Below are 115,343 nucleotides of genomic sequence, written 5' to 3'. Positions count from 1 at the left end.
GCGCCCGCGCCGGACGACGCGGGAACGCTTGGCATGCTCCCGTCCAAGGCCGACCGGGCGCAGGCCGAGGCGGCGGTATCGACGATGACGCTCAGCGAGCTGGCCGGGCAAGTACTCATCGCCGAATACGGCGGCACGAGCTCCCGCACGGCCGCGTCGCTGGTGCGCCGGCTGCATCTCGGCGGCGTCATCATCATGGGCGACAACGTGCCGATGCGCGGCGACAAGGTCGACACGCGCGCGTTGCGGAAGTCGCTGCATCGGATCGCCGAGGCGGCCCGCACCGGCCACCGGTCGTGGCCGGCCATGATCGGCGTCGATCAGGAGGGCGGGGAGGTCGAACGCCTCGGGCCGCCGCTGACGCGCTATCCGCATTTCATGGCGGACGGCGCCGCGAACGACCCGACGCTGACGACGGCGGCCAGCCGCGCGCAGGGAGCCGAACTGCGTCGACTGGGGTTCACCATCGATTTCGCGCCGGACGCCGATGTGACAATGGGCGCTCGCGACCCCATCATCAACGTGCGCAGCGCGGGCGGAAAACCCGGCCGGGTCGGCAGGATCGTGTCGGCCGCCGTCACCGGATTCACGCGAGCCGGCATCGTCAGCACCGTCAAACACTTCCCGGGACACGGCACGGTGGACACCGATTCGCACAAATCGTTGCCGGTGCAAAGCGCCTCGAAAGACGAATTGCGTCGCCGCGATTGGAAGCCGTTCCGAGCAGCCGTCGCCGATGGCGCTCCGGTGGTCATGGTGGGCCATATCGCCGCGACGGCACTCGAACCGGGCGTGCCGGCTTCGTTGTCGGCGCCCGCGTACCGCACGATTCGCCACGACCTGCACTTCACCGGCGTGACAATGACGGATGCACTCAACATGGGCGCCATCACCGGCGAGTACACGTCGTCCGAAGCGGCAGTGAAGGCCATCAAAGCGGGCGCGGACGTCGCGCTCATGCCGGCCGACGTCACCGCCGCGCACTCCGGGCTGATGCGGGCAGTGCGGGGCGGCTCGCTGTCGAAGAAGCGGTTGACGGACGCCGCCGCACACGCCGCGGCGCTGATGATCCGGCAACAGCGGGCGGCACGGCAAGCCGCGGCCGACGACGAACGGCCAGATGCGGCGTCCGCCGTGCGTCGACTTGCCCAGGCGGCAATCACGCAGGTGAAGGGCAGCTGCCGGGGCACGGCCGTGCATGGATCGATGCGGATCGTCGGCGGCAGCACCTCCGACAGGGCCCGGCTTGCAGCGGCCGCGCGCACGGCAGGGATCCGCGTCGGATCCGGGCCGGTGGTGCGACTCGTGACGAAAATGTCGACGACGTCGTCCGGCGATGTGGCAGTGGCCTTGGACGGCCCGTGGCAATTGCCGGGATCGACGGCCGGGCGGCAGTATGCGGCGTTCGGCCACACGCCGGCCACCATGACGGCGCTCGTCCGAGTTCTGACCGGCCGCGCGAAACCGCACGGGACGCTGCCGATCGCGGTGAAAGGGATGAAAACCGTCTGCTGACGACTAGGGTGGTGATATGGCCAAGTTCTTCGACATCCACCCGAAAGACCCGCAGCCGCGGCTGGTGCGCCAGGTCGTCGATCTGCTGACGGCCGGCGGACTCATCGCATACCCGACCGACTCGTGCTACGCGCTAGGGTGCCAACTCGGCAACAAGGACGGGCTGGAGAGGATTCGCAAGATCCGGCATCTCGACGACAAGCATCATTTCACGTTGGTGTGCGCCGATTTTGCGCAGCTCGGGCAATTCGTCCATATCGACAACTCGGTGTTCCGCAGCATCAAGGCCGCCACGCCGGGCAGCTACACGTTCATCCTGCCGGCCACCAAGGAAGTGCCGCGGCGGCTGATGCACCCGAAGAAGAAGACGGTCGGCGCGCGCATCCCGCAGCACAACTTCGTTCAAGCGCTGCTCAGCGAGCTGGGTGAACCGCTCTTGTCGTCGACGCTGCTCTTGCCGGACAGCGATGACGAGGAGCCGATGACCGACGGGTGGGCGATCAAGGAACGACTCGACCACCAGGTCGACGCCGTGATCGAATCCGGCGAGTGCGGGTCGGAGCCGACAACCGTCGTCGATTTCTCGGCCGGCTACCCCGAGGTCGTCCGGCGCGGAACCGGCGACCCGTCCCGGTTCGAATAGCCCGCCGTACCCCTCCGCCCGTACCGTCCGCCGTACCCCTCCGCCCGCGCCGAGTGGTGGCCAATGGTGGGCGTTTTGCGATTTTGGCAGCCATTCGCCACCACTCGGCGGGGAGGGATGACCGGGAAGGGGGCAAAACGACGTTGTTGCGGCTACCCGGTCATTCGCCGGTTTCCACCGGGCGCAATTCGGCCAGCCAGCCCGACCAGGACGCCGGGTAGACACTTGCCCGCACCCCGACGGCCTCCAACGCCAGCGCTTGCTGGGCTGCCGTGATCCCGCTGCCGCAGTACACCGCGACGTCGCTTCCGGCCCGGATCCCCAGTTCGGCAAAATGCGCCCGGAGAGCATCGTCGCCGGCGAACTTCCCGTTGTCGAGCGAATCCGTGGCCGGGGCGCTGCGCGCGCCGGGAATGTGCCCGGCAACGGGGTCGGCCGGCTCGATCTCGCCGCGAAACCGTTCCGCGGCGCGAGCGTCGAAAAGCCGTCCGGACGCCGCGAAGGCGGCCGCGCCGTCCGCGTCGATTCTCGGCATGTAGCCGTCGAACAAGAACACGTCGCCGCGCTCGGCGTCCGGCACGTCGGTCGTGACGTCGCCGCCGGCGGCCACCCAGGCCGGGAACCCGCCGTCCAAGACGCGCACATCGGCGACACCGGCGTCCCGCAGCAGCCACCACAGCCTGGACGCGGCAAGGCCGGACGAATCGTCGTACGCGACGACGGCTTGCCCCTCTCGCAATCCCCACCGACGTGCCGACGCCTGCAGGTCGGCGATGCGCGGCAGCGGATGGCGGCCTTCTCGGGCGCGGCTGCCGGGCCCGGTCAATTCGCGTTCCATATCGACATAGCGCGCTCCCGGCAGGTGCCCGGCATCGTATTTCGCCCGCCCGTCGGGATCGGCAAGGGTCCAGCGCACGTCGAGCAGCAATGGAACCGGTGCCGACGTCAGTTCGGCCTTCAACGACTCGGCGTCGACAAGTACTGTCTCGCGCGGCGTTTTCGCGCTCATTCGGCGTCCCCTCCCAGTGATCGGCGTCTACCGTTTGTCGTGTGCGTGCTCGCCGGCGTGCTCCAATGGCCGCACCACCATTGCCAGATGCGATTTACCGACCCGGGTGAGCACGATAGTTGCCTCATTATCGCCGGAAAGACGCAATTGTTGACGCAATTGCTCCGGAACGATATTGCTTCCGCGTTTCTTGATGGTCACGATGCCGACGTTTCGCTCGGCCAGATAGGCCCGAAGTTTCTTCAAACTCATGGGCAAGACGTCGTCGATGACGTACCCGGTCGCCAGCGGTGTGTCGACTGCTCGGTCCGATGTGACGTACGCGATTTTCGGGTCGATCAGCCGGCCGTCGGTGATCGGCAGCAGCCCCGTGACGAGGCCGGCCCGGATGACCGCACCGTCCGGTTCGTACAGATAGTCGCCAACCTCGCCGACGTCTTGGCCGGGTAGATCCACGTCCGTCAGTTCGACGGCCCCGCCGGGACCCAGCACCAAGGCGGCCTTACCGACTCCGGCCCGCGCCAGCGCGCCGAACCACAGGCCGGCTTCGACCACGCCGCCGTCCACCGACACCCATTGCGCTTCGGCGCCGGCCGGAATGCTCGCGTGCGGAATCCCCGGCCCCAGCTTTGCCCCGACGGCCGACACGCGCTCCGCCACCTCCGAGACAAATGACAAGGGCGGCGAAAACGCCTCGGGGTCGAATAAGCGCGACCCGTTGTCGCGGCGGGCCGGATCGAGCCAGACGCCGTCCGCGCCGGTCAGATCGACGTCCTCGGCGCGGGCGTGCGTGACCGAGGCGGACGGGAAGTGACGCAGATTCATCGTTGCGATGGCGGCAGTGACTTCGTCGGAGTCGACGGCGCGCACGTTCAGGTCCATTGCCGCAAATGCCATCGAGTCGGAGCCGATTCCGCAGCCGAGGTCCTCCACGGTCCGTACTCCGGCACCGGCGAACCGTTCGGCGTGCCGGGCGGCCACCGGGAGCCTGGTGGCTTGCTCGAGCCCGTCCGCCGTGAACAGCATGTCGGCGGCAAAATCGGCGAACTTTTCGTGAGCTTTTTTCCGCAGCCGCGATTGCGTCAATGCGGCCGCCACGAGCGCCGGCGCATGCCCGTCGGCACGCAGCCGCTCCGATAGCGCCATTGCCAAGGACTCGTCGTACGGCGGAAGTGAATCGAGCAGTGCATAGCCGTCCGGATCGAGCAGCAGCTTCAGAGTTTCGGGGTCCACATATTCACCCTACGGTTACGCTGGGGGACGTGCATAACCCCGACTTGCCCTCCGGCGGCCACCGAGCCGGCGCCGACGACGCACTACTGGGTGCTGCGGAGGTCCGCGCGCTGGCCGAGTTGGTCGGCGTGCGGCCGACCAAACAGCTCGGCCAGAATTTTGTGATCGACCCGAACACGGTGCGCCGCATTGTCGCCTCGGCGGCAGTGACCGCCGACGAGCACATCGTCGAGATCGGCCCGGGATTGGGATCGCTCACGCTGGGCCTGCTCGAAACCGGCGCGGCCGTCACGGCCGTGGAAGTGGACGCCGTCCTGGCCGGCCGCCTGCCCGCCACGATTGCGGCGCACCAGCCGTCCGCCGTCGGCCGGTTCGAGGTGGTGCGTGCCGACGCATTGACCGTGGCCGAATTGCCGACGCCGCCGGACGCTCTCGTGGCGAACTTGCCGTACAACATTTCGGTGCCCGTGCTGTTGCACTTTCTGGCGGCCTTCCCGAGTCTGAAACGGGCATTGGTGATGGTGCAGTCGGAGGTCGCCGACAGGCTTGCAGCGGCCCCGGGATCGCGCACGTACGGTGTGCCGAGCGTCAAAGCGGCGTGGTTCGCCGAGGTCCGTCGGGTCGGCGCCGTCGGCCGGAACGTGTTCTGGCCGGCCCCGAATGTGGACTCGGGGCTCGTCGAACTCGTCATGCGCCGTCCGCCCAGGGAGCAGGCCGGGCGAACGGCAGTGTTCGCGGCAATCGATGCCGCATTTGCCCAACGCCGCAAAACCCTGCGGGCAGCGCTTGCCGGCTGGGCAGGGTCGGCCACGCGGGCCGGTGAAATCCTCGAGGCGGCAGGCATCGACCCGCGGCTGCGCGGCGAGGCGATCCGCATCGACGATTTCGTCCGACTGGCCGCTGCACACGACCCCCGATGAGTGAGCCGGGCGGCGGTCGCCTAGGTTAGGGCCATGGCAGCGATCTCGGCAGGAAAGTCCTCTGTCACTGCGCGCGCCCCGGGGAAGATCAATCTGCATTTCGGCGTCGGGCCGCTCGGCGACGACGGATATCACGACGTCGCCAGCGTCTACCAGGCAGTGACGTTGTACGAAGACGTGACTGCCGCCGCGTCCAGTGAATTCTCCGTCACCGTCACCGGACCGGCCGCCACGCCCGACATCCCGCTCGATTCATCGAACCTGGCCGTCCGGGCCGCCCGGTTGCTGGCCGAGCACGCCGATGTGGCCGGCGGCGCCGAGCTGACCGTCCATAAGAACGTGCCGGTGGCAGGAGGCATGGGCGGCGGGTCGGCGGACGCCGCTGCCGCGCTGCTGGCCTGCGACAGGCTGTGGCACACGAACCTCGGCAAGGCCGAGCTGGCCGAACTTGCCGCGACGTTGGGCGCCGATGTCCCGTTCGCGCTGCTGGGCGGAACGGCTGTCGGCACGGGGCACGGCGATAAGCTCACGCCGGCGCTCGGCCGCGGACGCTACCACTGGGTGCTCGCGACGTCCGAGACCGGATTGTCAACGCCGCGCGTTTACGGCGAACTCGACAGGCAGCGCTCGGGCAGCGGGCCCGCCGCCGACCCGTCGATCCCCGACGTCATCATGCACGCCTTGCGCTTGGGTGAGTCCGGCCTGCTCGCCGCATCCGTGCACAACGATCTGCAGCAAGCCGCCACCGCTCTCGAACCGCGACTCGAGGAGGTCCTCCACGTCGGTGAGAAGGCCGGCGCCCTGGCGGGCCTCGTGTCCGGATCGGGCCCGACCATCGCGTTCTTGGTGCCGCACGCCGAACAGGCCCTTGACCTGGCGCTCATCCTGGCGGCGTCCGGAGCCGTGGACGGCGTGCATCGCGTGACGTCGCCGGCCGCCGGCGCGCGTATCCTCCGCCCGCACGACGGGCATCCGGCCGGCACCGGCTCGTCGTATGCGTAATTCTCCTGACGCGTACGACGCCCGCCGCGGTCAGTCGAGCCGTTCGGACAACTCGAGCCAACGCGTTTCCAGCTCGGCGACGTCGTCCTCGAGCTTTTGCAGCGCTGCAGTCTTCTCGGCCAGGCCGACGAAATCGGTCTGGTCGTGTTCGGCGATGTCGTGGTGCGCCGCATCGATCCGGTCGGACAGCTTGCCGAGCTTTCGGTCGATGGCGGAGAGTTCCTTGGTCACGGCACGCGATTCCGCGTTCGACAGCGTGGCGGAGGCGCCGGACGCCGTGTTGGCGTCTCCGGCCCCGCCGCTTGCCCCGGACTCGCCGGAGGTGCGCTCGTGCGTGACCGACTTGTCGAGTCGCAAGAACTCCTCGACGCCGCCGGGAAGATGGCGAAGCCGGCCGTGCAGGATCGCGTACTGCTGGTCGGTGACGCGTTCGAGGAAATATCTGTCGTGCGAGACGACCACCAGGGTGCCCGGCCACGAGTCCAGCAGGTCCTCCATGGCTGCGAGCATGTCGGTGTCCAAATCGTTCGTCGGCTCGTCCAGCACCAGTACGTTCGGCTCGTCCAACAGGATCAACAGCAGTTGAAGACGGCGTTGCTGACCTCCGGACAGGTCTTTGACGGGGGTCGACAATTGTGCGCTGGTGAAGCCGAGCCGCTCGAGCAACTGGGTCGGCGTCAGCTCTTTTCCGCCCGCCACGTACGAGCTGCGTTTGGTCGCGATGACATCGCTCAACCGTTCGGCGGCGATGTCGTCAAGTTCGGCCAGGCGCTGCGTCAGGGTGACGACTTTGACGGTTTTGCCGCGTTTGACCCGGCCCGACGTCGGGTCGATCCGGCCGGTGATGAGGTGCAGCAGCGTCGACTTGCCGGCGCCGTTGACGCCGAGAATTCCCGTGCGCTCACCGGGTGCGATCCGCCATTCGACGTTCCGCAGTACTTCCCGGTCGCCGTAGGACACGCTGACATCCAGTAGGTCGACGACGTCCTTGCCGAGCCTGGCCGTCGCCATTTGCGTCAGCTGGACCGTGTCGCGCGCCGGCGGCTCGCCCGCGATCAGCTGATTTGCCGCATCGATGCGGAATTTCGGCTTCGACGTGCGTGCGGGCGGGCCGCGCCGCAGCCAAGCGAGTTCCTTGCGCATCAGATTCTGCCGCTTCGATTCGGCGGCGGCGGCCTGCCTGTCGCGTTCGACGCGCTGGAGGATATATGCCGCGTAACCGCCTTCGAACGGTTCGACGATGCGGTCGTGCACCTCCCATGTCGCATTGCAGACCTCGTCGAGGAACCACCGGTCGTGGGTGACGACCAACAGCGCCCCGGTGGACGGCGTCCAGCGGCGTTTCAAGTGCGCGGCAAGCCATGTGATGCCCTCGACGTCCAAATGGTTCGTCGGCTCGTCGAGAATCAGGATGTCCCAGTCGCCCACCAGCAGGGCGGCCAGCGCGGTACGACGCCGCTGCCCGCCGCTGAGCGACGCGACGGTGCCTTCCCACGGGACGTCGCTGACCAGCCCGGCCAGGACGTCGCGCACCCGGGCGTCGCCGGCCCACTCGTAATGCGGACGATCCCCGACGATCGTCTCCCGGACCGTCAGCGACCCGTCCAGGACGTCGGCTTGATCGAGCATGCCGATGCGGGTTCCGCCCCGTGACGTGACCCGCCCGCCGTCCGGAGTCACGCGGCCGGAAAGCAGATTCAGCAGGCTCGATTTGCCGTCGCCGTTGCGGCCGACGATGCCGATCCTGTCGCCCTCGTTCACGCCGATGGTGACGGAATCGAGTACGACCTTGGTCGGATAGTCCAGGTGGAGGGCCTCGGCCCCGAGCAGATGTGCCACCGTTCAAGGGTAGGGGAGAGGCGGCGGCGCGCGCCCGGCGGTAGGCTGGCGTGGTCTATCGCCTAAGGAGGATCCGTGCCGGAAATCGAACTTCGCCCGTGGCAGAGCGGCGACGATCTCGCGCTGGGGCAATTGTGGAGTGATGCCGATGCGCCCGAACTCGCCGCATCCCGAGCCGGACTGGCGGAGGATGCGGACTCGCCGTTCCGCCGCACCATCGTCGCGCAGCGTGACGGACTGCCGGTCGCGGCTGGATTCGTGGCCGAATCGACGGTGCACCCGGAGCGGCTCTGGGTCTACGTCGAGGTGACGAGGGAAGAGCGGCGCGGCGGCCTCGGCTCCCGCATTCTCGGGGCACTGCGCGCCGCGGCGGACGACGCCGGTTTCAGCGGACGACGATTGCGCGCCAAGGTCTCGGTCGGGACGCCGGGCGAGCAGTTCGCGTCCCGGCACGGGTTTGCGGTGCTCGAGCGCTCGCGCATGATCGAGGTACCGGCCGGGGTGCTGCCCGTTGCCGGCCCCGAGGACTTTGAAAACACCGACCTCGATATTGAAGTAGTGGCGACCGGCAGCGTCGAACTGACCGAAGCCTTGTGGTCGTGGTACCGGCGCATCCACCACTGGGACCCGCCGGCCGATCTCGGGCTGGGGCGCGTCAATGCCGTGTTCTTGTCCGAGGAAGCAGGCGCCCGCGGCGCCGCGGTGTTGCGCCGGAACCGCGAATTGCGCTCGTTCGCCGTCAGCTACGCCGAAGAAGGCAGCGAACTTCCGACGCAGTTGCTGCTTGGCACTGCCGATCACGACGACATCTCGGGTAACGCGGACGACGTGCTCGCCCTCTTGGGGCAGCTGGCCGCCACTCATCCGGTCGTCGTGGAAACCGACGATTCGATGGGCGTCGTGGTGCGGGTACTCGATGATCTTGTGGCCAAGGACACGGCTCGCGTCGTCGGCGACGCCACGCTCGTGGTCGGAGACTGACGACCGGTAAGACTCCAACACCCCAAAGTTGTTGAACAATATCCTTGCGCGGATTGTTCAACAACTGTAGTGTCGATGTGATTGCAGTCACTATCTCTCTGGGGAACGCTCATGGACACTGACGGACCGAGCACTGACGGACCGAGCACCAATCGACCCGGTTCCAATCAACCCAGCTCCGATGGAGCGGGCACCGGCGGAATGGAGCGCGCCGATCGACAAGCCGCGGGCGGCGCGCCGTCCGGCAAAAAAGGCGCGCGGCGCACCGCGTACTTGGGCGCCATGTTTCTCATGGCCACCAGCTGTATCGGCCCCGGGTTCATCACCCAAACCACGGTGTTCACCGTGCAACTCGGCGCGGCGTTCGCGTTTGCCATCTTGATTTCGGTGCTCCTCGACATCTGCATCCAGATGAACGTGTGGCGCATCGTCGGAGCGGCAGGAATCCGCGCCCAGGAAATCGGCAACAAGGTACTGCCCGGCGTCGGCTGGGTGCTTGCCGTGCTGGTGTTCATTGGCGGCCTCGTCTTCAACATCGGCAATATCGCGGGCACCGGGCTCGGCACCAATGCCATGTTCGGGGCCAATACGACAATCGGCGGTATCATCTCGGCCGTCGTAGCCGCCTTGATCTTCCTCAGCAAACGCGCCGGCGTGGCGCTCGACCGGATCATCGTGATCCTCGGCGCCATCATGATCCTGTTGATGCTCTACGTGGCAATCGTGTCGGCGCCGCCGGTCGGCGAGGCATTGAAGAACACGGTCATGCCCGACAAGATCGACTTCCTCATCATCACCACCCTCATTGGCGGCTCGGTCGGCGGGTACATCACGTATGCCGGCGCGCACCGCATGGTCGATTCCGGATATTCCGGCCCGGAGAACATGCGCAGCATCGCTACGACGTCGGTCATCGGCGTGATCATCACCGGCATCATGCGAGTGCTCTTGTTCTTGGCGATCTTCGGCGTCGTGGCCGGCGGCGTCGCGTTGTCGGGCAACAATATGGCAGCCGATGCGTTCAAGGCTGCGGCCGGCGAGATCGGCATGCGCGTGTTCGGCGTGGTCCTGTGGGCCGCGGCCATCAGCTCGGTCATCGGCGCCTCGTACACGTCGGTGTCGTTCGTGACGAGTTCGAAGACCAGCCCGAGGGTGCGCAACTTGCTCACGGTGGTTTTCATCGTCGTGTGCACGATTTTGTTTGCCGTGTTGGGCCAGACCCCGCAAACGCTGCTCATCTTTGCCGGAGCGTTCAACGGATTGATCCTGCCCATCGGGCTTGCGGTCCTGCTGTACGCGGCGTGGCGACGGCGCGATCTGCTGCAGGGATACAAGTATCCGAAATGGCTGCTGATCGCCGGCGTCCTCGCTTGGCTGCTGACAATCTATTTGGGCTGGAACTCGATATCCGGCCTCGAATCGCTGTGGGCGTGAGCGCGGTGGATCTGCCCGACGACCCCGGCGCCCTCACGCCGTCCGAAGCGCGGTCGCTGTTTGCGCGGGGAGTTGCCGTCCCGACGTCCGGCTGGGCGCGCGGATACGCCCAAGCCAACCTCATCATCGTGCCGCGCGATATCGCCTTCGACGTGCTGCTCTTCGCCCAGCGCAATCCGAAGCCGTGCCCGATCCTCGGCGTGCTGGACGCCGGGCAGACCAGCGGGCCGTTGCTGACCGGCGGCGACATCCGCACCGATGCGCCCCGCTACGTCGTGTACTCGGACGGTAAGAAGACGGCAGAGCCCACCGAGATCACCGACTATTGGCGCGACGATCTCGTGACCTTCATCGTCGGCTGCAGCTTTACCTTCGAGACGGCGCTGGTGGACACGGGAATCCGAATGGCCCACATCGATCAGGGCGTCAACGTGCCCATGTACTCGACTGCCCGACGGTGCGCCCCGGCCGGACAAATAGCGGGCCCGTTGGTGGTTTCGATGCGTCCGATCCCGGCTGCGCAAGTCGCCGACGCCGTCCGCATCACGAGCCGGTATCCCGCCGTGCACGGCGCTCCCGTGCATGTCGGCAATCCGCGCGATCTCGGTATTGCCGACTTGTCCCGCCCGGACTTCGGCGATCCCGTGCGCATTCCGGACGGGTCGATCCCGGTGTTTTGGGCGTGCGGTGTGACGCCGCAAGCCGCAGTGATGGAATCGCGCCCTCCGCTGGCCATCTCGCACGCTCCCGGGCACATGCTGATCACCGACGCGCGGGATGCCGACTACCAGGTGCCTTGATCCGCCATTTTCGCAAAACGCGCCGCGCCGTCGGGAACGCCCCGTCATGACGGGGCGGGCTATCCGTCGCGGCGCGTTTTGCGAGGGTGCGGCGCGGGATGAAGGGGTGCAGGCGGCCGTCAGCTGCCCTCGCCGGACATGTGTTCCAACAGCTCGGCCTCCGAAATGTCGAGATACTCCCGCAAGACGTCCGCGGCGCGGGGCCTGTCACCCGATTTGATCAACTCCACGAGTTCGGCGTTGCGCTCGACATAATGGCTGTGGAAATCGGGGATCGATGACATGGCATGGAAGACCAGCCGCATTTGCGCCAACGTTCGCACCATCAGGTTTTGCAGATCGGCGCTGCCGCTGAGCGCGACCACGGCGCGATGGAAATCATTATTGGCGCCCGCCATGTCCGGTACCAGATTCGACTCCCTGGCGATGCGCGCGCGTTCGATTGCCGCTTCCATGGCTTCGACCTCGCGGGCCACGCTTCCCGGGCCCCATAACACCGCGGCGGGTTCGACCATCCGGCGAACCTTGTACATTTCGCGCACATCGTCGGCGTTCGGCGCTGCCACGTACACGCCGCGGTTCGGAATCCGCGTGATGATCGATTCCCCGGCCAGCACCGTGAACGCCTCCCGCAGCGTATTGCGCGATACGTGCAGCGTGGCTGCCAGCGAATACTCCGACAGCTTCATGGCAGGCTTCAGCCGTCCGGCCCCGATCCATCGACGCAGGACGCCGGCCGCCCAGGTCGTCCGATGCGCATGCTCGGCCGGGGCACCGGTTTCCAAATCATCCAGGGGAGCGTCCATACGCCTAACCTATCGAGTTCCGTCGTGAATCGTGCGATGAGTGCCCGATAAACCGGCCGGCGGACGGGCCGCCGGGCGGAGCTTCGTTACGGGGTGATCCGCATTGCCGTGAGGACGTCCGAGGCGAGCCGGTGGTCCCCGGCGATGTCGACGGGCACCTGGTCGGGAGAGCGACGGCCGGCGCACAGCACTAAAAAGCCTTCGGAATCGGTGCCCAGTCTTACGGTCGGATTGTGCGGGAGGGGGTCGGCGCTGCGGGCCCTGCCGTCGGTGCCCATGATCACTCCGGTTTCAAAGGCGACGTCCCCGTCGACGTTCCACACCACAGTCGTCCGCGCCGGGGGCTTCACCTTCTTCCCGACGACGAAGGGCATGGCCGAAGCGAAATACGACAGCGTGAACCGGGCCGCCGTACCGTCCCAGCCGCCGGGCCGGCCGAGCGCGCGCCGCAGGTCTTGTTCATGCACGAAAAGGTCGATCGCGCGGTTGCGCAGTAGCGTTCGCCACGACCATTCGGTGCCCGGCGGACGTGCCGGGGCGACGGCGTCCGGGTCGGCCGGGAGAGACGTCAACACGGTTCGGGCCGCAGTCGTCGCTGCCGCGAACTCATCCCGGACGTGAGCCGGGGGTTGATCGCGGTATGAGTCCACTCCCGACTCGGTGTACCGGGGCCCAACTTCGGCATGAATCGAACCGTCGTAGGTATCGGCCGGGTGCGGCTCGGTCGTGAGCAGCGATTCCAAGTGCGTCAGATGCGCAACGATGTCGCCGACGGACCACCCGGGACAATCCGTGGGCAGCAGCCAATCGTCGTCGGACATCGCGGCGCCGAGGGTAATGATCCGATCGGCCGACTCGTGCCATGCCGTGATCGAGGCTTCAAGAGGACTCATGCGGCAATCGTACGGCGTCCCACGCGGAAGACGGGCGCGTGATCTACCGGGACGAGCGCGCGACGGCTTGCCACACCACGACGTCCGGATGGGCGTCATAACGGTAGCCGCCGCCGCGGATGGTGCGGACTATCGAGGCATAGCCGCCGAGTTTGCTGCGCAACCGGCGTACGTGCACGTCGATGGTTCGGGCCGTCGGCGCGGACTCGCCGTCCGACCACAGCGCATCGATCAGGTCGTCGCGGCTGACCGTGCGGGACTCGGCGTTCACCAAATGGGTCAACAGCTCGAATTCCTTGTACGTCAACTCCACGGCCGCCCCGTCGATATGCACTTCGCGGCGAGGCGCGTCGATGAGCAGGCCCTCGTTCGGGACGTGCCCGCGTGCGGGGGCCGCACTGCGTTGCGGCGGCGCAACCCGTCCCGGAATGCGGGATCGCACCGGACCGTGGGCGGTAGCCTCCCCGCCGGTGGCCGCAGGCGAGCCGCTGACGACGGCGCGTACGGCATCCAAATCCGTGCCGCGGCCTTCCGGCGCCAGGGCGATGACAGTCTGGGTTTGCGCTTCGGCGACGAGTTCGCGGGCATAGCGCTGCAATTCGGCGGCGACCGCCGTCAAATTGGTGCCGCTCGCGCCCGCCGTCTCCTCATCGAGGCCAACGTACAGGACGATGCCGCGGGCAGCGCGCTGAGACTGCGTGACTCCGGCCGGCGCGAGCGTGCGCGCATCAGCCGGGACTGCCCGTAGCGGGGCGGCGCTGCGGCCGGACAAGCGCTTGACGCCGTCCGGCGATGTCCGCCAGCGGCGTGCCGCGGTGGACGTACGAGTCGTGGGGTGGGAAATTGCCGTTGCAATGCTCATGGTGTTCTCCGTGCGATGTCAAGAGGTCTTGAAAAAATCGACGGCTGCGGGAGAGAAGTCCGCCTGCGGCTGGCGCAGCACGTTGTGTCTACTTGATGGAGAGACAGCAACAGCAGCCGCAGGCGCTGAGCATCATAGCGCGCGGCATCATGACCATCATCGTGGTCGGCTGTTGTCCTGACACAGTCTTGATTCTGCTGTACTTTCCGGTCCGGCGCAAGCACTCGGCACGATCGTCTTGCATCGTGAGCACCCGCGCCGTCCGACCCGGGAGTCGAAGTTAGACGACTCCGTAAAGGCGGTCGCCGGCGTCCCCGAGACCGGGCACGATGTACCCCTTCTCGTTCAGCCGCTCGTCCAACGCCGCCGTCACGATCGTGACGTTCGCGCTTTGGCCGAACGTGGTCTCGATCAACCGCACGCCCTCCGGTGCGGTCAGCAAACAGATGGCGACGACGTCCCGTGCGCCCCGATCGAGCAGGAATCGGATAGCCGCCGCCAGGGTGCCGCCGGTGGCCAGCATCGGGTCGAGGACGAAGATCTGCCGGCCGGACAGGTCATCGGGGAGCCGTTCGGCGTACGTGGTGGCGGTGAGCGTCTCTTCGTCGCGAACCATGCCGAGGAACCCCACCTCGGCCGTCGGCACAAGCCGCGTCATGCCTTCGAGCATTCCCAAGCCGGCGCGGAGAATCGGGACGACGAGCGGCCGGGGATCGGCAATCCGCACCCCGGTCATCTCGGTGACGGGGGTGGTGATCTCGCGCGGTTCGACGTGGACCTCGCGGGTGGCCTCGTAGGCCAGCAATGTGACGAGCTCGTCGGCGAGTCTCCGGAATGTGGGCGAGTCGGTCGTCCGATCGCGCAACACAGTAAGTTTGTGGGAAATGAGCGGATGATCGGCGATGTGCAAGCGCATGGATGCCAATGTACCTTGTCACCGGCAACGGCTGTACACCGCTGGTCACGCCGAAATCGACGGTCGCGCCGAAAAGGAGACACGTTGCCCGACGCCCGCACCATCGCCGCCTCGCCCGAGGCCGCGCCCACTGCAGCACCCGCCGCATCGGTTCCGTTTGGGCCGGACCGGAACGGCATAGTCATCGATATCGACGCCGTCGACCTGGAACGCAATGGGTCGACGTTGCTCGACGGGGTGTCGGCAACGGTTCGGGCCGGCGAACATTGGACTTTGCTCGGCCCCAACGGCGCCGGCAAGTCGACGCTGCTCAGTATCGTCGGTGCGCATGTGCACCCGACCCGCGGCACCGCGACGATGCTGAACCATCGGATGGGCCGCGTCGACGTATTCGAATTGCGCAGGCATATCGGGCATGTTGACCCGCGCCATCCGGTGCGCGGACGGATGACGATGCTCGACGTCGTCCTGACCGGCATCACCGGCACTGTCCTGATGAAACCGCGTTGGGAGCCGACCGACGAGGAACTCGAACGGGCGCACGCGCAGTTGTCCGTGTTGCACGTGGACGGCCGTGCCGACGCCGATTGGTCGGTGTTGTCCCAGGGCGAGCGGGGCCGGACGCTGATCGCCCGCGCGCTGATGCCGGATCCGGAACTGCTCTTGCTCGACGAGCCGGCCACCGGCCTGGACGTTGCGGCGCGCGAACAACTCATCGCAAGCATCGATGCCGTGCACAAAGCGCGGCCCGACCTGTCCAGCGTGCTCGTGACGCACCATCTGGAAGAGCTCCCGCCCAGCACCACGCACGCCATGCTGATCGGGCACGGCAGGATCATGGCGACCGGCCCGGTCGACGACGTGCTCACCACCGAGCGGGTTTCCCGCGCGTTCGAGTTCCCGATCGAGATCGGGCGCAACGGAAGCCGTTGGACGGCGACTGCGGCCCGGTAGCGCGGCGTGAACCGGGCCTCGGCGGTCGGCCGTCCACGGAAAAACACCTGCCTGTGCGCGTCGAGTGTTTCCGAATAGCGGTATTTGGGCGATCATGGGCTTATGTCGTACTTCACTGCAGTGCTCGCGGATACCGGCGACGGCTGGCGGGCCAGAGACGTGGATCCGATGGACTCGGCCGATATGGAGGATCTCGTCGACACGATGCGAACTGTCTCGTGCGACGGGCTCGACACCGTAGCCGTGATCGAACACGAAGACGAGTGGTTCGCGCTGGTGCGCGCCAGGTCGGACGACGATGCCAAGGTGTTCGTCTCCGACGTGCATGCCGCCGCCCGGAGCACGTTCGTCGACGTCCTGGCGGACTATATCGGCGTGCCGGCCAGGGATTTCGACGCCGACGAGGAACCCGATGACGACGTCGAGCAGGACCCGGCGGAGCCCGACGACGAGGACGAAGAGGATCAGACGTCGGCTACCGCTGTCTTGAGCGTCAATACCCCCGCCGAATGGGGCGGCGATATCGACGTGTTGGAAGCGCGCGGTATCGATGGTGAAAAACTCTGCGCCCTCGTTGAAGAGCATTCCGAAGATCCGGGGCAAGTGCTCACCGAGATCGGCGAAACCGTCGGATTCAGCGAACTGCTCGACGCTCTGCGGTGAGCGTGAGTGCGGAAATGCCGCCCGCGCGCCGTCACGTGGCCTGGATGGGTGCGGCACTGACCGAGGCCTCGGCCGCGAGCCGCACCGGCGACGTCCCGGTGGGCGCCGTCGTGGTGTCGGAGGCCGGCGAGATCGTCGGCACCGGCCACAACCAACGCGAAGAACTCGGCGACCCGACGGCACACGCCGAAATCATCGCGCTTCGCCGGGCCGCAGCGCACCTCCGCTCATGGCGGCTCACCGGGTGCACTCTCGTCGTCACCCTCGAGCCGTGTCTCATGTGCGCCGGTGCAGCGTTATCGGCGCGAGTCGAGCGCATCGTGCTGGGCGCGTGGGACGAGAAGGCCGGCGCGACCGGAAGTGTGTGGGACGTCGTCCGCGACAAACGCGCCAATCACTGGGTTGAGGTGATCCCCGGCGTGCGGGCGGGCGAGTGTGGGCGGGTGCTCACCGATTTCTTTGCGGCACGCCGATAAGCCCGAATGATGGCCCGATTGGTGGCCTCGCTGCTGGCCCGGCGGGACGGCGGCGGAGTCGGCCCGGAATCCCCCGATTGGGCAGTGCGGGGGTGTTTCATATAGCCTTGTCGGCGGTAGCGTGTCCGAGCGGCCGAAGGTGCAACACTCGAAATGTTGTGTGCGTTAACAGCGCACCGTGGGTTCAAATCCCACCGCTACCGCCACGAGGCCCCGCCTTCTCTTGATGTTCAAGGGACCGGCGGGGCCTTTTTCATCCGACCGGCATCCGACCGGCGAGGCATCGCGATGTGCAGTGAAGGGGGAGCAGCCGGATGAGCAGCGTGCAAGAGGCGAATCCGGCACCCAAATTCCGCCGACGCCTCTTTGGGCTGAGCTGGGCGCACCTGCTCAACGACGGCGCATCGAACTACCTGCCCGGCGTCCTGCCGGCCGTGCTGGCCACGCTCGGGGAGCCGGTGCAAATGGCCGGGGTGCTTGTCACGGCCCTGACAATCGGCCAAGTTCTGCAGCCGCTCACCGGCAGGCTCGCCGACCGCCTCGGCGGCCGCAGCCTCGTGGTCATCGGCCTGTTGATGACGTCGATCGGCGGCGGCTTGATCGGCGTGGTCCAGTCAACCTGGCTGCTGATCGTCCTGCTGGTGTTGATCGGCGTGGGCAACGCGTTTTTCCATCCGCAAGCGCTCGCCGGCGTGCGCAGCATGCTTGCCGGTAAGAAGGGCCTGTTGACCTCGGTGTTTCTCGTCGGCGGCGAAATCGGCCGCGGGCTGTGGCCGACCGCGGCCAGCCTGATCGTCTCGAGCGCCGGCTTGGCCAATCTCTGGGTCATCGCCGTGCCCGGGATCGTCACGGCGCCCTTCGTATTGCGGTTCATGCCGGCGCTTCCGCCAAAGAAGCAGAACGGCCACGCCATCCGGATGAGTGAACATGCCCGGCCGATGACACTGTTGATCGGCTATCAGGGCATTCGCACGCTCTCCATTTACTCGTTCGTCACCTTCGTCCCCATTCTGTGGGACCAGCGCGGCGGATCGCTCGTGGTCGGCGCGTCGATCATTACGACCATGACGACGGTCGGGGTGATCGGCAATCTCTGGGGCGGTCATCTGACCGACCGGTTCGGCACGCGGCTCGTTCTCGTCGTGTCGGCCGTGGCAGGTGCCGTGCTGATCGTGCCGAGCGTCTATTTGATGGGGCCGTGGGCGTGGATATCGGCAGCCCTCCTGGGCATCGCGTTCTTCCTGACCGGATCGACGACCGTGTTGCTCGGGCAGGACATCTTCCCGGAAAACCGCTCGATGGGATCGGGGATCGCGTTGGGATTCGCCAACGGCGTCGGCGCGTTGCTCGTTTTCGTCGTCGGCCTGTGGGTTGGGCACAATATCGAAATGGTCTTCTGGGCGTTGGGCCTCCTCGGGCTGATGTCGGCAGGGCTGGCATTGATGTTCGACAAGGCGCTGATGCACGGAGCGTGACGCGCCCGGCGTCCGGCGTCCGAAAGGGCACTCAGGAAACGTCCAGCCGCTCGGCTGCACAATGGAGGCATGAGCAAGAAGAGTTCGGTAGTGCTGATCGGTGCGGGCGCATGGAACTGGGTCATCTGGCCGCGGTTCTGGACGCGGATCTACAAGGACGCCCGGTCGTTCGACGACGACGGAAGCCCCACGACGTTCCTCAAGGTTCACGCCTGCCTGATCGGCACCTCGTTGGCCCTGGGGACAGTCACCTCGGTCATCGGGCTGCGCGGCCTCACGCGCCGCTGACTCTCGACCGGGGAGAGTGCGGGATTCCGGCGTCGGCTAACCCCCGGACGGCGTCGCCGAAGCCGGCCGATCGACGAACGTCGTGTTCTTGGTCTCCTTGCCGAAGTAGATCATCACGGCGATGATGATGGCGACCGAACCGGCCACGATGGCCATGGCCAGGCCGTAATTGCCGCCGGTGTGGCTGGCGATCGACGCCTGCAGCACCGAGTTCGGCGAAGCGATGACGTTGCCGAGCTGGTAGACGAAGCCCGGCAGAATGGCGCGGGTGCCTTCGGGCATCAGCTCGTTGAGGTACGCCGGAATCACGCCCCACGCGCCTTGCACCATGAACTGCACGAGGAACGCGCCGATGCCGAGCCCCCACGACCCGGTCGCAAATGCCCACAACGGGATGCACGGCAGTGCCAGCAGCGAGAAAATCATGATGATCTTTTTGCGGCCGTACCGCTGCGACAAGGTCCCGGCCAAGACACCGCCAATGATGGCGGCGATATTGTACGAAATGGCGATCACGCTGACGGTGCCCGAACCGAATCCGTGCTGCTCTTGCAGGAATGTCGGGTACATGTCCTGAGTGCCGTGGCTGAAGTAGTTGAACGCGGCCATGAGGACGACAGTGAAGATCAGCACTTTCCAATGCTTGGCGACGGCCGGCCAGAAGGCCGGCTTCTTTGGCTTCTCCGGTGTTCCGCGTGCTGCCAGCCAGACAGGGGACTCCTTGACGAAGAAGAAGATGAACACGGCCAACAGGAGCGGGACGACGCCGACCGCGAACATGCCCCGCCATCCGATCGCGTCGAAGCAGAGACCGAAAACGATTGATGCGATGAGGTAGCCGAGCGGATAGCCGGCTTGGAAGATGCCGGAAACGCGTCCGCGCGCATGTTGGGGGATCGTCTCCATGGTCAGCGCCGAAGCGACACCCCAGATGCCGCCCATGGCGACGCCGTAGATCACGCGTAGCGTCAGGAACGTCTCCAAGTTCGGAGCGAGTGCGGTGAGCAACTCGATGACGGCGAATATGACGATGTTGATCATCAAGACGGGTTTGCGGCCAATTTTCTCGGCGACGGCACCGAAGATGAGCGCCCCGACCGGCCGCATCACAAGGGTCAGCGTGATGGCCAACGAGACGGCGGTGATGCTCGCGTCGAATCCGTGCGCAACCGCGTCCAGGACGAATACCAGGATGAAGTAGTCGAACGCGTCGAGCGTCCAGCTTCCTACGCCGGCGAATAATGTGCTGCGTTGTGCGCCGTTCCACGTCTCTTTTGGCGCGTGCGTGGCTTCCGAAGACATGTCGGAGTGTCCTTACTGACCGAGTTGGGGAATTACATTGCTCTACTATCGACAAACGCATAGTACGCCGCCGGATGTCGGATGCATCACGCGACACCCGACGAAACATCCGACCAATCGGTAGAATCGCGTCCATGGCGCTTACCGATGACGCGATCACGAAGATCAAGGGCATGATTTTGTCCGGCGAGTTGCGTCCGGGCGACCGGCTGCCTCCGGAAAAGGAGCTGAGCGAGCGGCTGGGATTGTCTCGGAATTCGCTGCGCGAAGCCGTCAAGGCTCTTGATCTCGTGCGGGTGCTCGACGTCCGTCGCGGCGACGGCACCTATGTCACGAGTCTCGAGCCGGGCCTGCTGGCCGATGCGGTCGGCTTCGTGGTCGATCTCTATCAGGATCGCTCGATCCTTGAACTGTTCGAAGTCCGCCGCATCCTGGAGCCGGCCGCCGGCGCCATGGCCGCCGTCCGGATCAGCGACGACGAGGTCGAACGGCTGCGGGCCACCATGGACGGCGTGGACGAGTCCACCGGCGTCGAAGAACTGGTCAGCCACGACGTCCGGTTCCATCGTGTGCTCTCGGAGGCTTCCGGCAATTCGTATCTGGCCGGTCAGCTCGAACTCTTGGCCGGACAGACGGTCCGGGCGCGCATATGGCGGGGTCTGACACAACAGCACGCCGTGGCACGGACCTTGGGCGAGCACGCCGCGATCCTGGATGCCGTGGCTGCGCGGGACGCCGAGCTGGTCCGTTCGCTGCTCACCGTGCACGTGGCGGGAGTGGCCGAGTGGCTGCGCAGGGTCGTGAACAAGACGAGCGAGCCGTGAACTGGGCGAGCGACCGAGAACGCGGACGCGGCCGGCGCCGGGAATAACTCACGCGGCCCGGCAGTTCTCCCTTCATAAATCCATGCAAACGCATTAACTTCTGGAGGCGCCCCATGCAGATCGGCATTTTTTCGGTTGGTGACGTGACGACCGATCCGACGACCGGCCACACCCCGAGTGAACACGAGCGCATCAAGGCGATCATGACGATCGCCCAGCACGCCGAAGAGGTCGGCCTCGACGTGTTTGCCACCGGCGAGCACCACAACCCGCCGTTCATCCCGTCCGCGCCGACCACCATGCTGGCCCATATTGCCGCGCGCACGTCGCGGATCATCCTGTCGACGTCGACGACGTTGATCACCACCACCGATCCCGTGCGCATCGCCGAAGACTACGCAATGCTCCAACACCTGTCCGATGGCCGCGTCGACCTGATGATGGGCCGCGGCAACACCGGCCCGGTGTACCCGTGGTTCGGCAAGGACATTCGCCAAGGCATTCCGCTGACCATCGAGAACTACGCGCTGCTGCACAAGCTCTGGCGCAACGAAAAGGTCGACTGGTCCGGCAAATTCCGCACGCCGCTCCAAGGCTTCACCTCGACTCCCAGACCGCTGGACGGTGTGCCGCCGTTCGTGTGGCACGGGTCGATCCGCAGCCCCGAGATCGCCGAACAAGCCGCGTTCTACGGCGACGGTTTTTTCGCCAACAACATCTTTTGGCCCAAGGAGCACTACATCCGGCTGATCAACCTATACCGGGAACGGTTCGCCCACTACGGCCACGGCACGCCCGAACAAGCAATAGTCGGCGTCGGCGGCCAGGCGTTCATGCGGAAGAACTCGCAGGACGCCGTCCGCGAATTCCGTCCGTACTTCGATAATGCGCCGGTCTACGGCCACGGCCCGTCGATGGAGGATTTCACGGCGCAAACGCCGTTGACGGTTGGCAGTCCGCAGCAAGTCATTGAAAAGACGTTGTCGTTCCGCGAATTCTACGGTGACTATCAACGCCAGCTGTTCCTCATGGATCATGCCGGGCTGCCGCTGAAGACCGTGCTGGAGCAGCTCGATCTGCTCGGCGAGGAGGTCGTGCCGGTATTGCGCAAGGAATTCGCCGCTCTGAAGCCCGGCGACGTGCCCGACGGCCCGACGTTCGCTGCCCGCAAGGCCGCTGCCGAGGCAACAGCCGAAGCGTCGTCCGACCACTCGACCGGCGCCGTGGCAACCGCCGAGCACACGGACGCGGTAGGAGCCCGGTCATGACCGCCCGGTCCGGTCCGCGGCTCAGCGGCGACGCCTGGGAATCGCTCTTTCGGGCGCAGGTGACGTTGATGCGCCGCTTTGCCGCGGACGACGTGTGGGGCGAGCTGACGGTGCGCGAATACGACGTGCTGTTCACGCTTGCCGGCCGCGAGAAGAGCGCCATGCGCCTTGGCGAGCTGAACGAATTCGTCCTGCTCAGCCAGCCGTCGCTGAGCCGGATGGTCGAACGACTCGAGCGTGCCGGCTATGTCGAACGGACGCCGAGCGCCGGCGACCGCCGCGGCACGCTCGTGGCGCTCACGCCGTCCGGCGCCGAGAAACAGCGCGAGATCGGCAGACGTCACCTGGCCAGCATTCACCACTACATGAGCAATGCGCTCGACGCCGGCGAACTTGCCACGCTGCGCGAGCTGACCGGAAAATTGCGCCGGGCGCAGGAGTCAATTGAAGAAAGGCACCACGCATGACGAAGATCGTTGCACTCTCGGCGGGCTTGTCGGAGCCGTCGTCCACAAGGCTGCTGATCGACAAGCTTGCGGACGACGCGACCGGCCGGCTGCGCGCCGACGGGCAGGACGTGCAGGTCACGACCATCGAACTGCGCGAGCTGGCTCAATCCATCACCAACAATCTCGTCGTCGGATACGCCGACCCCGAGCTGCAGTCCGTCCTGGACGCCGTGGCCGAGGCGGACGGGCTGATAGTTGCCTCGCCGATCTTCAAGGCCTCGTACAACGGCCTGTTCAAGATGTTCATGGACGTCATGGACAACTCGGCGCTCATTGGTAAACCGGTCCTGCTGGCGGCGACCGGCGGCACGCCGCGGCACTCGCTGGCCATCGAATCGGCAATGCGCCCGCTGTTCGCATACATGCAAGCGTTCGCCGTTCCGACAGGTGTCTACGCGTCCTCCGAGGACTGGGGCGCCTCGGAGGAGACGGGGCTGTCGGCGCGGATCGCCCGAGCCGGCCGCGAGTTCGCCGGTTTGCTGGCGGGCACCGGGCTCGGCCGCGTGCAGCGCACCGACAACGAAATCGCCGACGAGACTGCGCTGACGCTGATGGAGTTGTCCTAACCGGCGTCGCCCCGCCGACGTCGGAACACCGACACCCGCGCGGAAGGAACGGAGCCGTACGCGGAACGCAGTAACGGCGACGGGATCGGTTCGGTGTGCCAGCATGGTCATGTGACTAACGGCATGCCCGCGCGGTTCTCCGCTCCGGTCAATGACTGGTTCACGCGTGCTTTCGGCGAACCGACCGAGGTCCAGCGGCGCGCGTGGGAAACGATTGCGGACGGCGCGAACACGCTCGTCGTCGCGCCAACCGGATCGGGTAAGACGCTTGCCGCCTTCTTGTGGGCGATCGACCGGCTCCTGCACGGCTCCGGCCCCGGGCATTCGCACGGCTCAGCGCCGGGATCCCGGCGCCCGGACGACGCTCCGCGCACCCGGGTGCTCTACATTTCGCCGCTCAAGGCCCTGGCCGTCGACGTCGAACGCAATCTGCAAGCCCCGCTGAGCGGTATTCGCGCCGGCGATCCGGACCTGCCGGCCATCAGCATCGGCATCCGTTCCGGCGACACCCCGCCGGCCGTACGGCGCCGGCTCATTACGCGTCCGCCCGACATCTTGATCACGACGCCCGAATCGCTCTATCTCATGCTCACGTCGTCCGCTCGTGAGACCCTCCGCGGCGTCGAGACCGTCATCGTCGACGAGGTACACGCCGTAGCCGGTGACAAACGCGGCGCCCATTTGGCGTTGAGTCTCGAGCGTCTCGACGAGCTGTTGGCCCGCCCGGCACAGCGCATCGGTCTGTCGGCAACGGTCCGGCCGCACGCCGAAGTGGCACGGTTCTTAGGCGGGGCAGCGCCCGTGACCATCGTGGCGCCGCCGAGCCGGAAGAAGTTCGCCCTGACGGTCACGGTGCCCGTCGACGATATGAACGATCTGCCCGATGTGCCCGGCGACGACCGGAAGAGGTCGATCTGGCCGCATATTGAGGAAAGCATCGTGGACGCGGTCGTCCAGCAACGCTCGACCATCGTGTTCGCCAACTCGCGCCGCCTCGCCGAACGCCTCACTGCCCGCCTGAACGAGATTTATGCCGCCCGCACGTCCGGATTCACTCGCCCGGAGACCGGCCCGCCGGCCCAACTGATGGCCGAAAGCGGTACGTCGTACGGCGCCGACACCGTGCTGGCCCGCGCGCACCACGGTTCGGTCAGCAAGGAACAGCGTGCCGGGATCGAAGACGACCTGAAATCGGGACGGCTCCGTTGCGTCGTCGCCACGAGCAGCCTTGAACTGGGCATCGACATGGGCGAGGTCGACCTCGTCGTCCAAGTCGAGTCGCCGCCGAGCGTCGCCAGCGGGCTGCAACGCGTCGGCCGCTCCGGGCACGGTGTCGGCGACGTCTCCCGCGGCGTCATCTACCCGAACCACCGCACCGACCTGATTCACGCGGCAGTGACGGCCGAACGCATGGCCGAAGGCCGAATCGAAGCACTCACGGTGCCGGCCAACGCGCTCGACGTCCTTGCCCAGCACACCATTGCCGCCGCATCAATGGACACGCTGGGCGTCGACGACTGGTATCGGGTCGTGCGTCGCAGCGCCCCATACGCCGACTTGCCGCGATCCGCCTACGACTCGACGCTTGACCTGTTGGCCGGCAAATATCCCAGTGACGAATTCGCCCAGTTGCGCCCGCGGTTGCTCTGGGACCGGGATGCCGGCACGATCACCGGCAGGCCGGGCGCGTCCCGACTGGCTGTCATGTCCGGCGGCACCATCCCCGATCGTGGACTTTATGGCGTCTTCATGGCCGGCGAAAAATCCGCGCGGGTCGGCGAGCTCGACGAAGAGATGGTGTACGAATCCCGCGTCGGCGACGTTTTCGCGCTCGGAGCGACGAGCTGGCGCATTGAAGAGATCACGCACGACAAGGTGGTCGTCAGCCCTGCTTTCGGCCGGCCCGGGCGGCTGCCGTTTTGGAAGGGCGACAATCTCGGACGGCCGTACGAACTCGGTGAGGCCCTCGGCGAGTTCATGCGGCAACTCGACGCCAGCGACGACGCCACGGTTCGGTCGCGGTGCCTGGCGCAGGGGCTGGACGAACGCGCAGCCGGGAACGTGGTGGCCTACCTGCGCGAACAACGCGCGGCGACCGGGCTCGTCCCCACCGACCGGGAACTGCTCGTCGAACGCTTCCGCGATGAGCTCGGAGACTGGCGCGTCGTCCTGCATTCGCCGTACGGCATGGCCGTGCACGCTCCGTGGGCACTCGCGGTCGGTGCCAGGTTGGCCGAGAAACACGGCACGGCCGGCAGTGCCGTGGCCGGGGACGACGGCATAGTGCTGCGCGTTCCCGATACCGACGACGACCCGCCCGGGGCAAGTCTGTTCGTTTTCGACCCGGTCGAACTCGACCGCATCGTCACCGAGCAGGTCGGCAATTCGGCTTTGTTCGCCGCCAGATTCAGGGAAAGCGCGGCCCGCGCGTTGCTTCTGCCCCGCCGCAATCCCGGACGCCGTTCGCCGTTGTGGCAGCAACGCCAACGCTCGGCCGAATTGCTGGCAGTTGCCACCCGGTACCCGGACTTCCCCATAGTGCTCGAAGCCGTCCGCGAGTGCATGAACGACGTGTACGACGTGCCGAATCTGCTGGCCGTGTCCCGGCGCATCGCCGCGCGAGAACTGCGACTGGCCGAGGTCGAGACGCCGCGAGCGTCGCCGTTCGCCGGCGCCATGCTGTTCGGGTACGTGGCATCGTTCCTGTATGAAAGCGACAACCCGCTGGCCGAACGCCGGGCACAGGCGCTGTCGCTCGATTCGTCGTTGTTGGCGGACCTTCTCGGGCGGGCCGAACTGCGCGAACTGTTGGACTCCGACGTCGTCAGCCAGACCGAGGACGAACTGCAACACCTGGCGCCGGGTCGTAGGATCGCGGACGTCGAAGGGGTCGCCGATCTGCTCAGGACCCTCGGCCCGCTCACCCGGGGCGAGGTCGCCGCGCGCGCCGACGACGCCGACGAAGCTCGCACGGCCCGGTGGCTGACCGAACTCGTCACGGCCGGCCGGGCCATCATCGTTCAAATCGGCGGGAAGGAGCGGTGTGCGGCGGTCGAGGACGCCGCCCGGCTGCGCGATGCGCTCGGCGTCCGGCCGCCCGCCGGTATCCCCGACGCGTTCACGGAACCAGTTGAGGACGCATCGGGGGACATCATCGGCCGATACGCGCGCACGCACGGTCCGTTCACGGCCGACGAGGCCGCGGAAACCCTTGGTGCCGGCATTGAATTCGTGACCGCGACCCTGACTCGCCTCGAGTCGTCCGGCCGTGTCGTGCACGGCGAATTCCGCCCCGGCGAGGTCGGAGTCGAATGGTGCGACAGCGGCGTCCTGGCCACGCTGCGTCGCAGGTCGCTGGCCGCTTTGCGCAGCGAGGTCGAGCCGGCCCCGCAGGGTGCATTTGGCAGGTTCACTATCGACTGGCACGGTATCGGCCACGCCACGACGCGCGTGCGCGAAAACCCGCGCGGCGCCGACGAGCTCGTGGCGGTTGCCGACAGACTGGCCGGTCTGCCGCTGCCGGCGTCCGCCTGGGAATCATTGATCCTGCCCTCGCGCATTGCGGGGTATTCGCCGGCCATGCTTGATGAGGTCATGTCCGCCGGCGATGTGATAGTCAGCGGTGCCGGGCGGTTGAGCGGAAGCGACGGGTGGATCGCCATGCATCCGCTCGATGTGGCGCCGTTGTCCTTGCCGGTCCGGAGCGCGGACGACGTGTCCGATGCCGGCCGGCGCATCCTCGACTTGCTGGGCGGGGGAGGCGGCTACTTCTTCCGGCAAATCGCGGAGGCTGCAGGCGACCTCTCCGACGGCGGCGTCGAGTCGGAGCTCTGGGATCTGTTTTGGGCCGGGCTCATCGGCAATGACACGTTCGCGCCGGTGCGCGCGCTGCTCGGCGGAGGCCGGACGACGCACCGGCAGCGCTCGCGGCCGCCGCGGGCCAGGATGTACAGGGGCCGCACGGGAATGTCCGTGCGGGCGGGACCTCCGACGGCGGCGGGCCGGTGGTCGCTGCTGCCGGAGCCCGAGTCCGACCCGACGGTGCGCGCGCACGCCGTCTGTGAGCAACTGCTCGACCGGCACGGCATCGTGACCCGCGGCGCCGTCACTGCCGAACACGTGCCCGGAGCATTCGCCCTGGCGTACAAGGTCCTCAGCGAATTCGAGCACGCAGGGAAGGCCCGCCGCGGCTATTTCGTGCAAGGGCTCGGCGCAGCCCAATTCGCCGATGCCTCGACGATCGACCGGTTGCGACGGATCGTCGCGGAGTCGGATGGTCGGTCCGGCACCGGAAGCGCCGACGCCGGTGCGGTGACGGTGGCTGCCACGGACCCCGCCAATCCGTACGGCGCGGCGTTGCCGTGGCCCGATGCCGCGCACCGGCCCGGACGCAAAGCCGGTGCTCTCGTCGTCCTGATCGGCGGCGAGCTCGCGGTGTACCTCGAGCGCGGTGGACGCACCTTGCTCACGTTCACGGATGATCCGCGACTGTTGGACGCCGCGTGCCGGTCACTGGCCGACGTCGTGACGAGCGGCCGGGTGCGACGGCTTTCGATCGAACAAGTGGACGGCGGTTCCGCCGAGGTACTCGCCGGCAGTCTGGAGGCCGCCGGGTTCCGGCCGAATCCGAAGGGCTGGCGGCTCGACGGCTAAGTGCCGAGTCCCCGGGTCGCCCCGAATTCGCGCCCACGGCGGGTTCTTGCTTGGATGGTGCGGTGAGTATTTTGCGCGGGGGCGAAACCGAAGCGGTGCGTGCGGAGTTCGGATTCGACGTCCGGAACACCATGGGCGACGGCTTTCTGGGCCGCACCGGAACTATCCGCACCCCGCACGGCCGGATCGAAACGCCGGCGTTCATCGTGGTGGGCACCAAGGCGACGGTGAAGGCGGTGGTGCCCGAGGCGGTTTCGGCGCTCGGCGGGCAGGCGGTGCTGGCGAACGCATATCACCTGTACCTGCAGCCCGGCTCGGACCTCATCGATGAAGCCGGCGGGCTCGGCCGGTTCATGAATTGGCCCGGGCCGACGTTCACCGATTCGGGCGGTTTCCAGGTGATGTCGCTCGGAGCCGGGTTCAAAAAGGTCATTGCCATGGACAAAACCGGAGTGCGCAGTGACGAGGTGATCGCCGAGGGCAAGACCCGGCTGGCACATGTCGACGATGACGGGGTGACGTTCAAATCGCACCTTGACGGATCGATGCACCGGTTCACCCCGGAGGTCTCGATGCAGGTACAGCACCGGCTGGGCGCCGACGTCATGTTCGCGTTCGACGAACTCACGACCCTGATGAACACGCGCAGTTACCAGGAGTCGTCGCTCGAACGCACTCGGCTGTGGGCCGAACGTTGCCTGACCGAGCACGCCAGGTTGACGGCCGAACGGTCGTACCGGCCCTATCAAGCGCTCTTCGGGGTGCTGCAAGGAGCCCAATACGAGGACCTGCGGCGTCAAGCGGCCCGGGATCTTGGCGCCATGGATTTCGACGGCTACGGCATCGGAGGCGCCTTGGAGAAGGAGAATCTCGGCACTATTGTCCGTTGGGTGAGCGAAGAGCTTCCGGAGGACAAACCCCGGCACCTGCTGGGCATTTCCGAACCGGACGACATGTTCACGGCGATCGAGAACGGTACTGACACATTTGACTGCGTGTCACCGTCCCGGGTGGCTCGTAACGGGGCTGTCTATTCGCCGGACGGCCGATTCAACGTCACCGGCGCCAAGCACAAGCGGGAGTTCGGCCCGGTGTACGACGGCTGCGACTGCTATACGTGCGCCAACTACTCCCGGGCCTACCTGCACCATTTGTTCAAGGCCAAAGAGCGGCTCGCGGCGACGCTTGCCACAATCCACAACGAACGCTTCGTGATCCGTTTGGTCGACGATATCCGGGCCAGTATCGACGCCGGCACGTTCTTTGCGTTCAAACAGGAGTTCCTGGGTCGGTACTACGCGTAAATGGCCGCCGCTGCCGCGTGTACGGAACAGTTCTCTGGCCAAGCGTGTAGATAGATGTCGCGCCCGATCCGGACGAGTGCCCGGCGCGTCAGTTCGTTCTGCGTGCGGCTCGGTACTCCGCGTAGGCGTATTACGTGTTGTACACCCACGCGGAACACCGACACCCACGCGGAACGGGACGCGCCTGGGCAACAGGCCGGGCGCCGGGCACCCGCGACGCAAATCACACGATAAGGCCGAAGCGGCGAATCGCCCGATCCCTGGCATCAAGAAAACGACGATTGATCAGTTGCAGGTTCGACAAGTCGGGCCATATCAGCCGGAAGACCTCATGATCGGTATCGATGATCGCCAATTCACGTTGACGTTCGTTCCATGCGACGTTTTGTGGGTCGCCATTGGCATATTTGCCGTATTTGACCTTGCCGTCGAAAGCGCAGACCAATCTGTACTTCTTCCAACGGAAATCGAGCCGGACGCTGCCGCGCCGCGTCTCCAACACGACCTGCAGCTCCGGAGCGGGAAGCCCGAGCAGATTGAACGCATACCGGGCCCGGCTTTCTCCGGCGGATTCCGCTAAGCCGTTGCCGAAGTCGAGCGCCCACCGGATATTTGCGGCGCCGATTCGTCGATGCCGACGGAAAAGTTCTCGGGCCACGTGTTTCCTGGCCCCGGCATGAAGCAGGCTATCGACGACGACGACCGCCTCTTCGCGCGAAAGCATCGCCGCACAATCAATCAAAGTGCGCTCGCGAGTGGTGACGAGAACGCCGCCGAGTGACGTCACTTCGTCGGGGTGAAGCGCGAAACCGTGCACCACGACGCCGTCGGCCGACCGTCGACCGTACCGCGCTTCGCCGGCCAGATGCACGAGTGTCGGCACGTGCAAAAGGTCGGCGCCCCAGAGAACGGCGGCTGACGGCCCGACGGCGATTCCGCTCGCGGTCTTCGTCGCCTCACTTCGCCGCGCCATGCTACGGATCCGCCTGCCTGCTCGCACATACGTGTCGAGATCGGCCCATTCCGGCCCAAGCGTGTAGATGTCGCGCCCGATCCGGACCAGTGCCCGGCGCGTCAGCGACAGCCGGATAAGCGCGCTGCTCAAGCCTGCCGATCGTAACTCGCCGAACGATAAAGTTTCGCGCGCGGCAAAGATCTGAGCAAGCGCCGGATTATCTGTCGTAATCATAGGTTCAGGGTGCGACTGTCGCCGACAACTGGCCAGGAGCGATTGCTGAATTGTGGATAGCGCGGCGGTGCAGGGCAAATGTGCCGTCAAGCCGGATCGTCACTTCGTCGACGACCAGGATTCAGCGCGAACTTTGGCTTGTTCCGCGTGCGCGTAAGTTCGTTCCGCGTGCGGCCCGGTACTCCGCGTAGGTGTATTACGTGCTGGACACCCACGCGGAACACCGACACCCACGCGGAACACCGACACCCACGCGGAACAGGGGAGGAGAGGAAACGGGCGGGCAGCCTCGACCCTAGGCCGCGATGGTGTCGGTCTCGGAGCCGCGCGCCGCGTACGTCGGTTCGCGGCGTTTGACGAATTTGCACACTTGATAAGTGATCGGCATGACGATGATCTCCACGGCGCATTTGTAGACGTAACCGACAACTACGTAGTTGAGGAAGTTCCAGCCGGTCAGGACGCCGTAGAACGCGATAGTGCAGAACACCAGCGTGTCGGCGAGCTCCCCGACCCCCGTGGAGCCGAGCAGGCGCACCCAGAGCTTCTTTTCCAAGGTGCGCTCTTTGAGCCGGACCAAGACGTACGAGTTGAGAAGTTGCCCGACGAAATACCCGCAGATGCCGGCAAGAGCCAGCCGCGGCACAAAGCCGACAACGGCTTCGTACGCCTTTTGGTGATGATAATCGGCGGCCGGCGGCGAGATTTGAACCAGCCAGAACACCACGACCGCCAAGACCAGAACGCCGAAGCCGATCATGACGGCGCGGCGGGCTGCCTTGAATCCGTAGACCTCGCTGAGAATATCGCCGATCACATAGGCCAACGGAAAGAGATAGGCGCCGCCATCGGTGATGATGGGTCCAAAGGCGATCAGCTTGGTGGCCCCAATATTGGAAATGAGCAGGATGGCCACGAAAAGAGCAAGGATGACGTCGTAGTTGCCGCTTCCGCGCAGTGCGTATTGAGCGTTGATCGGACGGCTCATCGCTGGCCGCCCTGCCCAGACTCATCCGGAGCCGACCCGGCATCCGCGGACTTCCCGGCGGCGCTCGGGACGACGGGCTGCTCGGTTCCGTTCGTCAGGCGCACCAACTCGTCATAAGCCAGCGGGAAGACGGTGTCCGGGGTGCCCGCGGCGGCCCAGATCGTGGGGTACTCCGCCAGAGCCGGATCGACGTACGTCGTCACGGGTGCCGGATGACCGGTCGGCGCGACGCCGCCGATCGGCTGTCCCGTCGCGCTTCGAACCTGGTCGGCGCTTGCGCGTCCGACCCGTCCCGCGCCGATTGCGCCGGCAAAATACTCGGTATCGACGCGATGCGCGCCGGATGTCATGACGAGAATTATCCCGTCGTCGGCCGTGAAGACGAGGCTGTTGGCGATGGCGCCGACGTCGCAGCCGAGAAGCGCGGCCGCTGCCGCAGCGGTGGTGGCGCCGCTATCGAGCCGGCGGGGGCGGCCGGCGATATGGGCCGCCTCGAGGGCAGCACTGACTCGTTCGGTATTTGCATGCATGCCTCCAATTGTGCGGCATCCCCGGCACGGCGCGCGAGCCCGCTTAGTGGCCAGACGGCGATCCTGCGGGTTTCGGCGACCGGTCGCTGCGCGGCGTCCCGGTCGGTGAGGCGGACGACGTAGCCGTTGGTGAATTGCTTGTCGCCGAATTGCACGGCAAGGGCCGCGGAGTCTTCAATTCCGCCTTGACGGCCCGGCTCCTGCGCAATTTCGTGAACTTGCCGCCCAAGACGACATCGACGACGTCGTCGTCGCCGGAGACCTTCTTCATATCGACGCTGCGGAATTGCGAGGCGAGCGTCAGCGCTTGCGGCTTGGAATTGCCGGAATACCGGATCCGTACTTGTTTGCCGTGTCGCGGGCCATCGGAGTCGTTGGCGACCTGCACGATGGCGAACCCGCGCTTCTTGAGCTTGCGCGCCGTCCGGCCCGCTAGTCCGGCTCGTTTTGACGCGTTGAACACGCGAATGTCCACCGGCTGCGGCGCCGCTTTGACGGCCGTCGTGTCGCAGGCGTGCCGTTTTGCGGCCCAAGCATCCAGCGGGGACGACCAGCCGAGCGTCAGAGTACCGACGCTGTACCCGGCGGCCGCAAGCAGAAGCAGCGCGATGAGGGAGAGCACAACGATGTGCCTGACCCGGTACCGTCGCCGGCCGCCGGAGCGGCCATCCGGAAGGGACACGGGGGCGCCCCTAATCGTCCAACACGAGAACGCGGGCGTGCAGAATCGCACGCTGGTGCAGTGCGGCGCGGACGGCCCGGTGCAGGCCGTCTTCGAGGTACAAATCGCCGCGCCATTGCACGACGTGGGCGAACAGATCGCCGAAAAACGTTGAGTCCTCGGCCAGCAAAGTGTCGAGACTCAATGTCGATTTCGTCGTGACGAGCTCATCCAAACGGATCTGCCGCGGCGGAACATCGGCCCACTGTTTCGGCGATGCCAGCCCATGGTCGGGGTAGGGTCGCGAGTCGCCGATGCCTTTGAAAATCACCCACCAAGTCTACGGGGCCGCTTGCCCACAACCCCGGCAGGCGACGCCGGGCGTGTACGTATTCGATGACGGATTGTGATCACCCGTTCATCGCTCCATGGGCGCAGCGAAGAAATCCCGTTCCAATGAGGCGGCTGCGGCGAAAGCGTCGGCGGCCGCTGCCCGTTCCTCGCCCGGGGCTCCGGCCAGCGCGGTCTCCGCGTATCCGATTGCCGTCGTCACGGACGCGGCAAACTCCGGATCGGCGTACGTGTCGAGCCATGCCGCGTATGGATGGCCGTCGGTGCGCCGTGCGTGCAGGCGCGCGCCGACGTCCTGGTAAATCCAAAAACACGGCAGCACGGCGGCGACAAGTTGCGGATAGGTCCCGCCGGACTCGCGCAGCAGCCCGGCGTACGCGTCGAGCGCGCGGCCGCGGCCCGGATCCGCGGGGTGACCGGCGAGCCACGTTCGATGCAGTTCGCCCTCTTCGGTGATCGCTCCGCATGCCGCCCGGGCCCAAAATGCTTGCTCGCCGGCAGTCGGGGCGAGCTGGCTGGCCCGGGCCAAGGCGCGGCTGTAATCGCGCAGGTACATCGCGTCTTGCGCCAGATAATAGGTGAAGTGCTCTTCGGCAAGCGTTCCGTCGCCGAGTCCGCGAACGAAATCCAGGGCGTCGATCTGCCGCCGGACCGGCTCGGTGTCCCGCCAGAGCGCGGCGGTCTCGGGGCCGGCCGGCGGCGCCGCGGCAACTGCGGCGGGCTCCGGCTCCGCCAGGCCGCCCGGCTCCGCCCGTTCGCCCAGCCCCGCTCGTTCATACAGCGCATGGAAGTGATGGACCGGGCCGTTGCCGGACCCCACGTGCAACTCGGGGCCGTGCCGAATGCTGTCGGTCAGCCAGGCCTTGGTCTCGGTCAGGGCGTCTTCCCAGCTGCCCCGCGATGCCCGCAGCGTGGCCAGCGCCGACGACATCGAGCAACCGGTGCCGTGCGTCGTCGTCGCCGTGATCCGAGGCCCGTCGACGACGAACGGCGAGCCGGATCCGGAAATCAAGGCATCGGGGCAGGCCGGACCGCCGAGATGTCCGCCCTTCACCAGTACCCGGACGCCGCAGGAATCGGCCAATTGGCGGCCTTGTGCGAGCGCGTCGTGCCATTGCGTTGCTTCCGCCGACCCGGTCAGCACCGCTAGTTCAGCAAGATTGGGCGTCACCAGGTCGACAACCGTCGCAAGGCTCCGGACGGCGTCCTCCGACGACTTGGCGAGCAGCCGGTCGCCGCTCGTGGCCACCATGACGGGGTCGAGGACGACGATGGGCGGCTTGGCCTCGCTAAGCCAGTCGGTAACCGTGCGCACCACATCGGCGCCGCCCAACATGCCGATCTTGACGGCGTCGATCCGGACGTCTGCGCTCACGGCGTCCAGCTGCTGCCGCAGGAACGACGGAGGGGGAGTGTGCACCGAACGCACTCCGCGCGTGTTTTGCGCAACAAGGGCCGTCACGGCAGCCATGCCGAACCCGCCCACTGCCGCAATCGATTTCAGATCCGCCTGGATGCCGGCGCCGCCGGTCGGATCCGTGCCGGCGATGCTGAGGACTCGGGGCAGGGTCATGAAGCCCACCCAGTCACGAGATCGCGGGCGGCTCGTTCCGGGTCGGTCGACGCGCAGATGGCGGACACGACCGCCACGCCTGCGGCGCCGGCTTGTTTCAGCGCGGGAACGTCGGCACGGCCGATTCCGCCGATCGCCACGCACGGAAGCGACGCCGTGGCCGCGAACCGGGCGAATCCGGCGACGCCGAGCGGGGTGGGATGGTCCGGTTTGGTCGATGTGGCGCGGATCGCGCCCACTCCCAGATAATCCACGGTGCCGGGCGGCATCCGGAGGGCTGCGGCCGCGTGCGCATCCGAATTCGCGGTCAGACCGACGACGGCCTGCGGGCCGACAATCTCGCGAACCAGTTCCACCGGGAGATCGTCCTGGCCGACGTGGACTCCGTGGACGGCTGCTCCGGCCGCCCGCGCGGCAAGGTAGACGTCGACGCGGTCGTCGACGAGCACGAACGCCCGGTCGCCGGCTGCGTCGGCAACGGCGGTCACCTCGTCGAAGAGTTCGCGGCCGCCGGCACTTTTATTGCGGACTTGGATCGTGCGTACGCCGCCGTCGATCGCCGCCCCGACCGTGGCAACGACGCCGCGCCGTCCGCACTGCCCGGCGTCGGTGACCAGGTAGATTCCGCTGCCCGCCGCCGTCATGACAGCGCCGCCCGACGCTCGATGTCGGCGGTGTCCACTGCGGCGAGCGCGTCGAGGAAAAGCCCGGCGAACGTGCCCGGCCCTCCGGCGGATTCGGCGGCCATTTCGGCAGCGGCGGTATAGACCACGGTTGCGGCGGCCGTAGCGTTCAAGACGGCACCCGGGCCGTCGGCCGGTTCGCCGCCGCTACGGTCGGCCCCGGCCACGGCCAGGAATGCCGCCGTGACGGCGCCGAGGGCGCACCCGCCGCCGGTGATCTTCGTCAACAGCGACGTGCCGGACGCCGACCGGATCACTCGAGTGCCGTCCGTGACCAGATCGACGCGACCGGACACGGCAGTGACGGCGCCGCACGACGCGGCAAGCGCTGCCCCGGCCGGCAGCGCGTCGTCCGGCGTATCGATGGCGTCGGTGCCGCGACCGCCGCCGCCCAATTCCGCAAGCGCGATGATCTCGGAGGGGTTGCCGCGCACGGCCGTCGGACGGAAGTCGAGCAGCCCGCGGGCAAGGGCCGTGCGCACCGGGAGGCTGCCGACCGCTACCGGATCGAGCACCCACGGCGTTCCGGCCCGGTGCGCGGCCTTTGCCGCCTCGGCCATGGCATTGCGCTGTTCGGCGTGCGGCGTGCCGGTATTGATCAGCACGGCCGAGGCGATCTCGGCGAACGGACCGGACTCGCGCGGCACGTCGGTCATGGCCGGCGAGGCGCCCAAAGCCAGCAGCACATTGGCCGTGAATCCGGTGACGACGGAATTGGTCAGGCACTGGACGAGCGGATTGGTAGCCCGCACCCGTGCCAATACTTCGGAGGTGTATGCGACGTCCATCGCGACATCCCTTCGCTAGTTCGAACTAGATCAGGTTCGACGGGTCTGCTCTCAGCCGCGCGGCGGCACCCCGTGTCACTGTTTGTCTTTTCACCTTACCGGCCCGCGCCCGGTCGGCGCGACGCGGACGTCGTCCGGCCGGCGCGGAGCGGACGCCGGATCAGTCCCGGTTCAGGCCGCGCCTGCGCAACAACGGCGCGATTTGCGGGTCGCGGCCGCGGAAGTTCCGGAAGGCGTCCATCGGATCGACGCTGCCGCCGCGGCTGAGCAGCGTTTCGCGGAAGTAGTCGCCGCCGACGCGGCCGAGACCGCCGTTTTCCTTGAACCATTCGACGGTGTCGGCGTCGAGCACCTCGCTCCAGATGTAGGAGTAGTAGCCGGCCGAATACCCGCCGGCAAAGATGTGGTTGAAATAGCAGCTGCGATAGCGCGGCGGGATCGCCGGAACGTGCAGGCCGGCCGCGTCCAGCGCTTGCGCTTCAAATGTGATCGGATCGTCGATCGACTCGCCGTCCTCCAAGGAGTGCCAGACCAGGTCGAGCATGGCGGCGGCCAGATATTCGGTGGTGGCGTACCCCTGACCGAACCGTCGTGCCTCGACGATCTTGTCGATCCATTCGACCGGCATGGGCTCGTCGGTCTCGTAGTGGCGAGCGTAATTCGTGATCACCTCGGGCCAGACCATCCACATTTCGTTGACCTGCGACGGGTACTCGACGAAGTCGCGCGGCACGTTCGTTCCCGAGAGGCTCGGGAACGTCACGTTCGAGAACAGCCCGTGCAGCGCATGACCGAACTCGTGGAACATGGTGCGCACCTGGTCGAGCGTGAGAAGCGTCGTTTCGCCGTCCGCCGGCTCGGGGATATTGAGATTGTTGACCACCACGGGTTTTTGCCCCAGCAACGTCGACTGGTCCACGAAGCTGGTCATCCAGGCTCCGCCGCGCTTGGTCGGCCGAGTGAAATAGTCGCCCAGGAACAGGCCGAGCTCACTGCCGTCGGCGTCGTGGACTTCGAAAGTCCGGACGCCGTCATGGTAGGTCGGCAGGTCCGTCCGCTCGTCGAACGTGATGCCGTACAGCCGGTTCGCCGCGTAGAACACGCCGTCGAACAGCACTCGGTCGAGCTCGAAATACGGCCGGAACGCGGCGGTGTCGATGCTGAGCCGCTCCCTGCGGAACTCTTCGGACAAGAAGTGGACGTCCCACGGGTCGACAGCCGTGTCGCTGTCGGATTGTTCGGCGAGCTGGGCGAGTTCGCGGCGTCCGTTGGCCACTGCCGGTGGTGCCAGCTCGGACAACATGGCGCCGGCCGCTTCGGGGGTTCCGGCGGTTTGGTCTTCGATCTGCAGATCGGCGTGCGTTTGGTACCCGAGCAGCTTGGCCCGGCGTGATCGCAGCGACGTGATGCGGCTGACCAGCTTGCGGGTGTCGTTCTCATTGGCGCGGGCGCCGCGAACTATCGAGGCGTCGAACAGTGCTCGGCGGGTTTCCGGGTTCGTGAGCACCGCCAGGTCCGGCTGCACGGTCGGCAGTACCAGCGGCAGGGCGTAGGAGCCGGATCGTCCGAGTTCGTCGGCCGCGTGAGCTGCGGCGCTCACGGCGTCGGCGGAGAGGCCGTCGAGTTCGGCCGGGTCGTCGACGACGAGCGCGGAGTCATTGGTGTCGGCAAGCAGCTTCCGGCCGAACTCGCTGGTCAGCGACGCCAGTTCGGTGTTCATGGCGCGCAATTCATCTTGCTGGGCGTCGTCGAGTTCGGCGCCGGAGCGAACGAAGTCTTTGCGCATTTTGTCCAGTAGCCGGCGCGATTCGGCGTCCAGGTTCTCGGCGTCCGCGTCGATGGCCGTGAGGCGCCGGTAGAGGGCGCGGTTCATCCGAATGGCGTCGCGGTGCGCGGCAAAGCGCGGCGTGACCTCTTCATCGATCGCCTCCATCTCCGGGGTGGCATCGGAGGAGTGCAGCGCGAAGAACGTGTTGGCGACTCGGGTGAGCAGCAGTCCGGACTTTTCGAACGCCGCAACCGTATTGGCGAACGTGGCGGGCTCGTCGCTGCCCGTGATCTCGTCGATTTCGGCGAGCTGTTCGGCGAATCCGCGTTCGAAGGCGGGCAGATAATGCGAGTCGTCGATGACGTCGAACGGCGGCAGCTGATAGGGCAGCGCGCTGGTTTCGAAAAACGGATTGTCCGCCGGCATGAACGATTCTCCTCGCGAGTAGACGCAGAGCGCGCACACGGACGACGTGCGCGCGCGATCTCTATCACCGTATCTGGTGTTCCACGGCAAAGCGACGGAACCGGGCGGCTACCGGGGTTGCCCTGCCGGTCTCGGTCCAGGCGATCCCGACGTCCCGATACGCTCCGGGGCCGCCGAGAGGCAGCTCGACGGCGGTCGATGGCTGGAGTCGGTGCGCGCGCGGAACTATTGCGACGCCGAGCCCGGCGGCGGCCAAGCCGCGCAACGTCTCGATATCGGAGCCTTCGAACGCGATGTCCGGTTCGAGGCCGTCGCGAGTGAACAGCGCATCGGTCAAACGGCGCATGCCGTGCCCCGGCGTCATCGCCAGGTACGGGTGGCCCACGACGTCGGCGAGCGTGACGCATCGCCTCAGTCCGACAAGCGGATGGTTCGGCGGAACCGCTACGACGAGCTGCTGCCGGTAGAGCTGTTGCCAGCCCAATGCTGCGTCTTCGGGTTTTGGCCCGGTGAACGCGACGTCGAGCTCGCCATGGAGCAACTTGTCCAATGTGGTCCTGGCCGCACCTTGGAACAGTTCGAAAGTCACGGCCGGGGCTTCCGCGCGGAAATCGCGCAGCAGACCCGGCACGAGCCAGACGCCGAGTGAATGTAGAAATCCAATGCGCAACCGGCCGCGATCGGGGTCGTCCAGGGTGCGCACCGATTCGACGCCGCCGCTCAAGGCAGCAAGCGCGGCTCGGGCATGCGGAAGGAAATCCCTTCCCTTCCGGTTCACGTGCAGACGGCGACCGACCCTGTCGAATAACGCCGTGGCGAGTTCCGATTCCAAGCGGTTGATCATTCGCGACACTGTCGGTTGCGAGAGTTTCAGCACCGCCGCCGCCTCCGTGACGTTCTCGGTCTCGGCGACGTGGACGAATGCCGCGAGTTGGTCGGAATTCACGTTCTTAGTCTATATGCGTATCTTGCATGGAAAATCATCATGATATGCATTTCACAAATAGTCGGCAGGCAAGCACGATGGAACCATGACTTCAGCGTCGTCGCCCGGCCGGACCGAAACCGGGGGGACGGGAACCGGCTATTCGAAAACCGGCCGGTGGCAGGGCTACACCCGCGGCGACAAGTCCTTGCGGGACATCCGCATCGCCCTCTTCTTGGCGGGAATCGCCACATTTGCGCTGCTTTACAGCACGCAGGCGATCTTGCCGGAGTTGTCCTCGGCGTTTTCCATCAGCACGGTTCAATCGACCTATTCCGTATCCGTGTCGACCATCGGGCTCGGCATCGGACTGTTGATCGCCGGTCCGCTGTCGGAGATCCTGGGCCGCACCCGGCTGATCCACATTTCATTGTTCGCTGCGGCGGCGTGCGGGCTCGTGATCGCGTTTGCCCCGTCGTGGAACGTGCTGTTGCTCGGGCGCGGCATCGAGGGGCTCGTCCTTGCCGGGTTGCCGGCAGTTGCGGCGGTCTACTTGAAAGAAGAAGTCCACGCCGGCCTGGCTGCCGGCGCAACGGGGCTCTACATTGCCGGGACGGCGCTCGGCGGCATGCTGGGACGGCTCGTCGGCGCCGGCCTCGTCGAGATGGCCGGGACGGGGTGGCCCGCCGGCGGGGCGTTGGCGGCCTGGCAAGTCTCGTTGCTGGGAAACGGAGTGATGGGACTCGGATGCGCCATCGCCTGTCTGACATTGCTGCCGCGTTCGCGCGGCTTCGTCCCGGCCCCGAAGAGCGTCTCGTATTTGGCGAAGCAGTTCGTGAAGGTCTTCACCGATCCGGCTCTGTTGGCGCTCTATGGCATAGCCGCGGTGATGATGGGATCGTTCGTCGGCGTCTACAACACGCTCGGGTTCCGACTTGAAGCGGCGCCGTTCGCACTCAGCGTGGGCGCCGCCGGCCTGGTGTTCCTCGTCTATCCGGTCGGCAGTGTTTCCTCCGTCCTGGCCGGACGGATCGCCGACAAGGTGGGGCAGCGTGCGGTTGTGCCGATCGCGGCGCTTGTGACGATCGGCGGAATCGCGTTGACTCTCGTCGGGTCGCTCCCGGTGATCATCATCGGCACGGCCATCATGACCGCCGGCTTCTTTGCCACGCACGGTCTTGCGTCCGGATGGGTAGCCGCCCGTGCGTCAGCCGGTGTGGGCGGCGCGGCGCAAGCCGCCTCCATTTACATGGTCAGCTATTACATTGGCTCATCGATCGGCGGCAGCGTGGCCGGTGCAGTGTTCGCCGGGCTGGCTTGGCCCGGGGTTGCCGCAATGGCCGTGACGCTCGTCGCCATTGCGTTCGTCATCAGCCTGGGACTGCGCTCGACCAAGAAACTGGCCTGACCGATCCGCTCCTCCGCGCCCAGTGGCGGCGAATGGCTGCCGAATCGCTGATTCGGCAGCCATTCGCCGCCACTCGATGGAGCGCCGCAGCGGCCGGGGATCAGCCCCAGAGCCGGGCAGTGGCGCGCCTGGCCCCTTCGGCCAGGGTCTCCAGCTTGGCCCAGGCGATTTGCGGGTGCACGCGGCCGCCGAGACCGCAGTCGGTGGAGGCGATGACCCGTTCGCGTCCGACCCGGCGGGCGAACCGCTCGATCCGGTCGGCGACCAGGTCGGGATGTTCGACGACGTTGGTGGCGTGGCTGACGACGCCGGGCACGATGATCTTGTCGTCGGGCAACTCCACGTCGTCCCACACCCGCCATTCGTGCTCGTGGCGCACGTTGCCGGCCTCGAACAAGTACGCTCCGGCGTTGATGCCCAGCATGGTGTGCACCAAATCGGCCATTTCGATATCGGTGGTGTGCGGGCCGTGCCAGCTGCCCCAGCACAAGTGGAACCGGATCCGGTCCTGCGGCAGATCGCGCAGCGCGTAGTTGAGGGCGTCGACGCGTTTTTGCGTGAATGCCAGATAGTCCTCGATCGTCGGTTCGGGATTGATCTGGTCGAAGTTCTCGGCGATCGACGGGTCGTCGATCTGAAGGATGAGCCCGGCGTCGATGATCGCCTTGTACTCTTCGCGCATGGCGTCGGCGCACGCGTACATGAACTCGTCTTCGGTGTCGTAGTACTCATTGGCGATCCGGGAGGCGCTGCCCGGCGACAGGCTCGTCATGAAGCCCTCTTCGATTCCCGCATCGTCCAGCGCCTTCACGAAGTTCGCGGTATCGGCGGCAATCGCGTCCTGGCCGGTGTATTCGATCTTGCCGGTGCATTTCGGAAACACCTGCGCCTTGCGGCCGGTCGTGATCCCGGAGTCGGGATCGTGGTACGCATCGTGGAAGAGTTGCCGGTCCCGCCGGTCGCTGAAACTGGTCAGCACCACGTTTCCCGGCGACGACCTGTGCACTTCGGCGTCCTTCCAAATGTCGACACCGCCGAGCGACAGACCCGATAGCCGCTGGAACGAATACGACCACCACGCGCCGTAATCGACCGGCGAGCTCATTGATTTTCCGTACTCGCCGTCACCCGGCACCGTGACGCCGGCGTCTTTTTCGCGCTGGACCAGGGCCGCGACCTCGCGTCCGAGCAGTTCCGTGTAGTCGTCGGTGAGCGGCACTCCAGTCTTTTCGGCGCGGGCGGCTTGCTCGGCGCGCTGCTCATTGGCCTCGATGAGCTCGGGGGTGCGCGGCAGACTCCCGGCCTGCGACACAAGAATCTCGTCGGTCGATCGGCGCATGACGTTCCTTACGGTTGGCGGGCAGGACGGCGTCCTGAATCTTTCCGCATTCAATCTACCCGGCCGCACCCGCACAGCGGCCAGGAATGTTACGGCATATGTCGCGGGCCCTTCCGCCGCGGCGCCGGGCAACACTAGATTGATCGGCACGGCCGGCAGTTTCGGCCGAACACGCACAGCTTGCGACAGCGACCCGAAAGGGTGTGGGTGCCCCGGGTGCGGGCCTGACGCGGGCGACTTCGTTCCGGCGAAGACCTTGCCCGAACACCGATCCCAGGACGGAAAATGCCCACACCATCCACAAACCGGCTCGCCTTGTCGTACGAGTTGTTCCCGCCGCGCAGCATGGCGGCCGGAAACCTCTGGACGACGATCCGCGAGCTCGAAAGCACCGCCCCCGACTACGTCTCCGTCACCTACGGGGCGAACGGCGGCAATCACGATACTGCGTTGACCTTATTGTCCGAGCTGGTCGGCCGCACGACGCTGCGGCCGCTGGCGCATTTGACGTGCGTGGGAGGCACCCGCAACTCGTTGCGGCGAACCGTCACCGATCTGCTCGACCTCGGCGTTCGCGGCGTCCTGGCATTGCGCGGAGACATTCCCGACGGTTACGTGCCGCCCGACGGAGCCGTTGATCACGCGGTCGACTTGATCGAACTGATCCGCGACGTCGAACGGGGGAACGCGGCTCAACTGGCTGCCGGCCGGATCGCCGTCGGCGCGGCCGCCTATCCGACCAGGCACCCCGAATCGGCGACCTGGCAACAGGACATCGAGGTGCTGGCCGCCAAGCAGGCAGCCGGAGCGGACTTCGCCATCACCCAGGTGTTCTTCGACGCTTCCCGGTACGCCGCGCTGGTGCGACGGGCACGGGACGCCGGCGTCACGATCCCGATCATCCCGGGGATCCTCCCGATGACGAGCCTGCGCCGCGTACGCACCCTCGCACGGCTGGCCGGCATCGACCCTCCCGCGCGACTCTGCCGGCGGTTGGCGCACGCCGGCAGCGAAGCCGACGCACGGCGCATTGGCGTCGATGCGACGGTCGGCTTGCTCCGTGCCGCGCTCGACGTCGGAGCGCCGGGCTTGCACCTCTACACGTTCAATCAGCATTCATCGGCACTTGCCGTGCTCGATGCCCTCAACCTGCCGGCGCGCAATGGCGCACCGACGGAAAGTGAAATCGCATGACTAACACCACGACTTCCACCACGACCGCCACGGATCCCGGTACCAAGCAATTTCCGAGCGGAACGATCCTCGGCTACCCGCGGATCGGCCCGCGGCGCGAACTGAAAAAGGCGCTCGAATCGTACTGGTCGGGCAGAACCGACGCCGAGCAGCTGCGCAGCGCCGCCGCCGATCTGCGCCGCTCCACCGCCGACCGGTTGACGCGCCTCGGTCTGGACCCGGTCTCCGGCGCCATCCCCGGCGGATTCTCGCTGTACGACCAGGTGCTCGACGCCGCCGTCACGCTCGGTGCCGTTCCCGAACGGCTCTCCGGCGTGCGCGGCCCGGACGGCGGCATCGACCTCGACGGGTACTTTTCGCTGGCCCGCGGCAACGCCGATACGGCGCCGCTGGAGATGACCAAATGGTTCGACACCAATTACCACTACCTCGTCCCCGAGCTGTCGCCCGATACCGATATCCGGTTGGGCTCGACGGCGATCGTCGATCAGTTCCGGGAAGCTACGGCGGACGGCGTGACCACGCGCCCGGTCATCGTCGGCCCCGTCACGTTCCTGCTGTTGAGTAAGGCCGCGGACGATGCGCCGTCCGGCTTCCGCCCGCTCGACCGGCTCGGCGACGTCGTTGCCGCGTACCGGCGGCTGCTGGCTCGACTGGCCGAGGCGGGCGCGGAATGGGTGCAGCTCGACGAACCCGGACTCGTCGTCGACGGCCCGAACTCGACGGCGGCCCTCGGCGCAGCCCGGACGGCGTACGCCGAGCTGGGCGCTGCGCCGATAGGAGCCGAGAGGCCCGCCATTTTTGCGTCGCTGCAGTACGCGGACGCCGGCGACGCATTCGCGGTGCTGGCTCGGACGCCGGTCGAGGCGATCGGCATCGATCTGGTGCGCGGGGACGTGCCGGATCTCACGTCCGACGTCGTCTCGGGCCTGGCCGGGAAAACCGTTGTCGCCGGTCTCGTCGACGGCCACAACGTTTGGCGTACCGATTTAGCGCGCGCTGCCGGCGTCCTGGAACGACTGGCCGGCCTGGTGCCCTCCGTGAGCGTATCGACGTCGACGTCGTTGTTCCACGTGCCGCACACGCTGGACGACGAGCCGTCGTTGCCGGCCGCGTTGAAGTCCTGGCTGCGGTTTGCCGACGAAAAAGTCGCCGAGGTCGCCGTGCTGGCTCGGGGGCTGCGCGACGGGTTCGACACGGTCCGCAGCGAGATCGAGGAGGCCACGGAGGCCGGTGCGTCGCGGGAGCGGGCCACCGGCGTGCGGGACGGCGTCGTCCGGGGCCGTCTGGCCGGGCTGGCGGCCGGAGATTTTGAACGGGGCGATTACGCGCGGCGACGATTGCAGCAGGACCGACGGCTCGGCCTTTCGCCGCTGCCTACGACCACTATCGGCTCGTTCCCGCAAACTGCCGAAGTGCGCGCGGCCCGCGGGAAGCTGCGCACGGGGGAGCTGTCGGCGGACGAATACCGAGACGCCATGCGCGCCGAGATCGCGCGCGTCGTCGAACTCCAGCACGACCTCGGGCTCGACGTGATAGTCCACGGCGAGCCCGAGCGGAGCGACATGGTGCAATATTTCGCCGAGAACCTGGACGGGTTCGCCACCACCGCGAACGGCTGGGTGCAATCGTACGGGAGCCGGTGCACGCGGCCGTCGATCTTGTGGGGCGACGTGAGTCGGCCGGCACCCATGACCGTTCCGTGGGCGTCGTATGCCGCATCGCTGACCGAGAAGCCGCTCAAGGGCATGCTCACCGGTCCCGTGACGATCCTGGCCTGGTCGTTCGTGCGCGACGATCAGCCGCTCGGAGACACCGCCCGTCAGGTCGCGCTGGCCCTGCGCGACGAGGTCGCCGACCTGGAATCCGCGGGTATTCCGATCATTCAGGTCGACGAGCCGGCGTTGCGCGAGTTGCTGCCGCTGAAGGCAGCGGATCGGCCGGCCTATCTCGACTGGTCGGTCGGCGCCTTCCGGCTCGCCACCTCCGGTGTCGCCGACGCGACCAGCATCCATACGCACTTGTGCTATTCGGAATTCGGCGAGGTGATTGGCGCCATCGACGACTTGAACGCCGACGTCACGTCGATCGAGGCGGCCCGCTCGCGGATGGAAGTGCTGAGCGATCTGCGCGCCGAAGGATTCTCGCGGGGGATCGGTCCGGGCGTTTACGACATTCATTCGCCGCGCGTGCCGACGACCGAGGAGATCACCGGTCTGATCCGTGCCGCGCTGGAGTCGGCGCCGGCCGACCGGCTGTGGGTGAACCCGGACTGCGGGCTGAAGACCCGCGGCTATGCGGAGACCCGGGCGGCGCTGGAGAATCTGGTCGGGGCCGCGCACGCCGTCCGGCGTACCCGTGCGGCGGTTGGTGCATGAGGTCGGGACCCGAACGCCTCGCGGGCGCTCCGTAGGCTGCCCCGGGACCTCCCGCATCATGCCGAGTGGCGGCGAGTGGCGGCAAAATCGACGATTTTGCCGCCACTCGCCGCCACTCGATACCGGGAAGGAACCGTTCGCCGCCACTTGGTGCGGGCGGGGCGGAGTTGGCGGAGGATAGGGGATTCGAACCCCTGAGGGCGTTAACCCAACACGCTTTCCAAGCGTGCGCCATAGGCCACTAGGCGAATCCTCCGCCCGAAACGTTACCGGATACCCGGGCCAATTACAGAATCGGCCGGTCGGCGTCGTCTCGGATTGGGCCGGCGCCGGGGTCGTTGTTACACTGAAATCCGACCCCTCGTGTGGCGTCATCCTGCGAACTCCCCCAGGGCCGGAAGGCAGCAAGGGTAAGAAGGCTCTGGCGGGTACGCGAGGGGTCTTTTCGCTCAGCGGACAGCCGGAGCGGGCTTCATTCAGTCTTCGAAGAATCGCGGCCCGCGAGCGACGAACGAGGCAACTCCCACGCTTCCCGAAACCCGGATGACCGGGCGACCCGGCTGCGGCGGACCCGGCACCTTGTTCTTCACCGACCCCCACGACTTGTTCAGGTTCTCGGTATCGACAGCCCACCCGTCGGGGAGGATCAGGACGACGTTCCCGGCGCCCGGCTTGATGGTCAGGTCGATCCGATCGGGCACTGTTGCCGCATGCAGAAAGTTCAGCTTGATATTGGCGAACAAGGGTTCGGCGACGATCTTTTCCGGTACCCGCCACGCGCCCGAGCGGTGCTGATTGTCAAGAGTCGCGCGAATTGTCAATGCGGCGTCCGAGCCCTGTGGACGCGCCATCCGCGGCGCTCCCTCGGACGGCATGGACGTGACCGGGAGGTCGGCGACGAGATCGTCAAGCTCGCCATAGGTCGCGGCGGCAAATGCCTGTCCCAAGCGCTCGTCGAGTTCGTCCATGGTCAGGCGGCCGTCTCCTGCGGACTCGCGCAGCACCTCGGCGACGAGATCACGGTCCTGGTCGCTCGCCCGTACGCTGCGCCGCCTGTGATCGGAGTGACCTGCCATGGTCACGAGCATAACCACGCGGACGCTCTGCCGGGCAGACTGCCGGGCCATTGGCACATGTCGACTGTCAGCCGCACGCGTTAGGGTTGAAGCGTGTCCACAGCTTTGTATCGCCGCTACCGTCCGGATACCTTTGCCGAGGTGATCGGGCAAGAGCACGTCACCGAACCGCTGATGGCGGCCTTGGGTCGGCAGCGAGTCAACCACGCCTACTTGTTTTCGGGCCCGCGCGGGTGCGGCAAGACGACGTCCGCGCGCATTTTGGCGCGTTGTTTGAATTGTGAAAACGGCCCCGTCGCAGTGCCGTGCGGCGTGTGCCGGAGCTGTCAAGATCTTGCGACCGGCGGCCCCGGAAGCCTGGACGTCGTGGAGATCGATGCGGCAAGTCACAACGGCGTCGACGATGCGCGGGACATCCGCGACCGCGCAGTCTTCGCCCCGGCCCGCGACAGGTACAAGATCTTCATCCTGGACGAGGCCCATATGGTCACGACCCAGGGCTTCAACGCGCTGCTCAAGTTGGTCGAGGAACCACCCGAGCACGTCAAATTCGTCTTTGCCACCACCGAACCGGACAAGGTGATCGGCACCATTCGGTCTCGGACGCACCATTATCCGTTCCGACTGGTTCCGCCCGAACGTCTCACCGACTATTTGGCCGAGCTGTGCGACCGCGAAGGCGTGGTAGTCGGAAAAGGCGTGTTGCCGTTGGTCGTGCGGGCGGGCGGCGGCTCGGTGCGCGATTCGTTGTCGGTGCTCGACCAGTTGATGGCCGGAGCCGGCGAGGACGGCGTCGACTACGAACGGGCAGTCGCTTTGCTCGGCTACACGCACGCCTCGCTGCTGGACGACGTTGCGGATGCCTTCGCGGTCGGTGACGGTGCAACTGTGTTCCGCGTGGTCGACCGGGTCATTGAATCGGGACACGATCCCCGCCGATTCGTCGAAGACCTGCTCGAGCGTTTCCGCGATCTCATAGTGATAGCTGCCGATCCCGACGGTGCCGGCGGAATCCTGCGCGCCACACCGGCCGATCAGCTCGAGCGCATGCGCATTCAGGCCAGGAATTTCGGCGCGGGCGAACTCTCGCGCTCTGCCGACGTCGTGAACGCCGGGTTGACCGAAATGACGGGCGCCACCTCGCCGAGACTTCAACTCGAACTGATTTGCGCACGTGTGCTCCTGCCCGGCGCCGACGAAGCCGAACGCGGCACTCGCGCCCGAGTCGACAGACTCGAACGCCGGTTCGGCCTGACGCCGGGTGATCAGTCGATGACGCCGCCGACCGGACGTGCGCAGCCGGAGCCGGCTGCCCGGGCTCAGGATCGGGTCACCCGCGAACCTGTCGCCTCCCAAGCCGCCGCACCGGCGGCGCCCGTCGACTCGCCCGCGCAGGCGGCTCAGCCGACAGTCGACTGGCCGGAACCGGCCGAGCCGGATCCCGTCGAGCCGGGCCCTGCCGAACCGGAACCAGCCGATGACGTGCCAATCGATGCGGAATCGGCCGCTTCGGTCCGAAGTAGTCGGGGTCCGGCCAGTTCGGAACCGGCTGCTTCCGAATTGGGCACGCCCGAACCCGCCGGGCCGGCACCGGCCGGCCCCGCATCGGGTGGAATCGGTCCGGATTCGCAACGCGCCGGGGCACCGGCCGAGGTGGAGACTCTCCGGCGAGCGTGGCCGGACGTGCTCGACCGACTGGCCCGCATCCGTCGAGGCTCGTGGGCTCTTGTATCGCAAAATGCGCAAATTCACGACTTGACCGACGGCGTGCTGACGCTGCAATTTCCCACCCAAGGGTTGGCCGACGCGTTTTCTCGCGGCCAGTACGCCAGCCACGTCACCGAAGCGATTTCGCAGGCAATCGGAATCCCGTGCACTATCAGGTCCGAAGCGGCAGGCGGGGCGGCGGGCTCCGGCCCAAAAGGGGGTAACCCGGCCGGCGGCAGGCCGGATGCAAGCGGGATCGACTGGCCGGACATCGGCCCGCCGATCCCGTCCGGTTCCGCGCCCGCCGGGAGACCGGCCGTCGCCGAGCGCTACGATGCTCCACGCCCCGCGGGCGACTCGCCCGTCGACAATGCCATGCCCCCGGCGGACGGCGCCGGTCCGCCGCCCGACTGGGCGGTGGGTCCGGCTCCCGGCTCCGACCCGGGAGTCGACCCGGTGCAGACCGTCGAATCCAACCCGGTCGCCGGGCACACGCCGTCCGACCCGACCCCCGCGACGTACGACGAGTGGGTTCCGCCCGACGACGGGCCCGAACACGACGGCGAACCGACGGCGAGAAGCGGCACCGGCGGCAGCAACGTGGTCTACCCGGAATTCGGCCGCGCCGATGATACCGGCCCCGCTGATCCGCCGGCCGGACCAAACCCCGACCGGCCGGCCGCTTCGGCGCCCGGTCGGGCCGGCGATACAACCGACGAGGCGAGCGACGACGACCCGGATCAAGACGATTCCGGGCTGTTCGGCGCCGCCGTCGTCGAAAAGATCCTCGGCGGTGTCGTCATCGACGAGGTTGAGGAGTAGGCATGTTTTATGAAGGCGTCATCCAAGACCTCATCGAGGAGTTCTCGCGGCTGCCCGGAATCGGGCCCAAGAGCGCCCAGCGGCTCGCATTTCACATTCTCGGCGCGGACCCGGCCGATGTGGAACGACTGGCCACGGCGCTTCGGGACGTGAAAAAGCAAGCCCATTTCTGTTCCACCTGCGGAAACGTTGCCGTTGACGTCGAGGAATGCGCTATTTGCCGCGACCCCCGCCGCGATCAGACGATCCTCTGCGTCGTCGAGGAGCCCAAGGACGTCGTTGCCGTCGAACGAAGCCGTGAATTCCGCGGCCGCTACCACGTGCTCGGCGGCGCGATCGACCCGATGGCAGGAATCGGCCCGGACGAATTGCGCATCCGCGATCTCATGACCCGGCTGGCCGACGGCGTCGTGACCGAGGTGATCATTGCCACGAATCCGAACCTGGAAGGAGAGGCGACAGCCACCTACCTGGCCCGGATGCTCCACACCCTGGAAATCAAGACGACGCGGCTCGCCAGCGGGCTCCCGGTCGGCGGCGATCTGGAGTACGCCGACGAGATCACGCTGGGTCGCGCTTTCGAGGGCCGACGCCTTCTGGACGTGTGATTCCGGAACGGATTTGCCGCCGTCGCCATCCGCATGCTGGTGCGGGAAGGCGCGTCGTGCGCGCTCATGAGCGCGCTTTCTCGATTAGCCATCACATCTGAAGTCCGTAAACTGGGGTGGGTCCAATACCAACGAATTCCCAGGAGCCTATGTGAGCTTGATTGTGCAAAAGTTTGGTGGATCATCCGTTGCCGATGCCGAATCGATCAAGCGCGTGGCCAAGCGGATCGTCGAAACCCGGCAGGCCGGGCACGACGTCGTGGTGGTCGTATCCGCGATGGGGGACAGCACCGACAACCTGATCGATCTGGCGACAAACGTGTCGCCGGTTCCACCGGCACGCGAGCTCGACATGCTTCTGACGGCCGGAGAGCGCATTTCGATGGCCGTGCTGGCCATGGCAATTGCGAATCTTGGCTTGGAAGCGCAGTCGTTCACCGGCAGCCAGGCCGGCGTCATCACCGACGAATCGTTCGGCCGCGCCCGCATCATCGATGTGACGCCCGGCAGGATCCGTTCGGCACTCGACGCCGGAAACGTGGCGATCGTGGCCGGTTTCCAAGGCGTCAGTCAGGACACGAAGAACATCACCACCTTGGGCCGGGGCGGATCCGATACGACGGCCGTTGCGCTGGCCGCGTCGCTGGACGCCGACGTGTGTGAGATCTACACCGACGTGGACGGCGTGTTCACTGCCGATCCGCGGATCGAGCCGACCGCGTCGAAGATCGACAAGATCAGCTATTCCGAAATGCTCGAAATGGCGGCATGCGGAGCCAAAGTACTCATGCTGCGCTGTGTCGAATATGCCAGGCGGTACAACGTGCCCGTTCACGTTCGCTCGTCGTTTTCGCCGCATCAGGGCACCTGGGTCACGGACGGCCCGATCCCCGATGCTTTCCAGTCCCAGGCCGCTACAACAACCACAGAAGGAGCCGACGTGGAACAGGCAATCATCTCCGGCGTCGCGCACGACCGGTCGGAAGCGAAAATCACCATCGTCGGCGTGCCGGACGTGCCGGGCAAGGCCGCGGAGATCTTCTCCACGGTCGCCGACAAAGAGATCGACATCGACATGATCGTGCAGAACATCTCGATCGCCGCCACGGGCCGCACGGATATCTCGTTCACGTTGTCGAAGTCCGAAGGCCGCCGTGCCGTGGAAGCCCTCGAAGCACTCAAGCCGCGGTCCGGATTCTCCTCGCTCGAATACGACGATCAGATCGGCAAACTGTCCGTGATCGGCGCGGGGATGCGCAGCCACCCCGGCGTCACCGCCGCTCTCTTCGAAGCACTGTCCGGCGCCGGCGTCAACATCGAGATGATCTCGACGTCCGAAATCCGGATTTCCGTCATCACCCGCTCCGACTCGCTCGATGACGCAGTGCGCGCCGCGCATCGGGCGTTCGGGCTCGAAGGCACGGACGGCGAAGCTGTCGTCTATGCGGGATCGGGGCGCTGAAATGGGAATCACCATTGGAGTGGTCGGCGCAACCGGCCAGGTCGGATCGGTCATGCGGCAGCTGCTTGCCGAAAGCGCCATGCCCATTGACCGGGTCAGGTTCTTCGCCTCATCGCGCTCGGCCGGGCGGACGCTGACGTGGCGCGACCAAGAAGTAGTCGTCGAAGACGCCGAAACCGCAGATCCCGACGGACTGAACGTTGCGCTGTTCTCGGCAGGGGGAGCGACATCGCGAGCTCAGGCCGAGCGATTCGCCTCGGCCGGCGCAGTTGTCATCGACAACTCGTCCGCCTGGCGAATGGACCCGGACGTTCCGCTCGTCGTCAGCGAAGTCAACCCGAAAGCGCTCAAAGACGCGCCGAAGGGCATCATCGCCAATCCGAACTGCACGACAATGGCGGCGATGCCGGTCCTCAAGCCGCTCCACGACGAGGCCCGGCTGCGGCGCTTGATCGTCAGCACCTACCAAGCAGTGTCCGGCAGCGGGCTGGCAGGGGTCGACGAGCTGAGCTCGCAGATCAGCGCCGGCGCGCCGTCGGCCGCCAAACTGACATTCGATGGTTCGGCTGCCGATCTTCCCGAGCCGACGGTGTACGCCAAACCGATTGCGTTCAACGTGCTGCCGCTCGCCGGATCGGTTGTCGACGACGGCTCGTTCGAGACCGACGAGGAAAAGAAGCTCCGCAACGAGAGCCGGAAGATCCTTGACCTCCCGGACCTGCCCGTATCCGGTACGTGCGTGCGGGTACCGGTGTTCACGGGGCACAGCTTGAGCATCAACGCCGAGTTCGAGGAGCCTTTGTCCGTCGATTCCGCCGCCAAGCTGTTGGCCGATGCGCCGGGAGTGCGGCTGAGCGACGTCCCCACGCCGCTTGAAGCGGCGGGCACGGACCCGAGTTATGTCGGACGGATCCGGCAGGATCCCGGAGTTCCGGGTGGTCGCGGGCTCGCATTGTTCGTGGCGAACGACAACCTGCGCAAGGGGGCTGCGCTCAACGCCGTGCAATTGGCGGCCTTGGTCGCCGCGCAACTCAGCTAGCGTTAAAAAATCGTCTTATCGAGACCGATTTTCAATTAGGTCAGTATTGCCATATACTTCTTACTGATAATCATTCTTATTAGTAGGAAAGCGTGGTCATGCACCTGAAATCCCTCGTCGCCGCGGTCGGCGCCGCTTCGCTGTTACTGTCCGGATGCGGCGCGGGCGGCGGCGACGACGGAGATGACGCCCAGGTGGCGATAGTGGCGTCCACCAATGTGTGGGGCCAAATCGCTCAGCAGATCGGCGGCGACGCGGTGTCCGTGACGTCGATTATTTCGGATTCGTCGAAGGATCCGCACTCCTACGAGATCACGACAGCCGACAAGCTGCACATGTCCAAGGCCGACTTGGTGATTGAAAACGGGGGCGGCTACGACGATTTCATGAAACGGCTGAGCGATAGCCTGGGCGACGAGGACACGCCGACCGTCAACGCCGTCGCGACGTCGGGAATCACGGCGCACGACGGGGAACTGAACGAACACGTCTGGTACAACGCGCACGCCGTTGCGAAGGTCGCCGATGCGATTGCGGCAAACATCGAAAAGCAGGCCCCGGATGCGAAGAAGCAAATTCACCGCAACCTCGCCCGGTTCAAGTCCGGCACCACGCAGATCGAGAGAACCGAAGCGTCGATCAAGAAAAAATTCGGCGGCGACGCTGTGGCAATCACCGAACCGGTGCCGCTCTACCTGCTTCAGGCCTCAGGTCTGACGAACCGCACGCCGGACGCATTCAGCGAAGCCGTGGAAGAAGGCGGTGACGTGTCGCCGGCCGTTTTGAAGGACACGCTGGCACTCTTCAGCGAGCATCGAGTGTCTGCGCTGTTCTACAACACGCAATCGACGGACGAAGCCGCCGAGCAGGTCAAAAAGGCTGCGCGGAAAAACGGCGTCCCGGTGGTCGGTGTCGCCGAAACATTGCCGAAGGGGAAAGATTATCGTGAGTGGATGACCGACAACCTCGATCACGTGAAGCGGGCGCTACGCCGATGAGCGGACTGTCGACTTGGGCACCGGGCCACGGCGACCCGCAGGACGACGCACGAGAGCGGCGCAGCGGCGTCCGCAATGCTTCGCGCGGCGACGATGCGCGCCCCGAGCCGGCCATCAAACTTGACGGCGCCGGTCTGACGTTCGGCCGGCGCACGCTGTGGCACGATGTCAGCTTCGACGTGCAGCCGGGCGAGTTCCTCGCCGTCCTCGGCCCGAACGGTTCGGGCAAGACCAGCCTGATCAAAGTGCTCCTGGGCAAGCAAGGGCTGAGCGCCGGCACCGCCGAAATCGCCGGCAGGCCCGCCCGGAGCGGCAATCCGAACGTCGGATACGTCCCGCAGCAAAAACAACTTGATTTTCACACCCCACTGCGCGGCCGCGATCTGGTGCGGATGGGGCTGGACGGTCACCGGTGGGGGATCGGACGCCGCTCGCGGGCAATCACCGCAAAGATCGACGGCCTGCTGGACGCCGTCGGCGCGACGTCGTTCGCGGATGCGCCGGTCGGCATGCTGTCCGGCGGCGAGCAGCAACGACTTCGCATCGCTCAGGCGCTGGCCGGCGACCCGAGCGTATTGCTGTGCGATGAGCCGCTGCTCTCGCTCGACCTACATCATCAACGCGTCGTGAGCTCACTGATCGACAGGGAACGGATCGCACGCAACACCGCGGTCCTGTTCGTGACGCACGAGGTCAATCCGGTGCTCGGCCTCGTCGATCGGATCTTGTATCTGGTGGGCGGACGGTTCCGGATCGGCACCCCGGCCGAAGTGATGACCACCGAAACCCTCAGCGAGCTGTACGGCAGCAAGGTCGAGGTATTCAACGTGGGCGGACGGCTCGTCATCGTTGGAGCCGAGGACAATCACGCACATCACGTGGGAGCCGGCGAGTGAACCCGCTCTTCACCTTTGACGACTACGGCGAGCTGCTGGGGCTCGTACACACATCGATCATCGCGGCAGCCCTGCTCGGCATCGTCGGCGGCCTGATCAGCGTTTTCGTGACGACGCGGGACATGGCCTTTGCCGTGCACGGCGTCAGCGAGTTGTCGTTTGCCGGCGCCGCATTCGCCTTGTTGATCGGCGGGGACGTCGTGCTGGGATCGATGGCCGGGTCGGTCCTCGCGGCGGTGATCATCGGGCTTCTCGGCTCGAAGGCTCGCGACCGCAATTCGATAATCGGCGTCCTGATGCCGTTCGGACTGGGATTGGCCATCTTGTTCCTCGCCCTGTATCAAGGCAGGGCCGCCAACAAGTTCGGGCTTTTGACCGGGCAGATCGTGTCGATCTCGCCCGATCAGCTGCGCCTGCTGCTGGTCTGCGGCACGGTTGTCCTGATTGCGCTGGCGGTCATGTGGCGCCCGTTGATGTTCGCCAGCATCGATGCCGACGTCGCTGCGGCCCGCGGCGTCCCGGTTCGCCTGCTGTCCTTGGCGTTCATGGTGGTTCTCGGACTGGCCGTTGCGCTGTCGGTGCAAGTGGTCGGCGTCCTGCTCGTGCTGGCGTTGCTGATCACGCCGGCGGCTGCCGCCATGCGGGTGAGCGCCTCGCCCGTGTGGGTGCCGGTGCTGAGCATGTCGTTCGCCCTGATCAGCTCGGTCGGCGGGATACTGCTGGCGCTGGCCAGTCCCGTCGCGCCGATCAGCCCGATGGTCACGACCATCTCGTTCGTCATTTACCTGATCTGCCGGCTGGTCGGACGGCGCCGGATGGGTAAATTGGCCAGCTGGCGGCGCGCCACCGCCGACCAGGCAGGCGCGTCAGTTGCGGCGTAGGACCGGCGGGGCGTCCGGTGCCAGCGCCCACTGGATCCGCTCGCGATGATTCCGGCTCAGCTCGGGGAGCCCGTCAATCGGAAACCAGTCGACCTCAAGTGATTCGTCGTCGGCCACGTGGGCGGTCCCCGCGACGTAGCGGGCGCGGAACGTGACGGACAGGTAGCGAGCCTGATCGCCGTTCGGATACGTGATCGTGTCATCGGCCAGAATCGACACGAGCCTGTCGACGCGCGCTCGGACGCCCGTCTCTTCGAGGATCTCCCGGAGGATCCCCGGTTCGGGATCCTCACCGGGCTCGAGGATGCCGGCGATGTTTGCCCATTTGCCGTTATCGGCGCGCTTTCCCAGCAGAACCCGGCCGTCGTCATCGAACACGACCGCGCACACTCCCGGCATCCACATCAGATCGTGGCCAATCTTGGCGCGGGTCGCGGTGATGAATTCGGGAATGGGCATGGAGCCAGTCTGGCATGCTCGGCCGCGGTGCCGGCGGCGAGAGGGCCCGCAGCCGAGCGGGCCGGCGTCCGGCATCAGAAACGCCGCCCTCGGCCGAGTAGGCCGAAAGCGGCGTCGATACCGGACGCGGTATCCAAATGTCGGGGTGGCGGGATTCGAACCCACGACCTCCTCGTCCCGAACGAGGCGCGCTACCAAGCTGCGCCACACCCCGAAAAGTCTTCCGCCGGGCGGACGACCTAGACAACAATAGCCCACGAGCCGCCTCGAACGCGAAACCGGGTCCGGGCCGGACGACGCGGCGCAGTGCTGGCGCCGACTCGCAACTGCCGAAATGAAAGGATAGGGCCCGTGAAAACAATCGGATCGGCTCTCGGCGTGACGGCGGCCGTCGGGGCCGGTGCCCTCGCGTGGGCAACGCTCATCGAAAGGCGCTGGTACGCGTTGCGTCGCGTTGACGTGCCGATGTTGCAGCGCGGCGACGCCCCGCTGAGCATTCTGCACGTGTCGGACCTGCACCTGCTGCCGTCACAATCGGACAAACTCGCCTTCGTCTCGTCGTTGGCGGAGCTGCGCCCGGATTTCGTGCTTAATACCGGCGACACGATCGCCGACGCGCAGGCGGTCGGCCCGTTGTTGTCGGCGCTCGAGCCGCTGTTGAAACTGCCCGGTGCTTTCGTGGCCGGGTCGAACGACTATTTCGCGCCCACGCCGAAGAATCCGCTCCGATACCTGCTCGGGCCCTCGAAACCTCCGGAGCGTGAAAAGCCGCGCCGGCCGAACCTGCCGATCGCGCAGATGGAGTACGGGCTCGCCCGGTACGGCTGGCTGAACCTTCGCAACCGGGCCGCCCGGCTCGATGTCGCCGGCCGAACGCTGAACCTGGCGGGCGTGGACGACCCGCACTTGAAGCTCGATGTGTATCCGTACGGGGCATTTGCGGCAGGCCGGCCGGACGGGATCAATATCGGTGTCGCCCATGCCCCTTACCGGCGAATCCTTTCCGAAATGACTGCGGACGGCGCGGACCTGATCTTTGCCGGGCACACCCATGGCGGGCAGCTGTGCGTTCCGGGATACGGCGCGCTCGTCACCAATTGCGATATCGACAGGCGCCGGGTGAAAGGGTTGTCGAGGACGGACGCCGTGAGCGGGCGGTCGGCATGGTTGCACGTGTCCGCGGGGCTCGGCACGTCTCCGTTCGCGCCGGCACGATTTGCCTGCCGCCCCGAAGTGACTTTGCTCACGCTTCGTCCCGTGACGTAGGCTCGGAGACGACCGTGTGCCGGCCGCGCGTTGACGCGGAGGAGGCCGTCCGCACGGGCCGGCCGACCCGGCTCTACCTGACAATTACCTGAAAGACGAGCGCGTCCCCGACCTTTAAGGTGATCGAATGCCACAACCAACTTCGAGCTCCTTCCTGGGGCGAAAAGCCGGGGCGCTGGCGTCGTTCATCGCCGTCAGCTGTATTTGCGGCGTCCTGATCGCCGGGGTCGCGATCCCCGGAGCCGGGATTGCCTCACAAGGGACCAAAGCCGGTGTGGAGGTCTTCAACGATCTGCCGGCATCGCTGCACACGCATCCGCTTGCCCAGCAATCCACCATGTTGGCCAGCGACGGGTCGGTGATCGCGAAATTCTATTGGGAGAATCGGATCGAGAAGCCGCTGGGGAAGATCTCCCGGCACGTCCAGGACGCGACGGTCGCCACCGAAGACAACCGGTACTTCAAGCACGGCGGCGTCGACCTGTCCGGGATCGCACGTGCGGCAGTGCACAATATCGTCTCGCCGAGCACGCAAGGCGCCTCGACGCTGACGCAGCAGTACGTGAAGAACGTGCTTGTGGAAAGCGCGCATTCGAAAGGAAACTCGGACGATGTGGCCGAGGCCACGCAAAGCCAGGGCGCATCGGGCATCGCCCGGAAGATGCGCGAGGCCAAGCTGGCAGTCGCGGTCGAGAAGAAGTTCAGCAAGAAAGAAATTCTGAACCGGTATCTCAACATCAACAACTACAGCGGAAGCCCGAACCAGTACGGCGTGGAGGCTGCCGCTCGGCATTATTGGGGAATCAGTGCCAAGGACCTCAATGTGCCGCAGTCGGCATTGCTGGCGGGCATTGTGCAGAACCCGTCCCAGTACAACCCCGAACGGCATCCCAAGGACGCAAAGGTGCGACGGAACGCCGTCCTGAACAAGATGTACCAGTACGGATATATCTCGGAGCAGGAACGCGACAAGGCGAAGAAGACGGGACTCGACCTTGACATCCACAACACTCCGCGCGGCTGCGTGACGGCCGGAACCAGCGCGTACTTCTGCGATTACGTGCAACGGACCATCGAGACCAACCCCGTGTTCGGCAAGAACGTACGCCAGCGCAAGAACTTGCTCGACCGTGGCGGACTGACCATCAAGACCACGCTGGATCCGTCCATGCAGAGCAAGGCCAAGCACGCCGTGGAGTCGCGGATACCGAACAAGGACTCGTCCGGGCTGGGGCACACGCTCGTGACTGTCGAACCGGGCACGGGCCGGATCATGGCAATGGCCCAGAACCGCACGTACAGCCAGTCGGACAAGCCGACGCGCGGAAGCAGCGCGCTCAACTACAACGTCGACCGCAGGCTCGGCGGCGGCGGAGGATTCCAAGTCGGTTCGGCGTGGAAGGCGTTCGTCCTGGCGGACTGGCTCAAAGAGGATCACCAACTCTACGACAAAGTCGACGCGTCGCGCAGCAACTACTACGGTTTCCGCAGCAGCTGCGACAATCACCGGTACGCCGTCAACGGTTACGGTCCGAAGAACGCCGGCGACAGCGAGGGCAAGAACGGCCCCATGACAGTGCTCGAAGGCACCAAGTTGTCGGTGAACACGGCATTTGCGGCAATGGCCTCGAAACTCGACATGTGCGGAATCCGCGATATCGCGTCGTCGCTCGGCGTGCACACGGGCACGGGTAAGGCACTCAAGGACGACAAGTTGCCCGGCGGTGCTCAGCGGGTACTTTACCCGTCATCGATTCTCGGGTCGGAGAACATTTCGCCGCTGACCATGGCGTCGGCGTACGCGGCATTTCCGGCGGACGGCAAATATTGCCGTCCGGTCGGCATCGACTCCGTTACCGATCGGAACGGCAAGAAGATGAAGGTGCCCGGCGCCGGATGCCATCAGGCAATCGATAAGCACATCGCCGAGACGGTGGGCTGGGCGTTGACGAAAACGTTCGACGGCGGCACGACGGAAGGTCTCGAAATCGGTGTCCCGGCCGGCGCCAAGACCGGCACGACGAACTTCGAGGTCGGCTCGACGTGGACCATTGGCTACACGAAAGGCCTCGCGACGGCTGCGTGGGCAGGGAACCCGTTGAAGAACCAGGACATGAGCGATACCACCATCGGCGGCACGTATTACAGTGCCGTTTACGGTGCGACCATCGCCGGCAAGACCTGGCAGGACTATATGTCGCAAGTCGCTCCGAATCATCCGCACGGGGCCTTTGCCGATCCGGACAAATCGCTTGTCGGCACGCCGCCGGCGCCGCCGCCCCCGCCGAAGGACACGACGGACGACTCCGACAAACCCAGTGACGGCGACTCCGGCGACAAATCCGACGGCGGTGACAACGGGGACAAGTCGGACGGCGGTGACAACGGCGACAAGTCCGATGGCGGAAATAAGTCCGACGGCGGCGACAACGGCGACAAGTCCGATGGCGGCGACAAGTCCGACGGCGGCGACAACGGCGACAAGTCGATTGGCGGAGACAAGTCCCACGGGGGCCACGACGGTTGATTTGCCGCGCGCGACATGGGCGCGACTGCGCGGATCCGGGGTGCGGGTGGACCGGCACGCCCGGGTCAGGCAGGGAAGAGCTCGACAGAGTCACCACCAGGTAACAATGCAGTGACAGTACTCGCATTGCGGCCGCCGACGGCGTGGCGCGGACGATGCAAGGGTGCCCGGCCGACATAGTCTAGCGATTGTGTCCCAGCCTCACTTTTCCATGAGTTCGTCCCCCCGCGTCAGGGCATGGCTGTCCTTTGTCGCGATCAGCGCCGTCGCCGGGCTGCTCGTGGCCGGGATTTCGCTGCCGGCCGTCGGCGCGGCGTCCTCGAGTGCAAAATCGTCCGTTGCGTTTTTCAATTCCTTGCCGGCCTCGCTGAAGGAAGCCCCGTTGGCGCAGCAATCGACAATGGTGGCCAAGGACGGATCGGTGATCGCGAAGTTCTATTGGGAGAACCGGATCGAGGTACCGCTGAAGAAGATCGCGCCGTCCCTGCGTCACGCCACAGTCGATATTGAGGACTATCGCTTCTTCAAGCATGGCGGGGTCGACATCAACGGCATCTTGCGGGCAGCCGTGCACAACGTTCTTTCGCCGAGCACGCAAGGAGCCTCGACGCTGACGCAGCAGTACGTGAAGAACGTGCTCGTCGAAGATGCCCACGCCAAGGACGATGCGGCGCAGGTTGAAGCAGCCACCGACGATTCCGGCTTCACCGGCATTGCGCGAAAGATGCGTGAAGCGAAACTCGCCGTTGCCGTCGAAAAGAAATACAGCAAGAAGGAAATACTGAATCGATACCTGAATATCAATAACTACGGCGGCAATCCGCGCCAGTACGGAGTTGAAGCCGCGTCCCGACACTATTGGGGCATCCACGCCTCGGAATTGAACATTGCGCAGTCGGCACTTCTGGCCGGGATCGTGCAGAACCCGAGCGCTTACAATCCGGAACGGCATCCGAAAGCGGCGTTGACAAGACGGAACACGGTGCTGGGGGAGATGCTCAAACGCGATCACATCACCCGGAAACAACATGACAAGGCAGTGAAAAAGGGTCTCGGCCTGGAAATTCACCGAACTTCCAACGGGTGTGTGGGCGCGGGGACCAGCGCTTTCTTTTGCGCCTATGTGGAAAAAATCATCGAATCGAACAAGGCCTTCGGCAAAACTGCTACCGAGCGGCATAATCTTTTGACCCGCGGCGGGCTGACCATCAAGACGACAATCGACCCGAGGTTGCAGAAGATCGCTCAGCGTACGGTGTCCGGCGCCGTGCCGAACAAGGACAAATCCGGCGTCGGCCATTCGCTCGTCACCGTGCGCCCGGGAAACGGCCACATCGTGGCAATGGTGGAAAACCGCACCTACAGTGTCTCGCCGGACGCCGGCCGCAGCGAGACGTCCATCAATTACAACGTGGACCGGACTCGCGGCGGCGCCGGCGGCTTCCAGGTGGGGTCCACGTGGAAGGCGTACGTCCTGGCCCAGTGGCTCAAATCCGGCAATCAGCTGTATGACCGGGTCGATGCCTCACGGAACTCGTATTACGGCTTCAAAACAAGCTGCGCCAAGCGGAACTACGCCACGCACGGCTACACCTTGAAGAACGCGAACGACAGCGAGGGCCTCGACGGCCCCATGAGCGTGCTCGAGGGCACCAAACATTCGGTCAATACCGCGTTTGCGGCAATGGCGTCGACCCTCGACATGTGCAAGATCCGCGATACGGCCATGAGCCTCGGCGTGCACGACGGCAGTGGCAAACCGTTGAACAAGGTGTACGTCAACAATGTGAAATCGCAACGAGTCCTGTTGCCGTCATCGATCCTCGGCACTATGTCGATCTCGCCGTTGACGATGGCCTCCTCGTACGCGACGTTCGCCGACCGAGGCGTGTATTGCCAGCCCAAGGCCATCACGTCGATCACCGACGGCAACGGCACGAAGCTGAAGCTGCCGCACAAGTCCTGCCACAGATCGTTGAAGAAGGGGATTGCCGACGGTGTGGCGTACGCGTTGACGCAAACGTTCGAGGGCGGTACGACCGACGACTTGAAGATCCCCTACCCGGCCGGGGCGAAGACCGGGACGACGAACTTCGAAGTCGGCGTCGGCTGGCTTGTCGGCTTCACCAAGGGATTGTCGACGGCCGTGTGGACGGGCGATCCGACAGGCAATAATTACGAGCTTGGCGCCGGCCACGTGAAGATCGACGGCAAGTACGTCGGGCCGATGTACGGGGCAACGATATCCGGCCCGACGTGGCAAAAATTCATGACCAAGGCCGGGGGCATGTACCGGCACGCCAAATTCGGTCCGGCGCCGCCCAAGGTCCTGGGTCATCGATACGTCCCTCCCGCCCCGCCGCCCGTCGACGACAGCAGCCCGGAGACGTCGGAGTCACCCTCCACCTCGCCCGAACAACCGAGCTCGCCGGACCCGTCGTCGCCTCCGCCCAGCTCGTCCGATCCGACCTCGAACCCGCCGACTTCGGACAAGCCAAGCAGCCCGCCCGCCGAATCGAAGAAGCCCGCGCCGCCGTCGTCGAACGACGGAGGCAAGGACATCGGCGGCAAGGGATCGAATCCGGGGAAAACCAGCGGCGGCAAGGATGACTGAACGGCGCCGATAGTTGCAGTTTGACTCCCGCCGGTGGTTCTCGTCACGCGCTCGGACTAGGGTGAAGATATGACGAAATGGGAATACGCCACGGTGCCGCTCATCGTGCATGCGACCAAACAGATCCTCGACCAGTGGGGCGAAGACGGATTCGAACTCGTCCAGGTTGTCCCCGGGCCGGCCGGGGAGAACTTGGTGGCCTATATGAAGCGTGAGAAGGACTGACATGGCCTCTGTTGAATCCGCGATCGCCGACCTCGGGCTGGCCCTCCCGGAGGTAGTCCCGCCAGTCGCCTCGTACGTTCCGGCGGTTGTCAGCGGCGACTACGTCTACACGGCGGGACAACTGCCGATGATCGACGGAAAGCTCGGCGCCGTCGGCAAGGTCGCGGCAGAAGGCGGCGACGGGGTCGTGGATCAGCAGACCGCTGCGGACATGGCGCGGGTCTGCGCCTTGAACGCACTGGCCGCGGTCAAATCCGCTGTCGGCGATCTGGACAAGATAGTACGCGTGGTCAAGGTTGTCGGATTCGTCGCTTCGGATCCGTCGTTCACGCAGCAGCCGCAGGTGGTCAACGGGGCGTCGGACTTGCTCGGCAAGGTCTTCGGCGACCGGGGCGTGCATGCACGGTCCGCGGTGGGCGTGGCAGTGCTGCCGATGAACGCCCCGGTCGAAGTCGAGTTGATAGTGCAAGTGGAGCCCAGCTAGCAGGCGGTCATGGCTATCGAATACATGCGCTCGCGATCGTTCGACGTCCCTCCCGATCTTCAGGACAAGCTCGATGCCTGGGACGACGAGGACGACGTGCCCGAGCCCGTTCCGGCCAGGGAGGCGGCCACCGTCGCGTTGGTACGCGATTCGCCGCGCGGAGTCGAGGTCTTCATGATTCGGCGGGCTACCTCGATGGCTTTCGCGCCGGACCGGATGGCGTTTCCGGGAGGCCGCGTCGACCCATCGGACCGGGAAGAAGTGCCGTGGAGCGGGTGGACGCCGGCGCGCTGTTGCAAGAAGATGGGCTTCAACGACGCGGAAGCGGCCCGCAGCGCCATCATCGCGGCAGTACGCGAAACCTACGAAGAGTGCGGAGTCCTGCTGGCCGAGACCGCCGACGGCGACCTGGTCAGCGACCTGACCAGCAAATCGTGGGCTTCCAACCGGCCGGCGCTTGAAACCCGGGAAATGGACTTTGCGACGTTCTTGCGCCGTTCCGAACTGGCCCTGCGTGCCGATCTGCTCCAGCCGTGGTCCCGCTGGGTCACTCCCGAGCGCGAGCATCGTCGATTCGACACCATGTTTTTTGCCGCCGTCCTCCCGGCCGGCCAGCAAGCAGTGGCCGATTCGGGCGAGACGTCGTGGGGCGGCTGGATCCTGGCCGAGGAAGCCGCACGACAGGGACGTCAAGGCGGCGGAGCAGTGATGCTTCCGCCGACTCTTGTCACGCTTGAAGAGATTGCTCGAATGCCCAGCGTGGGGGCTGTGATGAGCCGGGTCAGCGACCTGCAGCCGATCACGCCGCGGCTTGAGCGGTCGGATGGACGATGGGCCATCACCGTCGAACTGCCGGGCCGCCCGGCGCCGGTTGAAAAACACATGGGGGTGCCGTATGTCTAAGTTGCCGGAAAACGTCTCGCATATCCTCGCGCCGAACAAGTCAGCGATGACTTTGCAGGGGACGAATACCTGGGTGATTTTCTCCGAGGACGAGAAATCCGCGGTGCTGATCGACCCCGGCCCCGCCATCGACGAGCACATCGACGCGTTCCGCAAGGTCGTGCGCGACCGCGGAGCGACGTTGCATTCGATAATCCTCACCCACATGCATCTCGACCATTCGGAAGCGCTGAAGACCGTCTCCGAGTGGGCGCCCGGAGTACCCGTGTACGCGGTGTCCGAACAGTTCCGCGTCAACACGAACGCCGTCATAGATTGCGACGAGCTGCGATTCGGCGAAGGAGACGGCGACTGGCTGCGGTTCTTGCGAACTCCGGGGCACACCTACGATTCGCTCAGTGTGATCACACCGGACGGGACCCTCTTTACCGGGGACTCCGTCCTCGGGCTCGGCACCACCGTCGTTTCGTATCCGGACGGCTCATTAGGGGATTACCTGGCGAGCCTCAGCCGGCTGAACGCCCTGGCCCACCACCTCGAAGTGAAGGTCATTCTTCCGGGGCACGGCCCCGTCATCCACGAACCGATGGTGGCGCTCAGTAACTACCTGCGGCACCGCAATGCGCGATTGGAACAAGTGCGCGCAGCCTTGGCGGACGGTGCGAAAACGCCGCAGGACGTGTATGACATCGTTTACGGGGACACCGACCGGAACGTGCATGACGCCGCCATCCAATCGATCAAGTCGCAGCTGGAGTATCTCCGCCGCATTCACGAAGCCTGACGCCTCCTGTAGGAGCCCCCTTCCGCCGAGTGGTGGCGAATGGCTGCGAAATCATCGATTTCGCAGCCATTCGCCACCACTCGGTGCGGGCGGGCAGCCATTCGCCATCACTCGGTGCGGGCGGGAAGCGAGACCCGGACTCTACCGGGCGCGGGAGGTCATCCGTTCGACGTCGAGCAGGACGACGGCGCGGGCCTCCAACCGGATCCATCCGCGCGCGGCAAAGTCGGCAAGCGCCTTGTTGACCGTTTCGCGCGAGGCACCGACCAGCTGGGCGAGTTCTTCTTGGGTGAGCTCGTGGGCGACGAGGACGCCGTCCGCTGCGGGCCGCCCGAATCGGTCGGCCAGATCGAGCAGTGCCTTTGCCACGCGGCCCGGCACGTCGGAGAAGACCAAGTCGCCGACCGTGTCATTGGTGCGTCGCAGCCGGGCGGCAAGGGCCTGCAGCAGATTGCGAGCGGCCTCGGGCCGGCCGTCGAGCCAGGTCATGAGGTGGTTGTTGGCCAGGCCGAGCAGCGTGCAGTCGGATACGGCAGTCACTGTCGCAGTGCGGGGGCCCGGATCGAACAGTGAGAGTTCGCCGAACATCTCGCCGGGTCCGAGGATCGACAGCAGATTCTCGCGGCCGTCCGAAGCGGTCCGTCCGAGCTTCAGCTTGCCGGTGACTATCACGTACAGTTCGCTGCCGGGATCGCCTTCGTCGAACAAGACCGAGCCGCGATCAAGCGTGCTCGTCGTCATGAGCTCCAACAGCGCTCCGGTCGCCTCGTCACCAAGCCCGGAAAAAAGCGGCGCTTTCCTTACGACCTCAATATCCACATTGCCTCCTCAAGCCTCGTCGTATCTCATCTTGCCGTACCGACCCCGCATTGGAAAAGCCGCATGGCCGACGTCTTAAGCTATTTATCGTGGCCACTACCGAAAAATCGCAATCCGAGACACCGTTGGCGAAAAAGCGGCGGGCACGACGGATCAACAGGGAACTCGCACAATTTTACCCGTATGCGCGCTGCGAACTCGATTTTGCCGATCCGTTCCAACTCTTGGTGGCCACGGTGCTGTCCGCTCAGACCACCGACGTGCGCGTCAACCAAGTGACTCCTGCCTTGTTCGCCGCATACCCGGGACCGGCCGAACTGGCAGCGGCCGACAAGGCCGCCGTGGAATCGCTGGTGCGTCCCACCGGGTTCTTCCGGTCCAAGGCCGATAAGATCCAGCGACTTGCCGCGGCGATAGTGCACGATTTCGGCGCCGAGGTACCGCAGGGCCTCGACGACCTGGTGACTCTGCCCGGCGTCGGGCGTAAAACGGCGCACGTCGTCCGCGGCAACGCCTTCGGATTCCCCGGGCTGACCGTGGACACGCATTTCGGCAGGCTCGCCCGCAGGCTGGGCTTCACGACGTCCGACGATCCGGTGGTCGTCGAACGCGACGTGGCGGACCTGTTCGACCGGAAGGACTGGACAATGCTCTCGCACCGGCTGATCTTCCACGGACGCCGGATTTGTCATTCCCGCCGTCCGGCGTGCGGCGCCTGCCCGATCGCCTCCCTGTGCCCCTCGTACGGGATCGGCGAAGTCGACCACGAGGCGGCCTTGAAGCTGCGCCGATTCGAGCTGGCACCCGGTCAATGACGGCCTGTCGGCCCGATCCGATCGCGGACGCCGTTGCCGGGCTTCCCGAGGCTCCGCCCGATCCGCGGTGGGAGACCATGCGCCGGGTGCCGGTCGGCACGCGGGCGCGCGACGCGGCGGTGCTGATGCTGTTCGGCAGAGGGACGGCTCCCGTCACGGACGGCGGCCGGCGCGCCGTCCGGACAATGGCGCGGCAATGGGCGGACGCCGATGTCCTGTTGTTGCAGCGGGCCGGCGGGCTGCGCCACCACGCCGGTCAGGTCGCGTTTCCGGGCGGCGGCGTGGACGCCGCGGACGGCGGGCCGGTGGACGCGGCACTGCGGGAGGCCGAGGAGGAAACCGGAGTCGAGCCGGCCGGTGTGGACGTGCTGGGCACCTTGACGCCGCTTTACATTCCGCCGAGCCGATTCCTGGTCACGCCCGTGCTTGCTTGGTGGCGCGAGCCCGGAGCGGTGCACGTGATGGACGCGGGGGAGTCCGAGTCGGTGCACCGGGTGGCGATTCCGGACCTGATCGCCGCCGAAAACCGCGGCGTGTTCACCGGCCGGACCGGCTTCACGTCGCCGGCGTTTACCGTCGGCACGCTGGCGATTTGGGGGTTCACCGCCACGCTCTTGGATTTCGCCTTCGACCGACTCGGATGGGCCGCCGAGTGGGACAGCAACCGCACTATCGATATCGACGTGCCGTAGCCGGTTGTCAGACCTGCGGCCCGCTGGGGTTCTTGGCAGCGGACTTGACGGCGTTCAACGTCGACTTGGCGCCGTTGATGGCCTGGGTGGGTACTGGCTTGCCCTTCTTGAGGAACGGCAGGCCGATGAGCGCCAGGATGGCGCCGAGCACTATGAGTGCGACGCCGATGATCAGGAATGACAGCCACCAGGCGAGGCCGGCGGCGTGCAGCCCGGCTGATGCTGCAAACAGTAGGATGATGACGGCTAACAGGACGAAGAACAAGGCGCCGACCAGCAGGCCTCCGCCAATGCCGAGCTTTGTCGCACCCGACTTGACCTCGGCCGTGGCAAGCGACTTCTCCTCTTGAGCCAGCGTTTTGAAGTCGCCGGTGATCTCGCGGAGGATTTGCTTCAGCGACCGCTGTGCCATGATGAGCTCCGTTCTGCGGGGAGTGTTACCGCTCTTAGCCTAATGTCCGTAGGCCATTCTTGCATGGAGGCAGTTAGCGCTCCGCGCCGTCCCGGTAAAACCGGTTGCGCCGCCGCAGCACTGCTGCCCCGAGCAGCGCTGCGGTCAATGATGCGGTGAGCACCCCGAATTTCACGTATCCGGCTCGCTCGCCCGTGCCGAACGACAGATCGCCGACCAGCAGTGAGACGGTGAATCCGATCCCGCCCAGCAGCGCGACGCCGAGAATGTCGACCCAGGCGACCGACTTGTCCAAGGTGGCGTGCGTGAGCTTCACGGTGAGCCACGTTCCGCCGAAAATGCCGATGAATTTTCCGACCACCAGCCCGACGACTACTGCGTAGAAGACACGATCGGTCAAACCGCCCGCCAACCCTCCGCCGACGAGCGCCACGCCCGCCGAGCAGAAGGCGAAGATCGGCACCACGATGCCTGCCGACAACGGCTCGATGACTTCCAAATACCTGTCGGCCCGTGACGCGCCGGTGTCGGATTCGGCCGACGTGCCGGATTCGGCCGACGTGCCGGAATCGGCCGATGTGCCGGGGTCGGCGGACTTGTCGGACCCGCCGGGGCGGACCGGCACGGTGAATCCAATGAGCACGCCGGCGATTGTGGCGTGCACGCCGGACGCGAACATCGAATACCAGGCCAGAAGAGCCAGGACGATCAAGACGGCGGCCTTGAGAGGACCGGGTATGCGGCGGACCCGCACGAGCAACGCGAACAGGCCGACGGGAACTATCGTGAGTACAAGAAAGCCGATGTGGATCGTCGACGTGTAGAACACGGCGATGATGACTATGGCAATTAGGTCGTCGACGACTGCCAGGGTAAGCAGAAAGGACCGGACGGCACGCGGCAGGTGCGAGCCGATCACTGCCAGCACGGCTAGTGCGAAGGCGATGTCGGTGGCCGCCGGGATCGCCCACCCCTGCATGGCCACCGGGTCGCCGGCGGTGATCAACAGGTACGCGGCTGCCGGCACCGCGACGCCGCATGCCGCCGCGACGACGGGAAGCAGCGCTTGCCGGGGGTTTCGCAGATCGCCGACCAGCAACTCGCGTTTGAGTTCAAGACCCGCGACGAAGAAGAAGATGGCCAGCAGCCCGTCCGACGCCCAGTGCGTGACGGACAGGTGTAAGCTGAGAGTTTCCGGACCGAGACGGAACTCCATCAGCCGCTGATAGGCGTCGCCGGCCGGCGTGTTCGCCCAAATGAGTGCGGCAACGGCCCCGGCCAGCAACAGCAGGCCGCCAATGGTCTCGGTGTGCAGGGATCTGTCGAGTTCACGTGCCTGTTTCAGGCGGGCGAATACGGTGGGACGGGCAGTATTTGGTTCAGGCATGGCACTCCGGTCGACGGTTCACACTCGGCCTTTGCGCCGAGCGGCCGACCAGACTTCCCGGCTCACCAGATTCCAGGCTACAGGAGGCAGGCGGGCTCTCGCGACTTCCGGCCGTCAGAGGTAATAGCGCAGCCAGATGTACGGCACGCAGACCGCGATGGTGATGCCGGTGACTATCAGCCCGCATTTGGTGAAACGCCAGAACGAAATGTCGTGACCGTTGCGTTTGGCGATTCCGACGACTACCACGTTGGCGCTGGCGCCGATCGCCGTCGCGTTCCCGCCGAGATCCGCCCCGAGAGCCAATGCCCACCACAGGGGGTGCGCGGCAGCGCCCCCGGAGTGTACGAGGTTGGCAGTGATCGGGGCCATCGTGGCGACGTAGGGGATGTTGTCGACCACTCCGGAGACGACCGCCGATCCGACAAGCATCCCGATGGAGGCGCCAAAGAAGTTGTCGCCGACCAAGTCGGACAGGGCGCGGCCGATTTCGTCGATGATGCCGAGGTTGACCAGCGATCCGACCATGGTGAACAGCCCGGCGAAGAACAAGAGCGTTTCCCATTCCACGTCGCCGAAGACCTTGCGGTTTTCCAACCGGGTCAAGGCAATCAGCAGGCCCGCCCCCATCATGGCGACTATCGCGGGGCTCAGTCCGAGAACCGGGTCCAGAACGAACCCGGCAAGGACGAGAACCAGCACGGAGAGCGATTTGACCAGCAGCCGCTTATCGCCGATGGCTTCGGCCGGGTTCAGCTCCATCACGCGTGCGGCACGTTCGGGGTCGTACTGGAACGCCTTGCGGAACATGATGCGGCTGACTACCAGGAAGACCAGCACCAGCACAGCGATCAAGGGCGTGAGATTGAGCAGGAAGTCGTTGAAGGACAAGCCGCTGCGACTGCCGATGATGATATTGGGCGGATCGCCGATCAGCGTGGCCGTGCCGCCGATATTGCTGGCCATGACCTCGGCGATCAAGTAGGGGATGGGCGGCACGGCGAGCCGTTCGCACACCAGGAACGTGACGGGGGCGATGAGCAGCACCGTCGTCACATTGTCCAAGAATGCCGAAAGTACGGCAGTGATGACCACCAACATGACCATGATCCGGAAAGGGCGCCCTCGTGCTTTCTTGGTCGCCCAGATGGCGACGAATTCGAAGACCCCCGTATGCCGCATGATTCCGACGATGATCATCATGCCGAGCAATAGGAAGATGACGTTCCAGTCGATGCCGCTGTCTTCGGAGAAGAACAGGGACTTGTCATCGGTTGCGCCGATCATGACCATTGCTGCTGCGCCGCCCAAGGCGACCGCCACGCGCGGGATCTTCTCGGTCGCGATCAGGACGTAAGCGGCAATGAAGACGGCCAGAGCCAGTGCAATCTGAACGCTCACCGGCCGGTTGTCCTATCCGTGTCGTCCGATGGGCGGGAGTCGAGGAAGGCATCGAGCACGGCGCCGAGGGTGACGAAACCGGGGCTTTCGGCCGGGGTGCCGGCAACGTAGGCGACGGGGAGGTGCGCGTCGAGCATCCGCGCAGCGACTTCCATGACTGTCGCGTCGGCGTCCACGGTGAGGATGCTGCGGACCGTGACGCCCTCGTCGTCGACGAGATCGCCGATCGTGCGGCGGTCGATGGCCGCCCACCGTTCGGCGCCGCCGGTATCGTCGATCACCCCGGCCAGCGACTGGTCATCGAGTACGTAGGTCGGCAGCATCAGCCGTAGGATGTCGACGGCCGCCGCGATCGCCAACGGGGCGCCCGTTTGACCGGTGATGACTATTGCCGAAGCACCGTCGGCCGCGATGAGACGGGCCGCTTCGGTGACGGGGGTGGTGCGCCCCACAGTGGGCAGGGCGGTTTGCAGGTCGTGGGCGCGCACGCGTGCCATCCTTTCATGATCCGGCGGGACACTGCCGCCGAGGAATCAGACGAAAAGGGTGCGCAGGCGACGCCGTCACCCGCGCACCCTCGGCCGAAACCGGCTCAGCCTTCCGGCTTGGCCGTCTTCAACCCTTCCTGGATGAGATCCATGACCGAGCTGTCGGCAAGCGTCGAGGCGTCGCCGACCTCGCGGTTCTCGGCCACGTCTTGCAGGAGGCGGCGCATGATCTTGCCCGAACGGGTCTTGGGCAGCTCGCTGACGACCAGAATGCGCCGCGGTTTGGCGATCCCGCCGATCTCGTGCGCCACGTGATCGCGCAGTTCCTTCACGAGGGCGTCACCGGAATCGCTGGCGGTGCCGCGCAGGATCACGAACGCGACGACGGCCTGCCCGCTGGTGGCGTCCGCCGCACCGACGACAGCCGCCTCGGCGACTTTCTCGTGCGATACGAGCGCCGACTCGATCTCCGTGGTGGAGAGCCGGTGGCCCGACACGTTCATCACGTCGTCCACGCGGCCGAGGAGCCAAATGTCGCCGTCCTCGTCCTTTTTCGCGCCGTCGCCGGCGAAATAAATGCCGGGGAAACGCGACCAGTACGTCTCTTTGAACCGCTCCGGATTCTTCCAAATGCCGCGCAGCATCGACGGCCACGGTTCGGTGAGCACGAGGTAACCGCCGCCGCCGTCCGGCACCGGATCCCCCTCGTCGTCCACGACATCGGCTGAGATGCCCGGCAATGGGACCTGCGCCGAGCCCGGCTTGGCGTCCGTGACACCCGGTAGCGGCGAGATCATGATGGCGCCGGTCTCGGTCTGCCACCACGTGTCCACCACGGGCGTGCGATCTCCGCCGATGACGTGCCGGTACCAGATCCACGCTTCGGGGTTGATCGGCTCGCCGACCGAGCCGAGGACGCGCAGCGACGACAGATCGTACTTCGCCGGAATGTCCTCGCCCCATTTCATGCACGTGCGGATGGCCGTCGGCGCCGTGTACAAGATCGACACGCCGTACTTTTCGACAATCTCCCACCAGCGGCCCTTGTGCGGCGTGTCGGGTGTGCCTTCGTACATCACCTGCGTGGCGCCGTTCGCCAACGGGCCGTACACGATGTAGCTGTGTCCGGTGACCCAGCCGACGTCGGCGCTGCACCAGTAGACGTCCGATTCGGGATGCAGGTCGAATACGTTCTTATGCGTATAGGCGCACTGGGTGAGGTATCCGCCGGTGGTGTGCACGATGCCCTTGGGCTTACCGGTGGTGCCGGACGTGTACAAGATGAACAGCGGGTGCTCGGAGTCCATGGCCTCGCACGCGTGCTGGTCGGACGCGCTGTCGACGACGTCGTGCCACCACAGATCGCGGCCCTCGGTCATCGTCATCTCTTCGCCGGTGCGGCGGACGACGACGACGTTCGTCACGCTTGGTGCGCCGCTCGCCAGCGCGTCGTCAACCGCCGGCTTCAGGGAGGACGGAGCACCGCGACGGTAGCCGCCGTCGGCAGTGATCACGAGTTTTGCCTCGGCGTCGAGGATGCGCGAATTCAAGGCGTCGGCCGAATATCCGCCGAAGACCACGCTGTGCGGGGCGCCGAGCCTGGCACACGCCAGCATGGCGAAGACCGTCTCGGGAATCATGGGCATGTAAATGGCGACCCGGTCGCCCGCGCCCACGCCGAGATCGGCGAACGCGTTGGCGGCCTTGTTCACTTCCCGTTGCAGATCGGAGTAGGTGATGGTGCGGGTGTCGCCGGGCTCGCCTTCAAAATGGATGGCGACCCTGTCGCCGTTGCCGGCTTCGACGTGCCGATCAACGCAGTTGTACGCGGCATTGAGCTTGCCGCCGACGAACCAGCTGGCGGTGGGAGCGTCCGACCAGTCGAGAGTTTCGGTGAAATCGGTGTCCCAGGTCAGCAGCTTGCGCGACCAATCGGCCCAAAACCCCAGCCGGTCGGATTTTGCCTGGTCGTAGAGTTCGGCGCCGGCCACCGCATGGCGAGCGAATTCATCGCTCGGCGGGAAATGACGCTCTTCATGGAGCAGGTTCGACAGACCGGTGTTTTCTTCAGCCATAGCTCGCCTTCCTCTTGATGTATGTGATTGACATTACTCCGTGGTCTACGACCATAGTCGGCGCGGTCTGATGGCAAAACACCCGTCCAAATGGTGTCGAGCCGCGCCATGCGCTCAGTCGGCGACAACCACGCCGATGCCGACGGATTCGAACTCCTCGCGGGCGGACGGGCTGATCGACGAGTCCGTGATGACCGTGCCGAACGCGGCATCCACGGCGGCAAATGCGCGTACGCCGATCTTTGACGAATCGGCGATGGCGACGGCGTGCCGAGCCCGCGACGCCATCAGGGAGTTGACTGCCGCCTCCTCTTCGTTGTGCACGCTGGCGCCGAGGTGTGGATCGATGCCGTCGACACCGACGAACGCGTAATCGATGGTGAGCCGGCCCAAGACCAGATCGGAATACGGGCCCACGAGTTCGTACGACCTGGGCTGCACGACCCCGCCCGTCACGACGACCTTGATCTGCGGGCGCACGGCAAGCTGGGCGGCAATATTGATGGCGTTGGTCACGACCGTCAGGTTCGGGGTCGGCGACGGCGCGGCGATATCGGCGCGGGCGGCAAGCGCGCGAGCCACTTCGGTGCTCGTCGTGCCGCCGCACAACCCGACCGAGGAATTCACCGGGACCATTGCCGAGGCCCTTGCCGCAATCGTGCGCTTTGCACCGATCCGGCCGCTGGCGGCATAGCGCAGGGGCAGATCGTAGGCGACGGTATCGGCTCCGACCGCTCCGCCGCGAGTGCGCGTGAGAAGCTGCTGCTCCGCCAACGTATCGAGATCGCGGCGGGCAGTGGCCGCCGACACGTGCAGTTCAGCCATCACCTGCCCGACGTCGACGCTGCCGTGCGTGCCGAGCATGTCCAGCAACGCAGTGAGCCGGTCGGCGCGGTTCACGCGCCGGCTCCGACGTCGAACACGGCAAGTAGCCGGGCCGTCTCGGCGGCGACGGCGTCGCGTCCGGCGCGCACGTATTTGCGAGAATCGACGACATCCGGGTCGTTGTCCAGATAGTCTCGCACCGCCGACGTGAACATCTTGTTCAATTGGGTCGACACGTTGATCTTCGTTATCCCGGCCGCGATCGCCGTGCGGATGTCCGAATCGGCAACGCCCGACGAGCCGTGCAGCACCAACGGCACGTCGACCGCTGCATGTAGCCGCGCGATCAATTCGAAATCGAGGGACGCCGTGCGCGTGACCATGGCGTGCGACGAGCCGACCGCGACGGCCAAGGCGTCGACGCCGGTGGCGGCGGCAAAGCGTCGCGCCTCGCCCGGGTCGGTGCGTACCCCCGGCGCGTGCGCGCCGTCCTTGCCGCCGACCTTGCCGAGTTCGGCTTCGATGATCGTTCCGTGCGCATGGGCGTACCGTGCCGCATCGGCCGTCGCCGCCACATTGTCGTCGTAGGGCAGCGCGGCTCCGTCGAACATCACGGACCCGAATCCGGCATCGACGGCGTGGCGGGCCAGCGCGGCGTCCTCGGCATGATCCAAATGCACCGCCACCCGGGCGCTGGAATTCTCGGCGACCGCCAAAACCGCGCACGCCAATGGCGTCAATCCACCGTGGAACTTGGCGCAGTTCTCGGAAATCTGCAGCACGACGGGGAGGCCGGCCCGTTCGGCCCCGGCGACTATGCCTTCGCAGGTTTCGAGGTGGACGACGTTGAGTGCGCCCAGGCCGGTGCGCCGCGCCGCGGCGTCGGCCAGCAGGTCGCGAGTCGGAATCAATGGCATGAGAGCTCCTTGTCGAAGGCGGCCCGGTCAGTCGGGCCGGCCGTGATGCGTGGTCAGTCGTACCGAATCGATCCAGGCGTCGGGGTCGTCGGGAAGGTCGCCGGCCGCCGGCATGGTGACTGCGGCGGCCGACCAGGCGGTTGCGCGGATCACGAGAGCATCCCGGTCGTCGCCGGACGTCAGGGCAGTTGCGGCCGCAGCGACGGCCGCATCGCCGGCCCCGGTGGCATTGCCGGACAGGACGCGACCCGGCGTGCCGTGCAGTGTTGGTTCCCCGGCCACCAGGTCGAACATGCCGCGTTCGCCGTCCGAGAGCAATACTCGCGCTGCGCCGCGGGCCAGCAGATCCGAAGCGCCCGCGAACGGGTCGGCCGCGCCGGTCGCGGCAACCGCCTCGGCGGCATTGGGTTTCACCAGGTCGGCCCCGGCCTCGGCAGCCCGGAGCAGGGCGCTGCCGGACGCGTCGATGAGGCACGGTAAGTGCCGGTCGTGGGCGATCTGCACGAGATGCGCGTAGAAGTCGTCGGGACAGCCCGGCGGAAGACTTCCCGAACCGACGACCAAATGAGCGTTCGCAGCAGCGTCGGCCGCGCAGGCCAACAGGTTGTCGACTTCGCCCGGTTCCATCGGGGGGCCGGACTCGTTGAAAATTGTCGTCTGCCCGGTTGAATCGTCGACCACCGCAACGGTGCGCCGCGATTCGCCGGCTATTCCGGACGCCGTGAAATTCAGGCCGGAGCGGCTCAAATCGGCGGTGATCAGGTCTCCGGTGGCGCCGCCGACCGGCAGCGTCGCCACGGCGTCAGTGCGCCGGTCGTGCAACACGCGGGCCACATTGATGCCCTTGCCGCCGGCGCGCGCCGTGCCGGGCGGTACCCGATGGCTGCCGCCCGGCGTGACGGATGAGGTGTGCAGCGTGATGTCCCACGCCGGATTCGGGGTGAGGGTGAGGATCACGATTCGACCCCCGGATTCGCACGGTCCCGGGCCAACAGGCCGGCGCCGATCAAGCCGGCGTCCTGACCGAAACCGGCGGGCACCAGCACGGGAGGCCGCTGGAAGGTCAGCGACGCGGCAATCCGGTCGGCCAGCGGGTCGAACAAGTCGTTGCCGGCAGCGCCGAGACCGCCGCCGATCACTATTGCTTCGGGAGCGATGAGCGTCGTCAGGGCGGTGAACGCAGTGGCCAGGGCGTCCAGTGCGGCCCGCCAGATCTCGGCGGCGGTCCGGTCGCCGGCGTGCATGCGGGCAATGACCTCTCGGGCGCCGTCGACGTCGTCCCCGGTCCGCCGGCGGTAGATGCGCGCGATGGCGCCGGCCGAGGCGACGGCTTCCAGGCAGCCGCGGGAACCGCATGCGCACGCCGGGCCGTCGGCCACCCGGAGGTGGCCGATCTCGCCTGCCAGGCCGTCGCCGGAGTACGGCTGTCCGTCGAGAATCAAAGCGGCGGCAATGCCCGTGCCGATCGGGACGACCGCGACCGAGGAATATTCGCGCGCCGCGCCAAGTCGGTATTCGGCAAGTCCTGCCGCGCGGACGTCGTGCCCGAAGCCGACGGGAATTCCCAGCTCGGCCTCCAAACGAGTGCGAAAATCGAAGTTTCGCCATCCGAGGTTTTCCGATTGGACGGCGACGCCGCGCGCGTCGTCCACCCACCCGGGCACGATGAGACCGGCGGCGGCGACTCCGGCAGGCACAAGTCCGGCAACGGTGTCGACGATGGCGCGCCCGGTCGCCTCGCCATCGCCGGGAATCACCGGAGTCGGCGTGCGCCGGACGTCGTGCAGGTCGCCGTTACCGTCGACGAGAGCGGATTTGATGTCGGTGCCGCCGACGTCGACGGCAAAGCTTCCCGGGGCGCTCACTTCAGGATGACCGAACGCGTCAGGCCCCGTGGTGCGTCGGCGTTCAGACCGCGGGCGCGGGCCCTGGCCAGCGCGACCATGTGGATGCGCACCAGCGCGGCCATCGGGTCGACCGGCTCGCGCACGTAGAGCGCACCGGTCCGCTCGATGTCGGCGGCAAGGCCCTGCACGTCCTCGCCGATCATCCAGGTCACGCGGCCGGGCTGCGCAATGCTGATGGGACCGTGGCGGTAGTCCATGGCCGGATACGATTCGGTCCACGATTGGGACGATTCGCGCATCTTCAGCGCCGCCTCGTTGGCCAGTCCGATGGTCCATCCGCGTCCCAGGAAGGTGAATTGCTCGGCGTCGACCAACTCGTCCGGCACATCGCGCTCCAGCACGTTTTCCGCGTCGGCGATCGCGGCCGACAGATCGTCGCCCAGCGAAGCGCGCAGCAGCGCCAGCGCGCCGGTCGCGAAGCGTGTTTGTACGACTGAGTTTTCGTCGGCGAACGGCAGAACGACCGCCGAATCGGAATCGGCCGCCAGCGGCGAGTCCGGATTCCCGACAATCCCGAGCGTCGGGATGCGCCCCCGAACGTCGTCGAACAACTCGATGACCTCGGTGGTGGTGCCGGAGCGGCTGATGCCGACCACGAGATCGTACTCGCGATCCAGCGGGGCCTCGCTGGCGACAAAGGCGTCCGTCACACCGAAACCACGACTTTCGCGAAGGGCCGCATAACTTTGCGCCATGAACCACGACGTGCCGCATCCGACCACGGCGACCTTCGCGCCGCGCTCGGGAAGCCCGTCCGCAGGCAGCATGGCGGCGGCCTGCCGCCAGATGTCGGGCTGGCTGGACAATTCACGAGCCATATCTTCCGGGCCGGCGTACGTCGACATGACACTCCTTGATTTTTGTTGATTGAAATGACGTTTCTTTATTCAGAATACGTCATTCGATCAAGGGGTGCGGATGCCCATCCGCGGTTTTTCTGCAAAGATCGTCAGGTAAGTTGCATTGCACGCTTTTATCCCCCGAAAGAGGCACACCGATGAGCTCACCCCATCAGCCGGGCCCCTACGATCCAGCTGCTGCGGATCAGGGCACTTATTCGAATCCCCAAGGCGGCGCGTACGGAGGGCCCCAATACCAGCAGGGCCAGTACGATGGGGCGCAATACGGCGGGGCTCAGCCGCAATACGGCCAGCCCCAGTTCCAGCAGGATCCGTATCAGCAGAACCAGTACCAGCAGGGCCAGTTTCAGCAATACCAGCAGCCCCGGCCGCAACGTGCGCCGGGTGAGGGCATCATGGGGCCGTTCACGCTGCGCGACATCCTCATCATGGCCGGCGCGTTGATAGTGCTCATTGGCTGCTTGTTCCCGGTCCGACACGTCCACACGGCCTATTCGGCAATTGATTTCAGCTCCTGGGTGTGGCACTGGAGCGGGTTGCCGACCATCTTCTTCCTGGTGTTGGCGCCGATAGTGGCGGGCGTGTTGTGTCTGATTCAAAAGCTCGCGGGCGGATTCCCGAAGCGGATCGGGTCGTTCTCGATCGACCAGGTCATTTCCGCCGTTGCCATTGCCGGCGCCGTGTACAACTTCTTGTTCTTCATTTCGCAGCCGCAGTACTCCTATATCGGGTCGATATTGACGCTGCTGGGCTCGCTGCTCGTATTCGTCGCGGCGTCGCTGACGATGATTCCGGCGTTCCGCGCTGATTTTGCCGGTCGCGCGGACGTTGCGGCGCAGCCGAAGGCTCGCCCAGTCACGCTGACGCCGAAGCCGGGGCACAATCAGGTCGGCCCGGACCAGTACGGCCAACAGCAGTACGGCCAGCAGCAGTACGGCCAGCCGGTCGGGCAGCCGCAGGAACAGCAGTACGGCCAAGGCCAATACGGCCAGGAACAGTACGGCCAGGAACAGTACGGCCAGCAGCAGGCGCAGCAGGGCGGATACAGTGCCTCAAACGCTTCGAATCAATACGCCTCCGAGCCGCAGCAGCCGCAGCAGTTCGGTGCCGGGGCGGAACAACCGTCCGATGAAGAGCGGTCGGAGTACCGAGTTGCCGATCCGGCGGAGACGTCGTCCCATACGACTCCGTACGTTGCCGGCGCGGCCGGAGCAGCCGGGGTGGCCGGAACCGCGTACGCAGCGCACCAGCACTCGGCTGCCGGTGAGGCCTCGGACTCGTACGCCCACCCGGCGTCCTCCGAGGTGCCCGTTGTGATGGGCACGCCCGATGCCGGGCGCGAACACACCGGAGCCCATGCCGCTGCGCCCGCTGACGAGACGGCGCCCGCTGACGAGGCGACGACGGCCGACGAGACGGCGTCCGCTGACGAGACGGCGACCGCCGACGAGGCGACGCCGGTCGAGGCGGCGCCGGAGGAGCAGTCCGCGCCGGCCGAGGTAGCCGAACCGGCCGCGGAATCCACGCCGGCCGATGCCGGCACCGACCCGCAGGAAAACTGGATGGCCGGAGCTGCCGCGGCCGAGACTTCGAGCGATTCGCACGTCGACGGCGACGCCCAAGCCGAGTCGGACTACGCGGCCGGCGCTCCGAACGCGGCGTCGGACGATGCCGCAAGCGCGTCGCAGCCGTTCTGGTTCGCCGTCCCGGAAGAACGTCCGGCATTCGACGAAGCGGGCGGGCCGCTGTTCGCGGTGACGCCCGGAACGTGGTTCCTGGCCTTGGAGGATCACGGAACGTCGTTCACGGTGCGCAGCGATGACGGCCGTATTGGCATTCTGCACGATGTGTCGGGGATCCAGCGCGGCTGAAGACCCCTTCGTCCACAAGCCGGCGGCAGCGGAAAGTTATCCACAATTCCGCTGCCGCCGGATGCATGAAGGGCGGCGACTCGGCACGCTGAGTGAATGAACGAAGCCGAGTCCTTCGTCGTCGCGGTCAGCGGATCCAGTGCCGTGCTCGACGCGTGTCGCGTGATCGCGTCATCGGCCGGGATCGATATGGTGACCGGGCACTCGTCGCGAGCCTTGCCGGCGGGATGGCGACGATCGGCGCTGTTGCTTCTCGGCACGGACGCCGCACCGCCGGAGCCGGCCGACATGCCGTGCGTCGTGGTCGCCACGACCGACACGGCCGACGCGGCCTGGCGGCATGCGGCTTCGATCGGGGCCGAGCACGTGGCAGTACTTCCGAACGGCGACACCTGGCTGGTGCAGCGCATGATTGCAGCCGTCGAGCCGGATACGTCCCGCGCCGGCGTCATCGGCGTCATCGGTGGTTGCGGAGGGGCCGGCGCCAGCACGCTGGCAACCGGTTTGGCGCTTGCGGGGGCGGCGTCCGGGCATCGCCCGGTACTGATCGATGCGGACAGCTTTGGCGGCGGACTCGACCTGGTGGCGGGCGGTGAACGCGCCCCCGGCCTGCGATGGCCCGATCTCGCCACGAGCCGCGGCACGCTGCGTCCGGCCGACTTGGCCCAGTCGCTTCCGTCCATCGACGGGGTTGCATTGTTGTCGTGGGATCGAAGCAATGCGCATGAGCTGACGACGGAACTGTTCACCGATGTCCTCGATGCTGCGCGGCGGGCCTTCGAGCTCGTCGTCGTCGACCTACCCAGGCATATCGATCCCGCAGCAATTGCCGCCTGCCGCCGCCGGTTGCTGATCAGCCCGGCAAGTGTGCGCGCCGCGGTCGCGGCCTCACAAGTGGCAAGGCGGCTGGATGCCGCAACGGACCGGCTAGTGGTGCGCGGGCCGCTGCGTTCGGGCCTGACCGGTCCGGTTTTGGCCGACAGCATCGGGCTGCCGCTGCAAGGGGTGCTGCGACGCGATCGCGGACTTGGCGAATCGCTCGACCGCGGCGACGGAGTGCCCCGATCCCGGATGAGCCCCTTGAACGGCTTTTGCGCAACGGCGATCCAAGGGCTGCGCCGGGACGGCCTCTTACCCGGCGCGCCGGCGAAATCGGCCCGATCGGCGCACCGGGCGCCGTCATGATCGATACGGATGCGCGGCTGCTGGCCGGAGTCAAAGAGCAACTCGGCGGCCGCAACTCGGGTGAACCCGTCGGTGTTGCTCAGGTGGCCGAGGCCCTGCGCCGAACCGGGCTGGTCCACGGCTCGGCGGCTATCGTCGACACGGCCCAGCGGCTGACGGCGGAGATCTCCGGCGCCGGGCCGCTTCAACCATTGCTCGACGATCCCGAGGTCACCGACGTGTTCGTCAACGGCCCGCACGACGTGTTCGTCGACGACGGCCGCGGAATCCGGCAAGTCGAGGTGCCACTCGGCGACTCTGCGCACGTCCGTGCTCTTGCCGTCCGGCTCGCCGCTCTGGGCGGACGGCGGCTCGACGATGCCAGCCCGCTGGTGGACGCGCGGCTACCGTCCGGCGTCCGGGTCAACGCCGTTCTGCCGCCCATATCCGGCGAATGCGCCACTTTGTCGCTTCGAATTCCGCGAGGCCGCTCGTTCACTCTCGACGATTTCGTCGACCTGGGGACGCTGCCGCCCGACTGGGCGGATGCGCTTCGCGCCATCGTCGCTCAAGGACGCAATGTCCTGGTCACCGGAGGGACCGGCGCCGGCAAGACCGCGTTGCTCGGCGCCATGCTTTCGTCGGCGCCTCCGACGGAGCGACTTGTGATAGTCGAGGACGCGGCCGAGCTGGCGCCGACGCATCCGCACGTTGTGCGACTGCTGGCCCGTCGCCGCAATATCGAATCGGCCGGCGAGATCACTCTTGCCGACCTCGTGATCAATGCGCTGCGCATGCGACCGGATCGTCTCGTTGTCGGCGAATGCCGCGGTGCCGAGGTGCGCGAGCTCCTTGCGGCGTTGAACACCGGACATTCGGGCGGCGGCACCATGCACGCCAACACCGTCACCGACGTGCCGGCCAGGCTGGAAGCGCTCGGGGCATTGGCCGGGATGAGTCAGGCCGCAGTCGCTGCGCAATCCGTCAGCGCGCTCGACGTCCTCGTGCATATCGAGCGGTCGGCCGGCGACCGGAAGGTGGTGCAACTGGCCGTGCCGTACCGTACGTCGGCCGGGCTGCTTGCCGTCGAGCCGGTCATGCAACGCGAAGCGGATGATTCGACGACAGTGTTCGCGACTGGCCGTCGCATGTTGACGGCGCTCGGAGTACCGGTGCCGGCCGGCGTCGGCAGACATTCAGCCGTGCGGGCCCGGGAGCAATCGACATGACGGTGTTGCTCATCGGAGTATTCACGGCTGCCGCGGCATGGTTGCTGCGCCCGCGGGGCGCCGATCTGTTGCGCCGGTACGTCCGCCCACGCGGACGGACAGACGGGCGGACGACGCGCGGACGGATTGGGCGGCGCCGCACGTCAGCACGTGCAGCGGACAGACGCGGCGGTCGAGAGCCGGTCGCGGTGGCCGATCTCATGGACGAGTTGTCCAGCATGCTCCGGGCCGGTGCGGCGTCTGGCGACGTGTTCGCGCAGCTTGCTGCCGTACATGCCGACGATGAACAGACGGAATTCACCCGGGCCGTGGCCGGACGGGTGGACTTGGGAGACACCGTGTCGCAGGCCATCCGCGCGTCGATGTCGGTGCTGGCCGAGAACGACAGGCGTGCCGCCACCGGACTGGCCGCGGGGTGGCAGCTGGCCGCCGAATGCGGCGTGCCATTGGCCGGGTGCATCGGCAGATACGCCGAATCCGTCCGCTCGGACGCGGACGCGCGGCGGGCGCGCGAAGCCGCGATGGCCGGACCCCGGTCGACTGTGACGGTATTGACGTGGCTCCCGATCGGCGGAGTGGGCTTGGGCATACTGCTGGGAGCGCGGCCGCTGGCGGCGTTCACCGGCTCGGCGGCCGGCTGGGTGTGTCTGCTGGCCGGCGTCGGATTGTTGCTGGTGGGCAGGCGGTGGATGGCGATCTTGCTGGCCCGGGCCGGTCGGTCCGGAGGGAAGGCATGATGGGACTGCTGGGAATCGGGGCGGCCGTTTGCGCGGCGGTATTGCTGGTGCCGTGGACGGCACGGCGCCGATTGCGCCGGCTGCTCGGGCCGTCCCGCCGGGACGAATCCGCGGCAGCGGAGGCGCTCGCGCCGGCAGCGGCCGGGGCGAGCGCCGACGGGAAGTCTGTCGAACCGGCGCTTGTCCTCGACCTCGTGGCAGTCGCCTTGGAAGGCGGACTCGACCCGCGCTCGGCGATCACGGCGGCAAGCCGCAGCCTCGGCCGGAGAATCGACCCGGCGGGCGATATCGACGAGGCGGTCAATTCGATCGAGAGCGCCGCGGGTCCGGGAGCGGACGAGATCGCGACCGAACTCCGTGCGGCACTGTCCTTCAGCGCGGCGACGGGGGCGCCGACTGCGGAATTGCTTCGCAGCCGCGCCGACGACTTGCGGCGCCGGCAAATGCGCCGTGCCGAGGAAGCGGCCGGCCGGCTCGGCGTCCGGATCGTGTTGCCGCTGGGAACCTGCATCCTTCCGGCGTTCATAGCATTGGGCGTGATGCCGGTCGTGCTGTCGCTCGTCGAGCAGTTCGCCGGCATCTATTGACGGGGCGAGCCGGCGTCGGCCGGAGTCTTGACGGCACAATTGCCGGACCGCCGGCGGCCATCCACAATCACGCGGCAGCCTCTGGAACCGGGCGGCCGACGGTGCCTAGCGTGATCGACACGATGGATGGTCCATCGAGTCACCCGCAGGGTGGCGCACGGATGGGGATGAGTGCCATGTCGACAAAAACAATGCCCGCGGAATACGAACTCGACAAAGCCGGCGGCCCGAGCGGTACCGGCCCGGACGGTACCGGGCCGGACGAGCTCGAGCCTGCGGATGCCGGAATGGCCACTGCGGAATATGCGATCGCCACACTTGCTGCATGCGGCTTTGCGGCGCTGCTCGTCGTGATCTTGCGCAGCGACGACGTCCGCGGGCTCTTGATGGGCATCATCCAGCATGCGCTGTCGCTGGGAAGCTGACATGGCATGCCGGAACGACCCGGACGATTCCGGGACGGCGACGGCGGAGCTGGCCGTGCTGATGCCGTCGATCATTTGGCTGCTGGCCATCGTCCTGGCTGCCGGGGCGGCCGGCCTGGGCGAGTTGAAGGCGATCGACGGCGCGCAGGCAGCGGCGCGGCAACTGGCCCGCGGAGAATCGCCGCACCGCGCCGAACAGGTCGCGCACACGGTTGCCGGAGACCGGGCTGCCGTGACTATTCACCGGCGCGGCAACTGGGTGACCGTCGGGGTCAAGGCCGGCGGCCCGGACATCGTCAGGACGGTGTTGTCGGTCATCCCGGCCGCCACGGCGACCGCCAGAGTGGAAAACGCGGCGGGGCCGTGACCACCGGACGTGCGGACGAGACTTCCGATCGCGGCAGCGCCGGCATCGTGTGCGTGGCGATCTGCGCGGTGGCCGCCGTGTTCGTCGTGCTGTCCGCTCAAGTCACGGTGATCGCTGCGGCACGACACCGCGCCGCAGCGGCGGCGGATCTGGCCGCACTGGCCGGAGCCGACGCCGTCCGCGGTCTGCAGACCGGTGATCCGTGCGCTGTCGCCGGCACGGTGGCCGAGCGCAACCATGCGACGCTGCGCACGTGCCGGGCCGACTATTTCACCGGAACCGTCAAGGTCGGCGTGAGCGTTGAACTGCCGAGGCCCTGGCCTCGGCTGACGCGCTCGGCGGTGGCCGGCCCGCCCGCCCAGGCGACGTCAGTCGGGGAGACCGGCCACCATAGCGCGCAAGAGCCGCAGCGCCGCATGCTTGTCGAGCGGCTCGTTGCCGTTGCCGCACTTGGGCGACTGCACACACGACGGGCACCCGTCCGCGCATTCGCATTTGTCGATCGCCTCGGCCGTGGCACGCAGCCATGCGGCGGCCGTCTCGGCGCCGCGCTCGACGAATCCGGACCCGCCCGGGTGCCCGTCGTGCACGAAGATGGTGGCCGTGCCGGTATCGGCGTGCATGGCGGTGGAGACGCCGCCGATATCCAGGCGGTCGCAGGTGGCGAACAACGGCAGCAGGCCAATTGCCGCATGTTCCGCGGCGTGCACGGCGCCGGGCAGCTCCGCCTTCGACACCCCGGCTTCCTCCAGCACCGACGGCGGCAGCGTCCACCACACCGCCTTGGTCGGCAGCAACTGCTCCGGAAGGTCGAGCGGCTCTTCGGACAACACCAGATTCGTGACTAGCTGCCGGCGCATGTACGACACGACTTGCTCGGTGACCTGTACCGAGCCAAAACACACCGTGACACCGCTCGGCCACGGCCGCGCCCAGCTCTGCTCGTCGATGCCGATCTCGCTGACGGTGCGGGCCGTCGTCGTGTAATCCGGATCGTCCCGGCGCACAAGCGCGACCTGTTCGGCCAGGTCGAGTTCATCGACGATGAACGTGACGCCCTGATGTAAGTAGACGGCGCCGGAATGCAAAGCCGCATGCGCGCTCGGCTCGTCGGTGGTGCCCAGCAGCCGTCCGGTTCCCGACTCGACGACCCGGACCTGGCGGCCGCCCGATCCGCGAATATCCGTCAACTCCGATGCGTTTTCGCGCTTCGTCCAAAACCAGCCTGCCGGACGCCGCCTGAGCATGCCCAGCTCTCCGAGCCGCTCCAGGACGTCCGGGGCCTTGGCGGAAAAAGCCGTCGCCTCGTCGTCGGTCACGGGCAGCTCTGCCGCCGCCGCGCACAAGTGTCCGGCGAGCACGTACGAATTGTCGACGTCGAAAACCGACGATTCGACGGGAGCGCCGAATATTGCGTCCGGATGATGCACCAGGAAGGTGTCGAGCGGATCATCCCGCGCCACGAGCACGGCCAGCCAATCATCGCCGGCCCGGCCGGCACGCCCGGCCTGCTGCCACAAGGAGGCCCGGGTGCCCGGCCAACCGGCGATCACCACCGCATCCAGCCCGGAGATGTCGACGCCGAGCTCAAGCGCGTTCGTACTGGCCACCGCCAGCAGCTTGCCGCGACGCAGGGCCTGCTCGAGCGTGCGCCGTTCTTCAGGGAGATAACCGCCCCGGTATGCGGCCACCCGGGACGGCAACGAATCGTCGACGTCGCCCAAGAGACGTCGTGCGCTCGCGGCGATGGCCTCGACACCGCGGCGCGACCGGATGAACGCGATAGTACGGATTCCGCCGGCAACCAGGTCGGCCAGCAGGTCACCGGTCTCGGCGATCGTCGACCGGCGGGCCGGCGCCCCGAGTTCGCCGGTACCGGGCAGTTGCGGCGGCTCCCACAGCACGAACGACCCCGCCGAGCGCGGGGACGCGTCCGCCGTCACGGCCGCGACCGGGCGGCCGATGAGCCGAGCGATGCTGTGCCCGGCGTCCGCCATGGTGGCCGACGCTGCAATGACCGTCGGGTTGGCGCCGTAGTATTCGGCAATGCGAAGCAGCCTGCGCATGATGGCCGCCATATGCGATCCGAACAAGCCCCGATAGCCGTGGCACTCGTCGATCACCACGTACGACAGCGACTTCAAGAACGACGACCAGCGCGGATGGCCCGGCAATAACGACCGATGCAACAGATCGGGGTTCGTCAGCACGTAGTTCGCGTGGCGGCGGATCCATTCTCGTGGTTCGAGCGCCGTGTCGCCGTCATAGGTTGAAGCGCGGATCCCTTCGACCGCCAGCGATTCGACGGACGCCAACTGGTCGGCCGCCAATGCCTTGGTCGGGCTGATGTAGAGCACAGTGGCGCCGCGCCCGTCCGGAGCGTGCCGGCCTTCGCGCACCGCCGTCAACGCCGGAAGCAGGTAACCGATCGACTTGCCCGACGCCGTCCCGGTGGCCAGCACCACGTCGGAGCCGGCCCGCGCCAACTCGGCCGCCTCCACCTGGTGGCGGTACGGCTCATCGACCCCTTGCCGCTGATAGGCCCGGCGGACAAGCGGATCGACCCAGTCCGGCCAGTGCGCGAACCGGGCCTGCCTGGCCGGCACCGATTCGACATGCAGGATGCGCTCCCGGCGGCCGGGAGCGCCTGAGATCACGTCGAAAATAGCGGACACGCCTTCCATCTTCGTCCATTCGTGTCCGGGGCGCACGAGTCGGCTATACGGTAGGAAAACGTGGAAGCGAATTCAATCGACGCTCTCGCGGCAGATCTGCGAGCCGCCCGATACACAGTCGATGCCTTGAATGATTTGTGCGGCGAGTCGGCGGGTCGGGCACTGGCACGCGGATTTCCGCTGCCGGCTCGTCAAGCCCTGGACGGCGACGACTCGCCGGCCGCAGTGCTGGCCCGGCTCTTCGTGCTGGGCGAACCGGTTCGGCGCGACCTGGTCGATCGCAGCCTGCCCCGCGCGGGTGCCGACGGCGCCGCACGACTCGGGCTCGTGTCGATCGCCGGACGCTCGACCGACGACGAAGTATGCGCGGCACTCGATCTGCGCCCGTACGCGGCGTCCGACGGTCACGGTCCGGTCGACTGGTGGATCGCCTCCGATTTGGGCGAGTCGGTGCGCAGCGGACCGCTGGGCGAGGACCATGTGCTCGGCGTCGGGGGAGCCGGGCTGACGCTGGCCGGGCTCACGGTCCGCCGAGAAGTCGGCAACGTGCTCGACCTCGGCACCGGATGCGGAATCCAGGCGCTGCACGCCTCGAGGCATGCCGGCCGGGTAGTCGCCGCCGACGTCTCGCGCCGGGCACTGCGCCTCGCCGGCCTGAACGCCGGTTTGAACGCCGCGGCGACGGCCGGCCGGTCGAACATCGACGTGGTCCACAGCGACTTGTATTCGGAGCTAGGTCCCGAGAGGTTCGACCTCATCGTGAGCAACCCGCCGTTCGTCATCACGCCGCGCGGGGCCGACGTGCCGGCCTACGACTACCGCGACGGCGGGCTCGTCGGCGACGAACTCGTCGAACGCGTCGTGCGCGGCGCCGCCGAGCATTTGCAGCCGGGCGGCATTGCGCAACTGCTCGGCAATTGGGAGTACTCCGACGGTGCCGACGGACTCGACAGAGTCGCGGCCTGGATCGACGGCACCGGGCTCGACGCCTGGGTGATCGAACGCGAAGCGCAGGATCCGTGCGAATACGCCGAAACCTGGATCCGCGACGGTGCCGTCAAGCCGGGCACCGGCGAATTCGACAGGTTGTACGCGGCCTGGCTCGCCGACTTCGCCCGTCGCCGGGTGGACGCCGTCGGCTTCGGGTACATCCTGCTGCGCCGGCCCGGCCCCGGCACCCGGCCGCTGCGGCGATTCGAGCGGCTCGGGACGCCGTTGCCGGAGACCGCGGCGCTCGGCACGCACATCGAGCAATGCCTGCGCGCGCACGACGGCCTGCTGGACGACGTCCGTACTGCGATCTTGGTGCGCGCGGACGACGTCACCGAAGAACGGCACTACTGGCCGGGCTCGGCCGACCCGACGGCCGTCTTGCTGCGGCAAGGCGGGGGATTCGCGCGATCGACCCAGGTCGATACGGCGACTGCCGGGTTCGTTGGCGCATGCGACGGCGAATTGAGCGTGGGGGCGCTGATTGAGGCACTTGCATCCATCCTGGGCGTCGCTGCGAGCGAACTCTCAGAATCCATCGTGCCAATGGTCAGGAAATTCGTCGATGATGGAATCTTGGGTATTGAATCGGGATCAGAGTCGCGATAGCAGGGTCGAACGACGGCTATGCACACCAATAGGAACACCACCGGCAGCACAAGCAGAGAAGGGCGGATCGAACGCGTGTCGTACTACACCGGCTCTACCGCCAGGGTCGGCACATCGACTGCGGAAATTCGTCTGCGTGAAGGCGTTTCTCGTGCCCACCGTGTCGGCGTGGCCATCGGACTCGTCGTCCTGGCGCTCGTGTGCGGCGGACTGATGCTTGCCGTGTACTGGGCGTTCGTGCGCACCTACTCGGGGCAAGTCGTCGACGTGTCGGCGTGGCGCGGCGCATTCCTGGGCCGGCCGATGGTGTCCATGTTGTTGTCATGGCTCAAGGACATCTTCCCGATCCTGTTCGGCATCATCATCGTCGGCGCGATCATCACGGTGCTTGTTGTGACGCTCCGTCGACGCAGGATCGAATTACTGCTTGCCGCCGCCGTGCTCGTCGGCGGATCGCTCGGCACCACGGAACTGCTCAAACACGTCGTCCTGCCTCGGCCCGATTTCGGGATCGACGGCATGACCTTCAACAGTCTGCCGTCGGGACACACGACTGCCGCCGCATCGATCGCCGTCGCCGTCGTGCTGGTCGTGCCGCCCGTGCTGCGCGTGGCCGCCGCATTGGTTGGCGGCCTGTTCGCCGTACTGATCGGCATCGGCACGCTTGCCGTCGGGTGGCACCGGCCGTCGGACGTCATTGCCGGATACATAGTCGTTGCCGGGTGGACAGCGCTCGTGACGGCATTCAGCCAGCTGCGCCAACCCGTCGTGCGTGACCGGGGCAAAGCCGTGCGCTGTCGGAACGGAATCCCGACCAACGTACTTGCCTGGATGCTCCTTGTCGCAGCATTCGTGGCCGGCGGAATCGCCGTTATCATGCTGGGTGAGACGCACTTGCGCGCCGATCCGCTCAATTCGCAGGACTCATTGCTGATGGCGTACGGTGGCGGCGTCGCCGGAAGTGCAAGCGCAGCGGCCGCTACCTTTGCTCTAGCATTAGCACTGGCGCCGGTCGCTGGGAGATCCCCGACGCTTGAAGATTAGCGCTGCCGCGCGTTACGCGGCGAAAGGAATAGCCCTGTGTCCCCTACGGAAGCTGCTACGCCACGTCGACTCGTCATCGTCGAGTCGCCGGCCAAAGCCCGCAAGATCGCGGGCTACCTTGGCGACGGCTATGACGTGGAGGCCTCCGTTGGCCATATTCGTGACCTTCCGCAGCCGTCCGAGCTGCCGGCGGACATGAAAAAAGGCCCGTACGGGAAGTTCGCCGTCGACGTCAACGACGGATTCGAGCCGTACTATCGGGTCTATCCGGACAAAAAGAAGAAGGTCACCGAGCTCAAAAAGCTCTTGAAGGACGCCGACGAGCTCCTGCTGGCCACCGATAACGACCGCGAGGGCGAGGCCATCGCCTGGCATCTGCTCCAGGTATTGTCCCCGAAGGTCCCGGTCAAGCGGATGGTCTTCGGCGAAATCACCAAGGACGCGATCACCCGCGCGCTGGAGAACACACGCGACCTGGACACGTCACTTGTCGATGCGCAAGAGACCCGCCGGATCTTGGACCGGTTGTACGGCTACGAAGTGTCCCCGGTGCTTTGGCGCAAGGTCGGGCCGGGCCTGTCGGCCGGACGTGTCCAGTCGGTCGGCGTCCGGCTCGTCGTCGAACGCGAACGCGAACGAATGGCATTCCGGTCGGCGGCGTACTGGGATCTGACCGCCAGCGTCACGCCGACCACCGACCATCAGCCCTTTACGGCCAGGCTCGTCGCCGTGGACGGCGACAAGGTCGCCACCGGCCGGGATTTCGACGACCGTGGCGCACTGAAGTCCCCGGCGAAGGCCACGGCGTTAGACGAAGCGACGGTGCGCTCGCTGGCCGGCGCGCTCGAAACCGCCCCCGTCGGCACGCTCGGCGTGAAATCGCTGGAAACGAAACCGTACAAGCGGCGTCCGGCGGCGCCGTTCACGACGTCCACGCTCCAGCAGGAGGCCGGACGCAAACTCCGGTTGTCGGCGCGTGCCACGATGAGCACTGCCCAGTCGCTGTACGAAAACGGCTACATCACCTATATGCGTACCGACTCGCCGCAGTTGTCCGGACAAGCCATCAACGCGGCGCGGCGGCAGGCCTCCGAGTTGTACGGCGGCGAATTCGTGCCGGAAAAGCCGCGCGTGTATCAAGGCAAGGACAAGAACGCGCAGGAAGCGCACGAGGCCATTCGCCCAGCCGGCGACCAATTTCAAACGCCGGCGCAGGTCGCCGGCAAACTGCACGGCAACGAGTTCCGGCTCTACGACCTGATCTGGAAGCGCACAGTGGCGTCGCAGATGGCCGACGCCCGCGGATCGACCGCTTCGGCGCGTCTGTCGGCGCTGCTCGATATCGAAGGCAATCGCCGGTCGGTCGAGCTTGCGGCGTCCGGCACGGTGATCACGTTCCGCGGATTCCTGGCCGCGTACGAGGAGGGCCGTGATGCGGCCCGGTACGAGGACGGCGACAAGGACAGTGAATCGCGGCTGCCCGAGCTGACCGAGGGGCAAAAGCTCGACGTCCTCGTGGTGAACCCGGACGGTCACGAAACGTCGCCGCCGCCGCGGTACACGGAAGCAAGCTTGGTGAAGGCACTCGAGGAATTGGGAATCGGCCGCCCGTCGACGTACGCGTCGACGATCTCCACCATTCAAGACCGCGGCTACGTGCGGAATCGCGGCAATGCGCTAGTGCCCAGCTGGGTGGCGTTCTCGGTCATCCGGCTTCTCGAAGAGCACTTCGCCCGCTTCGTCAACTACCGGTTCACCGCCGAGATGGAAGACGACCTGGACACCATCGCGGACGGCCGCTCGGATCGCGCCAATTGGCTGCACGACTTTTACTTCGGCCGCGACGGCTCCGAGACGTTCGGATTGAAAGAGGTAGTCGATTCGCTCGGCGATATCGACGCTCGCGCATTGAACTCGATCGAGATCGCCGACGGCATCACGTTGCGGGTCGGCAGGTACGGGCCGTATCTGGAACTGGCCGGTGAGGACGGCGCGGCGCGCCGCGTCTCGGTCCCCGACGAGTTGTCGCCCGATGAGTTAACCGCCGACAAGGCCCGCGAACTCGTGGAAAAGCAAGCGGACGGCGACCGTGAACTCGGCACCGACCCGGAAACCGGTCGCACCATCGTGTCGAAATCCGGACGTTTCGGACCGTACGTGACCGAGGTGATTCCGGATGACGATGCTGCGGCTTCAAAGCCGGACGGCGCGGCAAAGACATCGGCAGCTCAAACGGGTGCCAAGTCGGGTGCTAAGTCGGGCACGAAGAAGACGGCCAAGAAGGAAAAGCCGCGCACGGCGTCCTTGTTCAAATCGATGGATCCGGCCACTGTCACTCTGGACCAGGCGTTGAAGCTCTTGTCGCAGCCGCGCGTGGTCGGCACCGATCCGGAGAGCGGCGACCCCATCACCGCGCAAAACGGCAGATACGGCCCGTATTTGAAGAAGGGCACCGATTCACGGTCGTTGACCGAAGAAGAGCAGATCTTCGACATCACGCTCGATGAAGCGCTCAAGATTTATGCCGAACCGAAGCGGCGCGGCCGGCAGGCCGCCGCACCGTTGCGCGAGCTGGGCACCGACCCGGCAAGCGAGAAGCCGGTCGTCGTCAAAGACGGCCGATTCGGACCGTATGTGACGGACGGGGAGACGAACGCCACGCTGCGGAAGGCCGACAGCGTCGACGACGTCACGCTTGAGCGAGCCGCCGAGCTGCTTGCCGAAAAGCGGGCAAAGGCTCCGGCCAAAAAGAAGCCGGCAGCGAAAAAGAAGCCGGCCGCCAAGAAGAAGTCGGCAACCAAGAAGTAGCGGCGCCGCACCCCTTTCCCGCTTCCCCTCACAAAACGCGGCGCGCCGTATAGACCGCGCCGTCATGACGGGGCGTTCCCGACGCCGCGCCGCGTTTTGCGAGTGCGGTAGCCGGTCAGCGGGTGAGCCGGCGGGTGCGCGCAAACTCGGCGAGTACGGCGTCCTTGACGTCCTCGATGCCAATGCCGGGCACCAGATCCTCGACGGCGCCGGCCGTGGACGGCGCCCATTCCAGCCCCAGCGCCGTATATACGTCGATGAGCACACTTCGGATCGGGGCCGAATCGGCGACCACGACGACCGAGGAGAACAGCCATGCGTTCGACACGATGCGTTGCGCGGTGCCGACCAGCTTGACCGTGCCGGCCCCGTTGACGCTGTGTTCGCCGGCACAGTATTCACCCGGTATCTCGCCCGTGCGCGCATCGACGCCGAGCGATGCGAGAGCCCGTCGGTACAATTCGGCGAATTCGGCAAAACGATCCTGCGTGCGAGCAATGGGCTGCGACGTCGGCTCGATGTGGTCGAAGACGAGCGAGCCGCGGTGGAATGCGGCAGCACGTCCGCCCACGGGCCGCAACAGGGGAGTGAATCCGTGCTCGCGTGCGGCAACCCGCGCGTCGTCGAAACCGTCGAGAAACCTGTCGCGCTGCCCGAACGCCACAGTCGGATGAGGTCGGTAGATCCGCAAGGTCGCGTCGATCCGTCCCTCGCGGGCCGCATCCAGCAGGTCCTTGCCGCCGCCGAGAGCCGCGGCGGCCGACCGCGGAGTCGGTACCTCGCGGACGGCAAGTGGGGGCAGGGTCATATCACCCCAAGAGTACCGCCGGCCGACGGTCGAACGGGCCGGCGGCGCAGTCGGGCGTCGCCGGTAGGCTAGAAACGTGAAGCCAACGAATGCGACGAGCGACCCGTCCGGAGCCGGCGGCGTATCCGGGACGGCCGGGATGTTGCTTGCCGGCGGAGGATGGCTCGCACTCATGGTGCTTGCCGCGTTGGCATACCGCTTCGGTCACGCCGGCGGCGGTTTCCGGGCAGCAAATCTGTCACTTGCCGTGGTACTGGCGATCGCCGCCCTGCCATGGCTGGTCCCGAGAGTCACGCTGCGCAAGGCTGTCCAACGCATCGAAATGCGTCGGGCGGTGGCCGGCGCGGCGATCATTGCCGGGTTGGCGGTCACGGCGACCTCGGTCGTGCAACACGTGTGGTGGATCGCGGTGGCGGCTTTGCTTCTTGGCGTCTACGGCCGAATCGTCGTGGCGGGCCGGCGCGGACGACGGCTGAGGCCGGCCATGGCCTCCGCAGGGCTCTACGTGATCGGAACGCTGGCCGCCCAGCTTGTCGGCGGCGTCGCCGCGGGCGCTGACGCGTTGACCTGGCTGGCTCCCGTGTCGGCGATCCTCATGATTGCCGGCGGGGTCTGCGCATTTGCTGCTCGGTGGCAGCTGAGCGCTGACAAATTCGGCATGACCCAAGGCGGCAAGACAACGCCGATATGGGCAGTGGCCGCAACCGTCGCCTTGGTAGGCGCCGCAGTCGTATCCAGCCAGGTCGAAAGTGGCGCCGGCGGACAAGCGGGAGTGGCGTTCACCGTCTTACTGGCGCTGTGCGGCATCGCGTTGGGCCTGACGACATCGGCGAGGGTCATGCCCGGACTGTCCCGGCCGCGACTGATCGCTCTGTGTCTGATATCCGCCGGGGTCATGGTGATCGGCATCGGCGTCGTCACCGAAGTCACGGCGGTCGCCGCTCTTTCCGGCCTGATCGGCTGGCTGGGCGGCACGGCCGCCGCCGCGCAGGACGCCGAACGGCAACCGGGCACCCGATCGGTTGCTTGTGCGGGAGTTGGCGGCGGGCTTGCCCTTCTGGTGGCTGCCGGCGGCATGAGCGGCCGCGCCGAAGTCAGTTCGCACGTGAGCTGGACGATCGGCCCGACCGACGGTGCGCTGCTGGTACTGGGGGTCCTCGGGGTGGTGACGGGAATCGTCGCTTTGCTGGTACTCGACGACAGGCGTCTGCGAGGTATCGGCACCGAAATCGCCGCTGCCTGGAAGCCCGCCGGACGAACAGTCGCGGCAGCCACGGACAGCGGGCGACACGACGACGGCGACGCATCGGACGGCCACAGGTCGGGCCGCGGACTCTTCATTGCGCTGGAAGGCGGTGACGGCGCCGGAAAATCAACCCAGGCGGCCGCTATCGCCGCCTGGCTGGAAGAACGGCACGGAGTCGGCGTCGTCGTGACCCGTGAACCCGGCGGGACCGAAACCGGAGTGAAGCTGCGCGACGTCCTGTTGTCGGACGGCGGCGTTCCACCGCGTGCCGAAGCCCTGCTGTTCGCCGCAGACCGAGGGCACCACGTGGACACCCTGATCCGCCCGGCGCTCCGCGCCGGCCGGGCAGTGATCACCGACCGGTACATGGATTCGTCGATCGCCTATCAGGGGGCCGGGCGAGACTCCGACTCGGAGATGATTGCCGATCTCTCTCGCTGGGCCACCGCCGGATTGCTGGCGGACGTCACGGTGGTCCTTGATGTCGACCCGGTGGAAGCGGCTCGGCGGCGCGGCGATCGCGGGCCGCAAGATCACTTGGAAAAGGAGCCGGCGGAGTTCCACCGCCGGGTACGTCAACGCTTTCTCGATCTTGCCGCCGCGGATCCGGACCGATACGTCGTCGTGGACGCGTCCGGCGACCCGGCGGACGTCACGGCAACGATTGTCGAAGCGCTCACACCGTTCGTCGCAGCCGCCGATCTGGACCGCGGCGAACCGCTCGCCGAACCTGTGGGCCCGGTCGAACGCGAAAGCCCCGACGACGACCGGACGCGTGCCGTTCCGGTCGAACCCGAAAGCCCCGACGACGACCGGACGCGTGCCGTTCCGGTCGAACCCGAAAGCCCCGACGACGACCGGACGCGTGTCATTCGGGAGCCGGTACACGTCGAATCGGAGCCGATCAAACCGGAGCATGCCGACTATTTGGAGCGTTTGCGATCTCAGGCGGAGGCCGAACGGCGTGCGCGGGAGCGACTGCGCCGGCAACGGGAAGAGAACCGATGAGCGTGTGGGACGAGATCGTCGGCCAGCCGGGCGTCGTCGACACGTTGAAGCAGGCAGTTGCTGCCGGGTCCGGGCTCGCGCCGGCGTCGTCGATGACGCACGCCTGGCTGTTCACCGGCCCGCCCGGATCGGGGCGTTCCGTGGCCGCACGCGCCTTTGCGGCGGCTCTGGTGAGTCCGGACGGCGGCGAGTCCGAGAGCCAAGACACGCGCACCGCCTTCGCCGGCACTCACGCCGACGTGACGATTGTGGCGACCGAGAAGGTCACTATTACCATCGCCGAAGTCCGTGATCTGGTGCAGCAGGCGCAACGTGCCCCGTCCGGCGGCAGGTGGCGCGTGATCATCGTGGAGGATGCCGATCGGATGGTCGAACGCACGTCGAACGTGCTGCTCAAGGCCATTGAGGAACCGCCCGAGCGGACGGTCTGGCTCTTGTGCGCGCCCAGTCCGGCGGACGTCGTCACGACCATCAGGTCGCGCTGCCGGGCATTGACGCTGCGGGTGCCGCCGGCCGCGGAAGTCGCGGCACTCCTCGAACGCAAATTCGGGGTCGACGCCGAGCGTGCCGCCGAAGCGGCCCGCGCCGCGCAAAGCCATATCGGCCGAGCCAGACGACTGGCGACCGACGACGACGCGCGAGAGCGGCGCGAAGCCATTCTCCGGTTGCCGACCGAGATCACGTCCGTCGGCATGGCAGTCGTGAAAGCCGGCGAACTTGTCGACTTGGCCGCCGTCGAGGCCAAGGCTGTGACGGAAGAACGTGACGCCCGGGAACGAGCCGAGCTGCTCCGCACCCTTGGCGCGGAAAGCGGCAGCACCCTGCCGCCGGCACTGCGCGCGCAGATCCGACAACTCGAAGAAGACCAGAAGCGCCGGTCCACCCGTGCCAGGCGCGACGTGCTCGACCGGGCGATGCTTGATCTGCTGTCGCTCTACCGTGACGTGCTGATGGTGCAGCTCGGCGCGAATGGCGAAATCATGAACACACGATTCACCGCGCAGATCAAATCGATGGCGGCGGAGTCTCGGGCCGAATCGACGTTGGGCAAACTCGACAGCATCGGCCGGACACGGGAGTCCCTGGCCGCCAATGTGTCCCCGTTGCTGGCGATGGAATCCATGGCGTTGGCGCTGCGTCGATGAGCCGGGGCGTACGTAGGCTCCTCGCCGCAGCGGCCGTCCTGGCCGTCACCATGACTGCCGGATGCAGCGCGACCGGCACGGACGACGATTCCGGCCCGTCGCCGTCCCCGAGCCGGTCGCAGACCGGCGCTGCCCGCGAATACTTGACCCAGCACGTCGATTGGTCGACGTGCTTCGATAAGTTCCAATGCGCCACCGTGAAAGTGCCGCTCGACTGGGACGATCCGGACGGCAGCGAAATCGGCATCGCCGTCATCCGCACACAGCAGGCCGACAACACCCGCGGCACCATCCTCGTCGATCCGGGCGGCCCGGGCGGGTCCGGCTTCAACATCGTCAAGGATTCGCTCGGCTATGTGACGACCGACCGGCTGCAAAGTCATTATGCGATAGCCGGCTTCGACCCTCGCGGGGTCGGCCGATCGTCGGCGGTCGACTGCTTCACTGACGCAGGGCGCGACCGCATGCGCAGCAATGACGCCGATCCGGACACCGACGCCGGCTTCAAAAACCTGCGCTCCATGTACCACCGGTTCGCCAACGCCTGCCAAAAGCACACCGGCGCCCTGCTGGAACACGTCGACACCGAAAGCGCTGCCCGGGACATGGACGTGATCCGCGCGGCACTGGGCGAGCGCAAGCTGAACTACCTCGGATTCTCGTACGGCACCAAGCTCGGCGCCACCTATGCACGGCTGTATCCCGGCAAGGTCGGCAGGTTCGTGCTGGACGGCGCATTGGATCCGTCGCTGACGAGCGTGCAGATCGCGTTGGGACAGGCAAAGGGCTTCGAGCGTGAGCTTCGCGTCTATATCCGCCGTTGCGGGCAACAGCCCGATTGCCCGCTCGACGGGGGAGTGGATCACGGTGCGCGGCAGGTACGCGCACTGCTCGACTCGGCCACGCGCACCCCGCTGACGGCGACGGACGGCCGGAAAGTCGGCGGTTCACTGTTGGCTTCGGGGATCATCGCGGCGTTGTACAACACTGCGAATTGGCAGTATCTGACCCAGGGATTGGCCGGCGCCATGAATGGTGATCCGAGCGTGCTGTTGGCACTTGCCGACCAGAGTGCCGACCGCGATCAGTCCGGGAATTACACGTCGAACGGCAACGAGGCATTCATTGCCATCAACTGTCTGGACTATTCGCCGCCGGCCAAGAAAGCTGCCATGCGGGCCGTCGCGGCGCGGATCGAAAAGGCGTCGCCGACGTTCGGCCCCGAGTTGGCCTACACCGGGCTGACGTGCGCAAACTGGCCCGTCCCGTCAACTGCGCACGCCCCGAAGCCGCCCGGCACCGACAAGCCCGGCACCGATAAGCCCGGCACCGATAAGCCCGGCACCGCTCCGATCCTCGTGGTGGGCACGACCGGCGACCCGGCCACCCCGTACGCGTGGGCGAAATCCCTGACACGGAAACTACCGGGAGCCCGACTGCTGACGTGGAAGGGCGAGGGCCATACGGCGTACGGCAGGGCCGGGCCGTGCATCAACAAGAAAGTCGACGCGTATTTCGTCACCGGGACAATGCCGCCCCGGGGGACGACGTGCCGCTGACCCGGACGCGTCCGGCAGGGCCATCGGCCCGGCGATAGGCTGTGACCGTGGCACATCGGACTCGCGGGAGGATTCTCGACGCATTACAGCACGTGCTGCTGACTTCCGGCCCGGCAGCCGTCACGCTCGAATCGGTTGCAGCGGCGGCTGGCGTGTCCAAGGGCGGCCTGCTCTACCATTTCGGCAGCAAACGCGACCTGGTTGACGGACTGATCGACCGACTCGCCGACGTCACGCGCGCCGAAATCGCCGCGGCGCAGGCCGGCGACGGATCCGTCGCCCAGTCGTTCCTGGAAACCGCGATCCCGGGCAAACCGGAGGACTCCGGGCTGTACTGGTCGGTGATCGCGGTATTGCGCGCGGCCGATGGCACCGACCCCGACGCGAGCGCCAAGATCCGCGGTGTCTTCACCGAATGGGTCGACGCCGTACACGGCGAGGTCGCCGATCCGGTTTTGGCAGAAACCATCCGACTGGTCGGCGACGGGCTATTCCTGTGCGCGGTGTCGGGTCTTCCGCTGCCGAGCGAGGAACTCAGAGCGCGAGTTTTCACCTCGCTGCTGGCCCGCGTCTGACGGGCCGGGAGCCTGCCGAGCTCGGGCCCGGCAGAGCAGAGTTGGTTCAGGCCAAACCCAGTACGTCGGCGACCAACCACGCGATCAATGCGGTGCGCTCGGGTATCTTTTCGACCAGGGCGTGCTCGTCGTCCGCATGGGCCCCGCCGCCGACGGCTCCCAAACCGTCGAGCGTGGGCACGCCGATGCCGGCAGTGAAATTTCCGTCCGACGCCCCGCCCACGCCGACATGGTCCAGCGGCGTCAGTCCGCGGACGCTCGCGATGCGCTCGGCGCGCCGGAAAAGTCCGATCCCGCTCGATTCCTCCAGCGGCGGCCGGTTGATACCGCCGCCGACGTTGAGCGTGCTGCCCGGAAGTGCGGGGGTCAATGCCGCAACGGCGCGGTCGACGCGTTCTTGTTCGGCAGTCGTCAACGCGCGTGCATCGATGGCGAGCCGCGCCGTGGCAGGCACCGTGTTTCCAGTGGTTCCGGACGACGCAACGGTCGGCGTCACTGTCGTCCCCAGGGCAGGATCGCCGAGTTGGGACACGGCGAGAATCTGTCGAGCCAGCTCGACCGACGCGTTGACGCCGCGTTCGGGTTCCGTCCCGGCGTGCGCCGCATGGCCGGTGATGTCGATCGAATAGATCGAAATGCCCTTGCGCGCCGTCTTCAGCGCGCCGTCCGGCCCCGCGGCCTCCATCACGAGCGCCGCGTCGCAGCCGGCGGCTTCGGCCTCGATCAACGGCCGGGACGTCGGTGAACCGATCTCTTCGTCGCCGGTGACAAGGAGCGTGATTCCGTCCAGCGTCCCGTAACAACCGCGCAATGCCGCAAGCGCATGGATTGCTCCAATGAGCCCGGTCTTCATGTCGTAGCTTCCGGGCCCGCGGAGCACACCGGACTCGACCGAATACGGGTGGGCCGCGAGGGAGCCGATCGGCCATACGGTGTCGTGGTGGCACAGCAAGATGACGCGCCGGCGTCCTTGGCCGAATCGCCACCGCAAATGGGTCCGGCCGTCGACGACTATCTCGTCGGGTGCCGTGCCCAACCGCGCCGTGCCGATCTCGGCGATCAAGCGCGCGCTGGCGAGAACCGCCTCCTTATTGCTCGAGGGAGATTCGCACCGGATGCACCGCGAGAGATCGGACAATTCGGTCGCCAAGCCGTTGCGGAAATGCTCGATCGTCAACTGTCCTGCGGCGGCCGGCAGGTTGGAGGAATGCATGCCTTCACCCTACGACCGTGCGCCGTGCCGCCGTCCGGCGGAGGCTGAGCGGGGTCGTTTTGACCGGACCGGAAAAACTCTTATAGAGTAAATCGCCGGGCCACCCGCCCGAATGCCTCCTTAGCTCAGTCGGCAGAGCGTTTTACTCGTAATAAAAAGGTCGTCGGTTCGATTCCGACAGGAGGCTCCATTTCGGCGGGAGTCAGAAGGCGTGTGCGTCGGCGCCGGCCCAATCGCTTCGCCAAGTCATCGGCGGATCATGCAACAGCACTTCCGGCGCCAGCCATTCGTGAATCTCCGCGTACGTCCTCGTCTCGTAGGCATCGACCCGGCGATGCAGCATCGACGGATTCAAATCGTGGAAATCGTCAAGTCCCATCGATGCCACGATCTGCGCCGCGCTCGCGACCGTCCCCTCCTGGAAATTCGCCACGCGCTGCGTCTTGTCCGGAACGTTGAGCGCCCGGGTACGCCGCGGATCCTGCGTGGTCACGCCGACCGGGCACTTGTTCGTGTGGCACTGCTGGGCCTGGATGCACCCCAGCGCGAACATCATTGCCCGGGCGGCAAGCGTGAAGTCCGCGCCCTGGATCACCCTCTTGACGATGTCGATACCGCTGGACACCTTGCCGGACGCGCCGATTCGGATCTTGTCGCGCAGGCCGGCGCCGACAAGCGCGTTGTGCACGGTCATCAGCCCGTCCGTGAGCGGCATGCCGACGTGGTCCTCGAACTCGAGCGGCGCGGCGCCGGTGCCGCCCTCGGCGCCATCCACGATGATGAAATCCGGGGTGATTTCGGTTTCGATCATTGCCTTGCAGATCCCGAGGAATTCCTTACGCGAACCGACACAGAGCTTGAACCCCACCGGTTTGCCGTCCGTGAGTCCGCGCAAGTGACGGACAAAGCGCATCAGTTCGATCGGCGTGGAGAACGCGGTGTGCGCCGGCGGTGAAACAACTGTCTTGCCGACCGGTACGCCGCGCGTCTCGGCAATCTCCCGATTCACCTTGGGGCCGGGCAGGACGCCGCCCAGTCCGGGCTTGGCGCCTTGCGACAACTTGATCGACACGCATTTGACCTGCGGCAGATTCGCCTTGTCGCTGAACGCCTGCTGATCGAAGTTTCCGTTCTCCGTGCGGCAGCCGAAGTAGCCCGAGCCGATCTCCCAAATCAGGTCGCCGCCGTGCTTCTGGTGGTACGGGCTCAGCCCGCCTTCGCCGGTGTCGTGCGCGAATCCGCCGCGGGCAGCCCCGCCGTTCAACGCTTCAATGGCGTTCGACGACAAGGCGCCAAAGCTCATGGCCGAGACATTGAGCATCGCCATGTCGTAGGGCCGGGTGCAGTCGGGGCCGCCGATTCGCACTCGCGGGGCCCCGGACGGCGCGGCGTGCGCGTGCAATGAATGCGGTACGTATTCGTAGCCGACCCGATTGACGTTGCGTTCGGTGCCGAACGGATTATCACCTTCGAGTCCCTTGGCGCGCTTGTAGACGAGTGCGCGGGCGTCGTGCGCGAACGGCGTGCCGTCATTGGACCGTTCGATGAAGTACTGCTGGATTTCGGGGCGGATGTATTCGAGGATGAACCGCATGTGCCCGGCAATCGGGTAATTACGCAAAATGCTGTGCCGCCGCTGGAACAAGTCGTAGGTTCCGACAAGGGCAAAGAACAACACGATCCCGGCTGCTATCCACCACCATGCGCTGACCGTGACGGCCACCAGGGCCAGGGCGATTCCGACTATCCACAGTGCGGCGACTATCAGCCACCTGATCATAATGTGCCTCTTTGCTCGCGGGGGTTGACGATCAGGGAACACTCTAGTGCCGATAGGGCCAATCAGCAGGTCGCGCCGAGGGCCTTCGACGTCATGGAGGCCAGCAGGACGGTCAAGCGCCGGCGCGAGTCATCGGCGATATGCGGCGTCGAGTTCATCAGTCCGATCGCTGCGTGCACCTTGACCCGGGCTTCGGCGACGTCCAGTGCGGAATCCACCCGGCACAGTACGTCGACCCAGAGTTCGACGTATTCGCGTTGCAGCTTGCGCACCTCGTGCTCGGAATCCGGCGGCAGCTGCGCCAGATCGCGGTCCTGGATGCGAATCAGTTCGCTGTCGGCGACGGCGAATTCCGTATGGAACTCGATGAGCGCCGCCAACTGGTCCGCTGCCGAGTCGACACCGGCCACTGCCGCGCGGCCGCCGGCCAACAGTCGCTCGCTGATGCCGACCAAGAGCTCGACAAGTACGGATTCCTTGTTGGCAAAGTGTCGGTAGACCGCCGGCCCGCTCACGCCGACGGCCGAGCCGAGGTCCTCGAGCCGGACGCCCAGATAGCCGCGGACGGCAAAGAGCTCGGCGGCTGCCGCAAGCAGTTGAGCACGGCGTCCGGCTTTTCGCCGGCTCCTGACTGTCGGTTCTGACATTGATTTCTTTTCGCTGACGGCGGCGGAGTGGACAAGTGAAGTTAATACATATTAACTTGAATTCAGTTAGTCGTCATTAACTGCGCGTGGGGTTTGCGCGCCGTCGAATCGGTAGGAGTGGGCATTGCGCGAGCTGGCTACGAACGTCGATACGCAATCCGAGACGTTTACGTCGAACACCGCCGAGTTCCATCGGCTTGTCGCCGAGCTGAAAGACAAGCTGGCCAATGCGGCATTAGGCGGTAGCGAGCGTTCACGTGAGCGCCACGTCTCCCGCGGCAAGCTCTTGCCGCGCGACAGGGTCGATGCGCTGCTCGATCCGGGCAGTCCGTTCCTCGAGCTGTCCCCGCTGGCCGCGGGCGGCATGTATGCAGGCGAGGTGCCCGGCGCGGGCATCATCACCGGTATCGGCCGAGTCAGCGGCCGCGAATGCGTCATCGTGGCAAACGATGCGACGGTCAAGGGCGGCACCTACTATCCGGAAACCGTCAAAAAGCACTTGCGCGCCCAGGACATCGCCCGCGAGAACAAGCTGCCGTGCCTGTATCTCGTCGACTCGGGCGGGGCGAACCTGCCCAATCAGGACGACGTCTTTCCGGGCCGCGATCACTTCGGCCGCATCTTCTACAACCAGGCGACTCTCAGCGCCGACGGCGTGCCGCAGCTTGCCGCAGTGCTCGGATCGTGCACCGCCGGCGGCGCGTACGTGCCGGCCATGAGCGACGAAAGCATCATCGTCAAAGAGCAAGGCACAATCTTTTTGGGCGGCCCCCCGCTGGTCAAGGCCGCCACCGGCGAAGAAGTCACCGCCGAAGAACTCGGCGGCGGCAAATTGCATTCGCAGGTCTCCGGCGTGACAGACCATTTGGCGGCCGACGATGCCGACGCGCTTGCCACCATGCGCGACATCGTCGCCACCTTGCCGAAGCCGGACCCGGCCCCCTGGACGGTCGCCGAATCCCGCGATCCGCGCTATCCGGCCGAGGAACTCTACGGCGTCGTGCCACCGGACTCGCGCACCTCGTACGACGTGCGCGAAGTGATCGCCCGCATCGTCGATGCTTCCGAATTCCACGAGTTCAAGGCCGAATACGGACGCTCGCTCGTCACCGGATTCGCCTCGGTGCACGGCCACCCGGTCGGCATCGTGGCCAATAATGGCGTCTTGTTCAGCGAATCGGCCCTCAAGGGGGCGCACTTCATCGAATTGTGCGATCAGCGCAAGATTCCGCTGTTGTTCTTGCAGAACATCTCGGGATTCATGGTCGGCAGGGAGTACGAGGCCGGCGGCATCGCCAAGCACGGCGCCAAGATGGTCACGGCGGTGGCCTGCGCCAGGGTGCCGAAGCTGACCGTCATCATCGGCGGCTCGTACGGCGCCGGCAACTATTCGATGTGCGGGCGCGCTTACGATCCTCGGTTCTTGTGGATGTGGCCGAACGCCCGGATCTCCGTGATGGGCGGGGAGCAGGCGGCGTCCGTGCTGGCCACCGTGAAACGAGACCAGCTCGAGCGGCGGGCCGTCGCTGCGGGCGACGACCCGGCCGGCGCGTGGAGCGCCGACGACGAAGAAGCGTTCAAGGCTCCCATCCGGCAGCAATACGAAGAACAGGGCAATCCGTACTATTCGACGGCACGGCTGTGGGACGACGGCATCATTGATCCGGTCGACACTCGCCGCGTCGTGGGAATGGCCCTTGACGCGTGTTCCGGCGCGCCACTGTCCGATATCGCCGACCGACTGTTCAGGATGTGAGGCGCAATGCTGAAGGCTGTGCTCATTGCCAATCGAGGCGAAATCGCGGTGCGCGTCATCCGCACCGTGAAGAAACTCGGGCTCACCGCGATCGCCGTCTATTCCGACGCGGACGCCGGCGCTCGACATGTGCGCGAAGCCGATCTGGCCGTCCGGCTCGGCCCGGCGTCGGCCGCTGAGAGCTATCTCGACATCAACAAGGTCATCGAAGCGGCCGTGCGCACCGGCGCGGACGCCATCCACCCCGGCTACGGATTCCTGTCCGAGAACACTGACTTCGCTCGCGCTTGTGAGGCGGCCGGCATCGTCTTCGTGGGCCCACCGGCCTCGGCCATCGAAGTCATGGGCGACAAGATCACCGCCAAGCGCACCGTCTCGGCTCGCGGCGTGCCGCTGGTGCCGGGCATTTCACGCCCCGGCCTCACCGATGCCGAGCTCGAGGCCGGCGCCGCCGAGATCGGCTACCCCGTCCTCGTCAAGCCGTCGGCCGGCGGCGGCGGAAAAGGGATGCGCGAGGTCGACGATCCGGCCGCGCTGCCGGAGGCCCTCGCCGGCTCGCGCCGCGAATCCCGTGCCGCCTTCGGCGACGACACGCTGTTCATCGAACGACTCGTGCGCCGGCCCCGGCACATCGAAGTACAAATCCTGGCCGATACCCACGGCAACGTCGTGCATTTGGGCGAACGCGAATGCAGTCTGCAACGCCGCCATCAAAAGGTCATCGAAGAAGCCCCGTCACCGCTGCTGGACGACGCTATTCGCAACGAAATAGGCAGCGCTGCGTGCGAGACGGCGCGCAGCGTCGGATACGTCGGTGTCGGCACCGTCGAATTCATCGTCTCGGACGACGCGCCGGGCGACTTCTTCTTCATGGAAATGAACACCAGGCTCCAAGTCGAGCATCCGGTCACCGAATTCGTCACGGGCCTCGACCTCGTCGAGTGGCAATTGCGCGTGGCGTCCGGCGAACCCCTCGATTTCACGCAGGAGGACGTGACGCTCACCGGCCACGCCATGGAGGCGCGCGTGTACGCCGAAGACGCTTCCCGCGGGTTCCTGCCGAGCGCCGGCACCATCATCCGCGCCGTCGAGCCTGCGGGGGAGGGGGTCCGGGTCGATTCGTCCGCGTCCGACGGCATGGTCGTCGGCACCGATTACGATCCGATGCTGGCCAAGGTCATCGCATACGCCCCCGACCGCGCGGGCGCTCTGGCCAAGCTCGACAAGGCCCTGTCGGACACGGCGATGCCGGGCGTCGTGACGAACATCGACTTCCTGCGATTCCTGTTGGCCGACGAGGACGTGCGCGCCGGCAGGCTGCGCACCACTCTCATCGACGACCGACTTCCCGGTTTCAGCGCGCCGTCACCGCCGCCGGAGGCGTGGGCCGCCGCCGCACTGGCGAAAGCCGGCACCATCGCGCGGGCCGGCGCGGGCTCCCTGTGGGCCGGCCCGGACGGGTGGCGGGTCGGCGCGCACGCCGGACTCGCGTGTGTTTTCGAATCGGCCGGTGGTCGCCGCACCGTGCATGTGCACGGCGATCCCGCCCGCGCGGACGCGTTGGTGCGGATCGACGACGACGAACCGGTGCGCGCGCGCCTGGACTCCGACGGGCTGGTCTGGGCCGGCGTACGCTCCGGCGTCAGCGTCGACAACGGCCCGGACGGCGTGTGGGTGACGATGCGGACGGGCACCTTCCGGCTGACGGAGCCGGCGCGCCTGGCGGGCGGTGACGACGGGCAAGCCGACCAGGAGGGGGAGATCCTCTCCCCGATGCCGGGCACCGTCATAGCCGTGCCGGCCGAGCCCGGAGGCCGCGTCGAGGCCGGAAACCCGGTCGTCATCGTCGAAGCCATGAAGATGGAACACGTCTTGTCCGCACCGGTGGCGGGCAACGCCGACATCGCAGTCCGCGCCGGCGACAAGGTCGGCGTCGACCAGTTGCTGGCCACCATTATTGGAGATGAAAAATGAGCACGCACGGATTTGCCCTGGGAAATTTGCCGGACGAATACGAAGACCTGCGGTCCACTGTCGAAGAATTCACCCGCGAGGTCGTCGCGCCGGTATCGGCCGAGCACGACGCGGCCAAGACGTTCCCGTACGAAGTCGTCAGCGGCATGGCGGACATGGGCCTTTTCGGCCTGCCCATCAGCGAGGAATACGGCGGCATGGGCGGCGACTACTTTGCTCTCAGTCTCGCCATTGAAGAACTGGCCAGGGTCGACCAGTCGGTGGCCATCACCCTAGAGGCGGGGTGCTCGCTCGGCGCCATGCCCATTTACCGGTTCGGCACCGATGAGCAAAAGCAAAAGTATCTGCCGGCGCTGGCCGCAGGAACCAGCCTCGGCGGATTCGGCCTGACCGAGCCGGGCGCCGGATCGGACGCCGGCGGCACCAGAACCACCGCGCGGCTCGACGGCGGCGAATGGGTGGTCAACGGAAACAAGCAGTTCATCACCAATTCCGGCACCGACATCACGTCGCTGGTCACCGTGACGGCCGTGACCGGAACCACGACCGGAAAAGACGGCAATGAAAAGCCGGAGATCTCGACGATCATTGTGCCGTCCGGTACGCCCGGCTTCACTGCCGAACCGGCATACAACAAGGTGGGGTGGAACGCCTCCGACACTCATCCGCTGACCTTCGACGACGTCCGCGTTCCGGAGGAGAATCTGCTGGGCCGACGCGGCCGCGGATACGCCCACTTCCTGTCCATCCTTGATGAAGGCCGCATTGCCGTGGCGGCGCTCGCCGTCGGAGCGGCCCAGGGATGCGTCGACGAAAGCGTCAAATACGCCCGCGAACGGGAAGCGTTCGGCAAGCCCATCGGCGACAACCAGGCAATCGCGTTCAAGATCGCCCGGATGGAAGCACGCACCATGACGGCTCGCGCGGCCTACTATTCGGCAGCCGCCAGGATGCTGGCCGGCAAGCCGTTCAAAAAGGACGCGTCGGTGGCAAAGATGATCGCCGGCGAAGCCGCAATGGACAATGCGCGCGATGCCACCCAGATCCACGGCGGTTACGGTTTCATGAACGACTACGTCGTATCCCGGCACTACCGGGATTCGAAGATCTTGGAAATCGGCGAAGGAACCACCGAGGTCCAGCTCTTGCTCATCGCCCGGTCCCTCGGCCTGTAGTCTGCCGGTCACGGATACCGGTAGCCCGATATTGAGAGCCCGGTAGTAAGAGCCCAGTATCGAAAGCCCAGTATCGAAAGCCCAGTATCGAAAGCCCATCAAAGGAATGACGATGCCCGACGACGAACGCGCCGCAGTGGTCCAGCGCGGCCTCTATTTCGAAGAATTCGACACCGGAGTGGTGTACAAGCACCGTCCCGGACGTACCGTCACCGAAGCGGACAACACGTTCTTCACGGCCATGACCATGAACACGCAGCCGCTGCATCTGGACGCGGCCGCGAGCGCCGACGAGCCGTTCGGGCAGCGCCTCGTGAACTCGATGTTCACATTGTCCACGCTTGTCGGGCTGTCTGTCGCACAATTGACCCTCGGCACGATCGTCGCCAATCTCGGTTTCTCATCGGTGAACTTCCCGCACCCGGTCTTCCACGGCGACACGCTGTACGCCGAAACGATTGTGGAGGACAAGCGGATGTCGAAGAGCCGGCCGGGAGAGGGCATCGTGACCTTGCGGCACACCGCCCGCAACCAGAACGGCGATGTCGTCGCCGTGGCCACCCGGGCTACCCTTGTGCAATGCCGTCCGGCAACGCCGGCGCCAACGAACGAGGAGTGATCGATGCCCGCACTGAGTGACTGCCCGGCATGGCTGTTCTGCCCGGCCGACAGGCCCGACCGCTATTCGAAGGCGGCCGCAGCGGCGGACGTCGTGATCGTCGACCTCGAGGACGCAGTGGCCGCGTCGGACAAGGCCGGTGCCAGAACGGCCGTGCAGGGCTCCGAACTCGACCCGGCACGGACGGTGATCCGCATCAACCCGGCAGGTACCCGTGCCCACGAGCTCGACGTGGCAATGCTGCGCCAGACCCGGTACACCACAGTGATGCTGCCCAAGGCCGATTCGGCCGCCGCCGTATCCGAACTGGCCCCGTGGAACGTGGTCGCGCTCATTGAAACTCCGCTGGGCGTCGTCCGGGCCGCCGAGATCGCGGCCGCCCAGGGCACCATCGGCATGATGTGGGGAGCAGAGGACCTCGTGGCGAGCTTGGGAGGCGGCTCCAGCCGCCGGCAAAACGGCGAGTATCGCGATGTGGCCCGGCACGCCCGCAGCGTGACGCTCGTTGCCGCTGCCGCGTTCGACAGGTTCGCGCTGGACGCCGTACACCTGGATATCGCCGATGAAGCCGGACTCGCCGACGAAGCTCGCGACGGGTGCGCCGTCGGCTTCTCCGGCACGGCGTGCATTCACCCGTCCCAAGTGCCGACGGTGCGGTCGGCCTACCGGCCCACGGCGCAGCAGACTGCTTGGGCCGAGCGAGTGCTCGCCGCCGCGCAAGGCGAACGCGGCGTGTTCAGCTTTGACGGCACGATGGTCGATGCGCCGGTGCTGCGCCATGCCGAACAGATCGTGCACCGCGCCGGCCGAGAATGATCGACCGAGCGTGCGCCCGACGGGAATTATCGGTACCCGGCTCATCGTTTGACCGGTTATGAGGACGTATGTGCTCGGCGGGGGATGCTTTTGGTGTCTGGACGCCGTCTATCAACAGACCACCGGCGTGAAGTCCGTGGTATCGGGCTATACCGGCGGGTCGGGAAAGCCCGACTACGAATCGGTGGCCTCCGGCCGCACCGGGCACGCCGAAGTGGTTGCCGTCACCTTTGACGAGGAGATCGTGCCGCCCGACGTCGTGCTCGGCCTGTTTTTCGTTTCGCACGACCCGACAAGTCTCAACCGGCAAGGCTATGACGTGGGCACCCAATACCGGTCGTCCATGTTCTACGCCGACGACCTGGACAAGGCGGATTTCCTTGCCGCCCGGGATGCTGCGGCCGCGGACTGGCCGAACCCCATAGTGACCGAGATAGAGCCGCTCGGAGAGTTCTACCCGGGCGAGGACGTGCACCAGAATTTCTACGCCGAACATCCGTTCGCCGGTTACTGCCAGGTCATCATCAACCCCAAGCTCGCCAAGGCCCGGAAGCACTACGCGGCATGGCTGAGCTGAGACCGACGCCGGCGCGATGACCGATCCGCCGCACGCCGAACCTGCACCGTCCCGGTGGCGACATTCCGCGGCCGGGCTGCTGGCCGGCGCCGTCGCATTGGCAATTGGACAGCTCGTCTCGGCACTCGTGTCGCCGGCCGCCTCCCCGGTGTTCGCAGTAGGATCGGCCGTCGTCGACCTGCTGCCGGCCGGGCTGAAGGAATTCGCCATCCAAACCTTCGGCAGCAGCGACAAAGCGGCATTCTTCGTCGCCATGGGAATCATCATGGCGGCGCTGATGGCAACGGCCGGCCTCATCGAACGTCCGCGCTACCCGTTCGGGTCCGCCCTATTCATAGTCTTTGGGATCCTCGGCATGATCGCGGCCAGTGCCCGGGCCGACGCCACGCTTGCCGCCTCGGTGCCGTCGCTGATCGGCGTCATTGCCGGAGTGATAGCCCTGCGTGTGCTGACCGGCCGGCTCGATGCCCGCCGCGTGCTTCCCGGCATATGGGCGCGCCGGACTTTCTTACAGGTCGGCACGGGCTCGGCGGTCGTTGCCGCGGCTGCCTGGGCGGGGTCCGGGGTGGCGGGCGCCGGATCGCGCCGCGCCGCTTCGAGCCGGTCGGCCCTGACGCTGCCGAAGCCGGCCGTCCGGGCGAAGATTCCGGACGGCGCGCAGTTGACGGGGATGACCGCGTTCATCACGCCGGCCAAGACGTTTTACCGGGTCGACACCGCCTTGCAGCTGCCCGAGGTGGACGCGGCCGACTGGCAGCTGACCGTCCACGGCATGGTCCGTCGTCCGGTACGCATCACCATGGACGACCTCTTGGCGCTGCCGCTCGTCGAACGGGTCGTCACGCTCGCGTGCGTGTCCAATACCGTCGGCGGCGATCTCATCGGCAACGCCGTCTGGCTCGGCTACCCGGTCCGCGACCTGCTCGACCGCGCCGGCGTGAAATCCGGCGCCGATATGGTCCTGTCAAAAAGCACGGACGGCTTCACGGCCGGGACGCCGCTGTCGGCAATGAACGATGACAACAGGGACGCCATAGTGGCAGTCGGCATGAACGGCAAGCCCCTGCCCATTGCGCACGGATTCCCGGCACGTCTGGTGGTTCCGGGCCTGTACGGATACGTGTCGGCGACCAAATGGGTGACCGATCTGGAACTGACGCGGTTCGACCGGCAAACCGGATACTGGACGATGCGCGGATGGTCGGCCCGCGGCCCGATCAAGATCGGCTCACGCATCGACGTGCCGGCGTCCGAGGCGTCCGTGCGCGCCGGGGACGTCGACGTGGCCGGAATCGCGTGGGCACAGCACACGGGCATTTCGCGGGTCGAGGTGCGCATCGACGGCGGCGCGTGGAAAACTGCCGAGCTGGCCGACGTGCCGAACACCGACACGTGGCGTCAATGGCACCTGCCGTGGCGTGCCGTCCGCGGCAGACACGAGCTCACCGTGCGCGCCACCGACGCTCACGGCAAGGTGCAGACTTCGACGCGCGCGGCCCCGGCTCCGAACGGCGCCAGCGGGTACGCGAGCATCAACGTCGACGTCACGGGGTGAGCCGGCCGGGGAACCGATCGGACGGCCGGGCCGTCATACTGAAGTGAACCCGCTCCTTCAACCTCGGAAGGCCCCACGCGTGACGTTCCTGACCCGCTTGAGCCTGGCCAATCGCGCCATTGTCGGTCTTCTCGCCCTCATCATCATCGGGTTCGGGGTGTATTCCACAGCATCCTTGAAACGCGAGCTCATTCCGTCGCTGCAACTTCCTGTCGCCGCAGTCGTCACGCCGTACCAGGGCGCGTCGCCGTCAACTGTGGAAAAACAGGTCACCGCGCCGATCGAGGACGCCGTCAAGACCGTGAACGGCGTCAAAAAGGTCACCTCCACGTCGAGCACCGGCAACTCGACGGTCACTGTCGAATTGGAGTACGGCGAATCTTCCGACGACATCCGGACAAATATTCAGCGGGCCGTGGACGGCGTCGGATCGCAACTGCCGGACGACGTCAGCCCGACTGTCATTGCCGGCAGCCTCGACGAGATCCCCGTCGTCCAGCTGTCCGCGTCGTCCGACGCCGGCCGGCAGCAGTTCGCGGCCGACGTGAAGCAGGACGTGTTGCCGAAACTCCGTTCGCTGGACGGCGTCCGGGACGCCACTCTCAGCGGTGAGGACGAGCGTCAGGTCACCGTGACCTTGCGCAGCGACGACGTTGCCGCCGCCGGCATCGACCCGGCCAATATCGGCAAACTGCTCGAAGCCGCCGGGGCCGTCGTCCCGGCCGGGGAACTGACCAACGACGGCAAGACATTGAGCGTGCAGGTCGGCAGCGCCGTGAGCTCGGTGAAGGACCTGCGAGACCTGCCGCTTCCGACCAAGACCGGGCCGGTGCTGCTCGGATCGATCGCCGACGTGAAGAACGAGCCGAGCCCGAAAACGAGCATTTCGCGCACCGACGGCAAACCGTCGCTGGGAATCTCGATCACCAAGGCGCAAGACGGGAACACCGTCGACGTCTCGCACGAAGTCGCCGATGCGCTCCCGGGATTGACCAAGGATCTCGGCCATCACGCACGGTTCACCACCGTGTTCGATCAGGCTCCGTTCATCGAACAATCGATCCACGACCTCACCGTCGAAGGCGGACTCGGTCTGCTGTTCGCCGTGATAGTGATCTTGCTCTTCCTGGTGTCGCTGCGCTCGACGATCATCACCGCCATTTCGATACCGATGTCGCTCTTGATTGCGTTGATCGGCTTGAAGATCGGCGGCTATTCGCTCAACATCATCACGCTTGGCGCGTTGACCGTCGCGGTCGGCAGGGTCGTCGACGATTCGATAGTCGTCGTCGAGAACGTGAAACGTCATTTGAACTCGCGCGCATCGGCAGCGCCCCTCACGGCGCGGGAGCGGATGGACACGGTGCTGCTGTCGGTGCGCGAAGTCGCCGGCGCCATCACGGCCTCCACTCTCACCACTGTCGCCGTCTTCCTGCCGATCGCGTTCGTCGGCGGTCAGACCGGTGAACTGTTCCGCCCGTTCGCCGTCAGCGTGACCGTCGCGCTCGCGGCATCGCTCCTGGTCTCGCTCACCGTCGTGCCGACACTTGCCAGCTGGTTCATGTCCGGCAAACGACCGAAAAAGTCCGGAACCGAACCCGTCGATGCCGGGCGGGCCGCACCGTCGAATAGGATTCAGCGCGGCTACGCGCCGATATTGCGCGGCGTCATCAGCCACCCGGTCTGGACGCTGATCCTGGCGGTCCTGATCTTTGCCGGCACTATTGCGGCCACCCCGCTGATGAAGACGAACTTCTTGGGCGATTCCGGCCAGGACACCTTGTCCATCACCCAGGACATGCCGATCGGCACGAGTTTGGGAGCCACCGACAACGCAGCGCACAAGGTTGAGCACGTGCTTGCGGACACCTCCGGTATCAAGTCCTTTCAGACGACCGTCGGTTCCGGGGGCAATGCCGCCGAAGCCGCGTTCGCGGGCGGTTCGGGCGGGTCCAACACCGCAAGCTTTTCCATCACACTGAAGTCGGACGCCGATCCGGACTCCGTGTCGAAGCACTTGCGTAGCGAGCTGGGCGGCTTGTCCGGCGCCGGCGAAGTCACGGTGCAAGGATCCCAGGCCTCGTTTGGCGGGGGCACGCTCGACGTCGTGGTACACGGCGGGGACACCGCCAGGCTGCGCCGGGGAGCCGACAAGGTCACGCGGTTGATGTCGGGGATCTCCGGGCTTTCCGAAGTCTCGAGCAATTTGTCCAACGCGCAGCCGGTCGTCACGGTGCACGTCGACCGGGACGCGGCCGCGCAGGTCGGACTGACACAGGCGCAGATCGGGCAAAGCGTTGCCACGGCGATGCGCGGGCAAAAGCTCGGCGCCGTCACCATCGACGGCACGAGCGAGGACATCGTGCTGAAATCGGGCGATGCCCCGGCCACGGCCGATGATCTGAAGACGCTTCCGATCAGGACTGCGGCCGGCCCGTCGGTGCCGCTCGAGCGCGTCGCCGACGTGAAGACCGAAAAAGCGCCGGCGTCCATCACCAGGATCGACTCCGAGCGCTCGGCCACGGTGTCCGGCACCGTTGACTCCGACGACCTCGGCTCGGTGACATCCTCGGTGACGAGCAGACTCGACTCGGTCGACTTGCCGCACGGCGTCAGCGCGTCGATCGGCGGCGTGAGCCAGGATCAGTCCGACGCGTTCGCCCAACTCGGACTTGCCATGCTGGTGGCGATCGCGATGGTCTACCTCGTCATGGTTGCGACGTTCCGCAGCTTGATGCAGCCGTTCATCCTGCTTGTCTCGATCCCGTTCGCGGCAACCGGAGCGCTCGTGCTGCTACTTGCCACGGACACGGCGCTGGGCGTACCCGCGCTGATCGGCCTGCTCATGCTCATCGGCATCGTCGTGACGAACGCCATTGTGTTGATCGACCTGGTGAACCAGTTCCGTCGATCCGGGGCGACTATCGACGAGGCGGTGGCGTCCGGTGCCGGGTTGCGCGTCAGGCCGATAGTGATGACGGCGCTTGCGACAATCTTCGCGCTGCTGCCGATGTCGCTCGGCCTGACGGGCGGCGGGGTCTTCATTTCCAAGCCGCTGGCCATCGTCGTCATCGGCGGACTCGTCTCCTCGACGGTGCTCACGCTGCTGTTGGTGCCGGTGCTCTACACCTTGTTGGAACGCCGCCGTGAACGGCGCAGCAATCGCAGAAGCGCGCGGAGGGGCGAACCGTCGGGAGGGCGGCCGGAGCCCCCGCGCGGCAGGCACGCGGCGCTCGAAGCGGAATAAGCCAAACCACCAAACCGAATGAGGCTGGAGACATGACACAGGGCACGCGGCGACCGGCCGGCGGCCGGCTAGGGCCCGAGGTCCTGCTGGTGCTTGGCGTCTCGCTCGGCCAGTCGGCCGTCTACTCGGTCGTGTCGATCGTCGACAAGCTCTCGCGCGGCCCGTTGAAGAACCAATCGGCCACGCTCAACGCGCCCCAATCGGCGCGACAGTACATCGACCTGACCTATCAGCTGTTGGACATCGGGTTTGCCCTGGTACCCGTCGCGCTGGCGCTGTACTTCCTGGCATTACGGCCGGACCGCACGTCGGAGCCGTTGCCGATGACGGCAGTCATGCGCCGTCTGGGAATCGATGCCGGGCGCCCGTGGCGTGACAGCGGATGGGGGATAGTCATCGCGGCTTGCATCGGCATCCCGTCGATCGCGCTCTACTTGGCCGGTCACGCCCTCGGCATCACCGCCACGCTGGTGCCGACCGCCTTGAACGACTATTGGTGGCGCGTGCCGGTCTTGATCCTCGCCGCAGTGAAAAACGGCGTGCTCGAAGAGGTGGTGATGATCGGCTACCTCATGAACAGATTGCCGAAACTCGGATGGTCGATGCCGGTGGTGATCGGCGTGTCGGCAGTCATCCGCGGTTCGTATCACCTGTACCAGGGATTCGGCCCGTTCGCCGGAAACATCGTCATGGGCGTGGTCTTTGCGCTGATCTTCCTTCGCTACCGGCGCGTGCTACCGCTCATCATCGCGCACAGCGTCATCGACCTGGTCGGCTTCTTGGCGCCGGGCATTCTGACGATCTGGCCAAAGATCTGGTAGTGCCCGCCGGCTAAATAGTCACGGGGCCGGACGGCGTCGCGAAGGTCACCGCCAGCAAGCCCGGCGTTCCGTGCGGGGCCACCCAATTCACGTCGATGTCCCCGAGCGGGTCATCGATACTTCCGCCGAGCCAATCGGAAACCCGGTGCGGGTCGCCGGCAATCTGCAACCCCGTGACACCGACCCCTGCCGGTTCGCCGGAACTCGGATGGTCGGTTTGCGGCGACTGCCAGCTGACGAAGAACGGCAATTGCGGATCTGCGATCAGGCCCTTGACGCCGATTTGGCGCCAGCGTAGCTCAACGCCGTCCGGCCGGGTCCTGTTGCCTTGCACCGAGCCGCGGCCGAGACGTTCCTCCACGGGGGAGATGTCGTCGACGGACACGACCCAGCCGAGCCAGCCGCCGCCGGCCTCGCTGCGTCCGCGCACTGCCTGCCCGAACGGAGCCTTTTCGGTCGCCGGGTGCTCGAGCGCTTCGACAACTTCGAGGTACTGGCCGCCCAGCAGCGGGAATACCAGGTTGCGGGTGCCGAATCGGGGATGGATACCGCCGTCCACCGGGGTGCAGCCCAGTAATTTGGCGAGCCGCTCAGCAGTCGCGTGGTAGCCATCGGGTTCGGAGGCGTAGGACACATGGTCAAGGCGCATATGAAGAGCGTGACACAGCACACGAACCCATGTCCGCTTAGGTCAACCTAACCAAGACGGGCGAGGCTGATGTGACTGAAGTGAAAGACGTTATACAAGTGTCTATTCAAATTCAGTGTTGCCAAAGGTGGCCAAGTTCCAGTAGTGTCTCTCGGGAACAAGTCAAGGCGACACGCCGTAATGTAATGAAAAATAATTACATCGGTGTAATTCGATGAAGGCCGCCCCGGGTCCGAATGCGTTGCCTGGCACAAGCAAATGGAGGAGTTATCCAATGCCGGCACGCCCCGCACGGACAAGCCTGCATCGCCTGGTTGCGCTGATTGGCGCGACGGCGTTGATCTCGAGTGTCATGGCCGCCCCGGCCTGGGCCGATCCGAAGTATCCCTCCATCGGTCAGATCCAGCAGTCGAAGCGGCAAACGGCCGGCAAGGCCGGTCAGGTCAAGGCACTTGAAGCAAAGCTGCGCACCGCAAACGACAATCTCGTCGCCGCGCGCACCAAAGCCGAGATCGCGGCGGAGAACTTCAACGCCGCCTCATCGAAGCTCGATCAAAAGCAGGCAGCTGCGGCCCGGGCCCAGGCCAAGGCCGATCAGGCCGAAAGCAAGGCCGGGAAGGCGCGGAAGAAAGTCGGCTCCCTTGCGGCAAATGCGTATCGCAATGGCGGGATGACGCCGAGCATGACGTTGCTGCTCGACGACCGGGGAGCCGCGAACGTCCTGCAGCGTTTCAACACGATTCAGCACTTGGGCGCACAGCGTGACAAGGTCTTGACGACCGCCAAGGCCAAGAAGTCCGTGGCATCTCAGCTGCAAGGACAGGCAAAGGCCGCCAAACAAGAGCAAGCGAAGGCCACCGCCGCCAAGAAGTCCGCGGCGGCCACCGCCATGCGGGCCAATGCAGCAGCCCAGGCCGTGGTGACGAAGACTCAAAAGACCAAACAGCGCACAATCGTCCAACTGGCGTCACTGCAGGAGACG

At 66.3% G+C, this 115,343-nt stretch carries 99 protein-coding genes, 4 tRNA genes, 1 other RNA gene, 1 pseudogene and 1 riboswitch (1 of these 106 running past the window's edge); of the genes and pseudogenes, 65 read left to right on the top strand and 40 right to left on the bottom strand.

Features of this window, described 5'->3' with window-relative positions:
• Together BJY26_RS00520 and BJY26_RS00515 are read left to right on the top strand one after the other, a co-directional pair.
• A protein-coding gene (locus BJY26_RS00520) for a glycoside hydrolase family 3 protein (protein WP_237248870.1) crosses the window boundary here: on the top strand, positions 1-1,515 show its 3' portion. Its footprint begins 189 nt before the window's first position; the window shows 1,515 of its 1,704 coding nt (coding positions 190-1,704); its start codon lies off the left edge, out of view; its stop codon occupies positions 1,513-1,515.
• Between the two features lie 16 nt (positions 1,516-1,531).
• Positions 1,532-2,158 carry an L-threonylcarbamoyladenylate synthase gene (locus BJY26_RS00515; protein WP_179424749.1) on the top strand — a complete coding sequence of 209 codons (627 nt, stop codon included), beginning with the start codon at positions 1,532-1,534 and terminating at the stop codon, positions 2,156-2,158.
• A gap of 160 nt (positions 2,159-2,318) precedes the next feature.
• Here BJY26_RS00515 and BJY26_RS00510 read toward each other — a convergent pair whose 3' ends face one another.
• Positions 2,319-3,167: a sulfurtransferase gene (locus tag BJY26_RS00510; protein WP_179424747.1), complete on the bottom strand. Its 849-nt coding sequence runs from the start codon at positions 3,165-3,167 to the stop codon at positions 2,319-2,321.
• A 27-nt stretch (positions 3,168-3,194) separates the two neighbouring features.
• The gene (locus tag BJY26_RS00505) at positions 3,195-4,400 is read right to left on the bottom strand and encodes a THUMP-like domain-containing protein (RefSeq protein WP_237248871.1); all 1,206 of its coding nucleotides are present in this window, start codon (positions 4,398-4,400) and stop codon (positions 3,195-3,197) included.
• A gap of 29 nt (positions 4,401-4,429) precedes the next feature.
• On the opposite strand from BJY26_RS00505, the gene rsmA reads away from it, so the two are divergent.
• A complete protein-coding gene (gene rsmA, locus BJY26_RS00500) occupies positions 4,430-5,320 on the top strand; it encodes a 16S rRNA (adenine(1518)-N(6)/adenine(1519)-N(6))-dimethyltransferase RsmA (RefSeq protein WP_237248872.1) in 891 nt (296 codons plus the stop codon).
• Positions 5,321-5,353: 33 nt separating this feature from the next.
• On the top strand, positions 5,354-6,322 hold the full coding sequence (locus BJY26_RS00495; protein ID WP_179424745.1) for a 4-(cytidine 5'-diphospho)-2-C-methyl-D-erythritol kinase: 969 nt from the start codon (positions 5,354-5,356) through the stop codon (positions 6,320-6,322).
• Between the two features lie 30 nt (positions 6,323-6,352).
• Here the strand turns inward: BJY26_RS00495 and BJY26_RS00490 are convergent, their stop codons facing one another.
• The gene (locus BJY26_RS00490) at positions 6,353-8,161 is read right to left on the bottom strand and encodes an ABC-F family ATP-binding cassette domain-containing protein (protein ID WP_179424743.1); all 1,809 of its coding nucleotides are present in this window, start codon (positions 8,159-8,161) and stop codon (positions 6,353-6,355) included.
• A 75-nt stretch (positions 8,162-8,236) separates the two neighbouring features.
• Between BJY26_RS00490 and BJY26_RS00485 the strand changes: the two genes are divergently transcribed.
• The 3 genes from BJY26_RS00485 to BJY26_RS00475 all read left to right on the top strand — a co-directional run bounded on the left by BJY26_RS00485 (position 8,237) and on the right by BJY26_RS00475 (position 11,376).
• Complete coding sequence (locus tag BJY26_RS00485; RefSeq protein WP_179424741.1) at positions 8,237-9,142, top strand: GNAT family N-acetyltransferase; 906 nt, start codon at positions 8,237-8,239, stop codon at positions 9,140-9,142.
• Positions 9,143-9,343: 201 nt separating this feature from the next.
• Positions 9,344-10,576, top strand: coding sequence for an NRAMP family divalent metal transporter (locus BJY26_RS00480; RefSeq protein WP_179429677.1), 1,233 nt, complete (start codon positions 9,344-9,346; stop codon positions 10,574-10,576).
• Positions 10,573-11,376, top strand: coding sequence for a putative hydro-lyase (locus BJY26_RS00475; protein ID WP_237248873.1), 804 nt, complete (start codon positions 10,573-10,575; stop codon positions 11,374-11,376). The genes BJY26_RS00480 and BJY26_RS00475 overlap by 4 nt, the downstream gene beginning before the upstream one ends.
• A gap of 119 nt (positions 11,377-11,495) precedes the next feature.
• Here BJY26_RS00475 and BJY26_RS00470 read toward each other — a convergent pair whose 3' ends face one another.
• The 4 genes from BJY26_RS00470 to upp all read right to left on the bottom strand — a co-directional run bounded on the left by BJY26_RS00470 (position 11,496) and on the right by upp (position 14,853).
• Positions 11,496-12,182 (bottom strand): GntR family transcriptional regulator, encoded by a 687-nt coding sequence (locus tag BJY26_RS00470; protein ID WP_179424737.1) that lies wholly within the window; start codon positions 12,180-12,182, stop codon positions 11,496-11,498.
• 86 nt (positions 12,183-12,268) lie between these two features.
• Complete coding sequence (locus BJY26_RS00465; protein WP_179424735.1) at positions 12,269-13,075, bottom strand: maleylpyruvate isomerase family mycothiol-dependent enzyme; 807 nt, start codon at positions 13,073-13,075, stop codon at positions 12,269-12,271.
• Between the two features lie 43 nt (positions 13,076-13,118).
• On the bottom strand, positions 13,119-13,937 hold the full coding sequence (locus tag BJY26_RS00460) for a winged helix-turn-helix domain-containing protein (protein ID WP_179424733.1): 819 nt from the start codon (positions 13,935-13,937) through the stop codon (positions 13,119-13,121).
• Between the two features lie 280 nt (positions 13,938-14,217).
• The gene (gene upp / locus BJY26_RS00455) at positions 14,218-14,853 is read right to left on the bottom strand and encodes a uracil phosphoribosyltransferase (RefSeq protein WP_179424731.1); all 636 of its coding nucleotides are present in this window, start codon (positions 14,851-14,853) and stop codon (positions 14,218-14,220) included.
• 84 nt (positions 14,854-14,937) lie between these two features.
• Between upp and BJY26_RS00450 the strand changes: the two genes are divergently transcribed.
• The 6 genes from BJY26_RS00450 (at position 14,938) to BJY26_RS00425 (ending at position 18,709) form a co-directional block, all read left to right on the top strand.
• Positions 14,938-15,807 (top strand): ABC transporter ATP-binding protein, encoded by an 870-nt coding sequence (locus tag BJY26_RS00450; protein WP_237248874.1) that lies wholly within the window; start codon positions 14,938-14,940, stop codon positions 15,805-15,807.
• A 102-nt stretch (positions 15,808-15,909) separates the two neighbouring features.
• A complete protein-coding gene (locus BJY26_RS00445) occupies positions 15,910-16,470 on the top strand; it encodes a tRNA adenosine deaminase-associated protein (protein WP_179424727.1) in 561 nt (186 codons plus the stop codon).
• A 14-nt stretch (positions 16,471-16,484) separates the two neighbouring features.
• The gene (tadA, locus tag BJY26_RS00440; protein WP_179424725.1) at positions 16,485-16,946 is read left to right on the top strand and encodes a tRNA adenosine(34) deaminase TadA; all 462 of its coding nucleotides are present in this window, start codon (positions 16,485-16,487) and stop codon (positions 16,944-16,946) included.
• Between the two features lie 115 nt (positions 16,947-17,061).
• A tRNA-Ser gene (locus tag BJY26_RS00435) sits at positions 17,062-17,152 on the top strand.
• A gap of 108 nt (positions 17,153-17,260) precedes the next feature.
• Positions 17,261-18,421 (top strand): MFS transporter, encoded by a 1,161-nt coding sequence (locus BJY26_RS00430; protein WP_179424723.1) that lies wholly within the window; start codon positions 17,261-17,263, stop codon positions 18,419-18,421.
• Between the two features lie 69 nt (positions 18,422-18,490).
• Positions 18,491-18,709, top strand: a complete 219-nt coding sequence (locus BJY26_RS00425; RefSeq protein WP_179424721.1) for an SCO4848 family membrane protein — start codon at positions 18,491-18,493, stop codon at positions 18,707-18,709.
• 36 nt (positions 18,710-18,745) lie between these two features.
• On the opposite strand, the gene BJY26_RS00420 is transcribed toward BJY26_RS00425, so the two are convergent.
• Positions 18,746-20,011: an MFS transporter gene (locus tag BJY26_RS00420; RefSeq protein WP_179424719.1), complete on the bottom strand. Its 1,266-nt coding sequence runs from the start codon at positions 20,009-20,011 to the stop codon at positions 18,746-18,748.
• Between the two features lie 134 nt (positions 20,012-20,145).
• Here BJY26_RS00420 and BJY26_RS00415 point away from each other — a divergent pair, with 134 nt between their 5' ends.
• The 6 genes from BJY26_RS00415 (at position 20,146) to tgt (ending at position 29,135) form a co-directional block, all read left to right on the top strand.
• Positions 20,146-20,835, top strand: a complete 690-nt coding sequence (locus BJY26_RS00415; protein WP_179424717.1) for a FadR/GntR family transcriptional regulator — start codon at positions 20,146-20,148, stop codon at positions 20,833-20,835.
• Positions 20,836-20,948: 113 nt separating this feature from the next.
• Positions 20,949-22,103 carry an LLM class flavin-dependent oxidoreductase gene (locus BJY26_RS00410; protein ID WP_179424715.1) on the top strand — a complete coding sequence of 385 codons (1,155 nt, stop codon included), beginning with the start codon at positions 20,949-20,951 and terminating at the stop codon, positions 22,101-22,103.
• Complete coding sequence (locus tag BJY26_RS00405) at positions 22,100-22,570, top strand: MarR family winged helix-turn-helix transcriptional regulator (protein ID WP_179424713.1); 471 nt, start codon at positions 22,100-22,102, stop codon at positions 22,568-22,570. The genes BJY26_RS00410 and BJY26_RS00405 overlap by 4 nt, the downstream gene beginning before the upstream one ends.
• Positions 22,567-23,178 (top strand): FMN reductase, encoded by a 612-nt coding sequence (locus BJY26_RS00400; protein WP_179424711.1) that lies wholly within the window; start codon positions 22,567-22,569, stop codon positions 23,176-23,178. Before BJY26_RS00405 ends, BJY26_RS00400 begins: the two co-directional genes overlap by 4 nt.
• A gap of 123 nt (positions 23,179-23,301) precedes the next feature.
• The gene (locus BJY26_RS00395; protein WP_179429676.1) at positions 23,302-27,831 is read left to right on the top strand and encodes an ATP-dependent helicase; all 4,530 of its coding nucleotides are present in this window, start codon (positions 23,302-23,304) and stop codon (positions 27,829-27,831) included.
• A gap of 131 nt (positions 27,832-27,962) precedes the next feature.
• Positions 27,963-29,135, top strand: a complete 1,173-nt coding sequence (tgt, locus tag BJY26_RS00390) for a tRNA guanosine(34) transglycosylase Tgt (protein WP_179429675.1) — start codon at positions 27,963-27,965, stop codon at positions 29,133-29,135.
• 223 nt (positions 29,136-29,358) lie between these two features.
• On the opposite strand, the gene BJY26_RS00385 is transcribed toward tgt, so the two are convergent.
• From BJY26_RS00385 to BJY26_RS00340, 10 genes are all read right to left on the bottom strand, one after another.
• The gene (locus tag BJY26_RS00385) at positions 29,359-30,324 is read right to left on the bottom strand and encodes a hypothetical protein (protein ID WP_179424709.1); all 966 of its coding nucleotides are present in this window, start codon (positions 30,322-30,324) and stop codon (positions 29,359-29,361) included.
• A 295-nt stretch (positions 30,325-30,619) separates the two neighbouring features.
• Positions 30,620-31,312 (bottom strand): queuosine precursor transporter, encoded by a 693-nt coding sequence (locus tag BJY26_RS00380; RefSeq protein WP_179424708.1) that lies wholly within the window; start codon positions 31,310-31,312, stop codon positions 30,620-30,622.
• Entirely contained in the window at positions 31,309-31,842 is a 534-nt protein-coding gene (locus BJY26_RS00375; RefSeq protein ID WP_179424706.1) for a YbaK/EbsC family protein, read from the bottom strand. The genes BJY26_RS00380 and BJY26_RS00375 overlap by 4 nt, the downstream gene beginning before the upstream one ends.
• A 43-nt stretch (positions 31,843-31,885) precedes the next feature.
• Positions 31,886-32,524 (bottom strand): LytR C-terminal domain-containing protein, encoded by a 639-nt coding sequence (locus tag BJY26_RS00370; protein WP_179424704.1) that lies wholly within the window; start codon positions 32,522-32,524, stop codon positions 31,886-31,888.
• 10 nt (positions 32,525-32,534) lie between these two features.
• Entirely contained in the window at positions 32,535-32,834 is a 300-nt protein-coding gene (locus tag BJY26_RS00365; protein WP_179424702.1) for a type II toxin-antitoxin system VapB family antitoxin, read from the bottom strand.
• A gap of 87 nt (positions 32,835-32,921) precedes the next feature.
• Positions 32,922-34,427 (bottom strand): bifunctional hydroxymethylpyrimidine kinase/phosphomethylpyrimidine kinase, encoded by a 1,506-nt coding sequence (locus tag BJY26_RS00360; RefSeq protein WP_179424700.1) that lies wholly within the window; start codon positions 34,425-34,427, stop codon positions 32,922-32,924.
• Entirely contained in the window at positions 34,424-35,071 is a 648-nt protein-coding gene (gene thiE, locus BJY26_RS18855) for a thiamine phosphate synthase (RefSeq protein ID WP_179424698.1), read from the bottom strand. Before thiE ends, BJY26_RS00360 begins: the two co-directional genes overlap by 4 nt.
• Positions 35,068-35,898: a hydroxyethylthiazole kinase gene (gene thiM / locus BJY26_RS00350; protein WP_179424696.1), complete on the bottom strand. Its 831-nt coding sequence runs from the start codon at positions 35,896-35,898 to the stop codon at positions 35,068-35,070. The genes thiE and thiM overlap by 4 nt, the downstream gene beginning before the upstream one ends.
• Positions 35,889-35,981, bottom strand: a riboswitch (TPP riboswitch). It overlaps the preceding gene by 10 nt.
• Before the next feature lie 77 nt (positions 35,982-36,058).
• Positions 36,059-38,092: a M3 family metallopeptidase gene (locus tag BJY26_RS00345; protein ID WP_179424694.1), complete on the bottom strand. Its 2,034-nt coding sequence runs from the start codon at positions 38,090-38,092 to the stop codon at positions 36,059-36,061.
• A 64-nt stretch (positions 38,093-38,156) separates the two neighbouring features.
• Entirely contained in the window at positions 38,157-39,038 is an 882-nt protein-coding gene (locus BJY26_RS00340) for a LysR family transcriptional regulator (RefSeq protein ID WP_179424692.1), read from the bottom strand.
• An 85-nt stretch (positions 39,039-39,123) separates the two neighbouring features.
• Here BJY26_RS00340 and BJY26_RS00335 point away from each other — a divergent pair, with 85 nt between their 5' ends.
• Positions 39,124-40,425 (top strand): MFS transporter, encoded by a 1,302-nt coding sequence (locus BJY26_RS00335; RefSeq protein ID WP_179424690.1) that lies wholly within the window; start codon positions 39,124-39,126, stop codon positions 40,423-40,425.
• Positions 40,426-40,525: 100 nt separating this feature from the next.
• On the opposite strand, the gene BJY26_RS00330 is transcribed toward BJY26_RS00335, so the two are convergent.
• The gene (locus BJY26_RS00330) at positions 40,526-41,764 is read right to left on the bottom strand and encodes a cobalamin-independent methionine synthase II family protein (RefSeq protein ID WP_179424688.1); all 1,239 of its coding nucleotides are present in this window, start codon (positions 41,762-41,764) and stop codon (positions 40,526-40,528) included.
• Between the two features lie 285 nt (positions 41,765-42,049).
• On the opposite strand from BJY26_RS00330, the gene BJY26_RS00325 reads away from it, so the two are divergent.
• The gene (locus BJY26_RS00325; protein WP_179424686.1) at positions 42,050-42,958 is read left to right on the top strand and encodes a methylenetetrahydrofolate reductase; all 909 of its coding nucleotides are present in this window, start codon (positions 42,050-42,052) and stop codon (positions 42,956-42,958) included.
• The gene (gene metE, locus BJY26_RS00320; RefSeq protein WP_179424684.1) at positions 42,955-45,336 is read left to right on the top strand and encodes a 5-methyltetrahydropteroyltriglutamate--homocysteine S-methyltransferase; all 2,382 of its coding nucleotides are present in this window, start codon (positions 42,955-42,957) and stop codon (positions 45,334-45,336) included. Before BJY26_RS00325 ends, metE begins: the two co-directional genes overlap by 4 nt.
• 168 nt (positions 45,337-45,504) lie before the next feature.
• Here metE and BJY26_RS00315 read toward each other — a convergent pair.
• Positions 45,505-45,592 (bottom strand) — tRNA-Ser (locus tag BJY26_RS00315).
• Positions 45,593-45,688: 96 nt separating this feature from the next.
• Between BJY26_RS00315 and ffs the strand changes: the two genes are divergently transcribed.
• Positions 45,689-45,784: signal recognition particle sRNA small type (gene ffs, locus BJY26_RS00310), an RNA gene on the top strand.
• Between the two features lie 28 nt (positions 45,785-45,812).
• Here ffs and BJY26_RS00305 read toward each other — a convergent pair.
• Positions 45,813-46,412 carry a DUF1707 SHOCT-like domain-containing protein gene (locus BJY26_RS00305; RefSeq protein ID WP_179424682.1) on the bottom strand — a complete coding sequence of 200 codons (600 nt, stop codon included), beginning with the start codon at positions 46,410-46,412 and terminating at the stop codon, positions 45,813-45,815.
• Between the two features lie 93 nt (positions 46,413-46,505).
• Between BJY26_RS00305 and BJY26_RS00300 the strand changes: the two genes are divergently transcribed.
• From BJY26_RS00300 to BJY26_RS00270, 7 genes are all read left to right on the top strand, one after another.
• Complete coding sequence (locus tag BJY26_RS00300; protein WP_179424680.1) at positions 46,506-48,941, top strand: DNA polymerase III subunit gamma and tau; 2,436 nt, start codon at positions 46,506-46,508, stop codon at positions 48,939-48,941.
• 2 nt (positions 48,942-48,943) lie between these two features.
• Positions 48,944-49,549, top strand: a complete 606-nt coding sequence (recR, locus tag BJY26_RS00295; RefSeq protein ID WP_179424678.1) for a recombination mediator RecR — start codon at positions 48,944-48,946, stop codon at positions 49,547-49,549.
• A 151-nt stretch (positions 49,550-49,700) separates the two neighbouring features.
• Positions 49,701-51,011 (top strand): aspartate kinase, encoded by a 1,311-nt coding sequence (locus tag BJY26_RS00290; RefSeq protein WP_179424676.1) that lies wholly within the window; start codon positions 49,701-49,703, stop codon positions 51,009-51,011.
• Positions 50,992-52,050 carry an aspartate-semialdehyde dehydrogenase gene (locus BJY26_RS00285; RefSeq protein ID WP_244953880.1) on the top strand — a complete coding sequence of 353 codons (1,059 nt, stop codon included), beginning with the start codon at positions 50,992-50,994 and terminating at the stop codon, positions 52,048-52,050. The genes BJY26_RS00290 and BJY26_RS00285 overlap by 20 nt, the downstream gene beginning before the upstream one ends.
• A 98-nt stretch (positions 52,051-52,148) precedes the next feature.
• Positions 52,149-53,048 (top strand): metal ABC transporter solute-binding protein, Zn/Mn family, encoded by a 900-nt coding sequence (locus BJY26_RS00280; RefSeq protein ID WP_179424674.1) that lies wholly within the window; start codon positions 52,149-52,151, stop codon positions 53,046-53,048.
• Positions 53,045-53,944 (top strand): metal ABC transporter ATP-binding protein, encoded by a 900-nt coding sequence (locus BJY26_RS00275; protein ID WP_179424672.1) that lies wholly within the window; start codon positions 53,045-53,047, stop codon positions 53,942-53,944. Before BJY26_RS00280 ends, BJY26_RS00275 begins: the two co-directional genes overlap by 4 nt.
• Positions 53,941-54,825 carry a metal ABC transporter permease gene (locus BJY26_RS00270; RefSeq protein WP_179424670.1) on the top strand — a complete coding sequence of 295 codons (885 nt, stop codon included), beginning with the start codon at positions 53,941-53,943 and terminating at the stop codon, positions 54,823-54,825. Before BJY26_RS00275 ends, BJY26_RS00270 begins: the two co-directional genes overlap by 4 nt.
• On the opposite strand, the gene BJY26_RS00265 is transcribed toward BJY26_RS00270, so the two are convergent.
• Positions 54,811-55,284 (bottom strand): NUDIX hydrolase, encoded by a 474-nt coding sequence (locus BJY26_RS00265; protein WP_179424668.1) that lies wholly within the window; start codon positions 55,282-55,284, stop codon positions 54,811-54,813. The genes BJY26_RS00270 and BJY26_RS00265 overlap by 15 nt on opposite strands.
• Positions 55,285-55,424: 140 nt before the next feature.
• A tRNA-Pro gene (locus tag BJY26_RS00260) sits at positions 55,425-55,498 on the bottom strand.
• A 137-nt stretch (positions 55,499-55,635) separates the two neighbouring features.
• On the opposite strand from BJY26_RS00260, the gene BJY26_RS00255 reads away from it, so the two are divergent.
• From BJY26_RS00255 to BJY26_RS00225, 7 genes are all read left to right on the top strand, one after another.
• Positions 55,636-56,550 carry a metallophosphoesterase gene (locus BJY26_RS00255; RefSeq protein ID WP_237248878.1) on the top strand — a complete coding sequence of 305 codons (915 nt, stop codon included), beginning with the start codon at positions 55,636-55,638 and terminating at the stop codon, positions 56,548-56,550.
• Between the two features lie 127 nt (positions 56,551-56,677).
• Entirely contained in the window at positions 56,678-59,077 is a 2,400-nt protein-coding gene (locus BJY26_RS00250; RefSeq protein ID WP_179424666.1) for a transglycosylase domain-containing protein, read from the top strand.
• A 211-nt stretch (positions 59,078-59,288) separates the two neighbouring features.
• Positions 59,289-61,691, top strand: a complete 2,403-nt coding sequence (locus BJY26_RS00245) for a transglycosylase domain-containing protein (RefSeq protein ID WP_179424664.1) — start codon at positions 59,289-59,291, stop codon at positions 61,689-61,691.
• Positions 61,692-61,760: 69 nt separating this feature from the next.
• Positions 61,761-61,916, top strand: a complete 156-nt coding sequence (gene sp36, locus BJY26_RS00240) for a Sp36 family protein (RefSeq protein WP_179424662.1) — start codon at positions 61,761-61,763, stop codon at positions 61,914-61,916.
• 1 nt (position 61,917) lies between these two features.
• On the top strand, positions 61,918-62,400 hold the full coding sequence (locus tag BJY26_RS00235) for a RidA family protein (RefSeq protein WP_179424660.1): 483 nt from the start codon (positions 61,918-61,920) through the stop codon (positions 62,398-62,400).
• A 9-nt stretch (positions 62,401-62,409) separates the two neighbouring features.
• Complete coding sequence (locus tag BJY26_RS00230) at positions 62,410-63,303, top strand: NUDIX hydrolase (RefSeq protein ID WP_179424658.1); 894 nt, start codon at positions 62,410-62,412, stop codon at positions 63,301-63,303.
• Positions 63,296-64,087, top strand: coding sequence for an MBL fold metallo-hydrolase (locus tag BJY26_RS00225; protein ID WP_237248879.1), 792 nt, complete (start codon positions 63,296-63,298; stop codon positions 64,085-64,087). The genes BJY26_RS00230 and BJY26_RS00225 overlap by 8 nt, the downstream gene beginning before the upstream one ends.
• A 141-nt stretch (positions 64,088-64,228) precedes the next feature.
• On the opposite strand, the gene BJY26_RS00220 is transcribed toward BJY26_RS00225, so the two are convergent.
• Positions 64,229-64,906: a Crp/Fnr family transcriptional regulator gene (locus BJY26_RS00220; RefSeq protein WP_179424656.1), complete on the bottom strand. Its 678-nt coding sequence runs from the start codon at positions 64,904-64,906 to the stop codon at positions 64,229-64,231.
• An 89-nt stretch (positions 64,907-64,995) separates the two neighbouring features.
• Between BJY26_RS00220 and nth the strand changes: the two genes are divergently transcribed.
• Positions 64,996-65,721 carry an endonuclease III gene (gene nth / locus BJY26_RS00215; protein WP_237248880.1) on the top strand — a complete coding sequence of 242 codons (726 nt, stop codon included), beginning with the start codon at positions 64,996-64,998 and terminating at the stop codon, positions 65,719-65,721.
• Positions 65,718-66,413 (top strand): NUDIX hydrolase, encoded by a 696-nt coding sequence (locus BJY26_RS00210; RefSeq protein WP_179424654.1) that lies wholly within the window; start codon positions 65,718-65,720, stop codon positions 66,411-66,413. The genes nth and BJY26_RS00210 overlap by 4 nt, the downstream gene beginning before the upstream one ends.
• A gap of 7 nt (positions 66,414-66,420) precedes the next feature.
• Here the strand turns inward: BJY26_RS00210 and BJY26_RS00205 are convergent, their stop codons facing one another.
• The 10 genes from BJY26_RS00205 to BJY26_RS00160 all read right to left on the bottom strand — a co-directional run bounded on the left by BJY26_RS00205 (position 66,421) and on the right by BJY26_RS00160 (position 76,670).
• Positions 66,421-66,825 carry a phage holin family protein gene (locus tag BJY26_RS00205; RefSeq protein ID WP_179424652.1) on the bottom strand — a complete coding sequence of 135 codons (405 nt, stop codon included), beginning with the start codon at positions 66,823-66,825 and terminating at the stop codon, positions 66,421-66,423.
• A gap of 73 nt (positions 66,826-66,898) precedes the next feature.
• Positions 66,899-68,212, bottom strand: coding sequence for a Na+/H+ antiporter NhaA (gene nhaA / locus BJY26_RS00200; protein ID WP_179424650.1), 1,314 nt, complete (start codon positions 68,210-68,212; stop codon positions 66,899-66,901).
• Positions 68,213-68,326: 114 nt separating this feature from the next.
• Positions 68,327-69,613 (bottom strand): ArsB/NhaD family transporter, encoded by a 1,287-nt coding sequence (locus BJY26_RS00195; RefSeq protein ID WP_218852188.1) that lies wholly within the window; start codon positions 69,611-69,613, stop codon positions 68,327-68,329.
• A complete protein-coding gene (locus BJY26_RS00190) occupies positions 69,610-70,110 on the bottom strand; it encodes a CBS domain-containing protein (protein WP_179424648.1) in 501 nt (166 codons plus the stop codon). The genes BJY26_RS00195 and BJY26_RS00190 overlap by 4 nt, the downstream gene beginning before the upstream one ends.
• Positions 70,111-70,205: 95 nt before the next feature.
• Positions 70,206-72,176: an acetate--CoA ligase gene (gene acs / locus BJY26_RS00185; protein WP_179424646.1), complete on the bottom strand. Its 1,971-nt coding sequence runs from the start codon at positions 72,174-72,176 to the stop codon at positions 70,206-70,208.
• Between the two features lie 114 nt (positions 72,177-72,290).
• Complete coding sequence (locus BJY26_RS00180; protein WP_179424644.1) at positions 72,291-73,076, bottom strand: DeoR/GlpR family DNA-binding transcription regulator; 786 nt, start codon at positions 73,074-73,076, stop codon at positions 72,291-72,293.
• Complete coding sequence (locus tag BJY26_RS00175) at positions 73,073-73,918, bottom strand: class II fructose-bisphosphate aldolase (RefSeq protein ID WP_179424642.1); 846 nt, start codon at positions 73,916-73,918, stop codon at positions 73,073-73,075. The genes BJY26_RS00180 and BJY26_RS00175 overlap by 4 nt, the downstream gene beginning before the upstream one ends.
• Positions 73,919-73,945: 27 nt before the next feature.
• Positions 73,946-74,875, bottom strand: coding sequence for a 1-phosphofructokinase family hexose kinase (locus BJY26_RS00170; protein ID WP_179424640.1), 930 nt, complete (start codon positions 74,873-74,875; stop codon positions 73,946-73,948).
• Complete coding sequence (locus tag BJY26_RS00165; protein WP_179424638.1) at positions 74,872-75,783, bottom strand: ROK family protein; 912 nt, start codon at positions 75,781-75,783, stop codon at positions 74,872-74,874. Before BJY26_RS00165 ends, BJY26_RS00170 begins: the two co-directional genes overlap by 4 nt.
• Positions 75,780-76,670, bottom strand: coding sequence for an SIS domain-containing protein (locus BJY26_RS00160; RefSeq protein WP_237248881.1), 891 nt, complete (start codon positions 76,668-76,670; stop codon positions 75,780-75,782). The genes BJY26_RS00165 and BJY26_RS00160 overlap by 4 nt, the downstream gene beginning before the upstream one ends.
• 152 nt (positions 76,671-76,822) lie before the next feature.
• Here BJY26_RS00160 and BJY26_RS00155 point away from each other — a divergent pair, with 152 nt between their 5' ends.
• The 8 genes and pseudogenes from BJY26_RS00155 to BJY26_RS18840 all read left to right on the top strand — a co-directional run.
• Positions 76,823-78,556 carry a hypothetical protein gene (locus tag BJY26_RS00155; RefSeq protein WP_179424636.1) on the top strand — a complete coding sequence of 578 codons (1,734 nt, stop codon included), beginning with the start codon at positions 76,823-76,825 and terminating at the stop codon, positions 78,554-78,556.
• A 96-nt stretch (positions 78,557-78,652) separates the two neighbouring features.
• Positions 78,653-79,741, top strand: a complete 1,089-nt coding sequence (gene ssd, locus BJY26_RS00150; protein ID WP_179424635.1) for a septum site-determining protein Ssd — start codon at positions 78,653-78,655, stop codon at positions 79,739-79,741.
• Positions 79,738-80,949, top strand: coding sequence for a TadA family conjugal transfer-associated ATPase (locus tag BJY26_RS00145; RefSeq protein ID WP_179424633.1), 1,212 nt, complete (start codon positions 79,738-79,740; stop codon positions 80,947-80,949). The genes ssd and BJY26_RS00145 overlap by 4 nt, the downstream gene beginning before the upstream one ends.
• Entirely contained in the window at positions 80,946-81,686 is a 741-nt protein-coding gene (locus tag BJY26_RS00140) for a type II secretion system F family protein (protein WP_179424631.1), read from the top strand. Before BJY26_RS00145 ends, BJY26_RS00140 begins: the two co-directional genes overlap by 4 nt.
• Positions 81,683-82,273 carry a type II secretion system F family protein gene (locus BJY26_RS00135; protein WP_179424629.1) on the top strand — a complete coding sequence of 197 codons (591 nt, stop codon included), beginning with the start codon at positions 81,683-81,685 and terminating at the stop codon, positions 82,271-82,273. Before BJY26_RS00140 ends, BJY26_RS00135 begins: the two co-directional genes overlap by 4 nt.
• 176 nt (positions 82,274-82,449) lie before the next feature.
• Positions 82,450-82,698 (top strand): DUF4244 domain-containing protein, encoded by a 249-nt coding sequence (locus tag BJY26_RS19460; RefSeq protein ID WP_308191229.1) that lies wholly within the window; start codon positions 82,450-82,452, stop codon positions 82,696-82,698.
• Between the two features lies 1 nt (position 82,699).
• On the top strand, positions 82,700-83,065 hold the full coding sequence (locus BJY26_RS18845) for a TadE family type IV pilus minor pilin (protein WP_237248882.1): 366 nt from the start codon (positions 82,700-82,702) through the stop codon (positions 83,063-83,065).
• A pseudogene (locus BJY26_RS18840) lies at positions 83,062-83,406 on the top strand (Rv3654c family TadE-like protein); the annotation flags it as partial. The gene BJY26_RS18845 and the pseudogene BJY26_RS18840, both read left to right, overlap by 4 nt.
• A 27-nt stretch (positions 83,407-83,433) precedes the next feature.
• On the opposite strand, the gene BJY26_RS00120 reads toward BJY26_RS18840, so the two are convergent.
• Positions 83,434-85,749 (bottom strand): DEAD/DEAH box helicase, encoded by a 2,316-nt coding sequence (locus BJY26_RS00120; protein ID WP_179424627.1) that lies wholly within the window; start codon positions 85,747-85,749, stop codon positions 83,434-83,436.
• A 51-nt stretch (positions 85,750-85,800) separates the two neighbouring features.
• Here BJY26_RS00120 and BJY26_RS00115 point away from each other — a divergent pair, with 51 nt between their 5' ends.
• Genes BJY26_RS00115 through topA form a run of 3 tightly spaced genes read left to right on the top strand, consistent with a single transcriptional unit; the run spans position 85,801 to position 91,191 of the window.
• Positions 85,801-87,339 (top strand): DUF7059 domain-containing protein, encoded by a 1,539-nt coding sequence (locus tag BJY26_RS00115; RefSeq protein ID WP_179424625.1) that lies wholly within the window; start codon positions 85,801-85,803, stop codon positions 87,337-87,339.
• 18 nt (positions 87,340-87,357) lie between these two features.
• Entirely contained in the window at positions 87,358-88,383 is a 1,026-nt protein-coding gene (locus tag BJY26_RS00110) for a phosphatase PAP2 family protein (protein WP_179424624.1), read from the top strand.
• Positions 88,384-88,419: 36 nt separating this feature from the next.
• Positions 88,420-91,191, top strand: coding sequence for a type I DNA topoisomerase (gene topA / locus BJY26_RS00105; RefSeq protein ID WP_179424623.1), 2,772 nt, complete (start codon positions 88,420-88,422; stop codon positions 91,189-91,191).
• A 115-nt stretch (positions 91,192-91,306) separates the two neighbouring features.
• Here the strand turns inward: topA and BJY26_RS00100 are convergent, their stop codons facing one another.
• Positions 91,307-91,999, bottom strand: a complete 693-nt coding sequence (locus tag BJY26_RS00100) for a lipoate--protein ligase family protein (protein WP_179424622.1) — start codon at positions 91,997-91,999, stop codon at positions 91,307-91,309.
• 76 nt (positions 92,000-92,075) lie between these two features.
• On the opposite strand from BJY26_RS00100, the gene tmk reads away from it, so the two are divergent.
• From tmk to BJY26_RS00080, 4 genes are read left to right on the top strand one after another with little or no spacing between them, the layout of a single operon-like run.
• Positions 92,076-94,253, top strand: a complete 2,178-nt coding sequence (gene tmk, locus BJY26_RS19455; protein ID WP_179424621.1) for a dTMP kinase — start codon at positions 92,076-92,078, stop codon at positions 94,251-94,253.
• A complete protein-coding gene (locus tag BJY26_RS00090) occupies positions 94,250-95,398 on the top strand; it encodes a DNA polymerase III subunit delta' (RefSeq protein WP_179424620.1) in 1,149 nt (382 codons plus the stop codon). Before tmk ends, BJY26_RS00090 begins: the two co-directional genes overlap by 4 nt.
• Positions 95,395-96,957 (top strand): alpha/beta hydrolase, encoded by a 1,563-nt coding sequence (locus BJY26_RS00085; RefSeq protein ID WP_179424619.1) that lies wholly within the window; start codon positions 95,395-95,397, stop codon positions 96,955-96,957. Before BJY26_RS00090 ends, BJY26_RS00085 begins: the two co-directional genes overlap by 4 nt.
• A gap of 47 nt (positions 96,958-97,004) precedes the next feature.
• Positions 97,005-97,532 carry a TetR/AcrR family transcriptional regulator gene (locus BJY26_RS00080; protein ID WP_179424617.1) on the top strand — a complete coding sequence of 176 codons (528 nt, stop codon included), beginning with the start codon at positions 97,005-97,007 and terminating at the stop codon, positions 97,530-97,532.
• 46 nt (positions 97,533-97,578) lie between these two features.
• Here BJY26_RS00080 and BJY26_RS00075 read toward each other — a convergent pair whose 3' ends face one another.
• Positions 97,579-98,745 (bottom strand): M20 family metallopeptidase, encoded by a 1,167-nt coding sequence (locus BJY26_RS00075; RefSeq protein WP_179424616.1) that lies wholly within the window; start codon positions 98,743-98,745, stop codon positions 97,579-97,581.
• Between the two features lie 114 nt (positions 98,746-98,859).
• On the opposite strand from BJY26_RS00075, the gene BJY26_RS00070 reads away from it, so the two are divergent.
• Positions 98,860-98,935 (top strand) — tRNA-Thr (locus BJY26_RS00070).
• Between the two features lie 12 nt (positions 98,936-98,947).
• Here the strand turns inward: BJY26_RS00070 and BJY26_RS00065 are convergent.
• The gene (locus BJY26_RS00065) at positions 98,948-100,525 is read right to left on the bottom strand and encodes an FMN-binding glutamate synthase family protein (RefSeq protein WP_179424615.1); all 1,578 of its coding nucleotides are present in this window, start codon (positions 100,523-100,525) and stop codon (positions 98,948-98,950) included.
• 62 nt (positions 100,526-100,587) lie between these two features.
• Positions 100,588-101,172 carry a TetR/AcrR family transcriptional regulator gene (locus tag BJY26_RS00060; RefSeq protein ID WP_179424614.1) on the bottom strand — a complete coding sequence of 195 codons (585 nt, stop codon included), beginning with the start codon at positions 101,170-101,172 and terminating at the stop codon, positions 100,588-100,590.
• 124 nt (positions 101,173-101,296) lie between these two features.
• Between BJY26_RS00060 and BJY26_RS00055 the strand changes: the two genes are divergently transcribed.
• From BJY26_RS00055 to BJY26_RS00015, 9 genes are all read left to right on the top strand, one after another.
• Positions 101,297-102,928 (top strand): carboxyl transferase domain-containing protein, encoded by a 1,632-nt coding sequence (locus BJY26_RS00055; RefSeq protein WP_218852187.1) that lies wholly within the window; start codon positions 101,297-101,299, stop codon positions 102,926-102,928.
• Between the two features lie 6 nt (positions 102,929-102,934).
• A complete protein-coding gene (locus BJY26_RS00050; protein ID WP_179424613.1) occupies positions 102,935-104,902 on the top strand; it encodes an acetyl/propionyl/methylcrotonyl-CoA carboxylase subunit alpha in 1,968 nt (655 codons plus the stop codon).
• Positions 104,899-106,077: an acyl-CoA dehydrogenase family protein gene (locus tag BJY26_RS00045; RefSeq protein ID WP_179424612.1), complete on the top strand. Its 1,179-nt coding sequence runs from the start codon at positions 104,899-104,901 to the stop codon at positions 106,075-106,077. The genes BJY26_RS00050 and BJY26_RS00045 overlap by 4 nt, the downstream gene beginning before the upstream one ends.
• A 112-nt stretch (positions 106,078-106,189) precedes the next feature.
• Entirely contained in the window at positions 106,190-106,696 is a 507-nt protein-coding gene (locus tag BJY26_RS00040) for a MaoC family dehydratase (RefSeq protein ID WP_179424611.1), read from the top strand.
• Between the two features lie 3 nt (positions 106,697-106,699).
• Positions 106,700-107,512 (top strand): HpcH/HpaI aldolase/citrate lyase family protein, encoded by an 813-nt coding sequence (locus BJY26_RS00035; protein WP_179424609.1) that lies wholly within the window; start codon positions 106,700-106,702, stop codon positions 107,510-107,512.
• 58 nt (positions 107,513-107,570) lie between these two features.
• Positions 107,571-108,089 carry a peptide-methionine (S)-S-oxide reductase MsrA gene (gene msrA / locus BJY26_RS00030; protein ID WP_179424607.1) on the top strand — a complete coding sequence of 173 codons (519 nt, stop codon included), beginning with the start codon at positions 107,571-107,573 and terminating at the stop codon, positions 108,087-108,089.
• A gap of 16 nt (positions 108,090-108,105) precedes the next feature.
• Positions 108,106-109,644, top strand: a complete 1,539-nt coding sequence (locus tag BJY26_RS00025; protein WP_179424605.1) for a molybdopterin-dependent oxidoreductase — start codon at positions 108,106-108,108, stop codon at positions 109,642-109,644.
• A 79-nt stretch (positions 109,645-109,723) separates the two neighbouring features.
• The gene (locus BJY26_RS00020) at positions 109,724-112,891 is read left to right on the top strand and encodes an efflux RND transporter permease subunit (protein WP_179424603.1); all 3,168 of its coding nucleotides are present in this window, start codon (positions 109,724-109,726) and stop codon (positions 112,889-112,891) included.
• 32 nt (positions 112,892-112,923) lie between these two features.
• Entirely contained in the window at positions 112,924-113,712 is a 789-nt protein-coding gene (locus BJY26_RS00015; RefSeq protein WP_179424601.1) for a CPBP family intramembrane glutamic endopeptidase, read from the top strand.
• A 10-nt stretch (positions 113,713-113,722) separates the two neighbouring features.
• Here BJY26_RS00015 and BJY26_RS00010 read toward each other — a convergent pair whose 3' ends face one another.
• Positions 113,723-114,361 carry a VOC family protein gene (locus BJY26_RS00010; RefSeq protein ID WP_179424599.1) on the bottom strand — a complete coding sequence of 213 codons (639 nt, stop codon included), beginning with the start codon at positions 114,359-114,361 and terminating at the stop codon, positions 113,723-113,725.
• A 274-nt stretch (positions 114,362-114,635) separates the two neighbouring features.
• Between BJY26_RS00010 and BJY26_RS00005 the strand changes: the two genes are divergently transcribed.
• The coding region (locus BJY26_RS00005) for a coiled-coil domain-containing protein (protein WP_425326644.1) at positions 114,636-115,343 on the top strand (708 nt) is incomplete at its 3' end.

The organism is Spelaeicoccus albus, from assembly GCF_013409065.1.
Lineage (GTDB): Bacteria > Actinomycetota > Actinomycetes > Actinomycetales > Brevibacteriaceae > Spelaeicoccus > Spelaeicoccus albus.
This window is presented reverse-complemented; position numbering and strand designations above follow the sequence as displayed.

Excerpts from the sequence above, each read along its gene's own strand:
- BJY26_RS00395 (WP_179429676.1), top strand. The coding sequence starts at position 23,302 with ATGCCCGCGCGGTTCTCCGCTCCGGTCAATGACTGGTTCACGCGTGCT.
- acs (WP_179424646.1), bottom strand. The coding sequence starts at position 72,176 with ATGGCTGAAGAAAACACCGGTCTGTCGAACCTGCTCCATGAAGAGCGT.
- BJY26_RS00210 (WP_179424654.1), top strand. The coding sequence starts at position 65,718 with ATGACGGCCTGTCGGCCCGATCCGATCGCGGACGCCGTTGCCGGGCTT.
- tgt (WP_179429675.1), top strand. The coding sequence starts at position 27,963 with ATGGGCGACGGCTTTCTGGGCCGCACCGGAACTATCCGCACCCCGCAC.
- BJY26_RS00250 (WP_179424666.1), top strand. The coding sequence starts at position 56,678 with ATGCCACAACCAACTTCGAGCTCCTTCCTGGGGCGAAAAGCCGGGGCG.
- BJY26_RS00045 (WP_179424612.1), top strand. The coding sequence starts at position 104,899 with ATGAGCACGCACGGATTTGCCCTGGGAAATTTGCCGGACGAATACGAA.
- thiE (WP_179424698.1), bottom strand. The coding sequence starts at position 35,071 with ATGACGGCGGCGGGCAGCGGAATCTACCTGGTCACCGACGCCGGGCAG.
- BJY26_RS00375 (WP_179424706.1), bottom strand. The coding sequence starts at position 31,842 with ATGCATGCAAATACCGAACGAGTCAGTGCTGCCCTCGAGGCGGCCCAT.
- BJY26_RS00065 (WP_179424615.1), bottom strand. The coding sequence starts at position 100,525 with ATGATCAGGTGGCTGATAGTCGCCGCACTGTGGATAGTCGGAATCGCC.
- ssd (WP_179424635.1), top strand. The coding sequence starts at position 78,653 with ATGAACGAAGCCGAGTCCTTCGTCGTCGCGGTCAGCGGATCCAGTGCC.
- BJY26_RS00175 (WP_179424642.1), bottom strand. The coding sequence starts at position 73,918 with ATGCCATTGATTCCGACTCGCGACCTGCTGGCCGACGCCGCGGCGCGG.
- BJY26_RS18845 (WP_237248882.1), top strand. The coding sequence starts at position 82,700 with ATGGCATGCCGGAACGACCCGGACGATTCCGGGACGGCGACGGCGGAG.
- msrA (WP_179424607.1), top strand. The coding sequence starts at position 107,571 with ATGAGGACGTATGTGCTCGGCGGGGGATGCTTTTGGTGTCTGGACGCC.
- BJY26_RS00400 (WP_179424711.1), top strand. The coding sequence starts at position 22,567 with ATGACGAAGATCGTTGCACTCTCGGCGGGCTTGTCGGAGCCGTCGTCC.
- BJY26_RS00430 (WP_179424723.1), top strand. The coding sequence starts at position 17,261 with ATGAGCAGCGTGCAAGAGGCGAATCCGGCACCCAAATTCCGCCGACGC.
- BJY26_RS19460 (WP_308191229.1), top strand. The coding sequence starts at position 82,450 with ATGTCGACAAAAACAATGCCCGCGGAATACGAACTCGACAAAGCCGGC.
- metE (WP_179424684.1), top strand. The coding sequence starts at position 42,955 with ATGACTAACACCACGACTTCCACCACGACCGCCACGGATCCCGGTACC.
- BJY26_RS00155 (WP_179424636.1), top strand. The coding sequence starts at position 76,823 with ATGAGCTCACCCCATCAGCCGGGCCCCTACGATCCAGCTGCTGCGGAT.
- nhaA (WP_179424650.1), bottom strand. The coding sequence starts at position 68,212 with ATGCCTGAACCAAATACTGCCCGTCCCACCGTATTCGCCCGCCTGAAA.
- BJY26_RS00135 (WP_179424629.1), top strand. The coding sequence starts at position 81,683 with ATGATGGGACTGCTGGGAATCGGGGCGGCCGTTTGCGCGGCGGTATTG.
- BJY26_RS00205 (WP_179424652.1), bottom strand. The coding sequence starts at position 66,825 with ATGGCACAGCGGTCGCTGAAGCAAATCCTCCGCGAGATCACCGGCGAC.
- BJY26_RS00040 (WP_179424611.1), top strand. The coding sequence starts at position 106,190 with ATGCCCGACGACGAACGCGCCGCAGTGGTCCAGCGCGGCCTCTATTTC.
- BJY26_RS00460 (WP_179424733.1), bottom strand. The coding sequence starts at position 13,937 with ATGAGCATTGCAACGGCAATTTCCCACCCCACGACTCGTACGTCCACC.
- BJY26_RS00140 (WP_179424631.1), top strand. The coding sequence starts at position 80,946 with ATGACGGTGTTGCTCATCGGAGTATTCACGGCTGCCGCGGCATGGTTG.
- BJY26_RS00025 (WP_179424605.1), top strand. The coding sequence starts at position 108,106 with ATGACCGATCCGCCGCACGCCGAACCTGCACCGTCCCGGTGGCGACAT.
- BJY26_RS00410 (WP_179424715.1), top strand. The coding sequence starts at position 20,949 with ATGCAGATCGGCATTTTTTCGGTTGGTGACGTGACGACCGATCCGACG.
- BJY26_RS00470 (WP_179424737.1), bottom strand. The coding sequence starts at position 12,182 with ATGGACGCTCCCCTGGATGATTTGGAAACCGGTGCCCCGGCCGAGCAT.
- BJY26_RS00090 (WP_179424620.1), top strand. The coding sequence starts at position 94,250 with ATGAGCGTGTGGGACGAGATCGTCGGCCAGCCGGGCGTCGTCGACACG.
- BJY26_RS00245 (WP_179424664.1), top strand. The coding sequence starts at position 59,289 with ATGAGTTCGTCCCCCCGCGTCAGGGCATGGCTGTCCTTTGTCGCGATC.
- BJY26_RS00035 (WP_179424609.1), top strand. The coding sequence starts at position 106,700 with ATGCCCGCACTGAGTGACTGCCCGGCATGGCTGTTCTGCCCGGCCGAC.
- BJY26_RS00060 (WP_179424614.1), bottom strand. The coding sequence starts at position 101,172 with ATGTCAGAACCGACAGTCAGGAGCCGGCGAAAAGCCGGACGCCGTGCT.
- BJY26_RS00265 (WP_179424668.1), bottom strand. The coding sequence starts at position 55,284 with ATGCCCATTCCCGAATTCATCACCGCGACCCGCGCCAAGATTGGCCAC.
- BJY26_RS00285 (WP_244953880.1), top strand. The coding sequence starts at position 50,992 with ATGCGGGATCGGGGCGCTGAAATGGGAATCACCATTGGAGTGGTCGGC.
- BJY26_RS00160 (WP_237248881.1), bottom strand. The coding sequence starts at position 76,670 with ATGTCGACGTACGCCGGCCCGGAAGATATGGCTCGTGAATTGTCCAGC.
- BJY26_RS00360 (WP_179424700.1), bottom strand. The coding sequence starts at position 34,427 with ATGACCCTGCCCCGAGTCCTCAGCATCGCCGGCACGGATCCGACCGGC.
- BJY26_RS00345 (WP_179424694.1), bottom strand. The coding sequence starts at position 38,092 with ATGCCGGCGGACAATCCGTTTTTCGAAACCAGCGCGCTGCCCTATCAG.
- sp36 (WP_179424662.1), top strand. The coding sequence starts at position 61,761 with ATGACGAAATGGGAATACGCCACGGTGCCGCTCATCGTGCATGCGACC.
- BJY26_RS00280 (WP_179424674.1), top strand. The coding sequence starts at position 52,149 with ATGCACCTGAAATCCCTCGTCGCCGCGGTCGGCGCCGCTTCGCTGTTA.
- BJY26_RS00480 (WP_179429677.1), top strand. The coding sequence starts at position 9,344 with ATGGAGCGCGCCGATCGACAAGCCGCGGGCGGCGCGCCGTCCGGCAAA.
- BJY26_RS00190 (WP_179424648.1), bottom strand. The coding sequence starts at position 70,110 with ATGGCACGCGTGCGCGCCCACGACCTGCAAACCGCCCTGCCCACTGTG.
- BJY26_RS00335 (WP_179424690.1), top strand. The coding sequence starts at position 39,124 with ATGACTTCAGCGTCGTCGCCCGGCCGGACCGAAACCGGGGGGACGGGA.
- BJY26_RS00330 (WP_179424688.1), bottom strand. The coding sequence starts at position 41,764 with ATGCGCCGATCGACCGACGAGATTCTTGTGTCGCAGGCCGGGAGTCTG.
- BJY26_RS00380 (WP_179424708.1), bottom strand. The coding sequence starts at position 31,312 with ATGAGCCGTCCGATCAACGCTCAATACGCACTGCGCGGAAGCGGCAAC.
- BJY26_RS00325 (WP_179424686.1), top strand. The coding sequence starts at position 42,050 with ATGCCCACACCATCCACAAACCGGCTCGCCTTGTCGTACGAGTTGTTC.
- BJY26_RS00465 (WP_179424735.1), bottom strand. The coding sequence starts at position 13,075 with ATGAGTCCTCTTGAAGCCTCGATCACGGCATGGCACGAGTCGGCCGAT.
- upp (WP_179424731.1), bottom strand. The coding sequence starts at position 14,853 with ATGCGCTTGCACATCGCCGATCATCCGCTCATTTCCCACAAACTTACT.
- BJY26_RS00405 (WP_179424713.1), top strand. The coding sequence starts at position 22,100 with ATGACCGCCCGGTCCGGTCCGCGGCTCAGCGGCGACGCCTGGGAATCG.
- BJY26_RS00015 (WP_179424601.1), top strand. The coding sequence starts at position 112,924 with ATGACACAGGGCACGCGGCGACCGGCCGGCGGCCGGCTAGGGCCCGAG.
- BJY26_RS00495 (WP_179424745.1), top strand. The coding sequence starts at position 5,354 with ATGGCAGCGATCTCGGCAGGAAAGTCCTCTGTCACTGCGCGCGCCCCG.
- tadA (WP_179424725.1), top strand. The coding sequence starts at position 16,485 with ATGCCGCCCGCGCGCCGTCACGTGGCCTGGATGGGTGCGGCACTGACC.
- BJY26_RS00225 (WP_237248879.1), top strand. The coding sequence starts at position 63,296 with ATGTCTAAGTTGCCGGAAAACGTCTCGCATATCCTCGCGCCGAACAAG.
- BJY26_RS00235 (WP_179424660.1), top strand. The coding sequence starts at position 61,918 with ATGGCCTCTGTTGAATCCGCGATCGCCGACCTCGGGCTGGCCCTCCCG.
- BJY26_RS00010 (WP_179424599.1), bottom strand. The coding sequence starts at position 114,361 with ATGCGCCTTGACCATGTGTCCTACGCCTCCGAACCCGATGGCTACCAC.
- BJY26_RS00510 (WP_179424747.1), bottom strand. The coding sequence starts at position 3,167 with ATGAGCGCGAAAACGCCGCGCGAGACAGTACTTGTCGACGCCGAGTCG.
- BJY26_RS00385 (WP_179424709.1), bottom strand. The coding sequence starts at position 30,324 with ATGATTACGACAGATAATCCGGCGCTTGCTCAGATCTTTGCCGCGCGC.
- recR (WP_179424678.1), top strand. The coding sequence starts at position 48,944 with ATGTTTTATGAAGGCGTCATCCAAGACCTCATCGAGGAGTTCTCGCGG.
- BJY26_RS00275 (WP_179424672.1), top strand. The coding sequence starts at position 53,045 with ATGAGCGGACTGTCGACTTGGGCACCGGGCCACGGCGACCCGCAGGAC.
- BJY26_RS00120 (WP_179424627.1), bottom strand. The coding sequence starts at position 85,749 with ATGGAAGGCGTGTCCGCTATTTTCGACGTGATCTCAGGCGCTCCCGGC.
- BJY26_RS00305 (WP_179424682.1), bottom strand. The coding sequence starts at position 46,412 with ATGGCAGGTCACTCCGATCACAGGCGGCGCAGCGTACGGGCGAGCGAC.
- BJY26_RS00230 (WP_179424658.1), top strand. The coding sequence starts at position 62,410 with ATGGCTATCGAATACATGCGCTCGCGATCGTTCGACGTCCCTCCCGAT.
- BJY26_RS00110 (WP_179424624.1), top strand. The coding sequence starts at position 87,358 with ATGCACACCAATAGGAACACCACCGGCAGCACAAGCAGAGAAGGGCGG.
- BJY26_RS00100 (WP_179424622.1), bottom strand. The coding sequence starts at position 91,999 with ATGACCCTGCCCCCACTTGCCGTCCGCGAGGTACCGACTCCGCGGTCG.
- BJY26_RS00085 (WP_179424619.1), top strand. The coding sequence starts at position 95,395 with ATGAGCCGGGGCGTACGTAGGCTCCTCGCCGCAGCGGCCGTCCTGGCC.
- BJY26_RS00415 (WP_179424717.1), top strand. The coding sequence starts at position 20,146 with ATGGCGCTTACCGATGACGCGATCACGAAGATCAAGGGCATGATTTTG.
- BJY26_RS00075 (WP_179424616.1), bottom strand. The coding sequence starts at position 98,745 with ATGCATTCCTCCAACCTGCCGGCCGCCGCAGGACAGTTGACGATCGAG.
- BJY26_RS00425 (WP_179424721.1), top strand. The coding sequence starts at position 18,491 with ATGAGCAAGAAGAGTTCGGTAGTGCTGATCGGTGCGGGCGCATGGAAC.
- BJY26_RS00515 (WP_179424749.1), top strand. The coding sequence starts at position 1,532 with ATGGCCAAGTTCTTCGACATCCACCCGAAAGACCCGCAGCCGCGGCTG.
- BJY26_RS00145 (WP_179424633.1), top strand. The coding sequence starts at position 79,738 with ATGATCGATACGGATGCGCGGCTGCTGGCCGGAGTCAAAGAGCAACTC.
- BJY26_RS00050 (WP_179424613.1), top strand. The coding sequence starts at position 102,935 with ATGCTGAAGGCTGTGCTCATTGCCAATCGAGGCGAAATCGCGGTGCGC.
- BJY26_RS00445 (WP_179424727.1), top strand. The coding sequence starts at position 15,910 with ATGTCGTACTTCACTGCAGTGCTCGCGGATACCGGCGACGGCTGGCGG.
- BJY26_RS00420 (WP_179424719.1), bottom strand. The coding sequence starts at position 20,011 with ATGTCTTCGGAAGCCACGCACGCGCCAAAAGAGACGTGGAACGGCGCA.
- thiM (WP_179424696.1), bottom strand. The coding sequence starts at position 35,898 with ATGGACGTCGCATACACCTCCGAAGTATTGGCACGGGTGCGGGCTACC.